This window comes from Streptomyces anulatus, from assembly GCF_000721175.1.
Classification (GTDB): domain Bacteria; phylum Actinomycetota; class Actinomycetes; order Streptomycetales; family Streptomycetaceae; genus Streptomyces; species Streptomyces anulatus_C.
Genome location: NZ_JOEZ01000029.1, coordinates 1 through 103,338, shown reverse-complemented (window position 1 = coordinate 103,338; position 103,338 = coordinate 1). Strand labels below are relative to the sequence as shown.

Here is a 103,338-nt window from a genome sequence, read left to right as displayed (position 1 = left end):
CGCCGACGCCACCAAGCAACAGCCCGCCGCAGCCACTACCGACAACGGTCAACTGACCAACTCACCGGATAGATCACGAAACCGCACTGGAGTACTAGTGGCTGCCGGTGAGTTCGCCGCTGAGCTTTTTGTGGATCTGGGCGCTCGGGTTGTTCAGGCCGATGATCTCGACGGTCTTGCCGCGCTGGGCGTACTTCGTCTCGATCGCATCCAGGGCGGCCACGGAAGAGGCGTCCCAGATGTGTGCCGCGCTGAGGTCGATGACGACCTTGTCGGGGTCGGTGGCGTAGTTGAACTGTCCGACGAGGTCGTTGGAGGCGAAGAACAGCTCGCCGGTCACGGAGTACACCACCGTACTGCCATCGGGGTCAGTGACCGCGGTGACGCTGGCGAGGTGGGCGACGCGCTTGGCGAAGATCACCATGGCGGTGACGGAGCCGACGACGACACCGATGGCCAGGTTGTCGGTGGCGACTACACAGGCCACGGTGATGACCATGACGACGATCTCGCCGACGGGCATCCGCTTGAGGGTTTTGGGTGCGATGGAGTGCCAGTCGAAGGTCGAGAAGGACACCATCACCATCACGGCGACCAGCGCGGCCATCGGGATGTCGGAGACAACCGGACCGAAGACGATGCACAGCACCATCAGGAACGAACCCGCCAGGAACGTGGAGAGGCGGGTGCGGGCCCCGGACACCTTCACGTTGATCATGGTCTGGCCGATCATGGCGCAGCCGCCCATGCCGCCGAAGAAGCCGGTGACGATGTTGGCGATGCCCTGGCCGATGGACTCCCGGGTCTTGGAGGAGTGGGTGTCTGTGATGTCGTCAACGAGCTTGGCCGTCATCAGCGATTCCATCAGGCCGACCAGCGCCATGGCGAGCGCGTAGGGGGCAATGGTGGTCAGGGTGTCCATCGTGAACGGCACGTCCGGCAGGCCGGGCACGGGCAGCGAGGAGGGCAGCTCGCCCTTGTCGCCCACGGTCGGCACCGCGATCCCGGCCGCGACCGTGATCACAGTGAGGATGACGATCGAGACGAGAGGGGCCGGGATCACCTTGGTGACCTTCGGGAAGAACACCATGAGCGCCAGACCGCCGACGATGAGCGGGTAGACGGGCCAGGGCACGTCGTGCATCTCGGGGACCTGCGCCATGAAGATGAGGATGGCGAGGGCGTTGACGAAGCCGACCATCACCGAGCGCGGCACGAACCGCATCAGCTTCGCGACGCCGAGCGCGCCGAGAATGATCTGGAAGACGCCGGCCAGGATGACAGCGGCGATCAAGTAGCCCAGGCCGTGTTCACGGTTGAGCGGGGCGATGACCAGGGCGATGGCACCGGTCGCAGCGGAGATCATCGCGCGGCGCCCGCCGACGATGGAAATGGTCACGGCCATCGTGAAGGACGCGAACAGGCCGATGGCGGGATCGACTCCCGCGATGATCGAGAAGGAGATCGCCTCGGGGATCAGCGCGAGGGCGACGACGAGGCCGGCCAGGACCTCAGTACGCCAGACCTTTGGGTCGTTCAGCCACTCGGGCTTGAGGCCGCGCAGCCGCGCGGCCGGGGACAGTGCGGACGTAGACAAGAGCAGGTACCTGTCGTGCTCGGCCACACCCGTCGTCGTTGCGGGGCGTGCAGGAGGGCGCCGGAGGGCCGGGGCGGCCATCCGCGGAGCCCGCGTACGGCGGGCTGAAGTTCAGAAGGGCGGCAGGCGCGGGCGGGAGTGCCGCGGGCGCTGCTCGGGGGTGAAGGATCACGGTGGGCAGACGGCGGCGCCGGGCATCATGGGCATGCGCACGCTCTCTCCTGCAGGCATCGGTCTTCGCCGGGGCATCGTCGGCCCCGGCACGGCTGACTGACGGTCACGGGAGCGATCCCGCACCATGAGAGCGGGGACGGCACGGAGCCGACTCCACGATCACATACTCTACCCTAACGTTAGGGTAGAGATCGACGTCGGCCGTCTGTGGCCTCGGTGACAGAAGAGGAAGGGCGCCCGCGTGGGCAGCGAGCACATGCAGATCGGTGAGGTCGCCGTGTGGACCGAGCTGTCCCTGCGCGCCATCCGGCACTATGAGGAGACCGGCCTGGTCATCCCCTCCGCCCGCTCCCAGGGCGGGTTCCGGCTCTACGCCGAGGCCGATGTCGGCCGCCTCATGGTCATCCGCCGGATGAAGCCGCTCGGCTTCACCCTGGATGAAATGCGCGACCTTCTGGCGGCCACAGACCGTCTCGACTCCGATGAGCATCCCGAAGCCGCCGCCGGGCGGGAAGCGTTGCCGGAGCGGGTGCGCGGCTGCGAGCAGGCCGCCGTCCGCAAGGTCGAGGAGCTGCGCGTCCAGCTGGAGCGCGCCGAGGACTTCGCCGCCCTCCGCAACCGGCTGACGGTTGCCGGCTCCGAGAACGCCTTTCCCGCTGACCCGGCCACGCACTCCTGACGCGGCCGCGCGTCACCGGCCTTTCTGTGCCGTGTGGGGCACGTAACCGTGGAGGAAGGCCCTCTACCTGCCAGTCGTTGCCACGGCCGTCCGTCCGGACCAACGGGGCCGGGCCATGAGCTATCACGCCACGATCATGATGGTGGGCAGCATCGCCGTCGCACCGCTCGGCGGCTGGCTGGCCGACGCGTACGGATGGCGTGCCGTGCTCTGGGTGAAGGCGCCCCTGCTCCTCGCCGCCGCCGTCCTCGGACTGGTCGCGGTCCCCTCACGCGCGGGTGGCGCACCCAGCCCCGAGCACGCGGGGCGGGCGCTGGCCGGCGACGTGCTGCTGGTCGGAACGGCGGTCACCGCCGCCCTGCTGGCCATCGAGCAGATCGCGCGCCGCCCCCTGTGGGCAGCAGCCCTTGCCCTCCTCGCGCTCGCCATGGGCGCTGGATGGACCCGCAGCCGTACGTCCCGTCCGGTCCTCGCGCTGGTGCGACGGGGGCAACTGGGCTGGCCCACGCTGGCGCTCATGTTCAACTCCTCGGTCGTCGGCCTGATCACCTTCTCGCTGCCGTTCTTCATCAGCGATGTGATGCACCGCGGCCCTCAGCTCCTGAGCACCGCCTTGGTGTTCTTCATCGCCGCCAGCGCTGTGATCACGCCACTGGCCGGGCTGTTGGCCGACCGCTTCCGCCCTCTGCCGGTGGCGACCTTGGGTGGCGCCACGACGGTAGCGGGCCTGCTCCCGATGCTCACCTTGGCAGCGAATGCGAGCCTGTTCGACCTAGCCTGGCGGATGGCGATACTGGGCGCCGGGATGGCGCTGTTCAACTCGCCGATCATGACCGCCATCCTGGATGCCACCCCCGAGCACCACACCGGGACCACAGGCGGCATCACCAACCTCGCCCGCACTCTGGGGACTGCCCTCGGCCCGGCACTGGCCTGGCCGCGCTGACCCTGGCCGCCTTCGCTGCGCTCCTCGCAGCCAGCAGCACCAGTCGGCATGGATTCTGACCGGAGCGCCAGCGCGGGCCCGCGGGCGGCCCGGTCGGTCGTGGGAGAGCCGGGAAGCATCCGCCGCCCTGCTCGCTCGATGAGTCGAAGGTTCAGGAGGGCCGCGGCCGCCTGCGCGATGCGTTGGCCGACAAGAACACTCGCGCCCGGGCTGGGTGTGCCGACTCATTGCTCCCCATCCGGCCACCGGGGTCTATCCGGTGAGGTTGGCCAGGTAGGAGGTGCAGGGCCCGGTTCCAGTCACTTCCGCGTGAAGACTGCGGGGATGAGAGTCCAGCCCGTGGACCTCGCATCGTGCTGAGTCCTCAGTGACTCCCAGAGACAGCGTTTAGACTCAAGTGGCCCGAACAGCCGTGTAGTTCGTTACGAGAGAGCGGCGCCGAAAAGGCGACACCGAGGCGGCCGCGTCAACGCGCCAGGGGTCGGAGACAGACGGCCCTCGGTGCCTTCGCCGACACTCTCTGAAAGGGGCTACATGGAACTGGCGGGATGGGTGACTGTAGGGACTGCCGCGGTCGTTGGGGGCTTCACTGTTGTGGGGCACCTCTTCGACCAGGTTCCCGCGCTCTCCCAGAAGATGATCGCTGCGATTCGGTCTGTTCGCGCGGTGCGCGACGAAGTGAAGGCCACTCGGGAGTGATCAAGAGCCCCGTCGGGGTGGGCCCTGGCTCCCCGACGGGGCTTGCCCCGGGCTGACAGTGCCTTCCGATCACGCATCTGATGCTATTCCCCGGAACTTCAGCGGACCGGCCACCGGCAAGAACGCGCGCGTCACGACAGGAACCGCGAGCCCCGCCGCCAAGCCGGTCCAGGACCCTGCTCAGTGCGGAGATGACTCACTGGATCAGGCCGGTGTGCGGATGATCCGGGGACTCCGGGCAGACGTAGAGTTGCAGATGGCTACTCCTGGAGACCTGGGCCCTCATGATCGCCCTGTACGGCACCGTGCTCACCTCCGGCGCCGCAAGCCTCGCCCCTGGCCTCTGGGTCGCCGATCGACTCCACCTCGATCGCGACGGGTGCACGGTCGCCGCGACCGGCACCGAGGACATCCTCGCCGCGCTGTTCCGGCTGAGGGAACCGGACCAGTCGGCCGATGTCCCAGAGCCGGAACGAGAAGACCCGTACCGGCTCCGGTCGGTGAATGATCACGGCATGACACCTGGCGAGGGCACGCCCAGCACCTCGCGGCCGAGGGCGGGACGGGAGCTCACCGCCGCATCGCGACCGACTCGTCCCGGCCCTCTTGTGGCGCAGGCAGAGCCAAGGCCATCACCGCAACACCCGCGCACACAGCCGCCGTCGCCACGAATACGGCCCTGTACGACAGGTCCGGTCCACCGCCGGCGGTCGCGAGGGTGACGAGGGCGGCGAGCCCGACGACACCGCCGAGTTGGCGAGTGGTGTTCATCAGCCCGGAGGCTGCCCCTGCATCCTGCTCGCGGATGCCCGAGGTGACGGTGGTGGTGATCGGGGTGATGAGCAGCCCCATACCGGCGGACATGACGATCGCGGGCCCGAGCAGGCCGTCCAGGTATCCACTGCCCGTGCTGATACTGCTCTGCCAGAGGAAGCCGACGGCGCTGAGGACGGCGCTGAGGACGATGAGACCGCGGGCGCCGGTGCGCTCCATGACGGTGGGAGCGAGCCGGGCGGCCGCGATACCGACAAGCGTATGGGGCAGGAAACCGACGCCCGTGGCCAAGGCCCCGTAGTGGAGGACGTCCTGCATGTACAGCGACAGGAAGTACCACATGGGGATGAAGCAGCAGCCGGCCAGCAGCATGGTTACGTTGCCCGCCCAGATCGGTCGCAGCCGCACCAGGCCCGGCGGCACCAGGGGGGCTGTCGCGTACCGGGCCTCCGTCACCGCGAACGCGATCAGCGCCACGGCACTGACCGCCAGGCCCGTCAAAGTGGCCGGCCCCGTCCAGCCCTGTGTTCCGGCCTGGTTGACCCCGTAGACGAGCGCGGTGACGCCCAGTGTGGCCAGCACCGCCCCGGGGACGTCGAGCCTGCCGGACGCCGCGCGGGAGCGATCGGCCGGCAGCAGGCGCAGGGTAGCAAGGATGGCTACAGCGCCGATCGGCACGTTGATCAGCAGGATCCACCGCCATGACAGTGTGTCGGTCAGGACGCCGCCGATCAGGTTGCCCGCCGCGCCTCCGGCGGAACTGACGGCAGTCCAGATCGCCAACGCCTTGGTGCGGCCAGGCCCTTCGGGGAAGGTGGTGGTCAGGATGGTCAACGTGGCCGGGGCCAGCACCGCGGCGCCCAGGCCCTGCACCGCGCGCATGGCGATCAGCAGACCAGGGCCGGCGGCGAGTCCGCCCACCAGGCTGGAGACGGAAAACAACACCAGCCCCCACACGAACGCCCGCCGACGGCCGAACAGGTCCGCGAGCCGGCCGCCGAGAAGCAGGAAGCCCGCGAAGACCAGCGCGTAGCTGCCCACGACCCACTGCAGTCCCGCAGCGTCGAAGCCGAGCGCGGTCTGGATCGACGGCAGCGCGACGTTCACCACCGACACGTCGAGCACCACCATGAACTGTGCCGCGCAGGCCAGCCATAACAGCGCTGCCTGACGGGGCGCCAGTGCGCCTGTCTCTTCCTCGTAGTCGATTGATCCGTCGGCGGCACAGGCTTCGCGTTGTCCCATCTTTCTTCCCTATCGTCGCGGCGAGCTTTTACAGTACAGAGGTACTATGAAAGTGGGTCAGACAGGAAGGGGGCACGATGCCGAAGCGTGTTGACCATGCCCAGCGCCGGGCGTACATCGCTGATGCCCTGGTCCGGGTGGCCGCGCGGGACGGACTGCATGCGGTGACCATGCGTGCGGTCGCGGCAGAAGCGGGCATGTCCTTGAACCTGGTGCAGTACTACTTCGACACCAAGGCCCAGTTGATGCACGCCGCTCTGCAGCACCTTGAGCAGCAGAGCCACGAGCGGTGGTCGGTGCGGCTTGAGAGCCTGGATGATCCGGGTTCGGCTCGCGCCTGTCTGGAAGCGTTGGTCGACGAAGCCCTGCCGGTCGACGCCGACAGCCACACCTTCCGGCTCGTGTGGACGTCTTACGCGGTACTGGCCATGACCGACCCCGAACTGGCGGAGCAGCCCTTCATCGAAGGGCCGAACCGTCTTGAGCGACAGCTCACCAGCATCCTGGCCACGGCTCAGGCGGCGGGGGAAATCGCGGCATATCTGGATGTCTCCGCCGAGGCCGCGCGTCTGCTGAGTCTCAGTCACGGTGTCGGGATCAGCGTGCTGGTCGGGCAGCGGTCGGCGGCACAAGCCCGGTACGTGATGCGCTACCACCTCTCCCGCTTGTTCAACGACCCCACTCCGCCCGAGGCCCCTGGCCAGCGCTCGACGGCAGGTTCCTGACCGGTGCCGGCTCGGAGACGGGACGCCCTGCCGTGCGCCGTTCGGTGGCGCTCTGGAGTGGACTGCCCCGCTTGACGGACAGGAGAAGCTCAGTGACCACCCATACCAGGAATTTGCGGGACTTTCCCTTCGTGCCCGCCTCCGAGCTGCACGTGGAACCGGCCTTCGCGCAATTACGGCAGAAGGAGCCCATCAGCCGCGTCCGCCTCCCGTACGGGGGTGAGGCATGGCTGGTCACGCGTTATCAGGACATCAAGACCGTGCTGGGTGATCCACGGTTCAGTCGTGCCGCCACGCAGCACGCCGAGGCACCGCGGATCCAGCGTGACCCGGCGGGTGAAGGCGTGCTGATGTCGCTGGATCCCCCGGACCACACGCGCTTGCGCAAAACGGTCGCGGGTGTCTTCACCAAGCGCAGGGTGGAAGAGCTGCGGCCCGCCACGCAGAGGATCGCCGGGGAGTTGCTGGAGGCGATGGACGCCTCGGGTGCGCTGGCCGATCTGGTCGCGTCGTACGCGCTGCCACTGCCCGTCACGGTGATCTGCGACCTGCTGGGTGTACCCGGGGGCGACCGTGATCAGCTGCTGGGCTGGTCCGATGCTCTGCTGTCCACCACGGCCTGCGCGTCCGCTGAATCGGCGTCGGTCGTGCAGGCCATGGCCGACTACTTCGCCGCCCTGGTGAGCCGACGGCGCCGCGAGCCGACCGATGACCTGCTCGGGGCTCTGGTGCAGATGTGGGACCGGGAGGAGGGGCGGCTTCGGGACGAGGAGCTGGTCCTTCTGGCCCGTGATCTGCTCATCGCCGGCCATGAGACCACGGCGAGCCAGATCGCCAACTGCACCTACCTGCTGCTCCAACGCCCGCATGACATGGACCGCTTGCGCGCGGATCCGTCGGTGATGGCGTCGGCGGTGGAGGAGCTGCTGCGGTTCATCCCGCTGGGCTCGGGCAGTTTCCGGGCCAGGGTCGCCACCGAGCCGGTGGAACTGTGCGGGGTGAGGATTCAGCCCGGCGAGACCGTGTTCGCCCCCACTGTGGCGGCCAACTGGGATCCGGACGTTTTCGCCGATCCCGGCCGCCTCGATGTCGGCAGGTCGCCCAACCCGCACGTCGCCTTTGGGCACGGTGTGCACCACTGCCTGGGTGCGCAGTTGGCCAGGCTGGAGCTCCAGGTGGCGCTGGGTGTTCTGCTGTGCCGTCTGCCGCACCTCCGACTGGCCGTCGACGAAGCGGAGATCGTGTGGAAGACGGGCACGCAGGTCGGTGGGCCGAAGACCCTGATGGTGAAGTGGTGACCGGGGCGTCTGCGGCTGCCGGCCGTTGGCGGCTGGCGGCGGACGCGGCATTGTGCATCGGATCGGGCGCGTGTGCTGGTTCCTCCGCCCATTTCCGGATGAAGCAGAACGGCCATGCCGAGCCGTGCGAGGACGTCATCGTCGCCGATGACACGGCACGGGACGCCGCAGAATGCTGCCCGGTGGAGGCCATCACGGTGTCCGACACCAGCACTGGCGAGTTGATCGCGCCCGCGTGAGCCGGGGGGAAACGGTCGCCCCTTCGGCATCATACCCCCACCTGCCCCACCGGTCATGGAGGAACCGTCCCTCGGCTGCGGCCGCTTCACGTGGAGCACCGAGGGGTTCAGGGGTGACCTTGGGCGGGCCGTGAGGCTGCCTTGCTTGGGCGTGGAGCGACGGGCGGTTCAGTGAATCCGGTGCGGCACTCAGTCGGCCTGCCCGGTCGCGAACCGGATGCCGTCGGCGTGCCGCGCCTGTCCGCTGGCATGGGCAGGCGGTCTGTGCAGCCCGTCGACGCCACCGATCCTCCGGCCGCAAAGGGAACTTCATGACCTTCGTCATAGAGCTCGACATGAACGTCACGCTCGACCAACTTGAGGACGCGGCGCGACAGCGCACGCCCGTGGAGCTGTCCGCACCCGTCCGCTCCCGAGTCCGCGCCTCGCGCGACGTGCTGGAGAAGTTCGTGCAGGACGAACGTGTCATCTACGGGGTCAACACCAGCATGGGGGGCTTCGTCGACCACCTCGTCCCGGTGTCCCAGGCCCGGCAGCTCCAGGAGAACCTGATCAACGCAGTCGCCACCAACGTGGGGACATATCTGGACGACACGACTGGCCGGACCATCATGCTGTCCCGCATCGTGTCGCTGGCGCGCGGGAACTCCGCGATCACCCCAGCGAATCTGGACAAGCTGGTGACCGTGCTCAACTCCGGGATCGTGCCATGCGTCCCGGAGAAGGGCTCCCTGGGCACCAGCGGTGACCTCGGCCCGCTGGCCGCGATCGCCCTGGTGTGCGCGGGGCAGTGGAAGGCCCGCTACAACGGACAGATCATGCCCGGTCGGCAGGCCCTGTCCGAGGCCGGCATCGAGCCGATGGAGCTGAGCTACAAGGACGGCCTGGCCCTGATCAACGGCACGTCGGGCATGGTCGGCCTGGGCACCGTGGTTTTCCAGGCCGCCCGTCGGCTCGTGGACCGCTACCTGCAGGTCTCTGCGTTGTCGGTCGAGGGCCTGGCAGGCATGACGAAACCTTTCGACCCTCGTGTGCACGGGGTCAAGCCGCACCGCGGGCAGCGTCAGGTGGCGTCGCGTCTGTGGGAGGGGCTGGCCGACTCGCACCTGGCGGTCAACGAACTCGACACCGAGCAGACCCTGGCCGCAGAGATGGGTACGGTCGCCAAGGCCGGTTCGCTGGCGATCGAAGATGCCTACTCCATCAGGTGCACGCCGCAGATCCTGGGGCCCGTGCTCGACGTGCTGGAGCGGATCGGGGCGACCGTGCAGGACGAGCTGAACTCCTCCAACGACAACCCGATCGTCCTGCCGGAGGAGGCGGAGGTGTTTCACAACGGACACTTCCACGGCCAGTACGTGGCCATGGCCATGGACCATCTCAACATGGCCCTGGCCACCGTGACCAATCTCGCCAACCGGCGAGTGGACCGCTTCCTGGACAAGAGCAACAGCAACGGGCTGCCCGCCTTCCTGTGCCGGGAAGACCCGGGACTGCGCCTGGGCCTGATGGGCGGCCAGTTCATGACCGCGTCCATCACCGCGGAGACCCGCACCCTGACCATCCCGATGTCGGTGCAGTCCCTCACGAGCACAGCGGACTTCCAGGACATCGTGTCCTTCGGATTCGTCGCCGCCCGCCGCGCCCGGGAGGTGCTCACCAACGCCGCCTACGTGGTGGCCTTCGAGCTGCTGTGTGCCTGCCAGGCCGTCGACATCCGCGGCGCGGACAAACTGTCCTCCTTCACCCGCCCGCTGTACGAGCGCACCCGCAAGATCGTGCCGTTCCTCGACCGGGACGAGACCATCACCGACTACGTCGAGAAGCTGGCGGCCGACCTGATCGCGGGCGAGTCCGTCGACACTGCCGTGGCGGCCTGCTGAAGCCGTAGCCGGAAGGGAGACACGACATGACCACCACATTGGCCGAACAGGCGGTTGCGGACTTCGTCCAGGAATGGAGTACGGCCGAAGAGCGGGAAGACCACCGGGCGCTGGACGATCTGCTCGCGAAGGACTTCGTCGGCGTCGGGCCCCGGGGCTTCGTGCGCAGCCGCGAGGAGTGGCTGGCCCGCTACAGCACGGGTACCGTGCGCAACGTGTTGTTCGCGGTGAGCGACCTGCGCATCCGCTGCTACGGGGAGACGGCCGTCGTGGTGGCGGCCCAGACCCAGCGGAGCGTGAACGGTGATGCCGACGCCAGCGGTGCGTTCCGCTTCACCCTTGTCGTCGTCCGCCAGGACGGGCGGTTGCAGCTCGCCGGCCTGCACCTGAGCCCGAACGCCGCCCCGGCAGGCGCCTGAGCCCCTGCCGGAACGTCATCGGCTCCGGCCACCCCACGCTGGTCACACGGCGTGGGCGGCCGGAGCATCCGCTTCTACTGTCTGCTGTGCGCGCAGGGCGAACCGCTGGACCTTGCCCGTAGACGTCTTGGGCAGGTCCGCAGCGAACTCGACCAGGTGTGGGAACTGATGACTGGCCAGACGGTCCTTGCACCACTGCCGCAGATGCCGGGCCAATGTGTCGTTGCCCTGGCAGCCGTCGCGCAGCACGATGAACGCCTTGATCCGGGTGAGGCGGTCGGTGTCCACGCCGACGACCGCTGCCTGGGCTACATCCGGGTGCCGCTGAAGGGCGGTCTCGATCGCGGCAGGAGCAACCCATAGCCCGGAGACCTTCATCATGTCGTCGGCACGTCCCTCGTACCAGTAGAAGCCGTCCTCGTCGCGGCGATATCGGTCGCCGGTGCGGTACCAGCTTCCCTGCAGCACCGAGCGGGTCTGGTCGGCGCGATGCCAGTACTGGGCCAGCGTGCTGCCGCCCCGCACGAGCATCTCTCCGCTGCCTGCGCCTTCCATATCGCCGCCGTCGGGGTCGACGAGCTTGATCTGGTAGCCGGGCACGGCCTGCCCGGAGGAGCCGGGGCGCAGGGACCGTTCGGTGTTGCTGCAGTAGATGTGCAGCATTTCGGTGGACCCCACGCCGTCCAGGATCGTCAGCCCGTACACCTCGTGCCATCGTTCCCAGACGTGAGCGGGCAGGTTCTCGGCGGCCGAGATGCACAGCCGGATGGACGACATGTCCCGAGAGCCGGCGCCAGGCGAGCGGGGCATGGCGTTGTACAGGGCCGGGACGGAGAACAGCAGCGTGGGACGCGCGCGTTCGATGGTTTCCAGCACGAGGTGCGGTGCCGGAAACCCGGGCAGCAGGACCGAGGTCCCGCCGAACCACAGCGGAAACAACAGGCTGTTGCCCAGGCCGTAGGCGTGGAAGAGCTTGGTGGTGGACAGGTGCACGTCGTCCTGCGTGAGGCCCAGGACTTCGCCCGCGTAGTGCCGACAGGCGGGTGCGATGTCCCGCTGCAGGTGGACCACTCCTTTGGGCCGTCCGGTGGACCCGGAGCTGTACAGCCACAACGCGGGATCCTCGGTGTGCGTGGGCGCGGCGCCCAGGTCGCCCTCGTGTGAGCGGATCAGGTCGCGCATGTGGAGCGTGGCTTCGTCCGGCCCGGCTGGCTCGGTGCTTATCACCATCACGCCGGCCTCCAGCAGAGCGGGCGCGAGCTCCTCGTACCGGTCCGCTTCGATCACAGCAGCCCGGGCGTAACTGTCCTGAGCGTAGAAACGGATCTGTTCTGGGCTGGTTTGATAGTTGATCGGAACCGGGATGGCGCCGATGCGGCTGGCGCCGAGGAAGGCGGTGAAGAACGCCGGGGTGTCGTCCAGGACGAGCAGGACGCGCTGTTCACGCTGGATGCCAAGCGCGCGCAGGGCTCGGCCCATCGCGCACATGCTCCGGTACAGCTCGCCGTAGCTGACGTGTCCGTGGGGGCCGTAGAGGGCGGCTTTGTCGCTCAGGCCGGTGTCGAGGTGGTGGTCGATGAGGGTGGAGAGGTTGAAGCGGTCGATGGTCATGTCGGCTCCTGTTCAAGGGGGTGTGGAGCTGATCGGCCCCCGGGTGTGGCCCTGCCCCGGTCGCGGCGTTGGCCGGGAGCCGGGGCAGGGCGGCGTGGTGGTGTCAGGGGTTGATCGGGGGGATGTTCTGGTTGAGGCGGAACAGGTTGGTCGGGTCGTACTTGGTCTTGACGGTCTGCAGCCGTTCGAACTTGGCGGCCCCGTAGGAGTCCCGCGTGCGGTCCGCCTCGCCCGGGTTCATGAAGTTGACGTAGCCGCCGGAAAGGTGGCCGGCCAGGGCCTGGTAGCCCTCGCGAGCCCAGGCGGTGTGGCGGGCGTCCTCGGTGGGGTCCGTCCAGGCGGCGGCCAGGTTGGTCACGAACGGCGACTGGCGGTTGGGGTAGGCGGTGGCGTCGTCGGAGACGCGCGCCACGGCTCCGCCCAGGTAGAGCAGTTCGAGCTGGGTGAACGGGGAGGCGATGTCGGCGGCGTGTTCCAGAACCGTGTCGATGGCTGCGTCGCTCAGTTCGTTCAGGTAGCCGCTCTTGGTGTAGATGCGGTCGGGGACGACGGCGCCGGGGAAGGAGTATGCCTGCAGGGCCCGGTAGGGCAAGGTCACCTTGGTCAGGCCGTGGGGCTTGCCGACGTGGAGGATGGACTCGAGCTGCCGCTCACCCTCGTGCGGATCCCCGATCCAGCAGCTCATGGCGCAGATCACCGGCTTGCCGTGCATGTCTGCAGGCAGTTCGGGCAGCGGTGGTGCCAGGCGCAGATACAGGGCCCAGGTCAGTTCGTCGGGGGCGGTGGCCATGTGGTCGCGCCAGGCCTGGATGACCTGGGGTCCTTCGTCCAGTGAGTAGTAGGTGCTGGCGAAGCGGACGGGCCCGACCCGGTGGAGGTCGAACTCGAATGCTGTCACTACGCCGAAGTTGCCGCCGCCGCCCCGGACGGCCCAGAACAGGTCGGGGTTCTCGGTGTCGCTCGCGGTGAGGACTGCGCCGTCCGCGGTGACGATCTCCACGGAGGTGAGGTTGTCGATGGACAGGCCGTACTTGCGGCTCAGCCAGCCGAACCCGCCGCCGAGGACGAGTCCCCCCAATCCGGTGTGGGAGACCACGCCGGCGGGGGTGGCGAGCATGTGGGCCTGGGTGGCGGTGTCGAACGCCCCCAGCAGGCAGCCGCCCTGGGCTCGCGCGTGCCGCAGACGGCGGCTGACCTTGACGCTGTTCATCAAGGAGAGATCGATGACGATCCCGCCGTCGCATACCGAGTGCCCGGCCATGCTGTGTCCTCCGCCGCGGACCGCGACCAGCAGGCCGCTCTTGCGGGCGAAGCTCACCGCGGCGACCACATCCGAGGTGCTGGTGCAGCGGGCGATCAGCGCGGGGCGCCGGTCGATCGTGCCGTTCCAGATGCGGCGCGCCTCGTCGTAGTCGGCGTCGCTCGGCCAGATCAACTCCCCCCTGAACGCCGCGCTGAACGCGGCCAGGGTGGCAGGGTCGAGCTGTGGGAACTGCATGCTTGTCCCTTTCTGCGGCGCCACGGCGGGCGCTTGACGGGGTGGCAGCTGGGGCGTCAGAAGTCCGGCGTCAGCGGGTCGCATCCGTAGAGGGCGAGCTGTGTCAGGGCGGCCCGTACGGCTTCGATGTCGGCGTCCGGCTCGCCCGCGCGGGTCGGCAGCAGGGCGAGGGCTGTCGCCGCGCCGCGGGCGACCGCGGGCGTGCGCCGTGCCAGGGCGGTCAGGCTCTGTCCGGGGCCTGCTTCGATCAAGAGGTGAGGGCCACTGCTCAGCAGATGCTCGAGGGTGGGGCCGAACAGGACCGGCTCGGCGGGCTGACCGGTCCAGAACTGCCAGTCGGTGGCGAGCTCGTCGGCAAGTTCCTGCCCGGTGTAGGCGGAGTAGAGGGTGGTGTGCGGCGGGTGGAGGTGCGGACGGGTGAGGGAGCCCGCGTGGGCCGTGACGACGTCGCGCATCACCGGGTGGTGGAAGGGCTGCAGGGCGCGGGCGCGGGAACAGGTGATACCGGCACCGCGGAGGGCGGCTTCCACGTCGGCCAGGGCCTCTTCCGGGGCGGAGAGCAGTACCTGGCGCGGTGCGTTGACGGCGCCGATGACCACGCCTGGCACCAGGTGGGCTTCGACCTCCATGGGGCTGGCGGCCACGGCCAGCATGCCGCCGCGCGGGGCGTGCTGGTAGACGCCGATGTATTCGGACAGGTAGCGCAGGCCGCAGTCGAAGGAGAACACGCCAGCCAGGGTGGCGGCGGCCAGTTCCCCCACGCTGTGGCCCAGCAGGACATCGGGGCGCAGACCCGACTCGATGAGCATGGTGCCCATCGCGCAGTTGACCGCGTACAGGAGGGGCTGGGCGTAGGAGATGTCGTCGAAGGCCGTGGGCGGCGTGGCCGCGAGCCATCCTTCGCGCAGGGTGCGTCCGGCCGGTCCGAAGGCGTCGAAGGCGTGGTCCATCGTGGAGGTGAAGGACTTGGAGACGCCGTAGAGGCCGGCGGCCATGCGGGAGTGCTGTGCCCCTTGGCCGGGGAAGGTGAGAACGACTCTGGGGCGCGGCGGACAGGGGTATGGGGTGGGGGCATCCATCAGCTGGCTCCTGCGGTGCAAAAGGGGCGGGAGGAGGGCGGACGGGTGCCTCAGTTCCTGCTGGCGGGGACGTTGACGTACTCGAGGACGGCGCGCGGTGTCTTCAGGTCCCGGATGACGTCCTCCGGGATGTCGATGTTGTAGCGGTGCTTGAGCTGGGCGGAGGTCTCCAGCAGGACCAGGGAGTCGTAGCCGAGGAGCTCGAACTCGCGGTCGAGGATGTCGTCGCCCTGGGCGAGGGCCTGCTCGTCGCCGGAGCGCTCGCTGAGGATCTGCAGGAGCTGGTCGATGTTGAGCATGTGGAACGGTCCCTTCTCAACGGGTGGGAACACGGGGAGTGGTGGTTTCAGGGGGTGTGCTCGACGATGACGGCCGAGTTGAAGCCGCCGGCGCCGCGCGCGAGGACCAGGGCCCTCGACAGGGGGCACGTGCGTGGGTTGTCGCGGACGAGGTCGATCTGGTAGTCGTCGACGACGTCGGTGACGTTGACGGCCGGTGGGATGACGTTGTCGCGCAGCGCGAGCAGGGCGCACACCACGTCAAGTGGTCCTCCGCCGGCCATCAGTCGGCCGACCATGGTCTTGGGCGCGCAGACGGGGACGCCGTACGGGCCGAAGACGGAGCGCAGGGCATCGGCTTCCTGGGCGTCGAGGTCGGCGACGCCTGCCGCGTCGGCGACGACGAGGTCGATGGCGTCGGGCTGCAGCCCCGCATCCGCCAGGGCCAGGTCAACGGCGCGCCGCAGACCGGAAGGCCGTTGCGTCTCGGGGGCGGGGTCGAAAGTCGCCGCGTAGCCGGTGATCTTTCCGTAGGGACGTCGGTCGGTGCGTCCTCGCGCCGATTCGGCGTCCTCCATGACGAAGAGGGCACCGCCTTCTCCCGGCACATAGCCGCAGGCCTGCTGGTCGAACGGCAGGTAGGCGGTGGCGGGGTCGGTGGCCGTGCTGACGGCGCCGGAGGCGAGGTGTGACACCCAGCCCCATGGGTCGAAGGAGGACTCGACACCGCCGGTGACCATCAGGCGGCTGCGGCCGCGGGTGATCGTGCGGCGGGCGTGCCCGATGGCATCGAGGCCGCCTGCCTGTTCGGCGACGACCACGCCGCCCGGGCCGCGCATCTTGTGCCGGATGGAGATCTGGCCGGTGTTGACGGCGTAGAACCATGCAAAGCACTGGTAGACGCTGACGCGGTCGGGGCCTTGCGTCCACAGGCGCTGCATCTCGCGGTGGGAGAACTCGAAGCCGCCGGTCGCGTTCGAGGTGACGACACCGCACTCGTAGGTGCCGAGTTCGGCGATGTCGACCTGGGCATCCTCCAGTGCACGGTCGGCAGCGACCAGAGCGAGCCGGGTGACGCGGTCGGTCTGCGGCAGCAGCCGCCCGGGCAGGTGCTCCTTGGCCTCGAAGCCGGTGATCTGCCCGGCGAGGCGTGCGGTGTACGGCGAGGGGTCGAACTCCTGCAGCGGGGCGATGCCCTGGGTGCCGGCCAGGGTGGCGTTCCAGTACTCCTTGACGCTCAGGCCGGTGGGCGCGGTCACACCCATCCCGGTGATCACGACGTCGGTGCTCATGCGCGGCCTCCTCGCCACTTCTCCAAGACCATGGCGCTCTGGAACCCGCCGAACCCGCTGCCCACGGTGAGGACGACGTCAAGGTCCACGTCACGTGCCTCAAGGGGGACGTAGTCCAGGTCGCAGTCCGGGTCGGGCTCATGGAGGTTCGCGGTGGGGGGCACCACTCCGTTGCGGATGGCCAGCGCGCAGGTGGCGACCTCGATCGCCCCGATCGCGCCGAGAGAGTGCCCGATCATCGACTTGATGGAGCTGACCGGGACGTTGTAGGCGTGCTCGCCCAGGGCCTTCTTGAACGCCTCGGTTTCATGAAGATCGTTCTGCTTGGTGCCCGAGCCGTGGGCATTGACGTACCCGACGGCCGTGGGGTCGGTGCGGGCCTCGTCCAGGGCGGTCGTGATGGCGCGGGCCATCTCGTTGCCGTCCCGGGACAGGCCCGTCATGTGGTAAGCGTTCGAATGCGCGGCGTATCCGGTGATGGTGCCGTAGATGTCGGCTCCGCGTCGCCAGGCATGTTCGCTGTCCTCCAGGACCAGCATGGCCGCGCCCTCGGCGATGGCGAATCCGTCCCGGGTGCGGTCGAAGGGGCGCGGGGCGTGTTCGGGATCGTCGTTACGGCGGGTGGTGGCCTTGATCGCGTCGAAGCAGGCCACGGCGATCGGGGTGATGGGAGCATCGGTGGCGCCGGCGACCATCACGTCGGCGCTGCCCTCCTGGATGAGCTGGCAGGCATGGCCCAGGGCGTCGATGCCTGAAGTGCAGCCGGCCGAGATGACCGACACCGGTCCTTCGGCACCGGCCGCCCAGGCGGTCTCGCGGGCGAGGGAAGCAGGTACGAAGTAGTCGAAGAGGTGGGGGGACTGGTAGTTCTGGTCGACCAGCCACTGGCGTCCCTCGTCGGACAGCACGACGTACTCGTTCTCGATGCTCGTGGCGGATCCCACCGCGTTGCCCACGCTCACACCGATACGGCCGGGGTCGATACCCGTGCCGGAGGTGATCCCGGCTTCCGCCACCGCCCGTCTGGCGCAGGCCACGGCCAGCAGGCTGGCCCGGTCCAGACGCCGGACCTCGCGGCGGGTGAACCCGCAGGCCAGCGGATCCAGATCGACTTCTCCCGCCACCTGGGATCGGAAGGGTGTGGGGTCGAATGCCGTGATCCTGCGGATCGCGCTGCGTCCCGCTGTGATCATCTTCCAGAAGCCCTCGGTATCCGTCGAACCGGGTGCGAGGACGCTCAGGCCAGTTATGACTACGTGTCGGCTCACACCTTGAGACCTTGCGGGGTGCTGCTCCAGCGGCAGTTAACAGCCACTCATTCTCTGCTCCAGAGTGCCTTGCTTGGGCGGCAGAGAGTGCCTTGCCCGGGCGTGGACCGGCCCTGCACCGCCGGCATGGAGCCTCGTCGTCGGGCCGGTCCGTTCCGGCCACCCCGACGAAGGGAGAAAGTCTCGCCATGCCCGCACACACCGAATCCACAAGCGTCGCCCTGGTTACGGGCGGCACGAGCGGCATTGGTCTGTCGATCGCACAGGCCCTGCTGCAGGACGGGCTGAAGGTCGTCATCACCGGCCGCGACCCCGGGAAGCTGGATACGGTCGTCAGGTCGCTGACGATGGAGGACGACCACTTCGACGTGGCCGGCTACACCTGCGACGTACGGGACCGCGACGCGGTCCACGACATGGTGGAACGGTGCGCCAAGGAGCACGGCGAGCCAAAAGTCCTGGTCAACAACGCCGGCCGCAGCGGTGGCGGCGTGACCGCCGCGATCCCCGACGAGTTGTGGCTGGACGTCATCAACACCAACCTCAACAGCGTCTTCTGGGTGACCCGCGAGGTCATCCGGAGCAGCGATGCGATCAAGCAGCCGACCGGGCGGATCATCAACATCGCTTCCACCGGCGGCAAGCAGGGCGTCCCGTACGGGGCCCCGTATTCGGCGGCCAAGGCCGGTGTCATCGGCTTCACCAAGGCACTCGCCAAGGAGTTCGCCGCCCACGGCGGCCCCACCGTGAACGCGGTATGCCCCGGCTACGTGGAAACGCCCATGGCCCAGGACATCCGCGCCAGTTACGCCAAGCTCAACAACGTCACCGAGGAGCAGGTCCTTGCCGACTTCGAGGCGAAGATCCCCCTCGGCCGCTACTCCACCCCCGAAGAGGTGGCCGGCATGGTGCGCTACCTGGTCAGTCCGGTAGCCGCGTCGGTGACCGCCCAGGCACTCAACGTCTGTGGCGGGCTGGGCAGTTACTGACGCTTCGACGGGAAGAGGGACACGCGCATGACCATCGATGCATCCCCCGAGTCCTCCGCCTTCGGCTTCGAGGGCCAGACCTACTACGAACACCGGCGGCTGCGCCTGTACGACGCAGTGGTCGTCCACGCGTCAAACCGGCTGCTGTGGCGCTGCCCGAAGTCACGGCTGCTCGACCACTACAACGACTGGATCACCTCCCGCCACCTGGAGATCGGCCCCGGTTCGGGCTACTACTTGGACCACTGCCGCTTCCCCGCAGGCAAACCTGAACTATCCCTGCTCGACCTCAACCCCGACCCGCTCAAGTTCGCCGCTCACCGCCTGCGCCGCTACACCCCGCGCTGCGTGCAGGCGGACATCCTGGAACCCCTGCCCGATCTCGTCGGCAGCGGCTTCACATCCATCGCCTACAACTACGTGATGCACTGCCTGCCCGAGCCACCGGGCGGCAAGAAGATCGTCTTCAAGCACCTGCGCGAGGCGCTCGCGCCCGGCGGCGTCCTCTTCGGCAGCACTGTCCTGTCCCAGGGTGTGGAACACACCGCCCTCTCCCGCCGCTTCAACATCCTCTACCAGCGCCAGGGTTCTTTCCACAACCAGCACGACAGCGTGCACGGACTGCACCAGGCCCTGGACGAACACTTCGCCAGCCACTGGATCGAGGTACGCGGCAGCGTTGCACTCTTCGCGGCCCGCGCATCGGAGACCACTACGCCCCGCCGCTCCGGAGTATCCATGGACCCCGATGAGTGAGGAGAAGCGCATGACGGCCGGGGCCACCTACCGTGATGCGGCCATCCCCCTGACGGCGCTGTGGACCTCGCCCTTCGCGCGGTGGGGAGGTGCCTTGGCCCACATCTCCAGCCTCGACCTGGCCGTGGCCGCCACCAGCCGGGCACTGTCGGAGCGCGGCATCGACCGCAACGCCATCGAGGGCCTGGTACTGGGCTGGACCGTGCCGCAGCCCGCCATCTTCTACGGAGCCACCACACTCGCGGCCCGACTGGGCATGCCCCAGGTCTTTGGACCGATGCTCAACCAAGCTTGCGCCACCTCTGTCGCGGCCCTGCACCAGGCCGCCGCAGCGGTGGGCACAGGAATCGGACCGCAACTGATCGTCACCACCGACCGCACCAGCAACGGCCCGGACCTGTCCTGGCCCTCACCTTCCGGTTCCGAGCAGAGACCAGTACGCGAGAACTGGGTACGCGACAGCTTCTCCCGGGATCCCGTTACCGGACAGAGCATGCTCGCCACGGCCGAAGCCGTCGCGGCCGAGTGCGGCTTCACCCGCGACGACCTGGATGTCCTCGCCGTCCTGCGCTCCGAGCAATACACCGCCGCGCTCAGCGACGACCGCGCCTTCCAGCGTGACTTCATGGTCGGCATCGAGATCGAACGGGACGAACTCGGCACCGTAGGACTCCTGGCCGACGAAGGCGTGCGGCCGGTCACGGCCGACAGCGCCGGTCGACTTCCGACGGTCCTCCCCGGCGGCGTCCACACCGCCGCCACGCAAACTCATCCTGCGGACGGCACAGCGGGGGCCCTGGTGACAACGACACCGCGCGCCCGTGAGGTCGCCGACCGCGGTCCGATCGTGCGCCTGGTCGCATCCGGCTTCGCGCGAGTGGAGCCGGCCCGCATGCCCAAGGCTCTCGTTCCGGCCGCACAGGCGGCGCTGCACGCCGCCGGGCTGAAGATCGACGCGATGGATGGCATCAGCACCCACAACCCCTTCGCGGTGAACGACCTGTACTTCGCCCGGGAAACCGGGGTGGCACTGGAGGCCATGAACGCGTCCGGCTGCAGCCTTCTCTTCGGACACCCCCAAGGCCCGACCGGGCTGCGGACGGTCACGGAACTCGCACACGTGCTGAGGGCACGAGGCGGCGGGCTGGGGCTGTTCACCGGGTGCGCCGCAGGCGACACCGCGGCAGCACTGATCATCGAAGTGACCGACTGACCCGGCCTCCTGGTGCCCAGTGCTGGGCATGCGAGGGGACACACCCCGAGCGGGCTGTGGTGAAGGAGGCTTTCGGCCTTCACCACAGCCCGTTCGGGGTGTGCATCGGCGGCCCCCTTCGAGGTACGGTCCCCGGCCGTCCCCGAGCGGCGGTCACCTCCCGTGGCCAGCCAGCACCATGGCGATGCCGACCTGGGCAATGCCGCTTTCCTGGACCTGCCGTACGGCCGCGGCCTCGCGCGCCATGGACGTTTCCACGGCACGCAGCGAGGGCCGCATCAGCCGCAGATGTGCGGCCGTGGACGAACCCGGCTGCGTCCACCGGTGGATCAGCCGGATGGCGGCGGGGATGAGATCCTCCGGCTCGACGATGCCGTCGAGGAGACCGAGGTCCAGTGCCTGGGAGGCGCTGAGCCCGGCGCTGTTCATGATCAGGTGCAGGGCCCTGGGTGCGCCGGCGAGGCGGGGTAAGAACAGGCTCGCGGCATTGGACACGGTGAGCCCGACACCGGTCTCCGGCCATGAGATCGCGGCCTGGGCGGTGGCGATGCGGGCGTCGAAGCTCAGCGCCATCTCGCCGGCGCCGCCGACGGCGATGCCGTTGAGGGCGGCAACGACCGGGACTTCGGTGATGAGAGCGGCACGGGTGATGTCGTTGAACAGCTTCATCTCCGCCAGCAGATCGAGCTCTGAGGCGGCGGCTTCGCGCAGGTCCATTCCGGCAGAGAAGGCTTTCCCCCGGCCGGTGATCACCACTCCGCGAGCCTGGCTGCCGTCGCCGTAGTGGCGCAGCAGCTCGGCCAGGTCCCGGCGCATGTCGCGAGTCAGGGCGTTGAGTTTCGCCGGACGGCTCATAGCGATCACAGCAACGCCGCTGTCGACCGTGATGGTCAGGTCGGCGGAGCTCAGCAACGGCGGTACGTCGCTCATACCCACGCGTCCACCGCAGCGTCGAACGCACCGGTGCGCTGGTCTTCCCCGGGACGAAGCAGCTGGCGCTTCTGGATACGGGCGGAGGGAGTCATAGGGAAGGAGCCGACGAATTCGACGTAGGCAGGAACCTTGAATTTCGCGAGGTGGCGGCGGGTGTGCGCGAGGATACTGCGAGCCGTTGCCGTGGTGGGGCGGTAGCCGGGACGCAGCTGCAGGAAGGCTTTGGGCAGCTCACCGAAGAGCTCGTCGGGGATCCCGACGACGGCAGCGGCCAGGACTGCCGGATGAGCTTCGAGGACGCTCTCGACCTCGGCCGCTGCGATGTTCTCCCCACCGCGCCGGATCATGTCCTTCAGCCGTCCGGCGTGAACCACGCTCCCGGCCGCCTCGGCACGTCCGAGGTCGCCGGTGTGGTACCAGCCGCCGCGGAACGCCCGCTCGGTACTATCCGGGTTGTTCCAGTAACCCTTCATGATGGGCCTTCCCCGCACCAGAATCTCGCCGGTCTGCCCAGGCTGGACATGGCACTGCTGTTCGTCGGCGACAATGACCTCCTTGCCGGCCGGCGGATACCCCATCGCCCCGCTGCCCACGGTGGCCTCCTCACCAGGCGGCATGATCAAGTCCAACCCGCTCTCGGTGGAGCCGTACACCTCGCGCCAGGTTGCGCCCCAGCGGTCCTCGAACGCACAGTGCAGGTCGCGCGGGATGCCCGAGCACAAGACCAGCCGCATCGCGTGATCGCGGTCTCCCGAGTGGGACGGCTGCTTGTACAGCAGCATGGGCATGCTGCCCAGCACGTAGGTCAGCGTGGCCCGGTGCTGGCGGACGGAGTGCCAGAAGCCGGAGGCGGAGAACCGCGGTAGTACCACCAGCGGAACGCCGCCCATCAGGCACATCACGGCTTTCCACTGGGGATCCATGTAGGAGAACGCCTGGGCCGTCAGCACGACGTCGTCCGGGCGCAGGCCGGAGTGGACAGCAATCATCCACGCCGTGCGCAGCCAGTAGTCGTGGCTGAGCATGCAGGCTTTCGGAAAGCCTGTGGTGCCGGAGGTGTACTGGAAGTTGACGGTGTCGTCCGCGTGAGCCGACAGGCCGGGACCGTCCACCGGCCGGTCGCCGATGCCGGCCTCCAGTTCGCGTAGCGTCTGGACCGCACAGGGGTGCCCGATGCCGCCGCTCACGTCACGGGCCAAGCGCACGCAGCCTGGAGAGGCCAGAACCAGCACGGCCTGAGAGTCTTTCAAAACGTGAGCGAGGTCCGTGGAGCCGAAGCGGGTGTTGACCGGCACCGTGATGGCACCGGCCTTGATGGCCGCGAACCAGCTCAACGGCCAGTCCGCCACATTGTCCATCATGATCGCTACGCGGTCACCCGGTTTGACACCTTGGGCGATCAGCGCCTGCGCCAACCGGTCGGTGCGGGTGTCGGTCTCGGAGAAGCTGAGCGTTTTGTCGCCGCATCGGAGGAATTCCTTGTCGCCGTGCAGCAACGCGGCATCTTCGATGAGTTCGCCGATGGTTTTCCAGCCCGGTCCTGCTTCGGGGCACCGAGCGTCGATCACAGACTGTGTTGCGGCCTGAGGGGCCGGTTCCATGTTGCTGGCCTCCGTCGCATCAGGCGGTGGCCCTTGCCACCGGTCTCCACTGGACAGGGCACCACCGGCAACTTGAGGGTCAAGCAAGGCAGCATCACGGGCTGCTCTCGTCCACCGCCTTGCCCTGGCCGAGCTTGTCTCTTTACCCGGCTTGGAGAAGCAGCCCTCACCGTGACTACGGCAAGAGTTGACCAGACCCGAGCGGAGGAGAGTGCCTTGACCCAGGCCCCGCACAAGCCGGAGGAGACCGCGGTGTCCGCGGCGTTGTTCGCAGAGATTCAGCAGTTCTACGGGCGCCACATGCGGGCCATGGACGAAGGCCGGGTGGCCGATTGGACCGACGACTTCACGCATGACGCGATCTTCGCCACCAACGCCCGCCCCGAGCCCCAGCGCGGGCGGGCCGAGATCGCCCAAAACGCGGAGGCCGCAGCGCGCCGGCTGCAGGAGAAGGGCATCCTGCGCCGCCACTGCGTCACCACCATGGAGCTCCAGCAAGCAACGGGGTTGACGCTCCTGGCCAAGACCTATGCCCTGATCACCAAGACGGTGGTGGGCGGCCGGTCGGAGCTGGAGTTCGTGTGCACCTGCGAGGACGTGCTGGCCCGGCACGAGGACCGATGGTTCATCCGGCACCGTCAGGTGTTCCGGGACGATCTCCCTAAGGGCTGAGACGACAAGGTCCCAGAACCCTCGGCCGGCACGATGCGGCGACCAGGCGCTCAGCCGCCACTGCGCCTCACACCTTCCAGGGGCCGGCCGTCGGCCACGGGACCTGCAGAAGAACCGGATCGGTGGTCGTGTGCAGGAACGGAACCCGCTCAGCAGTGTCCAGTCGAGGGTCTGCGGACAGAATCGCCTGCTGCAGCATTTGCAGCTCGGGGTCCAGTCCAAGCTCGGTCACGAGGGACTGCCGCAGCTGGTTGAACACCTTCAGCGCCTGCGGACGTCTGCCACAACGGTAGAGTGCGAGCATCAGCTGACGGTGAAATCCTTCGTGCTGCGGACGCTGCGAAGCCAGCCCGCTCAGTTCGCTCAGCACCTCATGATGGCGTCCCAGTTCGAGTTCCGCTTCGATTCTGGTTTCCTGGACCCCGATACGGCTCTCTTCCAGCCTGACAATCTCGGCCTCAAGGTGTATCCCACGCCGAACATTTGCGAGGGGCGGCGCTGCAAAAATATGGAGCGCGGCGCGAAACTGCTCGACAGTAGCCGAACTGTCGCCTGCTTGAAAGGCTTGCTGGCCGACCAGGCGATGCCGTTCGTAGCGTTGCAGGTCCACTTTCTCCGATGGGACGCGGAATTCATAGCCGTTCGGCGTGGTGACCAGGATTTGCTTCGGGGATTCACCTGGGCGGATCTTCATCAACAGTTGCCGCAACTGGAACACGTACGTCTGCAACGCACTGAGCGCGCTCCGAGGAGGCTGCTCGGCCCACAGCTCTTCGATCAGTACATCCGTGCTGACCATTCTGTTTGCGTTGACCAGTAACAAGGCAAGGACCTGCCTGGCCTTGGGGGCGCTCGGTGTCCGGCGCTCATCGCCGACCTTCAGCGCCACATGCCCGAGAACTTCGACGTCCACAGCTCTTTCCCTCCGTTACTCTTTGGATTTACCGCACAGCAGGCAGCGAGATGGTTTCGCATGTAAGTCCTTGGTCAGTTGACACGTGTGTGTCTCACGCGGCCGTGCACGACGCATGAAACCTGCTCGCATTACCGACCGCTGAGGCGCCATCGCCGCAGCGCGACACAAAGGTGCGACCTCTGCATATGCCCGAACGTATCCGTACGGTAATTTCGGGGTCAAGGGCTCAGGAAGCGAAACCGGCCACGCCGCGACCCTGCATTCCACTTCCCCTTCGACGCCCCCAGGAGCCTCTCCGTGCCTGCACTCGAGAGTGTGACACCCGCCGCGCCACCTATCCCTTCCCTCTCGTAAGGGTAGAGTCCAGCGCCGGTGTGAGCCCTCCCCGCGCCGGGCGCGCGACGGCGTGTGTCGCGGACGTGCGCCGCGCCCCGGCGGCGCCTACCGCGGAAACCTCGTGCGCGTCCTGCGGCCGCCGTCGATCAGGTAAAGGCCTGCTTTGACTCCGCTCCCGACAAGCAACGTCGGGCCAGGTCAGAGCCGTGCCACTCATGCAGCATCCGCACCTGCCGCCGAGGGGAGGCGTGATGGCAGGTCAGTTCAGGAACATGACGCAGCTTGTCCGATTACAGATGCAACAGCCAGTCGCGCGCGTCCAAATGGCGTGGGTCGTGGGCTGCGACCGCGAATCGCACACCTTCTGCCACGTCGAGCCGGCAGGACCGGATTCATCAATCGTGAGCCGGAACTTGCGCAGAGGGCCCTCCGGAAGCAGTCTGCTCACTTGCCGCCCGAGCTCGGACATCCGCATTCATCCGGTCACGCAGCGTGGCGGCAAAGTCCTCGGCCATCGCCAGTCGCGCGCGCAGGGTCTCGCACCGCGCGTCGGCCACCTTGCGGTACGCGTCAAGTCGCTCACGAAGTCGCTCACGCTCCAGAGGCGCGGGCGGATCATCCTGGGCACCGAGCCGGTCAGTGATCTCCAGCAGATCACGCATCTCCTCGAGGGAGAAATCCAGCGGCTTCATGCGCCGAATCACCATGAGTCGACTGACGTCGGCCTCTGTGTAGAGACGGAAGCCGCCCTTGCTGCGGGCGGAGGGGACGATGAGGCCGACTTCTTCGTAGTGCCGGATCGTGCGCAACGACAATCCTGTCCGCTCCGCGACCTCGCCGATCTGCATGTGCCGCTCTTGCGCCATACCGCCCCGGATCCTCTCTACCGCCCCGCCAACCTGCACACGCGCGAACCGCACCAGGGTAGCTGCAGACGAGAGTGACACGGAGGTTCAGAGTCCACAGCTCACCCCGCCGGTCACGGTGAGCTGGGAAACGATCTTGAAGCGCCTGGGAACGCTGCCCCAGCTAGCGGTATTAAAGCCCAGACCAGGGTAATTGTGTCGGTTGGCCACCGGGTCAACCGACCGAATGGAGCCGGTCAAAGCGACACTTTGTCGCTTTGACCGGATTTGTTGTCGTGGTGTACGCGATCTGGCCCTCTGCGGGTCAGGCCTCGCGGGCGCCCTCGTACATTCCGTCGATGACCTGGGCGTACTCACGCTCCACGACGGGCCGCTTGACCTTGAGACTCGGGGTGAGTTCGCCGTGCTCGATATCGAGATCGCGCGGGAGTACGGCGAACTTCTTGACCGTCTGCCACCGCTGCAGATCGCCGTTGACCCGCTGGACGAAGCCGTCGATCAGCTCGTGGACCTGCGGTGAGGAGACGATCTCGGCATACGGGAGGTCGCCGAGTTCCTGGGTCGCCGCCCACGACGTGATCGCTTCTTCGTCCAGGGCGATCAGGGCGGAGCAGAAGTTGCGGCCGTCGCCGATGACCAGAATGTTGCTGACGAACGGACAGATCGCCTTGAAGCGCCCCTCGATCTCGGTGGGCGCCACGTACTTGCCGCCCGAGGTCTTGAACACGTCCTTCTTGCGGTCGGTGATCCGGACGTAACCGTCCTTGTCCACCTCCCCGATGTCGCCGGTGCGGAACCAGCCGTCGCTCTCCAGCACCTCCGCGGTCTTCTCCGGAAGATTGTGGTAGCCGCGCATGACGCCGGGGCCTCGCAGCAGGACCTCGCCGTCCTCTGCTATACGGACCTCGGTGCCGGGCAGCGGCTTGCCGACCGTGCCGACCCGGTAGTCGTCGGCGGGGTTGACGGTGCAGGCGGCGCTGGTCTCGGTGAGGCCGTAGCCCTCAAGGACGGGCACACCCGCGCCGGCGAAGAAGTAGCCGATGTCGGGGGCGAGGGCGGCGCTGCCCGAGACGCTGCCGCGCAGGTTGCCCCCGAAGGCCGCGCGGATCTTGCCGTACACGAGCTTGTCGGCGACGGCGTGCCGCACGGCGAGCGGCAGGGGCACCCTGCGCCGTCCGGTCGCCGCCCTGCTGTCCTGTTCCGTCCGGGCGTAGTCGCGGGCGACCTTCGCCGCCCAGAGGAAGATCTTGTACTTGGCTCCTCCCTCGGCTCGTGCCCGGCCCGCGATCCCGTTGTAGACCTTCTCGAAGATCCGCGGCGCCGACGCCATCATGGTGGGCCGGACGGCGGGCAGGTTGGTGATGATCCGGTCGATCCGCCCGTCCACCGCCATCACATGGCCGGTCCTGACCTGGCCGGAGACCAGGGCCTTGCCGAACACGTGGGACAGCGGCAGCCACAGGAACTGCACGTCGTCGGAGCGCAGCAGCCCGCTGGCCTCCTGGGCGACCCCCTGGTACGACCAGCAGTCGTGCACCAGGCGCACGCCCTTGGGGCGGCCCGTCGTGCCCGAGGTGTAGATCAGGGTGGCGAGCTGTTCCCGCTCGATGGCCCGGACCGTCTCCTCGACCGCGTCCGGGTGCTCGTCCAGGTACGCCGTGCCCCGCTTCTCCAGCTCGGCGAGGGAGAGCACCTCCAGCCCCTCCACCCGAGGGAGGTCCGCCCCGGGATCGAAGAGGATCGCGTGGCCGAGCCCGGGCAGGCGGTCGATGTCGGAGGCGATCTTGTCCAGCTGGACCGCGTTCTCGACGAAGATCGCCCGGCTGCCGGAGTCGGAGAGGATGTAGACCGTCTCGTCGGCATGGGTGCTGGGGTAGACGGCGGTGGTGGCGGCGCCCGCGCACATCGCGCCCAGGTCGGCCAGGATCCACTCCACCCGGGTGGAGGAGGAGATCGCCACCCGCTCCTCGGGCCGCACCCCCAGGGCCAGCAGGCCGGCCGCGATCGCATGGACGCGTTCGGCGGTCTGCGCCCAGGTCAGCGAGTGCCACTGCTCGGCGCCGGCAGCGCCGTCGGCTTCCGGCACGGGATAGCGGTAGGCCTCCTGGCCGGGTGTGGCTTCGACCCGTGAGAGGAAGAGATGCGCCACGGAAACCGGGCGGTTGTCGACAAGGGACTGCGCGGAACTCACATTGACCTCCGGGCCCGGGGGCGCCCATATTCGAGTGATTTACTGACAGGTAACTAGCTGGCAGGCGGTGGTCACACTATGGGGAAGTCCGCCTCCGCGTAAGGGGCCGGCAGCCGACCGGACCGGCCGGGGTGGCCGCGATCCCGGTCAGAGGCTGAGCACGAGCTTGCCGCGGACCTGCCCGGTCCTGCTGATCAGCTGCGCTTCGGCCGCCTTCTCCAGGGGCAGGACGTCCTGGACCTCGACGCGGACCGCTCCCGAGTCGATGAGCTGCCCGACGCGGCGCAGCGCCTCGCCGTCCGGAGCGACGATGACGCGTCGCCCCGTGACACCCGCGACGCGGTACGCCTCGTCGATCGGTTCCGGCAGGGTGATGAGCACGCCGCCCGGACCCAGCAGTCGCCACGACTCCTGCTGCGTCCGGCCGCCGACGGTGTCGATGACGACGTCGACCGGTTCGATGGCGTGCGGGTGGTCCGCCGTGCGGTCCAGGGGCTCGTCGACGCCGATCCGGCGCAGGAAACCGAGGTTGCGCGGCGAGGCGGTGGCCGCGACACGCGCCCCGCGAGCCTTGGCGAGCTGAACGGCGAAGTGGCCGACCCCACCCGCGCCACCGTGGACCAGGACGCGCTGACCGGCGGTCAGCTGTGCGGCGTCGAGAGACTGCCAGGCGGTCAGGGCCGCCAGCGGGACGGCCGCCGCTTGCGCGAACGACAGCTCGACGGGCTTGGGGGCCACGGCCGCGACCGGCAGGACGGCGAACTCCTGATAGGCGCCGGCGTACGGCAGGGGCAGCATGCCGTACACCTCGTCACCGACAGCCGGTCCGTCGGCCGTCGTCGTCGCGACGACCGTCCCCGCCACATCCCAGCCCATGCCCAGGGGGAAGGGGCGGTCCGTGCCGACTGCTCCCTCACGGAACTTCCAGTCGACGGGGTTCACCCCGGCGGCCCGCACCTTGATCAGGAGCTGCCCGTCCGCGGGGGCCGGTACCGGCTGCTCGGTCAGTTCCAGGACGCTTTCGTCGCCGTGACGGGAGAAGGTTACTGCTCGCATGACCGGTGCTCCAGGGGGGCGGGAACGAGCCGACACCGCTGGCGGCGACGACCGTGCGCGGTGCGCACTGAGCTCAACCGTGGACCGGGAGGACCCTGCCGACCAGTACCCCGTCAGTACCCCCCACCGTGGTGAGGTGGGGGGTACTGACGGGGTACACAGCAGATTGCCCCGGTGAGGGCATACTGGCGCCCGAGGTGGGGGGCGACAGCGTCCCGCTGTGCCGAGAGGATCCGGGGGAGCCGTGAAGCAGGCACGTGAGCTGGGCAGGTTTCTTCGTTCACGGCGGTCGCACGTGACGCCTGAGGCCGCGGGCGTTCCGGCGCTGGGCCGGCGGCGGGTGCCGGGACTCCGCCGCGAGGAGGTGGCGGGACTCGCCGGAGTGAGCACCGTCTACTACACGCGCCTGGAGCAGGGGCGGGCGACCAATCCCTCGGACGCCGTGCTGGAGGCCCTGGCCCGTGTGCTGCGGCTGGACGCCACCGAGCGGGCCCATCTGCACGATCTGGCGCACCCTCCGCAGCGCCCGCGGGCCGAGTCGTCGCCCCCCGGGGCCCGACGGGTTCGTCCGGATGTCCGTCGGATGCTGGACGCGATGCGTGCCGTGCCCGCCTACGTCGTCGACCCCGGCATGGACGTTCTCGCCGCCAACGAGCTCGCTCTGGCCCTGGTGCCCGGCCTGGCCGATGCGCCGGCAGGCGGATCGAACCTCGCCCGTCACATCTTCCTGGACACCGCGGCGCGCAGCCTGTACCCGCAGTGGGATGAGGTCGCCCGTCAGACCATCGGCTACCTGCGCTTCTCCGCCGCGCGTCACGCGCACCATTCCCGTCTGGGGCACCTCGTCGCCGAGCTCAGTGCGCGCAGCCCCGAGTTCCGGATCCTGTGGGCGGCCCAGGACGTCCGGGAGAAGACGTACGGCACCAAGAGCTTCGACCACCCCCTGGCCGGGAGGTTCGACCTCGCCTACGAAACCCTCTCCCTCCCCGGCGACGAGGGCCAGTCGCTGGTCGTCTTCACGGCTGTCCACGGCACCGCGCAGAGCGCGTTGAAGCGGCTGAGCGGTTCGCCGACGGCATGCCCCCAGCGGTAAGGAGCTTTGCGGACAGGGGGCATACCGCGTCGGACCTGGACCTGGATTTCGAACTCTGGACATGTCCCCCGGCGAGCACTGAAGCGTCGTACACACCATGTTCCGGCGGAATCCCGGGAAGTGGTCTTGTCCGCGCCGGGAACGGCTACGTGCAGCGGCCCGCTTCTTCCGCGCGTCCTCGTGGGTGACCGCTTCGACCGGACCGTGCGGCGGGTCGAGGGTTCCGCTCAGGAGCCGACGGCCGTCTGTTCCGCCAGCGGGGCGATGCCTGCGGCCAGTGTCCGGCCCCAGGCACGGTAGCCCTGCGGCGAGAGGTTGAAGCGGTCCGCCGCCAGCCATTCCGCGGGGATCCGGGGCGGCCATCCGGCCGGCAGGTGGAAGGTTGCGGCCTCACGGGCCGCCACAGCTCTCAACTGCCGGTCGAGGAGCCAGAGATAACCCTTGACCAGCCGGTCGGTCCTGGGCTCCGCCGACTCGACGCGGTCGAGGGTGGGCAGTCCGGCGAACACGACGGGCACCTCGTGGCCCAGGCGCAGGCGGATGTCGCGTACGAGGCGCCCGGCATCGCGCCGGAAAGCGACGGGGCCGCGCAGTCGCCGCGCGTCGGCGATGCCCACCGCCACCAGTACGAGGTCGGGCGTCCAGCACGTCAGCGGGTCGGTCAGCTGCGGCACCAGACCGCGGCGGACCGACTCCACCGTGGCTCCGGACCGCGCGGTCACCCGCCAGGACACGCCCTGACCGGTCAGGGCCGTCAGCGCGGGAGCGAGTTGCCCGGCGAGCGCCTCCCGGTGGCTGAGGGCGCCGACTCCCGCGGCCGCGGAATCACCGAGGACGGCCAGGCGCAGGGGAGGCCCGTGCCCTTCGGTGACCCCGTGGATGTCACCGTCGGCCTCGGACAGGCGCAGCGGTCCCTCTCGCGGTGGCAGCTCGAGCATTCCCCACACACTCCTCTGGCTCATAACGCCGTTATACATCCGGTTCATAACAGCGTTACGATGGGCTGGTGTCAACCCCCAAGAGAGATCCGTCCGAGGTGCGCCGCCGGCTCCTGAGCGAGGCGGCCCGGGTTCTGTCCGAGGGAGGTCCCGCCGCCCTGAGCGCCCGCCGCCTGGCCAAGGAGGCCGAAACCTCGACCATGGCGGTCTACACGCATTTCGGCTCGATGCCCGAGTTGGTGCGCGCCCTGACGCGTGAAGGCTTCGCCCGCTTCCTGGTGCGGGTGGAGGCCGTGCCCCGGAGCGAGGACCCGGTGGCGGAGCTCGCCGAACTCTGCGGCGTGTACCAGGCGTTCGCCCGCGTCGAACTCGACGTCTACGCCGTCCTGTTCGGCGGGGCCACCCTGGTCGGCTTCACGCTCACGGACGAGGACCGCGCGATGGGCGTGGACGTCCTGCGTCACCCACGGGACGCCATCCGGCGCTGTATCGCCGCCGGGCGCTTCCGTCAGGACGCGGACCCCGACCTCCTCGTGCGTCAGCTCTTCTGCCAGATGCACGGACTGGCCCAGCTCGCCCACGCCGGATACCTCATCGGCGTCCACGGGCCGGACCAGGTCCTGTCGGCCATGACCCGGGACTTCGCGATCGCGGCCGGAGACTCGCCCGACGCGGCGGTCCGGTCGGTCACGGCCGGGCTCGATCGAAGGATCTCCTGAAGCGGAGCCATCCCTCACTTATCGGATTTTCAGTAGATGCGGCTTTGATCACGTTAGTGTTCGGGCGTGAGTTCCTATGTGGTGGTCGGATACGGTCCTGCCGGTGCGGAGACAGCTCGACTGCTGGCCGCGAAGGGGCATTCGGTACGCGTGGTGACGCGCTCGGGGCGCGGCGCCCAGCCAGGTGTCGAGCAGGTCGCGCTGGACGCGGCGGACGCCGGTCGGCTGACCGAGGTGGCGAAGGGCGCCGAGGCGATCTTCCATTGTGCCGCTCCCCCCTATCACCGCTGGGTGAAGGAATGGCCGCCCCTGGTTTCGTCGGCGTGTGCGGCCGCCGAGGCGTCCGGAGCGGTGTTGGTGCTGCTGGGCAACCTCTACGGCTACGGCCCGGTGCGGGGTCCGATGGACGAGTCGCTGCCGCTCGCGGCGACCGGCCCCAAGGGCCGGGCGCGCGCCGCGGGCTGGGAGGAGGCATGTGAACGGCACCGCCAGGGCCGGATCAGAGCGGTCGAGGTGCGGGCATCGGACTTCTTCGGGCCGGGCGTGACGAGCGGCGGACACCTGGCCGGGCGGGTCGTGCCGCGTCTGCTGCGCGGCAAACCGGTCTCCACGCTCGGGGACCCGGACGCCCCCCACAGCTGGAGCTATGTGCCCGATGTGGCGAGGGCTCTCGTGGAGGTGGCGGGTGAGGAGCGGGCCTGGGGGCGGGCCTGGCACGTCCCGACGGCGCCCGCGCTGTCGGTGCGTGAGATGGTCGCGCTCCTCGCCACCGCGTCGGGAACGGGACCGGTCGCCGTGCGCGGGCTGCCGCCCGTGATGCTGGACGCGCTGGCGCTGTTCTCCCCGCTGATGCGTGAACTCAAGGAAATCCGCTACCAGTTCGACCGGCCGTTCGTCGTCGACTCCAGCGCTTACGAGGCCGGGTTCGAGGTGCGGGCCACCCCGGTGGCCGCGCAGGTCGAAGAGGTGGCGGCGTGGTGGGCCGGGCGGCTGGCCGGCAAGGGATGAGACCGCGACAGCGAAAGGGCTGCACAGTGGGTTCGGCGGGGGCAGAGCGTGACGACATCGCGATCGTGGGGATGGCGTGCCGGTTTCCAGGGGCACAGAACGTCAATCAGTACTGGCGGCTCCTCATGGAACCGCGGGCGCAGTTCGGCACGGTTCCGGACGCGCGATGGCGCAGGGCCGGCCTTCTCAGCGACGACGTCCGTGACGCGTCCTCGGTCTACACGGACACGATGGCGCTGCTGCGGGACGTGGGCCACTTCGACGCGGAGCACTACGGTGTTCCGCCGCGCCGGGCCAGGTCGCTGGATCCTCAGCACCGGCTGCTGATCGACCTGGCGCGCGAGGCGATCCAGGACGCGGGGTGGGAGGCCGAGGGCTTCGACCGTGAGGAGACCTCGGTGGTCACCGCGCTCACCATGTCCGGATACCGCGAGCTCAGCACGATGCGGATCCGGATGCGCCAGCTGGCCGGCGGCGAGTTCGGGGCTCGGGCGGCCGGCCCGGGGTGGCCGGAGACGGTCAGGGCGGTGGACGAGCTGCACGGCTCGTCCGTGGTCGGGCTCCTGCTCAACATGGGTTCGAACACCATCAGTTCGGTCTTCGGCCTGCACGGCGAGAGCTATGCGCTGGACTCGGCGTGCTCCGGTGGCCTCATGGCCGTGGCCAACGCCGTGTACGCGCTGCGCGCGGGCCGCAGCCGCATCGCGCTGGCCGGTGGCGCGCAGCTCATTCTCACGCCCGATCTGCTGGTGGGCCTGAGCCGTATCGGCGCGGTCTCGCGCAGCGGCAGGTGCCTGCCGTTCGGCGCGGAGGCCGATGGGTTCGTTCTGGGCGAGGGAGCCGGCGTCCTGGTCCTGCGTCCGCTGTCCGACGCGCAGGCCGCCGGGGACCGGGTGTACGCGGTGATCCGTGGCGTGGGAACGGCCAACGACGGGGCCGTCCGAGGAGGCATGCATCCGCAGGCGGCCGGTCAACTGCGCGCGCTGCGACGGGCCTACCGCGACGCGGACCTGGCCCCGGACTCCGTCGGATACCTGGAGGCGCACGGGACCGGGACGGGGGTCGGTGATCCCGTCGAGACGGGTGCCCTGCGGGAACTGCGCGGTACGGAGAGCGCCCCGGCCTTCCTCGGGGCGGTGAAAGCGGTGCTGGGGCACTCGCTCGCCGCCGCGGGGATGGCCGGACTCATCAAGACCGCCCTGGCGGTCCACCGGGGAGTCATACCGCCGCAGCCGCAGTTCGAGCTGGCGGAACCTTCCGGGCTCCGGGCCGCCGGCCTGACCGTTCCGACGGCGGCGACCGCGTGGCCCGGCACGGGGCGGCCGCGCCGGGCGGGGGTGAGCGCCTTCGGCTTCGGTGGGACGGGCGTCCACCTGGTGGTGGAGGAGAGCCCCGCACCGGTGGTGGAGAGCCCGGCACCGCAGGCCGCCCCGGCACCCAGGAGGGAGAGCCACCTGCTGGTGCTCAGCGCCCGCGACCGGGCCGGGCTGGCCCGCTACGCCCGGGAAGTGGCGCACACCATCGTCACTGACGGGCTGCCGCCGGCCCGGGTGGCGGACACCCTGGCCCGGCGGGCCCCCCTCGCGGAACGCCTGGCCCTGGTGGTGGAGGACACCGCGACCGCCGCGGACCGGCTGGTCTCGGCAGCCGCGGCCCTGGAGGCCGGCCGCACCGGGGAGCTCGGCCCCGGGCGGGCGGCCGGTACGGTGCCTCCCGGCGAGCCGCTTCCCCGGGTCGTCGTCCCAGCCCCGGGCTCGCTGCCGGAACAGGAGCGCGCGAGCGTGCTGGCCGACCTTGCGGTGCGGGCGGTCACCGGCCGGGGGCTCCGTCCGATGACGGAGCCGGAACGCCCGTGCACGTTGCCGCCGAGTCCCCTCGCGCCCCGTCATCACTGGGTGGTGGACCTGTCGGCCCGCGATATCGGGGACGCGCCGGAGCAGGCCGGCCCGCCCGGGGCGGCAGCCGTGTACGCACCGGCAGCCGCCTCCGCGGACGTGCCGGCTGACGGCCGGGCCGGGGTGTCCGTCGTGTTCGAGGAGGTTTCGCGCACGAGTGTCGTTCCCCTCCTCGACCTGAGGGGACCGATGGTGCTGACGAACGATCTCGGTTTCGACTCCCTGATGCTCCAGGAGCTGGAGGCCGGCATCGCCAAGAGGGTCCCCGGCTTCTCCACCGACGAGATGTACGCGTCCGGCCTGACGATCGAGCGACTGACCACGCTGGTCGGTGCGTACCGCACACCGCCCCCCGGCCCCGGGGAGCCACCGTCCTGGCGGCCGGAGGCGGAGTGGGGAGCCGTGGTGCCGGAGCCGCTCCCGCCGGAGGAGGCGGGGGGCTGGAGTCCCGCGACCGCATGCGTCGACGACTTCCCGGAAGTGGCCCGCTTCGAGGAGCAGGCGGAAGCGATCCTCAGCAGCGGCGCGGACTTCCCGTACTTCCGGGTCCACGAGGGAAACATCCTGGACAGGACAGTGGTCGGGGGCCGGGAGTTCCTGTCCTTCGGGAGCTACAACTACCTGGGCCTGTCGGGTCACCCGGCGGTCAGTGAGGCCGCGCATCGGGCGGTGGACCGGTACGGGACCTCGGTCTCCGCCAGCCGGGTGCTGTCCGGGGAACGGGACCTGACGGTACGACTGGAGCGGGCGCTGGCCGGATTCCTCGGTGTGGAGGACTGCCTCGCCCTGGTGAGCGGCTACGCCACCAACGTGACGGCGCTGGGCCACCTCGTCGGCGCGGGGGACCTGGTGATCCACGACGCGCTCGCCCACAACAGCATCCTCCAGGGCTGCGCGCTGTCGGGGGCGGCACGGCGTCCGTTCGCGCACAACGACATGGGCGAGCTGGAGCACCTGCTCCAGGTCAACCGGTCCCGGTTCAAACGGGTGCTCATCGTGGTCGAGGGTGCCTACAGCATGGACGGCGACCTGGTCGACCTGCCTGCCGTCATGCAGCTCAAGAAGCGTTTCGGCGCCCTGCTGATGGTCGACGAGGCGCACAGCATCGGCACGGTGGGGGAACACGGCCGTGGTGTGGGCGAGTTCTTCGGTGTCGAGCGTTCCGGCGTCGACCTGTGGATGGGCACCCTCTCCAAGGCCTTCGCCAGCTGCGGCGGATACCTGGGGGGTTCGGCCCGGATGGTGCGCTGGCTGCGGCACACGCTGCCCGGATTCGTCTACAGCGTCGGGCTGAGTCCGGCCAACGCGGCGGCGGCGCTGGCGGCGACCGAGCTGATCGTCGCGGAGCCCGGGCGGGTGCGTGCCCTGAGGCGAAACGCCGAGCTGTTCCGTGACCTGGCCGTGTCGGCCGGTCTGGCGACGGGGACCAGCGGGCACACGCCGATCGTGCCGTGTGTCCTGGGTGATTCGGCCAGGACGCTGCGGGTCGCCGACCGGCTGTTCGCGAGGGGCGTCATCGCCGATGCGATCTTCCACCCCGCGGTGGAGGAGGGGCAGGCGAGACTGCGGTTCTTCGTCACCGGTGAGCACCGTGCGGACGACATCCGGCGAGCCGTGAGGATCCTGGCCGAGGAGGTGGCGTCCACCCGGGGCTGAGGCGCCGGGGACGCGCTGAACGGGGCCGCGAGGCAGTGGTCGCGGCAGGGCGGTGCAAGCCGCTTCCGGCCCGCCGCGCCTCAGAACAGGGTGCGTTCGACGCGCAGGAGTGCGGCGGACTCCCCGGGGAACCCACCGTCGGCAACGGCCGGGCCCTGCTCTTCCCCGGCACTGCTCATCCGCTCGGAGAGGAGGTAGGCGATGACTTCAGCTTCCTGTTCCTGGATGTCGTCGTACGTGGTGCGCTGGAGCATGTCCCGTACGAGACCGGGGTCGACGTTGGGGAAGAGCGAGCGGGCGCTTGCCTCGTCCAGCCAGCCCGCCCCCCTGTGGCAGCAGATGATGTGCCCCAGCTCATGCAAGATGATGTGCTCCTGATGGGCGCTGTTGGTATTGGCGTCGTAGAAGATGAGGTCCTCGTCGCACGCGGCCACCCACATGCCGCACGGATGGGAGGTGGGCATCTGCAGGGGGACCAGCGTGATGGGGCGGTTGCGGATTCCGCCGAGGTAGCGGCAGAGGTCGGCGACGCCCGCCCCCGACGGCAGGTTGAGCTCGGCTATGCGCCGTGCGCCGTCCTTGCGGAGTCTCCTGAGCTGGCTGCGCCGGTTCCTTCCGGCGGCACGCCCCTTCCCCGCGGCCCTCACTCGGTCTCCGAGAGGTCGGTGACCGGCGGCAGGCCCTGCATCCTGCGGTACTGGTCCATGACGGCCATGACGGCCTGGAGGCTCTCCTTCTCCATCCCGGCGGCTCGCATGGCCACGGAGCGGACTCCTGCCTGCCGCAGTGCTTCGATGGCGGCGACCTCGTTGAGCACGGACTCGGCGACCGTGTCGTCGAAGAAGTACGCGACGGAGACGCCGAAGAACCGGGCCAGGGCGGCAAGAAGGTCGGGTGAGGGGTTGGAGCGCGCGCCCGTCCGCAGCTGTGACAAGTACACGCCGCCGACCTTGAGTTCGGGGCTGGCCCGCTTCAGTTCCTCGGCGACCTCGGCGTTCGTCCAGTTCTTGCTCTGGGGACGGACCGTCTTGAAGAGGTCGTCCAGACGCACTGCCAGAACGGGACGGTCATCTGTTTTGGACACTGCGAATCTCCTTTCTTCCCCCCTCTGTGTAGCTCACAGTTACTCACCAGTTTTGCAGATTAGCTCTCAGTTGACAATCCGACGAGATTCCGCCAATGTGGGCCTCGCGAGTAGCTGTCAGCTAACTTTGCTGCTGGGAAGCGGAGTTGACAGCCAACCAGGTCGGCCAGGGGGGCCGTCGTGGGACGAGCCGAGCGGGAGAGCACTCGTCGGCAGCGCAACAGGGGGCAGGTACAGTGGGAGTGGTAATTGACCGACCGGACCTGCATGCGACGGAAGGCCGGGCGGTCGGCGAACAGGCCGTCCAGCTGGAGCGGGCACTGCTCCAGGCCAGGTCCCTGATCGAATCGACGGTCCTGATGCACCGCCGGCGCCTGGTGAGCGATTCGGTGGTCGCACGGAACAGCGTCGCCCAGATGGACGAGTTCATGCAGCAGTTGATCACCCGGGGGCACCACGCCGTGGCGGTCACGCTCACCGGTCCCGGCGCGTTCACCGAGTCGGTCCTGCGGGTCCTGAGCGAGAACCCCGGGCGGGCGACCGTACGGGTGCTGTGCACGGCCGAGGTCGCGGCTGCCGCGGCCGGCCGGCTGGGCGAACTCCCGGAAGCGCAGACGGAGGTGCGGGTGTCCGACAGCGAACTCCGCGCGATCCTCGTCGTCGACAGCGTGGCGGCGCTGGTACCGGCGAACCGCCCGGGAACCGGCGAGCAATTTGCCGTCGTGAACGATATGGCCACGGTCCGTGCCCTGGAACTGCTCTTCGCGGGAGCCTGGGGCGTGGCGCGAAAGCTCGGGGACCACATGCGGCTCAACCCGCGCCTGCGCGTGGAACTCGTCCGCAAGATCCTGGAGCGGCTGCGTGCGGGGCACACGGACGAGGCGGCCGCACACGAGATCAACGTGTCGCTGCGCACCTACCGGCGGTACGTCGCGGAGATACTGCGCGACCTCGACGCCATCTCCCGGTTCCAGGCCGGGGCCCGCGCGGTGCAGCTCGGCCTGCTGCCCGCTTGATCGGGCCGTGCCCCTTACCGGACCGTGTACCGGGGCGCCGCACCGCACCGGGTGCGGCGCCCCCGGCGTGATGCGAACAGGAGAGGACGAGCGGACGTGCCGGACCGACGCGAGGACAAACTGGAACTGGCGCTGCTCGAGGTGCAGGCGCTCATCGAGTCGTCCGTCGCCATCCACCGCGACCACACCGTCCAGGAGCAGCTGATCGCCTCGGTGGACAGCGAGTACGGCACGGTGCTGGACACCGCGCAGAACCTGATCAACGGGGCCACCCGCAGCATCGACATCGTTCATGCGCGGCGTCCGAGCGCCTCGGACCAGGCGGCGCGGCACTCGGATCGGGTGGAACGGGACCTGCTCCACACCGCGGCCGACGGGGTCGGTATCCGCCTGCTGACCACCCCGGCCCTGCTCGACGACGAATTCGCGCGCGAACAGTTCGGCAGGGAACGGCCGGTGGAGGTCCGCGTCGCGCGGATGCCCCCGCTGCAGGCGATCATCATCGACGGCGGCACCGCCTTCGTGGTCACCGAGTCCGCGGTCGGCCGAAGGGCCTCCGTGATCCGGGTGCCGGAGGTGCTGCGCACCCTCCAGGCGTTCTTCCAGAGCGTATGGGGCGACGCGGCGCCCGCCGGCGAGAACACCGTCTTCGACGGCCGGGACCGGGCGGCTCTCGTCCAGCGCGTACTCGCCGCTCTGGAAAGCGGGGTCACCGACGAGATCGCGGCGCGCGAGAACGCCGTCTCCGTGCGGACCTACCGGCGTCACGTGGCCGAGGTCATGTCCCTCCTCGGGGCGAGCTCCCGCTTCCAGGCCGGAGTGCGGGCCGCCGAACTCGGTCTGCTCCCGCCCCCGCGCTCCTCCGCGAGCCGACCCCCGACGGGGCGTCCGAACCGCTGAACCGCTCGGTGTCCCGGGGCGTAGCTCCGCGGGGCGGGAGAACACCGGGACCGAGTCAACCACGTGCCGCTCGGCACCGGTCGGGAGCCAGGCTTTGAACACCGTCAGGACCCTCTGCTTCGTCGTCGCGGCGCTCTCCTCCTACGCGGCCCTCACCTACCGGCTGTGCCAGCTGCGGCGCAGCCGGCGGGACAGCTCCTACCGTGCGCTCCTCGCCACGCTGCTGTTCCAGTGCCTCACCTTCACGATGGGCACCGCCGCCATGGTGAGCGACAGCTTCCTGGGCGTGGGGAACCTGGCCGTGCTGGCGATGCACGTGTCGGCCGTCGCGTTCTGTGTCAGTGCCCAGATCATCCTGCTGCGCTGGGCCGAGGGGCCGAAGGAGGCCGCGCGCAAGGCCCGTTACTGGCGGGCCGCCGGAATCACACTGAGCGTGCTGCTGACCGCACTGTTCCTCCTCGCCGACGGGACGGACCGGCCGGCGTCGGACTTCGGCACCGGCAGCGGGCAGCCGCTGGTCCTCCTCTACCTCATGGTCTTCATCGTGTCCCAGGCGGTTCCGTGCGTCACCATCTTCCGTCAGTGCGGGACCTACGCCCGTATGACGTCCAAGGCCTCGCTGCGCCAGGCCCTGCGGCTGCTGTCGGTGGCCGCGGCGATCCTCTTCCTGTACTGCCTGGCCAGGACGGCCAACGTGCTCACCGCGGCGTGGGGGATCGACATCGGGGGGTGGCAGGGCGCGGCCTCCGTGTTCAGTGCGGTGGGCATCGTCGTTCTCTCGCTGGGCCTGACCATCCCCTCCTGGGAGGGGAGGCTGGACAAGTCGTGTCAATGGGTGTCCAGTTACCACTCCTACCGGACCCTGTATCCGCTCTGGCGGGACCTGTACGAGTCCTCCCCGGACATCGCCCTGGAACCGCCGAGGCCGGCCTCGGTCTTCGATCTCCGCTACCGTCTGCACCGCCGGGCCGTCGAAATACGGGACGGCTGGCGGGAACTGCGGCCCTACATCGACCGCACCGCCCACGGTGCCGAGGGCGCGGCAGGTGCGGGGACGGGTGAAGAGGAGCGGCAGGCCTTCGTCGAAGCGGCACAGATCCGACAGGCCCTGCACGCCAAGCGCACCGGCGCCGCCCCCCACGACAGCAAGGACGTGGGGGATTTCGACGACCGGGACACGGTCAACTTCACCGCCGAGGTGGCCTGGCTCACCAAGGTCGCGTCGGTCTACCGGGAGCTCGGCAGGTCGGGCTGAGCGTTCCGGGCCGCCGCCCGCACCTGGGCCCGTGCCTCCGGGCGCTGGAGTCGAGGTGGAGCTCAGTCGGCACGGCGGTGTTCTCCGCGTCGATGGGTACATGGCGGTCCGCGGCATCGGATCTGCTCGGACCGCGGCCGGACCGGCGTGTTTCCCGCTTCTCAGGTGTCGATCAGGCGCGCGAACCGCACCGTGTCGAAGATGTCCTCCATGCGTACGGCCCGGCCGTCGCGCAGCGTCCAGGAGTGGACGAAGTCGAGGGTCTCGGTGTGGCCGCTCAACGAGGTGACCCGCCGTACGCCGAACACCACCACCCGGTCGCCCGAGCGGAGGAATTCCCGTGGCTCCAGCCGCATTCCGCTCAGCACGGCAGGGACCTCGGACAGGAACTCCCGCACGCCGGCGTGTCCGACCCTGGTCCCGCCGAGGCCGTACCGCGCCATCCCGGCGGGGTGCACCCACTCGACCGCGGGGTCGAGCGTGGCCAGCAGCGCCTCCACATCGCGCGTGTGGAAGGCGTGGTAGGCGGCGTGGATCACTTCCAGATGGTCCGTCTCGTGTGGCACAGGTCTGTGAACCTCTCCCGGTCCGTCAGTGCTCGAGGTGTTCGGGCTGGAGCGCTTCGAAGGTGCGGCGGATGCCGTCGCGCCAGCTCGTCGTGCAGGGGCCGGTCAGCCTCCGCCGTAGCGTCGGGTCGAACCGATAGGTCTCCCTGGTCACTTCGCTCTCCACGAGCTTCGCCGGAACTCCGGTGAGACGCTCCATGTACCGAATGCAGTCGGTCATGCCGACAGATTCGTCACCGCCCCAGTTGACCAGCGTGGCCGGGACCGAAGCGGCCTCCCACAGCCGGGGGACCTGGGCCACGAGGTCGTCGGCGTACAGCGGGGAGAACCAGTTCTGCCGCCCGTCCAGAGGTACGGGAATGGGCTCACCGGCCAGCATCCGCTTGAAGTACAGCAGGGGAACCCCGCCGTAACCGTTCGGCCCGTACGCGATGTTGAGCCGTGCGATGGTGGTGGGGAGGCCGAGGACCCGGGCGAACGCCCGTACCGCGCCCTCGGTCGCGATCTTGCCGACCGGATAGGCGGGGAGCCAGTCCGCCACCCCGTCGACGGGGTCGGTCTCGGTGTACGCGTGATCGAGGGACTGCCGGGAGTAGACGGCGCCGGTGGAGACGTACAGGAAGCCTTCGGCGGTCCGGCAGTGCGTCATCAGCCGCCCCGCGGCGACCGAGTTGACCTCGATGGCGGCGTTGAAGTCGCCGTCCTCACCGCGCCGGACGGCGGAGTGCACCACATGGGTGAAGTCCCTGGGGAGGCCTATGAGACCGTCCTGGGAGAGGTCGTCCATGTCCCAGCGCCAGGTGTTGATGCCCTGGACGTTCAGCTGCCGCTCGATGTCCGGCGCGCCGAACCTGCCCAGGCACCAGACTTCGTTCTCGCAGGCCAGTGCTTCGGCCAGCGGCCGGGCGACCTGACCCGTACCGCCGGTGATCAGAATTTTCCTGGCGCTCACCGCTGTGCCTCCACATCGCCCATGGACAGATCGAGTTCCCGGCGCAGAATCGCCTGGAAGGCGGCCACATGCCGGGGGCCCATGAGCGTGTAGTGCTCACCCGGCACGTCGACGTACCGGTTGGCCCCGGTGGTGTGCTCGTCCCAGCGGCGCAGTTCGTCGCGCAGCCAGTCCTCCTTGGAACCGCGCAGCGGAACGGCGTAGAAGACGCTCATGGACCGGACCCTGCCGCTCGGCTCATAGCCGCGGCCGAGGTCGGTGAGGCCGTCCGCGAGCTGTGCCCAGGCGCAGAACCTCTGCGGATCGAGGTCGAGTTCCACGATCCTGTCCGGTGGGGCGATCTCGATGAGGCGGGCCGACCGTTCCTCCCACGGCAGTGCGCGCAACTGCTCGGGCAGGTCGAGGGACTGCTGCTTGTCGATGAGGCCGAGGAAGAAGGCGAGATTCACCGCGGTCTCGACGAAGTCGAGTTCGTTCATGCGGTACTTGATGTGCGGCGGGAGGTTGAAGCTGCCGACGAAGTCCACCCGCTCGCCGGCCGCCTCCAGGACCTTGGCCATCTCGAAGGCCACCGCGCCGCCGAAGGAGTACCCGGCGACCGCGTACGGGCCGTGCGGCTGACGCTCGCGGATGGCGGCCACGTACGTGTCCACCATCTCCTCGAAGCTGGTGAAGGGCTTCTCGCCCTCGTTGAAGCCGCGGGCGCGCAGTGCGTAGAAGGGGCGGTCGCCCACGAAGTACTGGGCGAGGTTGACGAAGACCAGTACTTCGCCGACACCCGGGTGTACGCAGAACAGCGGGGTCTTGTCGCCGCTGAGCTGCATCGGCACGACCGGGTCGTACGCCCACGTGTCCGGCTGCGCGTCCCCGGCCAGCTTCGAGGCGAGCATGCGCACGGTGGGCGCCGTCAGGACGTGGATGATCTGGAGACCGTGGGCGTCCAGTCGCCGGGCGACCTTGTTGCGCAGCCGCAGGATGTCCAGTGACGTCCCGCCCAGGTCGAAGAAGTTCGCGTGGGCACTGATCGAGCCGGGATCGGTGTCGAACAGCTCGGCGTAGATCTCGGCCAGTACCCGCTCGGTCTCGCCCTCGGGGGCCGTGTAGCCGCCGAGCCTGCGCAGGTTGACCTCGGCCACCTCCCGCACGGCCCCGTCATAGGCACCGGCCTCCAGCCGCTCGCGCATCAGCGCACGCCGGATCTTGCCGAGGCTGGTCTTGGGGAAGGCGTCCTTCGGCAGCGGAAGGATCAGGGCCGGTCGGAATCCCCAGTGCATCACCGTGGTGCTGCGCACCGCGGCCAGCACCCGGAAGAGGTGCGTCTCGTCGCCCGGGGCGGCGGCTTCCGGCGCCGGGTGGAAGGCGATCACCAGGTGCTCCGTGTCGCTCCCGGCGGGCCGGGTGGGGAAGGCGGCGACATAGGATCCCGCCACCCCTTCCAGCTGTTCGAGCACGGCTTCGAGGTCATGGCTGAAGTAGTTGACCCCGTTGACGATGACGCTGTCCTTGCTGCGTCCCACCAGGGTCAGCCGGCCCTCGTCGATGCGTCCCAGGTCACCGCTGCGGAACCAGCCGTCGGCGGTGCGGGATTCGGCGGTGGCCTGCTCGTCGTTGTGGTAGCCGGGGCTGATCATGGGGCCGGAGAGCTGGAGCTCGCCGACGCCGCCCTCCGGCAGTGCCCGGCCACGCTCGTCGGCGACGCGGATGCTCAGCCGCTCGACGGGGGTCCCGAGGTTGGCGAACTCCGCGTGGGCGTCCGTCCGCGGGAAGCCGCGGGAGTAGATGCTCCCCGCGCAGGTCTCGGTCATCCCGAAGGCCGGCCACAGAGCGTCGGGGGCGAGGCCGTGCGGGGCGAAGCGGTCGAGGAAGGCACGGCCGGTGGCGACGACCACGGCCTCACCGCCGCTGATGATGTGGCGCACCCGGCTCAGGTCGAAGGTCTCGGCGCCGATGTCGGACGAATTCAGCAGACCCAGCAGGAAGTTGGGGGTGAAGGTCATCGTGACGCCGTGCCGGGACAGGAGCCTCAGGAACTCCAGGGGCTCGCCGACTATCACCGCCGCTTCGACGTGCAGCTGCCGGCAGCCCACGTACATCGGCAGCAGATGGCATTCGAGCAGGGCCGCCACATGGTCGAAGGAGATCCAGTTGAGGGTGGTGTCCGCCGGGGTGAGCCGGTGGGCGCCGTTCTTGCCCGCCATGGACGCCAGCAGATTGGCGTGGGTGAGCTCGACCGCCTTGGAGTTGCCGGTGGAACCCGACGTCAGGACCAGCACGGCCGTGTCCTCGGGGGCCGCCTCGTGCAGCTCGGTGGCCGGCTCATGTCCGTACAGCGAATCCAGTGTGGAGACGGAGACCCCGTCGACCCGGGGCAGTTCGGCGGCGAGCGAAGCACCGGTGACGATCAGGGGCTTGTCCAGCAGCCGGTCGACATGGCGGAGCTGAGCGGTCCAGCGCTCCGGATCGCCGAGTACCGGCGCGACCGGGCAGGGCACGAAACCGCCCAGTACGCAGGCCCAGAAGGCGGGGAGGAATTCCCCCGGGTGCTCCAGGCACAGCACGACCTTGTCCCGCGCCACGAGTCCGCGTGACCGCAGTCCGGCGAGAATTTCGCGGGACTGTCTCAGCAACTCCGGATATCTCTGGGAAACGTACGGGGCGGATGCGCCGCCCCGGCAGTAGTCAAGTCCCGAATCCGGATGGTTCTGCGCTGCCCGGGTCAGTAGGCCGGCGATGGTGCGCGGCGGCGAATCGGTCACTTTCCCTCCGGTCCCCTTCATTCTCGTGTCCACGTCCGGCCGGTCGTGCGAGTCACGGGAGAACAGTAGGGTCCGGCCGCCGCGGGTGGCGCGGGATGGCATTTAGTGGACACAGGGTGACATCTAGTGGACAGGGCGTTCGCCGGGCGGACCTCGGGGCCGTTCGTGGCAGCTTCCTGAAAGGGCTCTTGTGAAGGGCCGGATCCAGGAACTTCCATGGGGCGCCAAGAAGCGACTGCCAGCCCGTCGGGGCAGGCCGGCCAGAAGGCGGATCCATGAGTCAGTTGCCCATCGGGCTGGTATTTCCGGGCCAGGGAACTCAACGGCAGGGGATGGGTGAGCAGTGGCGGGAAACCCCGTCGTGGGAACTCACCGAGCAGATTTCCGAGGCCACCGGGGAGGACCTCCCCGAGCTGCTGCTGCACACCTCCACCGAGCAGCTGCGGCGTACCGATCTGGCACAGCTCACCGTCTTCTCGGTTGCCGTGGTCGCCCATGCCGAGGCGGTACGGCGCGGAGCGCTCGGCACCACGGTCGTCGCCTGCGCCGGGCACAGCCTGGGTGAGTACGCGGCCCTCACCGCGGCGGGCGCGCTGACCGTGGGCGCGGCCGCCGCACTGGTGGCCGCGCGCGGCCGTGCCATGAGGGACGCCGCCGAGCAGCGAGCGGGCACCATGGGGGTCCTCGTCGCCGCGCCGCTGCCCGAAGTCGACGATCTGGTGGCCGCGGTGCGGGCGTCGGGCCCGGAGGTGTGGGTCGCCAATGTGAACGCCCCGGGCCAGACCGTGGTGTCGGGCTCTCCCGAAGGGGTCGCGCTGGTCGAGGAGCACGCTTCCTCGATCGGCGGGAAGATGATCCGGCTCCAGGTGGGCGGCGCCTTCCACAGCCCCTACATGGCCCCGGCGGTCGCGCCCCTGCGCAGGGCGCTGAAGGACACCGCGTTCACCCCCGCGCACCTGCCCGTCGTGGCCAATGTCGATGCCGAGCCGTACACCGGCGACTGGGCCGAGCTGGGTGTCCGGCAGCTGACCTCGCCGGTGCTGTGGGAGCAGAGCGTACGGACCCTGACCGGGGTGCTCGGCTGCCGGAAACTGGTCGAACTCGGTCCGGGACGTACGCTGGCCGGCCTGATCAGGCGGATCGACCCCGAGGTCGAGGTCGTGTCACTGAACGGGCCGGAGGAGCTGGAGCCCGTCCGAGGCATGGCCGTCGGTACCTGAGGGCCGGGGTGGCGGGGCTGCCGGGGACGAGGTCCGCGGCAGCCCCGCCACCCTGCGACGGCGTTCACGCCGCACGCTTCAGCGGGAAGCGAGCGAGACCGGCCTGCGGATCTCACCGGTGAGCAGGATCGGGGCGGCGCTCACCACGGCGGCCAGCGCACCGCGTCGCTTGTCCGCCAGGTCGAGGACGTGGAACTTCTCGAAGCGGCTGCGCTGCACCGAGGTGCCGGATCCGCCCGGCATGAGCGGCAGCCCCGAGAGGTCGACCTCGCGCATCGTGTCCCTCGACGTCCGGCCGGCCTTCACCAGGGCCTCCTTGCGCACCCACTGCCGCATGAAGACGCCCTGTGGGTCGGCGGACTTCCCGCACAGACGCAACTCGCCACGTGACAGGACCTGTTCGAGTACCGCGGGGTCCACCTTCCGACGGCCCAGCAACTCGACGTCGACCCCTACGGCCGAGGGGCCGGCCGCGGCGGCGACGACACCCCGGGTGTGCGAGAGGCTGACCTGCACATCGGGGTGACTCGTCACATACGGTCGGCCGTGACCGTGCTGTGCGCACTCCTCGCAGTACTGGGCCAGTTCGATGTCCGCGGGCGCGACGCCCAGCAGCCGGCCCGCACACAGGCGGACGAGCAGATGCGCTGCGACGAAGTCCAGCCGCGAGGCCTCGTGCCGGAACCGCGCGGCCCGCCCGCGCTCGACCGGAGTCAGCAGGCTTTCGTGCGCCGCCGGGTGGTCGAGCACCTCGGCGGTGGTCGACACCGTGGCGTACGCGGTGGTGGTCGGACGTGCGTGAGGCCGTGCTGCCTCAGCGTCGCCGCCCCCTGTGAACAGGCGGCGGGCCGAAGCGTGGTGGAGTGGCTTTCCGGCGAGCGAACGATTCGCCGAGACGAGGATCGCGTTGACCAGGCCGGCGGAGCTGTCGAGCGGCAGCTCCTGGTCGACGGTGGTGAGAGGTCCGGGATCCTCGGAGCTGCCCCGTACGCCCGATCGGGCGTCGGGCCGGGCGTCGGGTCGGGGCATGGGGCGCCTTCCGTGTCTGTGGTTACTGGCCGGGCGTTCCGTTGTACGGGCACGAGGTGGCGGTGCCGCCGGGGTCCGGGTGCTCCTGCGCGGCTGCCCGGACGGCGGAGACCGCGGGCGCGGCCCGTCGTTCGACCCTCATGCGCAGGCTGCCCTTCGGACGCAGCGTGACCATGGGTTCCTTGACCGGCGAGGCTCCCGGCACGCTGCTCAGGCGGACCCGCTGCGCGAGCGTGACGAGCGAGACGTGGCCGTTGAGCAGTGCGTGGTGGTTCCCGATGCAGACCCGGTGCCCGGCGCCGAACGGCAGGTAGGAGTGCCGGGGGAGCTGTGCCTCGCGCTCGGGCGAGAACCGGTCGGGGTCGAAGCGCTCCGGGTCGGTGAAGTAGTCGGCCCTGCGGTGCAGGACGTACGGGCTGAACGCCACGGCGGCGCCGGCCGGGATGAGATGGCCGAGGATCTCGACGTCGACGGTGGCCTGCCGGGTGAACATGTAGACCGGCGGGTAGAGGCGCATCGCCTCCTTGAAGACCTGTAGGGCGTAGGGAAGACGCGGCAGGTCGGCCAGCGTCGGCGTCCGGCCGCCGAGGACCTCGTCCACCTCGGTGAGGAGCTTCCGGTAGATCTCCGGGTGCTCGGCGAGCAGGTGGAAGCTCCAGCTCAGCGCCGTGGCGGTGGTCTCGTGACCAGGCATGAACATGTTGAGTGCCTCGTCCCGGATCTGCTTGTCGCTGATCGGGGTGCCGTCCTCGTAGGTGGACTCCATGAGGAGGTTGAGCCAGTCGTCCGGCTTCTCGGCCGCCGCCCGCCGTTCCGCGAGCAAGGCGTAGAAGGTCCGCTCCAGACGCTCGATCGCACGCCGGTAGCGGAGGTTCGCAGGGGTGGGCCACTCGATGGTGAGCGGGATCAGAGCGCTGGCCTGGGAGTCGAACCCGTGGATGGCGTCGGTGAGCGCGTTGCCCAGCTCGTCGGCCTCGCCCAGGACGTCGCGGCTGAACAGGTTCTGGCCCACGGTCCCGAGCATCACCGAGACCATCTCGCGCCGTACGTCGACCACACCGCCGTCGGTCCAGCGGTCCGAGACTATCTGTGAGACCCGCGCGGCCACGTCCGCGGAGGTCTTCACGGCCGCGGCGTGAAAGCGCGGTTGGATCATCCGGCGGTTCGGTTTGTGCTGCTCGTTCGTCGCGGTCAGCAGGCCGTCGCCGAGCAGCGGCCGGGCGAAGGAGCGGAACCGGTCGGTCTTCTCGAACAGGCTGCCGTTCCTGATGAGGATCTCGTGGACCAGCTCGACCGAGTTCGCGAGGTAGAGGTCCTGGCCGGCGATCGTGTAGATGCCGAGGTCCCCGCACTCCTCGAACGTGCGGGAGAACAGGGCGAGTCGGTCTTGCTTGAACTCCCAGGTGTTCCCGATGAAGGCACGACCGGAGAGCCGTGGCACCGGTGCGAGGGGTGAGGTGGCGGACTGGGTCATGGCACGCCCTTCCGTGGACCGTCGTGATGCGTCGTGGCTCCGAAGTGCGTGGTATCGAAACACCGGGGAGCCCGGGGCGGCAACGACCGCACAGTTTGCTGCCAGGCTCGGCAACTTGCTGACAGGACAGGCGGTCCGGTTGCAGGGGGACGCTGTCAGCTAAATGCCAGAACGTCGGGAAATCCGGTCGAACCTGGTCGGGCTGGCAGGTAGTTGTCGGATTGCTTGTCGAGCCGAAACCTGCTGAATAGCTTGTTGGCAACGCGGAGGACCTCGTCAACGCCTTCTCGTATCCAGCTTGTTGAGCCTCAGGGAAGAGGGACCCACTGTGACTGCAGTGACTGCGGAACGTCAGGAAACCATCAAGGAAATCGTCTGCGACATCCTTGAGATCGAACCGGATGACGTCACCCAGGTAAGCCTTTTCAAGGAGGACCACGACGCCGACTCGTTGCGTGCGATCGAAATCCTGGCATCCCTGGAGAAGGCCTTCAACATCGTCATCAACCAGTCCGAGCTCGGCCGGATGGTCAACCTCGCGGGTGTCTACGAGGTCGTCTCGGAATCGGCCGGCTGGAAGTAGCGGAGAAGTGGCGCTGCGCCCGTGGATGAGTGACCTGGTGGTGGCCGCCGTGCGGCCCGCCATATGTGGGGGTGAATATGCCTGACGTATCGTCGAACAGAGTTGTCATAACCGGGCTCGGTGCGGTTTCCAGCATCGGCCTGGGGGCCTCCGAGTTCCTGGCCGGACTTCGTTCCGGCCGCAGCGCCGCCAAACCGATCACAGCGTTCGACACCAAGGGGTTCGAACACGCGAACGGCTGCGAGATCGTCGACTTCGATCCCGGCGAGTGGATCCGCAACTTCGACATCGAGGAGCTGGGCCGGGCGAGCCAGTTCTCGGTGGCGGCGTCCCGGATGGCCCTCGCCGACGCCGATCTGGACGAGGCCGACCTGGCCGCCAGGAGGTGCCTGATCTCCATCGGCACCACCGACGGCGAGTCCAGGGACCTCGACCAGCTGGTCGAGACCGAGGTCAGGGAGGGACCCGAGCGGATGGACCGGAAGGTCGCCGCCCGGGTGCCGGCCGGACGGCTGTCCGCCACGGTGGCACGGGAGTTCAAGCTCACCCAGGTCGAAGCGGTGACGCTGCCCACCGCGTGTGCGGCGGGCAACTACGCGATCGGCTATGGCTACGACGCCATCCGCACCGGAGAGGTCGAGTTCGCCCTGTGCGGCGGTGCCGACGCCATGTGCCGGAAGACGTTCACGGGCTTCTACCGGCTGGGCACCATCGCGCCGGAGGTCTGCCGGCCCTTCGACATCAACCGCCAGGGCATCCTCACCGGTGAGGGCGCCGGAGTCCTCCTGATGGAGAGCCTCGAATCGGCGCTGGCCCGCAACGCGCACATCTACGCGGAGGTGCTCGGCTACGGGCTCAACTGCGACGCGTACCACCCCGTGGCTCCGAACCAGGACAGCGTGGCGCAGTGCATGCAGCTGGCGCTCGACGGCGCCGGCGTGAAGCCCGAGGACGTGGACTTCATCTCCGCGCACGGCACCGGCACCAAGGCCAACGACGTCACCGAAGCACGGGCGATCCGCCAGGTGTTCGGCGACGACACCCCCCGGACCATCTCGATCAAGTCGATGCTCGGTCACAGCATGGGGGCCGCGAGCGCGCTGTCCTCCATCGCGTGCGCCCTGGCGATCACCGAGGGGTTCATCCCGCCGACGATCAACCACGTCGAGACCGACCCCGAGTGCAACGTCGACTGCGTCCCCAACGAGGCCATCGAGGCCGACCTGCGCGTGGTGCAGAACAACGGGCTCGCGTTCGGCGGCAACAACTCGGTCGTGATCTTCGGCAAGTACGAGGCGGTGCGGTCATGACGGCCCCGCTGCTGGAGCAACCCGGGACACAGCCCCAGGCGGTCGTCGGACTCGGCGCCGTCAACAGCGTCGGTGGCTCGGTCGACGAGGTCTTCGACTCCCTGTGCGCGGGCCGCACGGGCCGCGCGGAACTGCGCGGCTTCGACCGGAGCCGGTTCCGGGCCCAGCACGCGTACGAGATCGACGACCGGCCGGACGGCGGCGGCGACGTGACGGGCCGGGCCACCCGCTGGCTCATCAGGGCCGTCGAGGAGGCGGCCCGGGACGCGGGCCTCGGGGACGACCTCAGCGAGGTGCCGATCCTGATCGGCACCGGACTGCGGGAACTGCGCTCCGCCGAGCTGGGCTGGCGGGACGGCGCCGCGTTCGACGTGTCGGAGCTGCACTTCGGGACGGCACTGCGGGAACGGTTCGGCGCCGTTCGCACCTACACCTTCTCCAACGCGTGCTCGGCCTCGCTCTACGCCCTGGCGATGGGCAGCGATCTCCTGGCCGCCCAGGGCGCCGAGACCGTCATCGTCGCCGGAGTCGACACGCTCACCGAGAGCATGTACGGCCTGCTGGACCGGGTGCACATGCAGCCACCGGACCAGGTGAGGCCGTTTGACAAGGACCGCAAGGGCGTCCTGATGGGCGACGGAGCCGCCGCGATCGTGCTCCGGCGCGCCGACGGCCGGCTCGGCGAAACGGTCCGCGGGCTGCTGCGCTCGGTGTACGTCAACTGCGACGGGTTCCACGTGACCGCACCGGACGCCGAAGGAGTCGCACAGGCGCTCCTGGGCGCGCACCGGCTCGCCGGGGTGAAGTCCGAGGACATCGACCTGGTGATGCTGCACGGTACCGGGACGCTCCTCAACGACGAGGCCGAGGCCCTCGCGATCGGCCAGGTCTTCGGCCCGCACGCCGGCAACCCGCTGATGACAGCGGTGAAGTCGATGACCGGCCACACCTCGGGCGGTTCGGGCCTGCTCGGTCTGATCGTCGCCCTGAAGTCGCTGGAGTCGGGCCGGGTGCCGCCGACCGTCGGACTGCGCGAGCCGGTCGAGGAGGCCGCCGGCTTCCGCTTCGTACGAGGCGCTCATGCCGAGGCCGGGCTGCGGCTCGCCCAGGTGGACGCGTTCGGCTTCGGCGGCGTCAACGCCGTCGCCGTCGTGGAGAGGGCGGGACAGTGAGTTCGTCGGAGATTCTGGTGACCGGTGTCGGCATCGCGCTGCCCGGCGTGGACGGGCCCGCGGACCTGCTGCGGGCCGGGTCGACCGCGGGAGAGCCCGAGGTGGACCCGGCGGCACTGCTCGGCAAGCGCGGCCTGCGGTACAAGGACCGGGCCTCCCAGCTCGCACTCTGCGCCGCGGCCGACGGACTGCGTGCGGCCGGGCTGCTGACGGACGCCCTCACGGTGCCCGGCAGCACGGTCGGCGTGGTGGTCAGCTCCAACCTGGGCAACCTGGACACCGTCTGCGAGGTCGCCGACGGGATCAAGGAGCTCGGCGTCGACGGCATCAGCCCGATGGGCCTGCCGAACGCCTCCAGCAACGTCGTGGCTTCGACGGTGGCGATCCGCTACGGGCTGCGCGGCCCGAACCTGATGGTCTGCAACGGTGCCACTTCCGGCCTGGACGCGGTCTACTGGGCCGCCTCCTCGCTGGCCGCGGGACGTGCCGAACGGTTCCTGGTGATCGGTGTCGAGACCGACAACCGCTACGTCCGGGGACTGCTGGGTCTGCCGACCGGGCAGCTCCTCGACGGTGCGGTCGCCCTGGTGGTGGAGCGGGCCGACGCGGCCGCCGCACGCGGGGCCGCCGGCAGCGCCGTGCTCGGCCGGTACGCCAGGGAGGGCGGGATCGACCAGTGCCTGGACCGGCTGGTCCCCGAGGACGGCGCGGTGCCCGGAACCTGGTTCGTCCCGGAGGGGCACCGCTCAGGCGACCGGCTCCCCGCGGACGTGCCGCGCACCGACCTCAGCGAGGTGTTCGGCCGCGCCTCGGGAGCGCTGGGCGTGCTCCAGGTCGCGGCGGCCGTCAGCTGGTTCGCCGCGGGCGGGCCGGACGCCGGGCAGCGGGCCCTGGTGATGTCGGGCACCGGGCAGGACGACGCGGTGGCCGGACTCCTCCTCGCCCCGGCCGGACCCGCGGCATGAGCGGGTCGGACCTGCCGGTGACGGTGTCCCTGCGCCGGCCCGGCCGTGGTGCCGCGCCGCTGCGGGTGCTGCTACTGCACGGTCTGGCCAGCGGAGGCAACGTCTGGGACACCTATCTGGGCCTTTCGCAGGACCAGCCCCACGAGCTGTGGACCGCGGAACTGCCCTGGCGGGCGGAGCAGGTGCCCGGCTGGAGCGAACACTCTCCGGCCCACTGGGTGGCACAGGCGATGGCGCAGGTGCCCGGCGGTCCCGACGTGGTGGTGGCGCACTCCTTCGGATCCTGCGCGCTCCTCGCGATGCTGGACGGACAGGGGCTGGCGCCGGACGTCCGTGACGAGGACGGGACGGACGCGTTCGCCCGCCACCGGCTGCGGGGCGTCGTCCTGGTGTCGCCGTTCTACCGGGCCGCTCCCGAGGAGTTCACCTGGGAGTCCATCTCCTACTACCTCAACGGATTCGATCGCATTCTGGCGGAAGGCCTGCGGGTCCGGTCCGGCGGCCGGGTCACCGGCGAACTGCGCCAGGACATGGCACTGAAGGTGCGCGAGCGGGTGGGCCCGTACGGCTGGACCGCCTTCTTCGACACCTATCTGCGAACCCCGTACCTGCGGACCGAGCGCTTCCTGGGCCCGTGCCTGGTGATCGGTGGGGACGCGGACTTCTCGTCCTTCCCCTCCGACAGCGAGGCGCTGGGAGCGGCGCTCCCGGAGGCCACCGTCAAGATCCTGGGCGACTGCGGCCATCTGGCCATGATCGAGCAGGCAGCCGAGTTCGCCGAACTGACCAACGACTTCCTGGAATCCGCCGCCTCCCGGCCACGGCCGGCGCGCGCACGAAACCCCATCAGCCCACTAGGGAGCGGTACAGATGACTGAAGTGACCACCGAGGCCGTGAAGGCCCTTCTGGAGACCGAGACCAGCCTGCGGCTGCGGCCGCGCTACGAGGGCTCCAACATCAACACCTGGATCGGCTTCAAGCACGTCAACTACATGGTCGAGGAGGCGATCCTGGAGCACTTCCGGGGCTCGGGCCTCGGCTCCAGGTTCCTGTTCGAGGAGCACGGCCTCGGCGTCGACGTCGTCGACCTCGACACCCGGATCCTGCACGCCTTCCACCAGGACGACGAGGCCCGGGCGCTCGTGGTCCCGCGGACCGAGGACGAGCAGACCCTGCTGGGCTTCGACGTCACGCTGTACGTCGAGCGCGACGGCAAGGAGCTGAAGGCGGTCACCTCCAAGGTGAAGGTCTCGCTGCGGATCGACGGCTACCTCGAAGGGGTCGAGGTGCCGGCCCCGCTGGCCCGTTTCGCCGTCGCGACCCTCGGCGGCTTCGCCGAGGCCGGCCCCCACCACGGGACCGAGGTGACCGAGGCGGCCAACACGGCGCTGTCCGCCGGCCGCGGCACGGTGGGCGAGGACCCGGTCCTGGCGCAGCTCATCGGAGGTGACAACGCCTTCGGCTGGAAGTGGCGCATCCCCTACCCGTACTGCCACTTCAACGAGCGTCTGGCGCTGTCGGGCTACCTCCGGCAGGTCGAGGAGGTCGTGGATCTCTTCCTCGCCGACCGGGGAATCTCGATCAAGACGCTGCTCGACGACCGCAAGTGGATCCCGGTCGTGCCTCGCTCGCACATCCAGTTCATCGACGAGGCGCTCATGGAGGAGGACCTGTACACCGTCTTCACGGTGGAGGAGGTCTTCAAGGACTTCACCTACACGGCCAGGACGGACTTCTACGTGGTCCGCGACGGGCGTCTGGTGCAGACCGCGACGGGCCGGATCACCCACGGCTACGCGGTGTTCCAGAACCGCAGCGACTGGAGCCTGGTGAGCTTCGACGACCACGTGATCCGCGCCTTCAAGGGTGAGTCCGCCGCCGGCTGACCGAGGGCCGCCGTGAGTCGCCCCACCTGAAACCGCATCCCGGAGAGGGACCCGATGGACGATGTGCTGATCACCGGTATGGGTGTGATCTCCCACCTGGGCAATGGAGTTGACGCATTCTGGCAGGGGCTGTCCGCGGCGAGGAGCTCGCCGTCCAAGGCCGCCGACCCGTTCGCGCGGATGGACCTGCCGCTGATGTACGAGGTCCCCGAGGCGGACGTGCCCGCAGGGCCCGAGCGCTACGGCGACCTGGTCCTGGGGCGCGGATCCCGGCTGGCCGTCGAGGCGGCCCGACAGGCGGTGGCCGACGCGTCACTGGCCTACGTCGCACCGGACCGGGTCGCCGTGGTCATCGGCACCGGGATGGGCGACTCGGGTCTGCACGAGGAGTGGCGGTCCGGGGACGGGCCCCCGGGCGACCACTGGTCACCGACCTTCTCGATCGCCTCGGCGGTCGGGGCCTGGTTCGGTGCCGAGGGGACGAACTCCAGTGTCAGCAACGCCTGCGCGGCCAGCGGGTTCGGGCTCTCCATGGCCGCCGACCTGATCCGTACCGGCGAGGCCGACGTGGTCATCGCCGGCGGGGCCGAGGCCTACTCCAGGGTGGCGCTCGGCTGCTTCAACCGGCTCGGGGCGATCGACCCCGAGCGGTGCAGGCCCTTCGACCTGCACCGCAAGGGGACCCTCTTCGGCGAGGGCGCCGGGATGATGATCCTGGAGTCCGCGTCCCACGCGCGGGCCCGCAGGGCTCCGCAGGTCTACGCCAAGCTGTCCGGCATCGGATGGAGCTGCGACGCCTTCCACACGACGGCGCCGGAGCCGACCGGGGGCCAGATCTCCCGCGCGATGCGAGAGGCCCTGGCGGAGGCCGGGGCCGGCAGCGACCGGGTCGGCTGCGTCATTCCGCACGGCACCGGCACGCAGCTGAACGACACCGTCGAGAGCCAGGTGCTGGGCGAGGTGCTGGACGGGCGCCGGGACCAGGCTCCCGTCTACAGCCTCAAGGCCCTGCTCGGACACACCGGCGGCGCCGCCGCAGCGCTGGCGGCGGTGGCGGCGGCACAGATCCTGCACCGCGGAACCGTCCCGCCGAACATCGCGCCGGACGAGCAGGACCCCGCCTGCAAGATCCACCTGCCCACCGAAGCGGCCCCGCTGGACGGCGAGTTCGTGCTCGTCAACGCCTACGCCTTCGGCGGCAACAACGTGTCACTCGTACTTGAGGAGGCGACGGTATGAGCACGTCGAGTCCCGCCCCGTCCACGGGCGACGACCTGGTGATCTCGGGCATCGGAGTCGTCACCCCCTGGGCGGACACCCCGGTCGCCGCGGCGGCCGCGACCGGCCGCCCGGCCGAACCGGGCGACTGGTTCGACCACCGGGAGAGGCTCGGCCGGCGCGGCTACAAGTACCTCCCCACCGCGACCCAGTACTTCCTGGCAGCGGCCAAGCACGCACTCGCGGACGCCGGGGAGACGCGCCCCGGGTCCGATCCGGAGGACGAGCAGCGGCGCGGTGCGGTGGTCGGGACCAACAGCGCGGCCGTGGCCCTGCACGAGTCGATGGACCACACCGTGATGGCCGAGGGCGCGAACGCGCTCAGCCCGGCCACCGCACCGTACTTCTCGATCAACCTGTTCGGCAGCCGGCTGGCCACCGAGCACTCGTTCCGCGCCTTCAACCTCACGCTGACCTCACCGCGGGTGGCGGGCCTGGAGGCGCTGGAGACCGGGGCCAGGTCCATCGCGGCGGGGCGGGCGTCGTGGCTGCTGGCCGGCGCCACCGAGGAGGCGCTGCCCGCCGGGCACCCGGGGGCCGCCGCCTCCGAGCGGGGTGCGGTCGCCCTGGTGATGGAGCCCGTCGCGAAGGTACGGGAACGGGGCACGGCCGGCTACGGCCGCTGCCGGGTCCGCAGCCTCTTCCTGCCGCCCGAGGTCGCCGCCACGCCCGAGGGACCCGACCGGGTACGGGAACGGATCGCCGCCGTGCTCGCCGGTCAGGGCATCGGCCCGGGCCAGGAGCACCGGGTGATCGCCGTACTCGACGACTCGCCGGTCTCGGCCGCGGTGGCGGTCGCCGTCGGACCACGGGCGGACCTGGTCACCGCCGGGGCGGGGGCGCTGGAGCCGCTGTTGCAGGTCGCCGGGGCGCTGGCCGGGCTCTCCGGTCCGGTCGTGGTCGTCACGGCGGCCCGCGAGGGCAATCTGGCCGTCGCCCTGCTCACGCCGCTGGACGACGTGGTCTGACCCGCCTGCCACCACCGGGTCCGTCGACCGACGGCCTGCCCCCATCACGTGAAGGAAGAGAAGAGACTCATGACGAAGCTACTTGAGGGCACAGCGTCGCTTGAGGGCACCTGGAACCTGGTCCTCGGAGCCTCCAGCGGAATCGGGCTGGCCACCGCCAGGGCCCTGGCCCTGGAAGGAGGCAACGTCCTGGGCGTGCACTTCGACACGGCGGAGGGCCGGGAGAAGGCCGAGGCGTCCGCCGAGGAGCTGCGCTCGGCCGGAGTAGCGGTGCACTTCTTCAACCTGAATGCCGCAAGTGCCACCACGCGATCCGAACTGGTGCCGCAGATAGCCGAGTTGACCGGCGGGCGTCCCCTGAAGGTCCTGCTGCACTCGCTGGCCTTCGGCAGCCTGTTGCCGTATCTGGCGGACGAGCCCGGCCAGGCGCTGACGAGTCGTCAGATCGACATGACCCTCAATGTGATGGCGCACTCGCTGGTGTACTGGTCGCAGGACCTGCACCGGGCCGGCCTGCTCGGCGAGGGCTCCAAGATCTACGCGATGACGAGTGCCGGGGACCAGAAGGTGACCGCCAACTACGGTGCCGTGTCCGCCGCCAAGTGCGCCCTGGAGTCCCACGTCCGCCAGCTGGCCCTCGAACTGGCGCCCAGCAGGGTGGCGGTCAACTCGCTGCGGGCCGGGGTGACCATGACGCCCTCGCTGGAGCGGATCCCCGGGCACGAGAAGCTGGTCGAGCTCGCCGCCGGCAACAACCCGCACCAGCGGCTCACCCGGCCCGAGGACGTCGCCGAAGCGGTCGTCCTGCTGTCGCGGGGCAACTCCTCCTGGATCACCGGAAACATCATCGGCGTCGACGGCGGAGAGGCGCTGACCACCTGATGCCGCTCCCCGACCCCACGCACACACCGCGGGACGAACCGGCCCGCGGACGGCGCTTGGTGCCCCTGTCCGGCGTGCTGCCCGCTGTCGTGCTGGCGGCCAGGCACGCGTACGAGCTCTACCACCCGCCGCGGTCGAAGCCCGGCCGCAGCCCGCGGAACAAGAACCTCCCGATGCGCGAGTTCACCCTCGTCACCAGCCGGGACCGGATAACGCTGCGCGGCTGGGTGGTGCCCGGGGAAGGGGCGCACACCGTGGTGCTCTGCCACGGGATGGGCCGGACCAGGTCCAGCACCCTCGGGCACATCGAGATGCTGCACCGGGCCGGCTGGAACGTCCTCGCGTTCGACATGCGCAATCACGGTGAGAGTGGCCGGGACAAGCGGTACGGGAGCATGGCCGAGCGCTACACCGGAGACCTCGCGGACGTCCTGCGATGGGTGCGCGCGGACCCCGGACTCGGCGGCGGCGAGATCGCGGTGTACGGGTTCTCGTTCTCCACCTGGGTGTCCCTCAGCGTGCTGAAGCGGATCGACGACCGGCTGGCCGCGGTGATCTGCGACAGCGGCCCGGCGTTCGACATCAAGGCGGCGCTGCGGGAGTTCGCGGCCCTGCGCAGGTCGGCGCTGCCCCGGTCGGTGCGCGGGGGAGCGGGCTTCGCGGTCTACCGCGCCTGCTTCGGCTCACTCTGCGAGCACATGCTGGCCGTGCGTGAGTGGCCGCCGGACCTCAGCCGGTTCAGGACCCGGCTGATGTTCATCGCCGGCGGACAGGACTTCGTCGTACCCGAGTCCCAGATCGCGCCGGCCGCACACCACTACCCGGAATCCGAGCGCTGGACGGCGCCCAACGCCCTGCACATGAACGGGTTGCGGTTCGACCGGGAGGAGTACCGGGAACGCGTGCTCGCCTTCCTGACCCGCTGCTTCGACGGCACGGGGCCGGCGGACCCGGAAGGGCCACAGGACAAGAAGGTCGACATCCATGGATGAGTATCTGCTGATCGAGTCCCAGGGGCCGTGGGGAGGCCCGGGGGCCGGCCGGTTCGTGGCCGACGCGACGAGGCTCCGCAGAGCCGGCCATCAGGTCTCGGTGTTCCTGATCGAGAACGGCACGTCGGCGGCCTTCACCGGTGCGGACCAAGCCCTGCGCGAACTGCTGGAACTCGGCGGGCAGGTGTGGGTGGACACCTTCTCCATGACCCACAGGTCGTTCGGACCGGACCGGCTGCTGCCGGGAGCGAGGCTGGTGGACATGGACGAGGTGGCCGGGAAGCTGCTCGAACCCGGTGTACGAGGAGTGTGGCACTGACATGGCCCAGCAACTTTCCCGCGGAGACGTGCTCCTGGCGGTCATGGGACCTCCGCACATCAGCGACATGGTCACCAGCGCCGTCCGGCTCGCCCAGGCGCTGCTGGAACGGGGCGCCACGGTCCACATCTGGACCTGCGGCCACGCCACGGGGCTGACCAGCGCGGCCCTGGGCGAGGCGAAGCCGCGCAACGTGGTGAACTGGAGTTACGAATACCCCTCCAGCGCGGCTCTGGCCACGGAGCTGCTGGACACCTTCCCCGACCGGCTGACCTGGTACTCCTGCCGTTTCTGCACGGAGGAGCGCGGCTCCGCGCCGCACATCGCGAGGATCAGGCAGCGCCCGCCCTTCAAGTTCACCGAACACCTCGACGCGGTGGACACCGCACTGTTCCTGGGGGTGTGCTGATGAGCGAGGACGGCCGAAGGCGGCTCCTGATCATCGAGCGGGCCTACCGCGGCGCACTGGAGACCCAGTTCGCGGACGTGCTCTACCTCGCCCGCGAGCTGAACCGGCAGCAGGGCGGCACCGACATCCTGCTGCGCGGGCTGGCCGTCACCTACGCGGCGGCCGGCTCCCGGCCCGCACCGGTCATGGTGGCCGGCAGCCGGAAGATCGACACCCTGCCCGACCCGCGGGAGTCGGTGCGCACCCTGATCGAGGAGGGTGCGGTGATCTGGGCCGAAGAAGACGACCTCGCCATGTTCGAGACGGGCCCGGACTGGCTGCTGCCTGCAGTGCGAAGGGGTGGCCCGGCGGACCCGTTGCCGGACTGGTCCGCGTACCGAGGCGTCTATTTCCTGTGACCGGTTCCCCCGAGGCCGGTTCATCCGAATCCGTTTCTCCTGAAGCCGGTTCGCCCGAAGTCAGTGTTCTCGAAGTCAGTTAAGGAGCACGTCCCATGGAAGTTTCCCCTGCCGTGCGCGGCCCACTCATATCCGCCTGGTCGGTTGTCTCCCCCTTCGGCATGGACGTTTCCGCATTCGGGAACGGGCTGCGTTCGGGCACCGCGGCCGCCACCGCGCTTGACCCCGAGGAATGGAAGGTGCCGTTCGAGAGCGCCTGCCTGGTGGAGGGGTTCAGCAACCGCGAGGTACTGGGCCGCAAGGGCACCCGGTCCATGGACCGGGTGACCGGTCTGGCCGTGGCCGCCGTCGGGCGGCTGCTCCAGGACGCCGACGGCGAACGCATCTCCGGCGTGGGCCAGGACGCGGCTCTGGTGCTGGGCACCAGCACCGGCAGCGCGCAGAGCATCATGGACTTCACCCGGGACTCGCTGGTGCAGGAGAAGCCCTTCTTCGTGGACCCGATGCGCTTTCCCAACACGGTGATGAACTGTGCCGCCGGCCAGTCGGCGATCTGGCACCAGCTCAAGGGCCCCAACACGACCATCGCGGGCGGCCGTGCCTCCGGACTCCTGGCTCTCAACTACGCACTGCGGCTGAAGAAGTCCGGCCATGCCCGTACCGTCCTGTTCGGCGCGGTCGAGGAGTTCTCATCGGCCAGGGCCTGGCTGGAGTGGCACACCCGGGGCCAGGACGAGAGCGATGCCGTTCTCGGCGAGGGTGCCGCAGTTCTGCTGCTGGAGTCGGGCGAGGTCGCCGAGGAGCACGGCCGGGACGGTCTGGCCGAGGTGCTCGGCCTGGAGTGCGGAGTCCACCACGAAGCCGGCACCGAAGCCACCGTGCTCGCCGACTGCGTCCGGCGCGTCCTGGAGCGGACCGGCGTCCGGCCCGACGAAGTGCGCTTCCTCTCCCACTCGCAGGCCGCCGGCGCACGGGGGGCCGCCGAGCAGGACGCCCTGGCCGAAGTGCTCGGAACCCATCAGCCCGAACTGGTGCGCTGCGCCGACCTGATCGGTGACACCCACGCGGCTGCCGCGGCCTTCCAGATCGCCGCGGTGCTGGTGGCGGCCGAAGGGCGCGAGGACGCCAAGGGGCAGATCGCGCTGATCACCTCCGTGGACCGCGACGGTGTCGTCGGCTGCGCCGTCCTCCGGCTGTGCTGAGCGGGCACCCCCCGTTAGGCCGAGGACCCGAGAACCAAGACCCAAACATTCACGATTCACGTAGAGAAGAGAGTGAACATGTCGAACAACACGGCAGTCGTCCTGGACAAGGAAGACCTGCGGAGCACCGTCGCCGACGTCCTCGACGTGAACGAGTCCGAGCTGACCGACGAGGCCGCCTTCGTCGGAGACCTCGGCGTCGACTCGCTGATGGCCCTCGAAGTGATGGTGGTCCTCGAGAAGAAGTACAGCGTCAAGCTCGGTGAGTCCGAGCTGAAGGAGGTCACCTGCCTCCAGAAGGCGTACGACCTGCTCGCCGCCAAGCTTCAGGTGTCCTGAATGCCGCCCCGTCAGGCCACACCGGTCCAGGGCACGGCCGAGATCGTGGAGCGCGGCCCGGACCGGGGCACCACCCGGGTGACCGTCGACGCGGGGGAGCAGGTCTTCCCCGGCCACTACCCGGGGTTCCCGATCTTCCCCGGAGTCTGCGTCGTGGAGCACATACACCTCAGCGCCCTGGCCACCGCGCCGGAACCGGGTCTCCGGATGGAGGCGATCGAGTCGACGCGCTTCCTGAGCCCGGTGTTTCCCGGTGACCGGCTGGCGATCGACCTCACCTGGGAGCGCAAGGGCGGGAAGTGGCGCTGCAAGGCCGTGGCCGCGACCGCGCGCGGAGATTCGGCGAAGGTACGGATCCGTTTCTCGGAAGGGCACGACCAGTGATCGACATCAGCGGGATCAAACGGGTGCTGCCCCATCGCTACCCGATGCTGCTCGTGGACCGGGTGGACGAGCTGGTGCCGGGCGAGAGCCTGACCGCCCGCAAGGCGGTCACCGCCAACGAGCCCTGGTACCGGGACCTCCCGGCCGATGCCACCGACGAGCAGCACAGCTACCCGTCGGTCCTGCTCATCGAGTCCTGGTGCCAGGCCGCAGGCGTGCTGGCCGCCTGGAAGAACCCCAACCCCGACGTGCTCGCCGGGCAGGTGATGCTCTTCGGAAGCATCTCGGACGTGGTGTTCCATCGCCCGGTCCTGCCCGGCGACGTGCTGGAGCACCGTGTCCGGCTCTTCCGGGAGCTCAGCGACACCGTGATCTTCGAGGGCGAAGCACTGGTGGACGGCGAAACCGTGCTGGAGGTCGGCCGCGTGGTGATGGCCATGCGCCCGGCCTCCGAACTCCTCGAGGCGGCGAACCACCCCGAGGACCCCGCCGGCACCGCATGAGGGCCGGGAACCGAGTGAGAGCTGCAACCGAGTGATGGAGAGTCGAATGAGCGCGAACACCGGCAAGGTGGCACTGGTCACCGGCGGTTCCCGGGGAATCGGCCGGGCCACGGTCCTGCGCCTCGCGCGGGACGGGCACGACGTGGCGTTCTGCTACCGGTCGCGGCCGGACGCGGCGCAGGAGCTGGAGAAGGAGGTCTCCGAGCTCGGCGTGCGGGTGTACAGCCGGCAGGCCGACGTCTCCGTGGCCGATTCCGTACGGGAACTCGTCGCCGCCACGGAGGACCGGCTCGGCCCGGTCGACATCGCGGTGACCTCGGCCGGCATCGTCCGTGACCAGCCGCTGCTGCTGATGAAGGACGAGGACTGGAACGACGTACTCGACACCAACCTGGACGGCACCTACCACCTGTGCCGCTCGGTGGTCTTCGAGATGATGAAGCGCAAGTCCGGCTGCATCGTGAACATCTCGTCGGTGGCGGGTGTCTACGGCAATCCGACGCAGACCAACTACTCCGCCTCCAAGGCCGGAATCATCGGGTTCACCAAGGCCCTGGCCAAGGAGGTCGGCCAGTACGGGATCCGCGCCAACGCGGTGGCACCCGGCTTCATCGAGACCGACATGACCGCGGCGCTCTCCGACAAGGTCAGGGAGCAGGCGGTGAAGAACATTCCGCTCCGCCGTCTGGGCAGGGCCGAGGAAGTGGCCGACATGGTGTCGTTCCTGGTCTCTGCCGAGTACGTGACGGGCGCGGTGTTCCAGGTCGACGGAGGCATCGTTGTCTGAGGCCGGGAGCGGGGACAAGGGAGCACGGGCCGCGAGGACGCGCACTCCCGCGCCCCCGCGGTTCTACTTCTCGCTGCGCAGCCCGTACTCCTGGCTCGCCTACCGCGACCTCAGGGACCGGCACGCCGCGTTCGCGGACCGTCTCGAGTGGCGCCCGTTCTTCGAACCGGACGAGCGGAGCGCGAAGGCCCTGGCGGAGGCGGGCGGCAGCTTCTCGTACGTCGCCATGTCGCGCGAGAAGCACCTGTACATCCTTCAGGACATCAGGCGGCTGACCAGGGAGCGAGGGCTGGAGATCACCTGGCCGGTCGACCGCGACCCGTGCTGGGAGGTGCCGCACCTGGCCTATCTGGCGGCTCTCGACGAGGGACGGGGGGCGGGGTTCATCGACCTCGCCCACCGGGCCCGTTGGGAAGAGGGGCGCGACATCTGCGACCGGGCGGTCATGGGCGAGCTGGCCCGGGAGCTGGGACTTGAGCCCGGCCGGCTGGCCCTGGCCGCGGACGACCCGCGGCTGCGCGCCCGGGGCGTGGAAGCGCTCCTCGCGATGGACCGGGACGGGGTCTTCGGCGTTCCGTTCTTCGTGAACCGCCGCGACAAGTACTGGGGCATCGACCGGCTGGAGGCGTTCGTCGCGGCGGTGAACGGCGCGACGGGCCAGACGGCGGCGCCAACTGAGCCACCGCAGGAGTTGGTTGTGCCCGACGGGGTGCGAGGAGGTGACGGAGGACATGCGGGTGGCTGCGGCTGAACCGGGCGCGAGGCCGTGAATCTGTACTATCGGGGACGGCGGCACCCGTCGTCCGGATCTTGGGGGAAATCTGATGGGGCGCAAGAACCCGGGCGATGACGTGGCGGCATCACGGCCTCGCCGGCCGTCTTTGCTGAACAGGGCACTCGCCGTGCTCGCGCTACCGGTGGCACCGCTGTACGCCACCTTCCTCTCCTACCTCGTCTACCACCCGCCACGCCGGCCCCACCACCGCAGTCCGCAGGAATTCGGCCTGCCCAGCACGGAGTTGACGATCCCGCTGGACGGCGGGAAAGAAGGCAAGGGGCGGAGCCTGCACATCTGGCTCTGCCCCGGCAGCAAGGACCGGGTGGTGGTGATCGGGCACGGGATCGGGCTGAGCAAGTCGGCGAGCCTGGCCCAGGCCCGGTTCCTGCACGAGGCCGGGTACACCGTGGCGATGTTCGACCACCGCAACCACGGCTTGAGCAGTACCGACCGGGCCTTCTGGGGGCTGAGCGGCCGGCACACCGATGATGTGGAACGCGTGGTGAACCACCTGCGCGAGAAGGGCGGTTACGGTGCCGCGCGGTTCGCGGTCTTCGGCTTCTCCTTCTCGACCTTCCCGTCCTTCTACCTGCTGCGGCGACCGGACTGCGGGATCGAAGCCATCGTCTGCGACAGCGGCCCCGCACTCGAACTGCCCCCGCTGTTCAGGAACTTCATCATGGCGAAGGGAGTCCCGGTCCCGGCCCCGCTGCGGACGGCCCCCTCCCTGGGGCTGTTGAGCCGGGTGTTCGGCTCCGTCGGCACCGCGATGCTCCAGGCCCAGTGGCCGCCGCCGGCGGACGGCGCGTACACGAGGACGCCGGTGCTCATGATGGTGGGCGACAGCGACCGGATCATCCCGGTGGACAGCGTGCGCGCGCTAGCCGCCCGCTATCCGAAGGCCGAGGTACGCGTGCTGCCGGACACGGACCACCTCCAGGGGATGAAGTCGTGCCCCGAGGAGTACCAGGAGACCGTACTGGACTTCCTCAAGCGGGCGTTCGGATGAGCACCGTGCTGCCGGACCCGCGCGCCTGGGGCACCCGCCCCGAGGAGCTGACGGCCGCCTACCCCTGCGACGGGCTGCTCTCCGGTCGGGTCGAGGAGTGGTTCCGGGCGGTGACCGTACGGGCCGACCGTGCGACGGTCTTCCGATGGCTGTGCCAGCTGAAGGTCGCCCCCTACAGCTACGACCTGCTCGACAACTTCGGCCGCCGAAGCCCCCGGACGCTGACTCCGGGAGCGGACGCGCTGGAGATCGGGCAGCGGGTCATGACCATTTTCGAGCTCACCGGATTCGAGCGGGACCGTCATCTCACCATGGTGCTGGACACTCCCTGGGCGCGCCGGGCGTTCGGCGGTTTCGCGCTGAGCTACACCGTGGAGGACGAGGGCCGGGACGCCACCAGGCTGGTGGTCAAGCTGTTGGTGCGAACGGGCAGCGGGCCGATCAAGGCGCTCCGTGGCCGCGGGATGGCCTGGGGCGACCTCATGATGATGCGGTGTCAGTTGAAGACGCTGCGTGAGCTGGCGGAGACGGTCGGCCGATAGCGGGGGTCCGCTTCCTCGGCCGCCCGTCGCCCGAACGCTTTTGGCAGTTAACTGCCAAGCATTTTGACTTCGTTGACTCTCCGACGACGACGCCCGGACGATCGGTCGCATGCGGTGACGGCTCCGGTCCGGAGCGCCGCCCCGGGTGACCAGCGATCTCGCGGGACGGGACCGCAACCCGGATTCGGAGAGGTCTCTACTCACATGGTTCAGCAACTCGACGGGCTCGCGTCGGATGAGAACCCGCCGCACACTGCCGGGGGTTCGGGAGCTCGCCGGTGGCTGGCGCTGGTCGTCCTGATGCTCGCCCAGTTCACCGTCTGGCTCGACAACACCATCCTGAACGTCGCGCTCAACACCCTCGCGTCCCCGACCGAGGGACTCGCGGCCACGACCAACGAACTCCAGTGGAGCATCAGCTCCTACACCTTGATCTTCGCCGTCATGCTGTTCACCGGCGGTGCTTTGGGCGACCGCTACGGGCATCGCCGGCTGCTGGTGATCGGCATGGCGCTGTTCGGCGCCGCATCGCTCTGGGCCGGTATGTCGACCGGCGTCACCGAGCTGATCATCGCGCGCGGTGCGATGGGGGTGGGCAGTGCGCTGATCATGCCCGCCACGTTGTCACTGATCTCCGTGGTCTTCAGCGAGCGCGAGCGTCCGATGGCCATCGCGATCTGGTCCGGTGCCAGTGGGCTCGCCATCGCGGCCGGCCCCCTGGTCGGCGGCGCGCTGCTGGAGCGGTTCTGGTGGGGTTCCGTCTTCGTGGTGAACCTGCCCATCGTCGGAGCCGCGCTGCTCGGCGTGATGTTCCTCCTGCCTGCGGCCAGGAGCGCGAACCGCGTCAAACTCGACCCGCTCGGCGTGCTCATGTCGACCATGGGTCTGCTGGCTCTGGTCTACGGGCTGATCGAAGGCGGCCACCGCAACGAATGGACCAGCCCGGCCGTGCTGGGCTCCCTGGCCGGCGGTCTGCTCGTGCTGGTGGTGTTCGTACGGGTCGAACTCCGGGTGGAGAACCCGAGTTTCGACGTGCGGCTCTTTCACAGCAGCAAGTTCACGGGTGCCAGCGTCGCGGTGATGCTCACCTTCTTCAGCCTCAGCGGCTCCATGTTCTACACGTCCTTCTACTTGCAGGGTGTGCTGGAGCAGACGCCGTTCGAGGCAGGGCTGAACCTGATCCCGGTGGCCGTCGGGGTGCTGTTGGGCGCACCCGTCTCGGCGGCCCTGGTCCGCAAGCTGGGGGTCGGCCCCGTGGTGGCCACGGCGATGCTGATCGCCGCAGCCACCTTCCTCGCCTACACGCGGCTCGACCTGACGACCGGGATGCCGTGGTTCTGGCTGCTCATGGCGGTGCAGGGGCTGGCGATGGGCTCGGCCGTCGCCCCCACCACGGAGGCCATCATGTCGGTACTGCCGGCCGACCGCACCGGGGCCGGATCGGCGGTCAACAACTCCATGCGCCAGATCGGTGGGGTGCTCGGCGTCGCGATCCTGGGATCCCTGCTCAGCAGCGCCTACGCGGCCGATGTGGCGCCCGAGCTGGCCGATCTCCCCGCACCTGCGCAGGCGGTGGCGGAGCAGTCCGCCGAGGCCACGCGCCAGGTCGCCGCGGAGGCCTCGCTGCCTCAACTGGTGGACGCGGCGAACGAGAGCTTCCTGCACGCCATGCACCTGACCTCGATCGTCGGTGCAGGCGTCGCGGTCGTCGGTGCCGTCGTCATCTGGCTCTCCTTCCGCCGGAAGCTCGGCTGATCCGCTCCGGGCCGGTCACCGGCCCGGAGCTGGGAACTTCGGTCCGGTCACCGGCTGTTGGCAGGAAGCGGCCACACACCGGGACTCCGGGCACGCCTCCGTGCTACTGCTGGGTAATCAGAAAGCTACCTGTCGGTAGGGCGTTGCGCGGGCAGCGCTCCGAGGCGTCGGAGGAATCATGGGGCACTACAAGTCCAACCTGCGCGATCTGGAGTTCAACCTCTTCGAGGTGTTCGGCGCGGAGGAGCGGTACGGAGCCGGACGCTTCGCCGACATGGATCAGGACACCGCGCGGAACGTACTGTCCGAGGTGGAGCGGATGGCGGTCGGCGAACTGGCCGACTCGCTGATCGACGCGGACCGTACTCCGCCGGTCTTCGACCCGGACACCGGCTCCGTCACCCTTCCCGAGGGCTTCAAGAAGTCCTTCAAGACCTTCCTCGACGCCGAGTGGTGGCGGCTGGGCCTGGCGGAGGAGCTGGGTGGGACGCCCTGTCCGCCGTCGCTGTTCTGGTCGATGGGGGAGCTGGTCCTCGGCGCCAATCCGGCGCTGTGGATGTACACCGGTTTCCCGTCCTTCGCCTCGGTGATCCACCGGATGGGCACCGAGGAGCAGCGCAAGATCGCCCGGCGGATGGTGGACGGGCGCTGGGGTGCCACCATGGTCCTCACCGAGCCGGACGCCGGATCCGACGTCGGCGCCGCCCGTACGACGGCGCGCCGGCAGAGCGACGGATCGTGGCACCTGGAGGGGGTCAAGCGCTTCATCACCGGCGGTGAGCACGATCTCGCGGAGAACATCATGCACTTCGTCCTGGCCCGCCCCGAGGGCGCGGGCACGGGGACCAAGGGGCTCTCGCTCTTCCTGGTGCCGAAGTTCGACTTCGACTGGGACACCGGCGAGCTCGGTGAGCGCAACGGCGTGTACGCCACCAACGTCGAGCACAAGATGGGCCTGAAGGCCTCCACCACCTGTGAGCTGACCTTCGGCGCCAACCGTCCGGCCAAGGGCTGGCAGCTCGGTGAGCGGCATGACGGCATCCGCCAGATGTTCAAGATCATCGAGTTCGCCCGGATGCTGGTCGGGACGAAGGCCATCGCCACGCTGTCGACCGGATATCTCAACGCCCTCGACTACGCCAAGTCCAGGGTGCAGGGCCCGGATCTGGCCGCGTTCGCCGACAAGGACTCGCCCCGCGTCCCGATCACGCACCATCCGGACGTCCGGCGCTCGCTGCTGGGCCAGAAGGCGTACTCCGAGGGTATGCGCGCCCTGGTGCTCTACACCGCCACCGTTCAGGACCGGATCGCCGAGGCAGAGCACCTGGGTGAGCCCACCGAGGGCCTGCTGCGCCTGAACGATCTGCTGCTGCCGATCGTCAAGGGCTACGGCTCGGAGAAGTCGTACGACCAGTTGACGCAGTGCCTCCAGACCCTGGGTGGCTCGGGATACCTCCAGGACTACCCCATCGAGCAGTACATCCGGGATGCCAAGATCGACAGCCTCTATGAGGGAACCACCGCCATCCAGGGCATGGACTTCTTCTTCCGCAAGATCGTGAAGAACTCCGGTCAGGCCTTCTCCGTGCTCACCGAGGAAATACGGGAGTTCCTCCGGGGGGCGCCCGGCGGTGCGGAGCTCGACGCCGCACGCGAGCTGCTGGCCGCCGCGCTGGAAAGCCTCGAAGGGATGCTCGGCGTGATGCTGGGGCAGCTCGCCGAGGCCGAGGCGGACCCTCGGAGCATGCACAAGGTGGGGCAGAACACCACCACGCTGCTCTTCGTCGCCGGGGACGTCGTCGTGGCGTATCTCCTCCAGCGGCAGGCGGAAGTGGCGCTGCGGAAGCTGCCCGCCGCCTCGGCCAAGGACCGGCCCTTCTATCAGGGCAAGGTCGCCGCGGCCACGTTCTTCGCCCGCAACGTCCTGCCACTGGTCCCGCCCCGGCGGACGATCATGGAGGAAGCCGGCCTCTCCCTGATGGAACTCCCGGAGGCGGCGTTCTGAGAGACCGCCCGGCGCCTCCGGGCGCCGCGTAGAACTCGGCGCGCTCAGCACACGGAGCCGCCCGCCGGCGTGGACGCCCGGCGCGCGCCGTCGACCCGTGCGGGATGGCTCGGCGGAACGCGCGCCGGCCCGCGGACGTCCGCTGTCACATGCCGCCACCCCCTCCCGTCACGATCCGGTCTCGGACACGGGAGGGGGTCTTGTTTTCGGCCATGGAATCGATTCCAATCATCCGTGTAATCGATTCCACGGGCGCCGTGCACCGGTCTGTCACCGGTCGGCCCCCAGGTTTCGAGGTGTACGGAAACCACAAGGAGGTGGTCCGGGCATGGCGGGCATCAAGGATGTCGCGGCCGAGGCGGGCGTGTCCGTCGCGACGGTCTCACGCGTGCTGAACAGCCATCCGTCCGTCAGCGAGGAGGCGCGTACCCGCGTCCTCGCCGCCGTCGAGGCGCTCGGCTACCGGCCCAACGCGGTGGCCCGCTCGCTGCGCACGGCCCAGACCCGCACCCTCGGTCTGGTCATCAGTGACGTGCTCAACCCGTACTTCACCGAGCTGGCCCGCTTCGTCGAGGAGGAGGCCCGCGCGCTCGGCTACAGCGTCATCATCGGCAACGCCGACGAGCGGCCCGAGCTCCAGGACCACCACATCCGCACGCTCGTCGACCGCAGGATCGACGGGCTCCTCGTGTCGCCCGCCGACGGCGGCTCCACGGTGCTGCGGGAGGTCGCCGTGAGCGGTACGCCGATGGTCTTCGTCGACCGTTGGATCCCCGGCATCGACGTCCCCGTGGTGCGGGCCGACGGTACGGGCGCGGTCAAGGACCTCGTCGCGCATCTGTACCGGCTCGGTCACCGCCGGCTCGCCATCATCGCCGGGCCCGCGGCCACCACCACCGGCAACGAGCGCGTCGAGGCCTTCCGGGACGCGATGCGGGAACTCGGCCTCGCCCTGCCCGACGCCTACATCGGGCAGGGCGACTTCCAGGCCGCCAGCGGCCGCCGGGCCACCGAGGCGTTCCTCGCCCTGCCCGAGCCGCCCGAGGTCGTGTTCGCCGCCGACAACCTGATGGCGCTCGGCGCGCTCGACGCCATCAGAGCCCGAGGGCTGCGGGTCCCCGACGACATCGCCCTCGCCGCCTTCGACGACATCCCGTGGTTCGTCCACACCGACCCGCCGATCACCGCCATCGCCCAGCCGACCGCGGACCTGGCACGGGCCGCCGTACGCGCGCTGGCCGACAGAATCGAAGGACGGACCCCGCAGTCCGTCACCCTGCCCGCCCGCCTCGTCGCACGCCGCTCGTGCGGCGGGGCCGCATCGAACCAGAGGAGCGACCGGTGACCGCACCGGAAAAGCAACGGGTGACCGCACCGGACGAGTTGCTGCGCATCGAAGGTCTGCGCAAGACCTTCCCCGGCGTGGTGGCGCTCGACAACGTCGACTTCGACCTCCGCAGAGGCGAGGTCCATGTCCTGCTCGGCGAGAACGGCGCGGGCAAGAGCACCCTCATCAAGATGCTCTCCGGCGCCTACCGCCCCGACCGCGGCCGCATCCTGGCCGAGGGCCGCGAGGTCCGCATCGAGGGCGCGCAGGATGCCGAACGGCTCGGGATCGCCACCATCTACCAGGAGTTCAACCTCGTACCCGACCTCACGGTCGCCGAGAACATCTTCCTGGGCCGCCAGCCCCGCCGCTTCGGGCTCGTCGACCACCGTCGGATGCGCGAGGACGCGGAGCAGCTGCTGCGCCGGGTCGGCGTCGACGTCCGCCCCGACGCCAAGGTCCGTGAACTGGGCATCGCCCGGCTCCAGATGGTGGAGATCGCCAAGGCGCTCAGCCTGGAGGCCCGCGTCCTGATCATGGACGAGCCCACCGCCGTGCTCACCTCCGGGGAGGTCGACAAGCTCTTCGCGATCGTCCGCCGACTCCGCGAGGACGGCGTCGGGATCGTCTTCATCACCCACCACCTGGAGGAGATCGCCGCACTCGGCGACCGCGTCACCGTCCTGCGCGACGGCCGCAGCATCGACCAGGTTCCGGCCTCGACCCCCGAGGACGAACTCGTCCAGCTCATGGTCGGCCGCAGCATCGAGCAGCAGTACCCGCGCGAACGCCCGGACACGGGCGCAGCGTTGCTGTCCGTGCGCGGACTCACCCGCGACGGCGTCTTCCACGACATCAGCTTCGACGTGCACGCCGGTGAGGTCGTCGGCCTCGCCGGACTCGTCGGCGCCGGACGTACGGAGGTGGCACGCGCGGTCTTCGGCGCCGACCCGTACGACGCCGGCACCGTCGACGTACGGGGCGAGCGCCTCGCCCGGCACGACGTGCCCGCCGCGATGGGCGCCGGGATCGGACTCGTGCCGGAGGACCGCAAGGGCCAGGGCCTGGTCCTGGACGCCTCCGTGCAGGAGAACCTGGGCCTGGTCACCCTGCGTTCCGCGACCCGCTCCGGGCTCGTGGACCTCAGGGGACAGCGCACGGCCGCCGCCCGCATGGCGCAGCAGCTCGGCGTCCGCATGTCCGGCCTCGGCCAGCATGTCCGCACCCTCTCCGGCGGCAACCAGCAGAAGGTCGTCATCGGCAAGTGGCTGCTGGCCGACACCCGGGTGCTCATCCTCGACGAACCCACCCGGGGCATCGACGTCGGAGCCAAGGTCGAGATCTACCAGCTCATCAACGAGCTGACCGCCTCCGGGCACGCCGTCCTGATGATCTCCAGCGATCTGCCGGAGGTCCTCGGCATGAGCGACCGGGTGCTCGTCATGGCCCAGGGCCGGATCGCCGGGGAACTCCCCGCCGACGAGGCCACCCAGGACGCGGTGATGGCCCTCGCGGTCGGCGCCCCGGCCACGGCCCAGGGCCCGGCCCCCACCGACGTACCCACGCCCACCGGACACCCCGCACCGAAGAAGGAAGAGGAGGGCCCCCGTGGCCACTGACACAGCCAGGAGTGACGCGGGAACGGGCGGCGGAGTCTCCGTGATACGCCGCGTCCTGCTCGACAACGGCGCGCTCAGCGCCCTGGTCGTCCTGGTGGTGGCGATGTCGCTGCTCTCCGGCGACTTCCTGACCACCCAGAACCTGCTGAACGTCGGCGTCCAGGCGGCCGTCACCGCCATCCTCGCGTTCGGCGTCACCTTCGTCATCGTCTCGGCGGGCATCGACCTGTCCGTCGGTTCGGTGGCCGCCCTGTCCGCGACGGTCCTCGCCTGGTCGGCGACATCGGCGGGAGTCCCGGTCGTCCTGGCCGTCGTGCTCGCGATCGTCACCGGAATCGCCTGCGGCTTCGTGAACGGCGCCCTCGTCTCGTACGGCAAACTCCCGCCGTTCATCGCGACGTTGGCGATGCTCTCGATCGCCCGCGGCCTTTCCCTCGTCATCTCGCAGGGCAGCCCGATCGCCTTCCCCGACTCCGTCTCGCGGCTCGGCGACACGCTCGGTGGCTGGCTCCCCGTGCCGGTCATCGTGATGATCGCGATGGGCCTGGTCACCGCACTGATCCTCGGCCGCACCTTCATCGGCCGCTCGATGTACGCGATCGGCGGCAACGAGGAGGCGGCCCGGCTCTCCGGCCTCCGCGTCAAGCGCCAGAAGATCGTCATCTACGCCCTGTCCGGCCTCTTCGCCGCCGTCGCGGGCATCGTCCTGGCCTCGCGCCTCGTCTCCGCGCAGCCGCAGGCCGCCCAGGGGTACGAACTCGACGCCATCGCCGCCGTCGTCATCGGCGGGGCGAGCCTGGCCGGCGGCGTAGGCAAGGCGTCCGGCACCCTGATCGGCGCGCTCATCCTCGCCGTCCTCCGTAACGGCCTCAACCTCCTCTCCGTTTCGGCGTTCTGGCAGCAGGTCGTCATCGGCGTCGTCATCGCCCTCGCGGTCCTCCTCGACACGCTGCGCCGCAAGGCCGGTTCGGGCGCGGCCTCCTCGGCGGGCACCGCGCCTGGCGCACCCGGGTCCGGCCGCAGGAACGCGCTGAAGCTGGGCGGTGCGGCCCTCTGCGTGGCCGTCGTCGTCGGCGGGGTCTCCTTCTTCAACTCCGGTTCGTCCGGCGGGACGACGAAGGTCGGCATGTCGCTCTCCACGCTCAACAACCCCTTCTTCGTGCAGATGAAGGAAGGCGCGCAGGCGGAGGCGGAGAAGGCGGGCATCGACCTCACCGTCACCGACGCCCAGAACGACGCCTCCCAGCAGGCCAACCAGCTCCAGAACTTCACCAGTTCGGGCTTCTCCTCGATCATCGTCAACCCGGTGGACTCGGACGCCGTCGGCCCCGGCGTCCGCAGCGCCAACAAGGCCGGCATCCCCGTGATCGCCGCAGACCGGGGCGTCAACAAGGCGGACACCGCGACGCTCGTCGCCTCCGACAACGTGGCGGGCGGCAAGCTCGCCGCCGACGCGCTGGCCGACAAGCTCGGCGGCAAGGGCAGCATCGTCATCCTCCAGGGCACGGCGGGCACCTCCGCCAGCCGTGAGCGGGGGGCCGGCTTCGCCGAGGGACTGAAGGCGTACCCGGGCATCAAGGTGGTCGCCAAGCAGCCCGCGGACTTCGACCGCACCAAGGGTTTGGACGTCATGACGAACCTCATCCAGTCGCACCCCGGCGTCACCGGCGTCTTCGCCGAGAACGACGAGATGGCGCTCGGCGCGGTCAAGGCACTCGGCAGCAGGGCCGGGAAGTCCGTCCCGGTCGTCGGCTTCGACGGGACCCCGGACGGCCTGAAGGCGGTCGAGGCCGGCACGCTCTACGCTTCGGTGGCCCAACAGCCCGCCGAACTGGGGAAGATCGCGGTGCGGAACGCCGTGAAGGCCGCGAAGGACGAGAAGGTCGAGAGCACGGTGAAGGTGCCGGTCAAGGTGGTCACCCGGGAGAACGTCGCCGACTTCTCCTGACTCCGGCCCGCGAACCGGTTTCCTTGAACCCGGCTTCTGAACCGGCCTGTTGATCCCGGACCGACGAAAGCAGGAAGCACGCCCATGCACGACAACGCCCCCGAGGACCGGTACGACCTGCTGGTCGTCGGGTCGGCCAACGCCGACCTGGTGATCGGCGTCGAGCGCCGCCCCGCGCCCGGCGAGACGGTCCTCGGCTCCGACCTGGCCGTCCACCCCGGCGGCAAGGGCGCCAACCAGTCGCTGGCCGCCGCCCGCCTCGGCGCCAGGACGGCCCTGCTCGCCCGGGTCGGCGACGACGACCACGGACGCCTCCTGCTGGAGACCCAGCGCGCGGCCGGCGTGGACACGGACGGCGTCCTGGTGGGCGGGGCCCCCACGGGCGTCGCGCTGATCACCGTCGACCCCTCGGGCGACAACAGCATCGTGGTCTCGCCGGGCGCGAACGGACGCCTCACCCCCGAGGACGTCCGAGCGGCGGCCCCGCTGCTGGCGTCCGCCCGGGTGATCTCCGTACAGCTGGAGATCCCGCCGGCCACGGTGGCCGAGACGGTACGCGGCCGGGGACCGGACACCCGCCTCGTCCTCAACCCGTCCCCGCCCGCCCCGCTCCCCGAGGAGGTGCTCGCCGCCTGCGATCCGCTGGTGGTCAACGAGCACGAGGCGCGGTACATCCTGGGGGAGGGCGCGGGGGACACCCCGCACGACTGGGTTCCGGCGCTGCTCGCGCTGGGCCCGCGCTCGGTCGTGATCACCCTGGGAGCCGCGGGGGCTCTGGTGGCCGACAGCCGTACGGGCTCCCTGGACCACCTGCTCAGCCCGAAGGTGGAGGCCCTCGACACGACCGGCGCGGGGGACGCGTTCACGGCGGCCCTGGCCTGGCGGCTGGGCCGTGGCGACGACCTGCGGGAGGCGGCGGCCTTCGCGGTCAGGGTGGGCGCGGCGGCGGTCACGGCACGGGGGGCGCAGGAGTCGTTCCCGACGCTGGAGGAGGTCGACGCGCTGTGAAGAAGTCGGGCATTCTCAACCGCCACCTGGCGGGCGCGATCGCCGAACTCGGCCACGGCGACACCGTCCTGATCTGCGACGCCGGCATGCCGATCCCGCCCGGCCCCCGCGTCGTCGACCTGGCCTTCCGCGCCGGGACCCCGTCGTTCGCCGAGGTGCTGGACGGCCTGCTCGACGAGCTGGTCGTCGAGGGCGCGACGGCCGCGGAGGAGGTCCGCGAGGCCAACCCGGAGGCCGCGGCCCTGCTGGACGGTCACTTCCCCTGGCTGGAACAGGTCCCGCACGACGACCTGAAGGCGCTCACGGCGTCCGCCCGCCTGGTCGTCCGGACGGGGGAGGCCCGGCCGTACGCGAACGTACTGCTGAGGTGCGGGGTCTTCTTCTGAGCGAGCGCCCTCCTTCCGGACCGGCCTGACGACGGTACGAGGACGGGCCGCGCCCCACGCGGGGAGCGGCCCGTCCTCTGCCGTTCCGTCCCCCGCTCAGCCGGCCACGGCGTAGTCGCCGAGCGAGGGCCCGAGCAGATCGAAGGAGCGCTCCGCCTCCTCGGCCAGGACCGCGGCGATCTCCGCGTCGGTCCGCCCGGCGAGCGTCAACTCCTGGATGCGGCCGTAAGAGCACGCGGTGCACGTCCGCGACATGTTCACCCCGGGTCGCGACAGGCGGAGCCTGGCCATGCGTGGTGCGCAGCGGAAGACGCGCTGTTACCAAGGGGGTTGTGGGGGCCGCCGGGGCTGAGGGGAGCCGCTGCTCACACGCCGGCCTCCACCAGGAAGGTGCTGGGTTCCCCGGTCCACGACACATACAGGTCGTCCCGTGCCCGCGTGCACGCCACGAAGAGCAGGCAGCGTTCCGCCAGCAGATCGGCGGCGTGCTGAAGGCGGTCGACCTCGACCGGTGTCACCGCCTTGGGGAACGGGAGGGCGCCGACGCTCGCGCCGATGACCGCGACACACCGGAACTCCAGCCCCTTGAAGGCATGCATGGTGCCGACCTGGACGGCATCCGCCTCCGTGACGGTGTCGCCCCGCAGACGAGCCGCGGGAACGCCGGCCTGCCTGAGCCGCTCCACCGCCTTGTCGGCGTTCTTGTTGAACCGTGCGCTGACCCCGATCTCGCCTGCGGCGATTCCGCTGTCGAGCCAGCCGCGCACCCGCTCCACGAGTCCGTCCAGTTCCGCTGCCTCCGATGCGGCCCCGAGCATTTCGGGCCGTGTGCCGTGCAGGGACGAGCGGTAGCCCAGCAGGGTCTCGTTGCGCGCGTCGTCCGCGAGCTGTTCGAAGGGCCGCCCGACCAGCAGCGCGGTCGACCAGCTGAGGATCTCGTGCGTGGAGCGGTAGTTCTTGCGCATCTTCGTCGAACGTCCGGCGACCCTCACCCCGACGGCCTTCAGCGAGACCTTCGAGTCGTAGATCCGTTGGTGCGGATCGCCCGCGATGAACAGGTCGTCGGGCCGGGGCGGGGCGGCCGCCCGCAGCAACCGCCACTGCACGGGGTGCAGGTCCTGCGCCTCGTCCACGACGACGTGCCGATACCGCGGGCCTCCGGACTCCAGCAGATCCGCCGCCTCCGCACAGGTGCCGAGGTAGGTGCGCAGTCCGTCGGCTTTCAGCCGGCCGGTGAACTCCTGGATCGTGCGCCACACCACCGCGCGCGAGGCGGTGGGCAGGGCGCTGCCACGACCACGCCGCTCACAGTTCTCGTACTCCTCCAGGGTGCGCAGATCCTGCGCCAGCACGACGTGCTTGTACTCCTGGGCCAGGAACCGTCCGGTCCCCGGGAAACCGGTCGCCCGCGCGGCCTGCCCCCACCGCGTCTCTTCCTCGCCGCCTCGCAGGGGGCGTCGCGACGTGGAGACGACGCGCCCCGCGAACGCGTCGACGGTCATGATGTCGACGCGGTCGCGCAGGGCCTCGTCCTCCACCAGGGCGGCCAGACCGTTGCGCAACGCGGCCACGAGTGCGTTCGTGTACGTGGTCAGCAGGATGCGGTCGCCGTCGCGCAGGTGCCCCAGCAGGTGCCGCACGCGATGCAGGGCGACCACGGTCTTCCCCGTGCCCGGGCCACCGGTGACCTGGGCGGGGCCGGAGTACGAAGCCCGGTAGGCGATCCGGTGCTGGGAGGGGTGGAGGAACACCCGCCAGGCCGCGAACGGCTTGTCCAGGATGTCCCGCAACTCCTCGGAGGCGGTCACCAGCGCGATGCGGTTACGGGTGCGGTGGATGGCCGTGGCGAAGTCGTCCGTGTCCACCGGAGCGTCGCCCGCGGACACCTGGGCGAGGCTGACGGAGACGACGTCCCGCCACACCTCCTCCACGCTGAACCCCGCCGCCAGATACTCCAGAACCTCGCGCTGGTCCTGTGGGAAGTAGGGAGCGAAGATCTCCAGCTGTTCCGCATCGGTCAGTGCACGGGCCTGACGCAGCGTGGTCTCGTCGATGCCCAGCGCCGCGAGGTCTCCGTCGGACACCTTCGCGAACAGCCGCTGATCGGCGGCCGGCGCGATCCGCTCATAGGCGGGCGTGAGCTCGTCCAGCATGGCGATGTCCCGGATCTCCACCGCCCGGGTGACGGTGTTGATGCTCGCCTTCTGCTTGATCGCCCAGTCGATCGCCTTGTCGTGCGGCATCACCCGCAGCAGCACGTACGTGTCACCGCTGGCGGGCGCGAGCACGACCCCCCGCGTCCCCTGATCGATGCGGATGGTGCGGATGTGCGGATCGCGGGCGCGCTTCAGCGACTCCAGCTTCAGCCCCGGGTCCTTGAACAGCTGGTCGAGAGTGAGTCGTTCGAACTTCTCCCAGGCGTCGAACACCCCTTGTTTTACCGTTCCTTGGAGCTTGGCGAGCTGCGAACAGAAGCCGATGTCGAACGCGAGGTGGGGCATGGGTGGACTCTTCCGTGGTGCGGGTGGAACGGAGCGAGGGGGTGGGGCGAGGGCGTGGACGACGGCGGACCGGGCACTCAGCCCGCCGGCCCGTCGAGGTCGAGACGTATCAGGGCCAGCGCCTCGGCGACCTCCTCCGTCATCTCGTCGTCGGAGCCGAACACGAGACACAGATCGTCGTACAGGGGTGTCAGGACCCGCTCCGCCTCGTCCGCCAGCCCCTGGGCGAGCAGCAGCATCCCGATGTCGCGCCGCAGCTCGACCGCCTCGTCGCTCACGTCGCCGTCGACGGCCCGGACGACCTCCAGGACGCCGCGCAGCGAGGCCAGCGCGTCGGTCACCTGTCCGAGCTCGCCCCGACACCGGGCAGCCTGCGCACGGCAGCCGCGCGCCCGCTCCCCGGCCGCCCCGCCGGTCCGTCCGTAGGCGTCCGCGAGGGCCTCGAACTCGGGCAGTGCGGCCCGGAAGTCCCCGCCGAGCAGCTGGATCGCGGCCCGCTGCCGCCGCAGGTCCAGCACCTTCCTGCTCTCCTCCCCGAGAGCGCGGGCGGCGGGCCCGATCAGCTCGCCGAGTACTTCGGCGGCCTGGGCGTACCGCTCCTCCTCCAGCAGGGCGTCGGAGTGCTGGTAGGCCTCCTCGATCTCCGCGCGCAGCGCTTCCGGTACGGGAACGGGCCCGGCGGCCGCGACGTCCGGGCCCACGGCGGTCGGCGCAGGGCGGCTGCCCTCACCGGCGCGGGCACGCGGTGCGTACGGGTTGCGGTAGATCCCGGTCGGGTCGGGCGCACCGTCCCAGTGCGCCTCACCGGGCGAGGGCTTCTGGCCCGGGGGCGGCAGGAAGGGCCGCAGCCGCTCGTACACCTCCTGCACATCGGCGGGCCGGGCCTCCGGCGCCTTGAGCAGCAGATGCAGCACGAGGTCCTCAAGGGCGGCGGGCACGTCGGGTCGCAGCGCCCGCAGCGGGGTGGGTGCCGCGTTGACGTGCTGCGACATCACCACGTACTCACTGCCACCCGTGAACAGCAGGCTCCCGCAGAGGAGTTCGTGGAGGATGCAGCCGAGCGCGTACAGGTCGGTCTGCGTACTGGTGCGACCGCCCCGCACCTGCTCCGGCGCCATGTACTGGTAGGTCCCGATCGGGGTGCCGGTGGCGGTCAGCTTGGTGACGTCGCTCCGCAGGATCGCCGCGATCCCGAAGTCCAGGACCTTCACGGTCCCGTCCCGGGCGACCAGGATGTTGCCCGGCTTCAGGTCGCGGTGGATGACCGGCACCTCGTGCGCGTACGACAGCACGGTGGCGACCTGCGCGGCGACGGCGGCCGCCCAGCTGACCGGCAGCGGACGTTCCGGGTGGATGTACGAGGACAGCGCCACCCCGTCGACCAGCTCCATGACCAGGAACAGCCGCTCGTAGGAGTCGTCCAGCACCGCGTCGTACACCTGGGGCACCCCGGGATGCCGGATCCTCGCGGTGATGCGGGCCTCGCGACGGAAGCGCTTCGCGAACTCCTGCGCCAACTGCGTCGACCCGTGTACGGCCTGCTGCCGGATCAGCTTCACGGCGACGGGCCGGTCGAGCACGGCGTCGTAACCGCGCCACACATCCCCCATGCCGCCGCTGTCGAGCCCCTCCAGCAGTTCGTACCGACCGGCGATCGCCTGTTGTGACACCGTTCCCCCGGGATCGTGCGGATGCGGTCGACGTCCACGGGGCCGACCACGACGTGGTTGGGGACGAGTCTGGCCGGTGCGGGCGTTCCAGGTCCACCGGCGGCCCGGGGTTACGGATGAGCCGTCTTGTTCCGGTCAGCGGAGTGGCTCGTTAATGCTGCTCACAGGCGATGCGGGCGCCTTGCCGGATCGCCCCGCACGGGCTGCTGCGCCCGGGGTGATGCGGCAGTCATGAGAGGAGGGCGATGATCAGACGTCCCGGGATCAGGTACAGGGTGACAGCCGCGCTACCCAGGAGGACTGGCAGGGCGACGAGAATGCGGAGGGGGAGCCAGAGGGGGGCCCAGGAACTCACCGCCTTGCCTTTGCCGTCTGGTTTCGGCAGATACCACACGGACCGGATCGGCACAGGCTTCGCGGTTCTGCTGTCCGCGTGCCGCGTGTACTCACGCTGTCGGCCAGACGCGTCGGTGACCACGTAGACGTGTTCGTGAGCCCCGTGCGGACCGGCCGTCGATCGGGCGAACGCCGCCTGCGTCAGATGGCCGCGGCGCACCAGTGCCCACAGGTCGACTGTGGCACCGACGAAGAGAAGTCCCGAGAGAATGGCAACTCCGCTGGTGATCCCAGCGATGATGACGGCGACGAAGGCCCCTGGTCCGTCGCCTGCGGCGGCCAGGGCGGCCGCGTAGCCGCAGAGCAGAACGAGCAGCCCGATCGCCCACGGAACGGGCAGGTCGTCAGCGGGGCGCAGAGGCGGGCTGTCGACGACTTCGGCCTCTTCGGCCGATGCGAGATGTCCGCTGAGCGAACGGGGCGAGCCCTCGCGGAGCCGTATGGCGTCGGCCGCGCACACGGCGATGAGGCGCTTCGCACCGTCGCTGGGGGCCCACCTGACCTCGGTGGTCGCTTGCCCGTGCCGCGAGTCGAAGAAGCAGGGCGGAAGCCGCTGGGGCAACGGTGCGCCGGAGACGCGGGCCTCCAGGTCCTCCAGGGCGTTCATGCCCTGCTGCAGCAGCTGGGGCACGACTGTCACCTGCTTGCGGCCGCGCAAGGCCCGGGAGGCGGCGTCGTATGCGTCGAGGGCGCGCTCCCAGTCGTCCATCGCCTTCGGCGGTGTTCCGGGATCACCTGGGTCGAAGCTGTGCTCAGCCAACAACTCGCCGAAGGCCGTCACTTCGGCTTCCAGTTCCCGCTTACGCTCTCTTCGCCCTGACCCACGCATTCCCGGCCCCCCGCCATACGATGTCCCTTGGAGCTTAACCTCGCTGTTTCGGTTGGGATGAGGCGGAGTTGCAGATCACCAACTGTTGGGTGGCTGACGCGGTTTCGGTACTTGGGCAGGGCGGAGTCCCGGCGCGGTGGTCGGGTGCTCCGGGGTCCTTCGAGGGCACGGGTCCAGGCCAGCAGGTCGATTGCCGCGAGGCTGAGTTCGAGCCAGACAGTGTTGTGAGCTGCCCCAAGTTTCGTAGAGTCCGATCTTGATTGGTTCAGACGCACCTACCGACAGCCATAAGCGAGGCTCTGTCAAGGTTCAGCGAGACGGAACAAAAAGCCTCGTCGCTGGGAACGCCTGGACGCGAGAACCCGCCCCGGGACTTTACCCCGAGCGGGTTCATAAGGAGTGCTGGCTCACGCCCAGAGGGCAGCTACTTGTCTGTCGCCCTGCGGATGATCCGTACGACAGCTCCTGCGGCCATGAGCGCCAGCCCCACCAGGAGGACGGGGAGGCCGGGGCCTGGGAGGACGTACATCAGGGCTCCCGCCACGGTGGCGACAGCGCCGATGGACATCAGTACGACGCCCATGGAGGAATTGTTCACGTGGGTCTCCCGACTGGTGCTGGGGCGATTCTGCCGACGGCTGCCCGGACATATGGGCCGGGCAGCCTGGGCCGGTCAGTACCCCCAGCAGATCTTCGATCAGTAGACGTAGGTTCTGCGGTGCGTCGTCGTCCACCACGAGGTTTCACTGAACCTGGAGTTGGTGGAAGTCTCGCGGTAGGTGATCTTGTTCTGGTACTGGGGCTGTGTAGACCGACACCCATTCAGCCAGAACCTTCTCACTGCGCCAGGACAACAGGGTGCAGCGGACACCGCGCTGGGTGCGCCAGCGCCAACGCTCCTTCCAGCCGACGATCGCCAGCGGGGTCCGGTCGGCGATCGCGTCCCACCACCAGGAGTACTTCTTGTTGCACCACTTGCTGTAGGACCAGCCGCCCGACCACGTGATCTTGATGTCGCTGCGCCAGCCCGTCCACGCGTACCACGGGATCTTGCACGGCAAGCACCCGGTGACGTCCTCGGCGTTGACCGGGTCGCCACAGACGTCGTAGTTGCTGCAGCTTCCGCCGGAGACCGGGTGGGTCTGCAGGAACCGTCCGGAGGCCGGGTCGTACAGCCGGACGCCCATCATGACGAGGTTGCCGAGGGTTTCGGAGGACCGTTGCTCCGCGCCGAAGAAGCCGTAGCGGGCTTTGCCGGTGGTGGATTTGCCGAACTCGTCGCTGGTGAGTGCCGTGGGGGCCTTGGAGAGGTCCAGAGGCAGGGCCAGAGCGATGTCACCGTGCAGATCGACGAATTGCAGGACGACGTCGCCGGTCTTTTCCGGTGACGGCTCCGAGGCTGCGTCCGGCGGATTCCACGTTGCGTGTGATATCCCACCAGAGTACGGGTACGTACCCGTACCCGTACCGCGCGAAGATGTCCCGCACCGTCGGTGCCGGAGCTCGGATGGCTCCAGCGCTCTGCCTTCGCCGTCGTCTGCGCCGAAGCTGGATCGCGTACTCGAAGTCGCGGGGGGTCGGTGCAGGGCGTTCAGCTCCGGGAGCCCATAGCGCAGGGCCTGTCGGCGCGTACGGTCCCACGCCCGCTGCTGCAGGCGACGTTAAGGCCGCAGCGCGTTGCTGAGGTCCGTCTCGACCGCTCTGCGGCGCCTTGTACGGTCGAGTCACCGTTGGAAACATGAATTCGAGCTGTCAAAGAGGTGCATTTTGGGCAGAATTTTGGACACGCACGAAATGGTGGTTAGTCCCAGCTACCGTCTATTCGGGTTGATGGACACGAGTATCGAGCCTTACGGGCTGGACCCGGATGACACGCATTGGCTCCTCTCTGCCCCTGGGTTGGTCTATCTGCAAGTTCCATCGGCAGTCATTGAGGCGTCCGTATGTCTGGAGAGTTGGTCTGTCAAACCTCCGGAAAGGCATGCAAATTGGTTCGGCCGGGAGGAAGTGGAAGTGGAACTTCCCACCGGAGAGCTCGGGGTTCACACCATTGATGGCGGGGTTCGGGAAGTTTCTTTGATTCTTCCCTCGGCTGGGCTATACGGGATGCGATGGCAGTGGATGTTCAATGGGGATCGAGGGCCTTTTCTGTCACCGATTGGAGGAGCGCGTGAATTGCCAGTTCCGCCAGGCCAGGAGAGGGAGTTGAAAGGTAAAGATCAGTACTGTCTTGTGCAAATATGGCGCACGCTTGCCAGCAGCCCACCAGCTGCTGAACGGCGACGAACGAGACGTCTTCCGCTCCTGCATCACGACCGCGCTCAGCGCCTGCGACCTCATTGAGGAACGGCAGATCCGCGCCAATGTGCGGGCGTTCTCCGGACAGACGGCCCAACTGAGTGCCAACCGCGGATAGAACTGGAACAGAGGTCCAAGCGCCGGCGGCCCGCGTCGGCACGGACACCTGACCTCACGCCGTACGGCCCAGCCCTGGGGGGGTGTCCAGTAAAGGCCCTGTCTCACATTCGGTGGTGACGCTGGGCGTGCATCCCTGATCATGATCTTGTGATGGATGTCAACTTCCTTGTGGGAACGGTGTTTCCCGGGCTGTCGGCGCTGGTAGTCGAGGATGTGGTGGACGGCGGTGACGCGGTGGTGGTCAAGCCAGCCGGCGAACCTTCTCCCTCAGGGCGCCGATCATCAGGCCGGCGGAGATCCCCTCGTCCTGCCGGCCCGTGCGCACCGTGATGGGGCAGAGCCGGCGGCGCGGCCGTCGCTATGGCCTAGGGTTCCTGCGACGGTAGCGGGAGATACAGGAGTTCTCTGTGGCCGAGTTAGTGGCGCGCGAAGAAGTTGGGGTGTCCGTGGGGTTCCACGCGTTCGCCCTTCAGGAAGAGGACGACATGGAGGTCCCCGCTCCCTTCCCCGAGGAGCGGGCAGAGGTTCCAGGAGTAGATTTCCTGACCGCTTACGGCAAGCGTCTCGACTTCGAGAGCGCTGGGCACACCCACGAGGCAACTCTGACAGCCGAGGTGTGGAGCAGCGAACCGCCTGTGACCGGCGACGTCCACTGGGAAGCTCAGGGCGAAGCAGAGATCTTTTCGACCACTGGGAACCTGTCGGTTGAGACGATGTCCGGGGTCGGCGAAGGCCGGGTGGAGCTCGGGCGGCCCGACACGCTGTGGAAGGTCCGCGCCTCTTGTTCGGGCCGGGCCGAGGTTGCCCGGCTTGCGGTGGTGGACGTGCCCGTCGGGGTGGAGCGGTACCTGGTGCAGTTCTGGCCAGCCAGCACCTGAGAACCTGTGGGAAGAGCACCGGGCCCTGCCCACAGGGCGCGTCAGGAGATCGAGACGACGGTAGGCGTCGACGTCATCCCCGCTGCTGAACCCGTCCAGAATGCGGTTCCGGTGGACCTCCAGGAACTGGGCGGAACCACCAACGGAGTACGGGGTCGGTGAGGAACACCTGATGGCGCGGACCCTCGTCCTGGTCGAACAAGGACAGCTGGGCTCCGGGGTGCGGCCGCTCCCGGCGCACGATGATGCGGGTGCCGCCGGCCGGGTAGCCGGTCAGGTCGGCCATGCCGGTCAGCTCGGCGCTCGGCGCCGTCACGCAGTGTCCCGTCCTGGTCCAGGGCGGGATGCCAGAGGGGTCAGGCATGGCTCGGACAGCGCGACGGACCGGCTCGCTGATGGCGTATCGGACCGAGAAGAAGGGAGGCGACCGGGCCGAACACCTCGCCCTGGTCCCGCACCACAGCCCTCTGCAGGTCGCCGTGCGTGAACGCCGGAATCCTCGGCCGGAACGCGGCCTCGGCGACCTGGCGACCGCGGGACCAGGTCAGGCCGAACTACTTCTGTCAGGAGTCCTTGGGCGCTACGTGTTGCGATAAGGTGCCTTTTCCTCGCTGAGCTTCTTCAGCGATGCCGCTCCAGCGTGAGGCTGGGCTTGCGGTCGGCGGTTCCATCCTCCGGCTATGGCGACTCCCGAGCTGTTGGAGACTCTGGCGGCAGCACACGCGTGCAGTCAGGGCCGGTCAGAGTGGCCGTACGTCCAGCGCGGCCCAGACGGTCTTTCCGGGGCCGTCGGCGCGGGGGTACCAGCCCCAGCGGTCGGTGAGGGCGGCGACCAGGAGCAGCCCCCGGCCGCCCTCCTGGTCGTCGGCCGGGGGTTCGGTGAGCGCGGGGACGCGTTCGCCGCGTGAGTCGGTGACCTCGACGCGTACGGTCGTGTCCTCGGCGGACAGCCGGAGGCGGAAGTCCCTTCCCGGTACGAGGCCGTGGCTGACGGCGTTGGCGCTGAGCTCCGCCACGACCAGCGTCAACGCGTCGTGGGCGTCACTCCCGTACGGGATGCCCCAGGTGTCGAGCCGTTCGCCGGCCAGGTGCCGGGCGAGGCGGGCGCCGCGTGGCGTGGAGCTGAACCGCATCGTGAAGTGGTGCCAGGTGAAGCGGGGTTGGGCGGGTCGCGCGATACGTACGGGGAGGGGTGACGGGTTGCTGGTCATGCCTCCACGGTGATGGTCCGTGGCGTAGCGTGACCAGAGGTGACGCGCCGTCGTGAGGCGGTTGTACGCGGCGGCGCGCGGCGTGTACGTACGTGGGAGCCGGGCCGTCGTAGGAGACCAGCCACACGAACTGGTTGCGCTCCCGGTCGACCCAGGCCCCACCGATCGTGAACCCCAACTCCAGCCGCAGCGGCACGATGTCGGTCCTCCACCTCGCCACCCACTCGTCCAGCAGGCCGTCGCGGACCGTGTAGGTGCGGAGTTGGGTGGTCTTGGCCACCGTGAGGCGCTCCTGGGCCGATCGGTCGGGGTCGCCCATCCCCAACGCGGCAAGGCCTTCCAGGCCGGCGTTCGCGTAAGCCGGGAGGGGACACAGGGCGGCCCCCAAGCGTACGGGGCCCTCCTGGTGCTCGGGGTGCTTTTCGACTGGTGCTGGGTCGCGGGCGTTGGGCTCGGGCGTCAACCGCGCCGCTTGTTCGGGGCCCGTCGCCGTCGCCCACCGAACTGACGCGAACACACGGACGCCGCCGTCGGAGCGGTTCTGCCGGCGGCGGCGCGAGGTGGGGATGCGGGGTCGCGGTGGGGGTCAGTGGAAGTTCAGGGACGCGGAACCGGGCTCGGCGGAGATCGAGGACGGGCAGAGGAAGCTGCCTGAGCTCTTCGAGGCGGTGAACGCCTGGTTCGTGTAGGCGCGGGTGGAGCCGTCCCGGGTCCACCCGACGTTCGTGGCCTTGTAGGAGCAGGAGACGAAGCTCTGCTTCACCGTGATGTCGATGAGGTCGGACATCGCGGTGCCGGCCGTGTCGTCGAAGGTGAGCGTCGGGTTGCTGTTGAGAGTGGCGGTCGCGCCGCCGCTACAGCTCACGCCACTGTTGACGGTGGAGCGGTCGATGGTCAGGGTGGCGGGCGGGTTCGCGCTGGCGGTTGCGTCGGCCCAGGTACAGGTGCTGCCCGCGGCCGTGATGGAGCCGTCGACCTGCTGGGAGGCAGCAGGGCCCGCCGCGCCTGCCGCGGTGGAGACACCGGCGACGGCCGCGACGACCAGGGCGGTGACGCACGAGAGTTTCGGTGCGAGTCTCATGTCACTCCTTCTTGCCGCGTTCGTGTGGGGGTGTGGCCGAAGCCCGCCCGCGTACGCGGCGAGAGGCGGAACCGGGCTTGTCGTGGAAGGTCCCACAGAGAGAGTCAAATGTCATGGGCCTGTCAATATTTTGGCCGGATGGCTTGCGTCGGAGCGGCGACCGGCAGCACGCGGGGGCGCGGCCCGACGACCACTCGTTGGAGGTAACCGACTGCGAACGCCGTGCAGGTGGGGGAGCGTGTTCGTACGCTGCCCGAGTGGGACGAGCCGAGGCGGGCGCTGCCTTCCGGACGGGTCTCGTCGGCGCGGCGGCGCCTCGAAGCGCCGCCTTTCGCTGGTTGGTGAGGATTCCGCAGCCGGGGTTCGTGGACAAGGCGGACCGGGTGCTGGAGGCCGGTGGGCTGCTGGTGGCGTTGAAGGAGGAGCTGGCGCGGTCGCAGTATCCGGCGTTCTTCCGGGACATGGCGCGGCTGGAAGCTGAGGCCGTCACCCTCCACGTGTACGCCACGCTGGCCGTGCCAGGCCTGCTACAGACGGAGGAGTACTCACGTGCTGTGTTCGCGATGAGGCGCCCGCTCCTTGACGAGGAGACGATTGAGCAGCGTGTCTCGGCACGCATGGCACGCCAGGCAATTTTCGCTCGGAAGCCTATGCCCACTCTGAGCTTCGTCATCGAGGAATCGGTGCTGCAGCGGCCTGTCGGAGGACACTCCGTACTGCGGGGGCAACTGGAACAGATCATCCTTCACGGGCATCGCCGCAACGTAGAGGTGCAGTTGATGCCAACTGACCGGATGGAGCACTGCGGTCTCGCCGGGCCGTTCACCTTGATCGAGAAACACGACGGGCGGAGGATGGCTTACGTTGAGGTTCAGCGAGACAGCCGTCTGCACACCGATTGGGCGGTGGTACGGGATGTCGAGGAGCAGTACGGGATCATCCGAGCTCAGGCTCTGACACCGCGTGAATCGCTGGACGTCGTCAAGGGACTCCTGGGAGAAGGATGATGAGCCGGAAGAATGCGCCGAGCCTGCCCGAATCGGATTGGTTCAAGAGCAGCTACAGCAGCGGCGAGGGCGGCGAGTGCGTCGAGGTCGCCTGGCGCAAGAGCAGCCACAGTGGGGCTGAAGGCGGTCAATGCGTCGAGTTCGCTGCCGCTGCCACCCACGTGCACATCCGGGACTCGAAGCAGGTCAGCGGCCCCGTGCTGACCGTCGGGCCGGATGCGTGGGCCGGGTTCGTCGGGCTCGTCGCCGACTGAGGAACGTACGTGGGAGGGTCCCGCCGCAACGTCGAACCGGCGTTGCGGCGGGACCCTCCCACGTGTGCGGGGACTACTCGTCCACGTCCTCCTCGCGGCGGATCATCCGCCACGCGGCCCCGCGTGCGCTGCGGTCCAGGTTGGACCGGAAGCTCTTGTCGGGGCCGATGTCGGTCTCGTCGCCGAAGCCGACCGCCGCCGGACACCTTGGGGTCGCTGTGTGTGTCCGGCTCGTAGGCGCGGGGGACCGGCGGCGGCTTGAGTGCGCGGGACCAGGGAGCCATGGCTGCGCGGGTGGCTTGTTCTGTCGCGCATTGTTGAGATCGACTACTACGGGTCTCAAGATGGCTGGGACGACATGGAATGGGGGGCACACAGTGCTGCGGAGCGATGACGGACCAACCGTCGGTGCGTCATGAGGCAGCGCCTGCAGCTCGCGCTTCAGGTGATGCTGGTACTGGTCGCGAGTCTGCTCGGTATCGTCACGAATTACGCCACTGGCGTCGACGAAGCTCCGTGGCTGTTGAAGGCCATCCAGCAGGCATCCGTCCCCGCCATCGGTTTGCTGGTCGTCGCGATGGTGGTGGGCCAGGTTGTTGTGTACCGGCTGGAGAATCCGGCGCCGCCGCGGGTCGACTGGCCGCGTGACCGAGTTCCCTACCCCGGGCTGGATGCCTTCGCGGAGGACGAGGCGGCCGTGTACTTCGGCCGGGATGTCCTGGCCACCGAGTTGACGCGCAGGCTGCACACTTCGCCGGACAGGCCGACCGACCGGTTCCTGGTGCTTGTCGGCGCATCCGGAAGCGGAAAGTCCTCATTGGTCAGAGCCGGCGTGATGCCCCGGTTACGGGATCGCCGATGGACGCTGGTGCCCGCGTTCTCCCCGGGGACGAATCCGTTGGGTGCGATGGCCGCGGCCATCGCGTCCGCAGGTGGAGAGCAAGAATCCGCGAGCGCGGTCCTGCGCCGTCTGCGGCAGGGCCCTGCCGCACTGGGGGCCGAACTGACCCGCCTGCGCGGCGGCCGGTTCCGGCGCGTGCTGCTGGTGGTGGACCAGCTCGAAGAGGTCATCACCCTCGCCGGTGATCGGGAGCGTGCCCAGTTCCTCGACGCACTTCGCCTCTGCGTGGAGCAGGAGGCGAGTGTCCGCGTGCTGGCCACCCTCCGGGTGGACTTCCTCGGCCGGATCCTGGCCACGGGAAACGCTGAGCTCTGCCAGCACCCCGTTACCGTCGGCGCACTCGGAAGGACTCAGTTCGCGCAGGTCGTTGAACGCCCCGCCGCCCTGGTGGACCTCTCCTTCGCACCGGGGGTCGTCGACACGATCGTCGACGACGCCGGCACGGATGACGCCCTGCCGCTGCTCGCCTACCTCCTCCAGGAGCTCTACTTCGCCTCCGGCCCCGGCGGGATGGTCACCGAAGAGCTGTACCGCGACCTCGGCGGCGTGGCGGGCGCCCTCGCTCGGCAGGCGGACCACACGGTGGCCGAACTCGACCAGGCCGACGGGATCGCATTCGTCCTGCGGGTCCTCCTCATGTTCGTCACGGTCCAGGGGCAGGGAGTGGCCCGGAAGCGTGTCCCTCTGTCCGCGCTCACCGAGCGGGAACGGCGCGTCGTCGACGCCTTCGTCGATGCACGTCTGCTGGTGTCAGACGTGGCCGGCGGCGGAGTCACCGGCCAGGAGGAGCCATACGCGCAGGTGACGCACGAGGCGCTGTTCCGCCAGTGGGCTCCGCTGCGCCAGGAGGTCGAGTCCCGCGTGGAACAACTGCGTGAGCGCGCCGAGCTGGAGCGGTGGGCCGAGGACTGGGAACGTTCCGGCCGCAGCGACGACTACCTTCTCACCGGGGAGCGGCTCACCCTGGCCCAGCGCAGGCTCACCGCGCTGGAGGAATCCGGCATCGCCCCGGAGCCGGTCCGCGTGCTCGTGCAGTCCTCGCAGCTACGCGATCTGGCCTTCCTCCGCCGTGTGTCGGACAGCATCGGCCAGTACGCGATCGGCAGCGCGGAATCGCATCCTGAGCGGGCCGTACTCCTGTCCCTGGCAGCCCTCGGTGAATGCACGCCCACTCCTTCGGCCCGCCGCGGCCTCATGGCTGCGCTCGCGGCGAGCCATATGCGTACACGAGTGGACGCGCACACGGACACCGTCCGCCACATCGCCTGGTCCCCGGACGGCCGGCGACTGGCCACCGCGTCACGCGACGGCAGCGCCCGCGTGCTGGACGCCCGGTCCGGGCAGTCGCTGCTCGTCCTGCCGTCCGACGGAGCGATGGTCGAGTCGGTCGCATGGTCGCCGGATTCCGCATACGTCGCGACCGCTGGGCGAGAACGTGTCGTACGCATCTGGGACGCCGTCTCGGGCGAGCCGGTCCGGTTGCTGACAGGTCCTACGGACATCGTGAGACAGGTGGCCTGGTCGCCCGACGGACGGTATGTCGCGGCCAGTTCGAAGGACTGTGTGGTACGCGTATGGGAGGCCGGGACAGGGGCCCTCGTACAGGACCTGGAGGGGCACAGGAACGATGTCTGGGGCGTCACCTGGTCGCCGGACAGCACCCGACTCGCCTCCGCATCGCACGACCAGACGGCCCGCGTGTGGGACCTCGCCGCAGGCACCGCCGCCGTGGTCCTGGAAGGTCATACGGACTTCGTCGAAGGAGTCGCCTGGTCACCGGACGGCCTCTCGATCGCCACAGGGTCGGGCGACCACACGGCCCGCATCTGGGACGCCGGGACCGGTGCACAGCAGCTGCTGCTGCGCGGCCACACCGACTACGTGTGGAACCTGGCCTGGTCCCCGGACAGCCGCGCCCTGGCCTCCGCGTCCTCGGACCACACCGTGCGCATTGTCAGCGCCCATGACGCGAAAGTGCTGGTCGTGCTGCGGGGCCACAGCGACACGGTCTGGGGCGTGACCTGGTCGCCCTCCGGCGCTCAGCTCGCCACGAGCTCGACGGACGGTTCGGCGATCGTGTGGGACCTACGGCCCCGAGGAGCGGAGGTCGTCGCGGCCGACGGTCACCGCGGCCCGGTGAACCAGGCATCCTGGTCCGCAGACGAACTACGGATCGCCACCGCCTGCGACGACGCGACCGTATGCCGCTGGTCCTCCCGCGACGGCACCCCCGCAGGGGAACCGCTGAGGCTCGACGACCGGGTCTGGAGCGTGGCGTGGTCCCCGATTGCCCAGGACGGCAGGCTCGCGCTCAGTACGAACGACGGTCTCTTCCGCATCCTGGACGACACCGGCACGGTGTTGGTCGAGCAGCGGGGGGAGGTCGTCGAATCCTGCGCTTGGTCACCGGACGGCCGCCGTATCGCCTCCGGCGGACACGACGGCACCGTACGTGTACGGGAGGCGGAGACCGGAACCGAGCTCGCCGCCCTCACCGGCCACCAGGACTGGGTGGGGCGCGTCGCCTGGTCGCCCGGCGGGCAATTCCTCGCCAGCGCATCGGACGACCGTACCTGCCGCCTCTGGGACGTCGCGGAGAGCCGGCAGCTCACCGTCCTGCGAGGCCACGACAATTACGTCGACGACGTGGCCTGGTCCCCGGACGAACAGCGGATCGCCACCGCCTCTGGCGACTGGACGGTGGCGGTGTGGGAGACCAGCACGGGCCGCCGTCTCGATGTGCTCAAGGGCCACGAGGGACGGGTCCGTTGCGTGGCCTGGTCTCCCGACGGCTGCTTCATCGCCAGCGGCTCGGACGACAGGACAGTACGTGTCTGGCGCGCCGACACCTTCGAGGAGGTCGCTGTCGTCGGCGTCCACCAGGACAAGGTGTCGTCGGTCGCGTGGTCCCGCGACAGCACCCGGCTGCTCACCGCATCCTTCGACGGAACCGCCCGCATCTGGCACGCCGCCCCCGACTACGACCAGCTCGAAGCCCACGCCCGAGGGCGCGTCTTCCGGACTCTCGACGAGGACGAACGGCGACGGCACCTGCTGCCCGTGGCGGGGGCGTAGCCGGCCCGCCGACTCAGTAACAGTCCTCCACCGTCCGGTCGTCGGTGCTGAGGAGGTAGTCGTCCGGATCGAGGCCCATCGCCTTGCGGGCGGGCGAGGCCCAGTACATCGCGTTGCGCTCCGCGAACGTCTCCGGGCCGTCGTACGAGACCAGCCACACGAACTGGTTGCGTTCCCGGTCGACCCAGGCCCCACCGATCGTGAACCCCAACTCCCGCCGCAGCGGCACGATGTCGGTCTTCCACCTTGCCACCCACTCGTCCAGCAGGCCGTCGCGGACGGTATAGGTGCGGAGCTGGGTGGTCCTGGTCATGAGGGGAGCCCTTCTCGGGGGTCGACTCTGTGTGCCACGAGGAGCGTATGCCCTATGAGGCTTCACGGGAGGTGAGGGCAGCGGAAGCGTGACTCGGTGGAGCGCACCCTTTGGAGGGAACCTGATGCGAACGCTGCGCGGGCGAATGAGTGGGTCATTACGGTGCCCGAGTGGGGTGGCGGATGGCGCGGGACGAGACGAGTGCGGGCGTGGGTACGGGGGAGGGTGTGGAGCCCTCGTCGGGGACACAGCCGGAGGGCAGGTCGGAGAACGGGGTGGCGGTCGCCTTCGGACGGCAGTTGAAGGAGGATTCCGCAGCCGGGGTTCGTGGACAAGGCGGACCGGGTGCTGGAGGCCGGTGGGCTGCTGGTGGCGTTGAAGGAGGAGCTGGCGCGGTCGCAGTACCCGGCGTTCTTCCGGGACGCCGCGCGGTTGGAGGCGGGTGCGGTAGCGCTGTCGGTGTACGGCGTCTACGCGATCCCCGGTCTGCTGCAGACGGCCGAGTATGCGCGTGCTGTCTTCCAGATGCGGCGTCCCTTGCTGGATGATGACGCGATCGAGCGTGGGCTGTCCGGTCGGTTGGCGCGGCAGGAAATCTACGAAAGGCACCCGGCTCCATTGCTGAGTTTCATCGTCGATGAGGAGGTTCTTCGGCGCCCCATCGGCGGTCGGGCGGTTTTGTTTGGCCAGTTGGAACAGCTACTGCTCATCGGTCAGAGGCGTAATGTGGAGGTCCAGGTGATGCCGACCGACAGGGAGGACCACGGGGCGCTGGGCGGGCCGTTCACACTCATTGACACGGCGCAAGGGCAGCGCATTGCTTACGCCGAAGCGCAAGGTGACAGCAGGCTCTACACAGGCCAAGCGAAGGTCCGCCAGCTTGAAGCCCGCTATGGCATCATCCGATCGCAGGCGCTCACACCGCGTGAGTCTTCGGAGTTTGTTCAGAAGCTTATGGGAGAGAAATGACCGTTCGATGCGCTGAACCGACTGCGCCAGAGTTGGAGTGGTTCAAGAGCAGTTACAGCACCGGCGATGGCGGCGAGTGCGTCGAGGTTGCCTGGCGTAAGAGTAGCTACAGCGGGGCTGAAGGCGGCGAGTGCGTCGAGTTCGCCGCCGCAGCCACCCACGTGCACATCCGGGACTCGAAGCAGGTCAGCGGCCCCGTGCTGACCGTCGGACCGGATGCGTGGGCCGGGTTCGTCGGGCTCGTCGCCGACTGAGCAACGTACGCGTGAGGGTCCCGCCGCAACGTCGAACCGGCGTTGCGGCGGGACCCTCACGCGTGTGCGGGGACTACTCGTCCACGCCCTCGTCGCGGCGGATCATCCGCCACGCGGCCCGGCGTGCGCTGCGGTCCAGGTTGGACCGGAAGCTCTTGTCGGGGCCGAAGTACTGGCGCCCTATGCCGGCGGTCGCCTCGATGTGGTCGGCCATGTTGTCGGCGAAGGCGCGGTCGAAGACCTTGCCGAAGTTGGCTTCGTCGTTGACGACGGCCGCAGCCCGGACCTTAGGGTCGTCGGTCGTCTTGTTGAACGGCTTGCGGACGTCGTCTTCGGTGAAGTCCGTGCCGAACTTGGCGTTGAACGCGTCGATGAGCTCCGACAGGAGCGACTTCTCCGCCTCCGCCGCGCCGCCAGACCCGTCACCGAAGCCCGGGAGCTCGGTCGAGCCTTCGGGGCTGAGGGAGACGTCGTACTCGCCCGTCTTCTCGACCCGCAGGTGGCTGAGGTCGATCTCCCCTATGTCCACGCCACCGTCCGCCCGGCGGGGGAGCCGGTTGAGGAGGTAGCGGCCGTAGAGGTGGAGGCGTTCCAGTTCGGCGTCACGGTAGGGGACGATCTGGGCGAGGAAGCCGTACTTGCGGACGTAGTCGTTGAGGTCCGCGCGGAAGTCCTCCGCCGTCTCCACGTCGTCGTCCTCCTCGCTCTCGAGGAGCGGGGTGAAGCGGGCGACGGCGGGGGAGAGGAGCCGGTACAGCTCCGCGTGCAGCTTCTCCCACTTCGCCTGTGAGCCGGCCGCCTTCTCCTTCGCCGCGAAGTACGCCGCGGCGAACTCGTCCATCTCCGACTCCGAGATGATCGGCGCCGACATGACCCGGCTCTGCGCGGTGTAGAGCAGGTTGGGGTCGGACGGGAGGGTGTTGGCCTCCTCGAAGTACGGGCGGAACGCGTCGCGGATGTCCTCGGCGTCGTTCGTGAAGTCCAGCACAGCCAGGTCGGCCTGTGTCTTGCGGTCCGCGGTGCGGTTGAGACGGGAGAGGGTCTGGACGGCGGAGATACCGGTCAGCGTCTTGTTGACGTACATGGTCGTCAACAGCGGCTGGTCGAAGCCGGTCTGGTACTTCTCCGCGACCACCAGGATCTTGTACTCCTGCTGGCCCCGGCCGCCCGCGCCGACCGTCTTGTCGTCGGCCCGCGTGTAGGCGAACGCCTTCGGAAGCGCGCTCTCCGCGATGCCGCCGTTCTCCTTGGACTCGGTGGTCTCCTCCTCGTCGTCTCCGATCTTGAGCGAGCCGGAGAAGGCCACGAGGACGCCCAGGTCCGGGTACTTGGTGTCGTACTCCCGGTCCTTGATGTAGCTCTTGATCGCCCGCGCCATCTGCGCGGCGGACTGCCGGGTAGGCGTGACCACCATGGACTTCGCCCGCCCGCCGAGCCGGCCGCGGGAGTGCGCGAGGAAGTGCTCGACGATCACCTGGGCGTGCTGGGAGACGGTGTACTCGTGGGTGAGCGCGTACCGGGCGAGCAGGCTGTTGGCCTTCGAGGGGTCCACCTCACGCTCGTCCGGATTCTGGTTCACCAGCTTCCAGTACGTGTTGTACGTGACGTAGTTCCGCAGGGGATCGAGGATGAAGCCTTCCTCGATGGCCTGGCGCATGGAGTACGTGTGGAAGGGGCGGTAGGCCGCCTTACCGTCCACCGTGTCTTCCGTGCCGAAGAGTTCGAGCGTCTTCGCCTTCGGGGTGGCGGTGAACGCGAAGTAGGAGAGGTTCGCGGCCTTCGAGCGCTCCGCGGCCTTCTTCTTCAGCTTTTCGTCGAGCGTGACGGCCGTCGCGCCCTGGTCCTCCGAGTCGGAGTCCAGACCGAGGTCACGCAGGGCCGCGCGTACGGCGGTCGCGGCGTCACCGGACTGGGAGGAGTGCGCCTCGTCCACGATGATGGCGAAGCTGGTCCCCTTGATCTCGGTCGGGTTGCGCTGGATGTAGTCGAGCAGCGCCGGGAACGAGTGCAGGGTGACCGTGACGATCTTGCCGGTGTCCCGGGACAGTGCGCGGGCGAGCTGCTCGCTCTTCGAGCCGTGCTTCTCGTCCACCTTCACGACCAGGCCCTCGGTCTGCGAGAAGCTGCCGACCGTCTGCCGGAGCTGGGCGTCGAGGTTGCGGCGGTCCGTGATGACGATGACCTTGTCGAAGACCGGGGCACCTGGCTTGATCCGTCCGGCCGACAGGGTCTCGGCGTCGAGCGTGCGGGGATCGGTGTCGGCGTGGAGGTCGCTCAGGCGGTGGGCGAGCCAGCCGATGGTGTTCGACTTCCCGGAACCGGCCGAGGCCATGACGAGGTAGTTCTGACCCACGCCGAAGGTCGCGGCGTGGGCGGTGAGCTTCTTGACCACGTCCCACTGATGGAAGCGCGGGAAGATCGTCGACTTGGTGGTGCCGCCGCCGGGCGTCTTGGCCTTCTGCTGGTGCACGTAACGCTGTAGGAGGTCCAGCCAGTTGTCCCGCGCCCAGACCTGCTCCCACAGGTAGGAGGTGGCGTAGGTGCCGTACGCGGTCGGGGCCGGGTTTCCGGCGCCACCGGGCAGGCCGGCGCCGTTGGAGCCGGTGTTGAAGGGCAGGAAGCGGGTGTTCTTGCCCCGGAGCTGGGTGGCGACGAAGACCAGGTCGGGGTCGACCGCGAAGTTGGCGATGACCCGGCGGGTGAAGATCAGCTCGGTGGGATCGCGGTCAGTGCGGTACTGCTCCTTGGCCTGCTCGACACCCTGCCGGGTGAGCGGGTTCTTCAGCTCGGCGGTGGCGACGGGGATGCCGTTGAGGAACAGGGTCAGGTCGAGCTTGTTGCCCCAGTCGGCCTGCTTGGTGGCGTAGACGAGCTCGCGCACGACGGTGAGGCGGTTGGCCCGGTAGCCGTCGAGGACGGAGTCGTCAGCGACGAGATTCGGCTTGAAGTAGGCCACGCGGAGGCGGACGCCCCGGTCCTTGACGCCGTTGCGAAGGACGTTCAGTAAACCGTCATCGCTGATGGCCTTGTCCAGGCGCTGGGCGAAGCCGCGCTGGGCGGCGTTGGGGTCGTTGCCGTAGACGGCGAGGAGCTCGTCCCACTCGCGGGGCTGGCTCTCGCCGAGGAACGTGAACAGCTCGTTGGTGTCCAGGCCGAGGTCGGCCTGGTAGTCCTCGGGCCGCGCCTCCCGCCAGCCGCGCTCGGTCATGGCGGAGACGATGGCGTCGCCGAAGGCGGACTCGTCGTGGATGGGACTCACGCGCTCACTCCTTCCGTTACGTTGCGTCCACTGGCGGTGGAAACGTCGAACTGGCCGGTTACGGCGGCGGTGATGAGGGCCTGGCGGCGCTCGGCGAGTAGCCGAATTAGAGAGGAAGCAGCGCTGCGGAGTCGGTCGGTTACTCTAGTTTCGCGTTCGATCTCCTCCACTACCTCCGCCTGCTGGGAACTTGAAGCAGCTGGAATGGGCCAGTTCTTGATGTCTTCGCCGCGTAGTTTCACCATTGATTGTGACGATCCCCTCGCGACCGACTCAATCAGTGTGCGCACGCGCCCGCTGAGTGCTACCTGAGCGACATATTTCGCATCCATTCCTGGAGAGAGGACTACGCGATAGATCAAGTCGGGAAGCAGCAGTTTTTTGTGGTCACTGCCCACCACTGCTGCGTCGCCAACCAAGGCAGGGGTGTTGGCGCGTGACACGAGAAGGTCGCCGCGTTGCACCTCATGTGACCTGTTCGGTTCTACCTCACTGGGCAAGCGCTTATTTTCCGAGGGGTTGAAGTGCCCGCGCTTGATCGCGCTCAATTTCAAGACACCCCAATCGGATCCCTCTTCGCGCGGGAACGTGTCACATTGGGGGCTCGCGCCTTGCTCGACCTTCATGATGAATCGACGTAGCGGAATTTCGCCTACCGAAATGGCGAGGTGATCCATCAATCCGTCGCGCAGCGAATGATCACGTTCATCGATGAGGCTTCTTGCATTCTGCTGCAAGTTGATGAGTTGGTCGATGCGGGCGGTCTCCATATCGAGGAAATCGGCGATGCGGCGCTGCTCGTCGAGTGGAGGGAGTGGCACGGGCGTGCGGCCCAAAGGCTCAAGATTGAGGGCTCGGAAAGTTGCCCCTCCGGCGCTGGCGTCCCAGAACTGGCGGGCCATAGCTGTTTGTAGAGCCCAGTGTAGAAAACGTGAACTGGTCGTTTCGGAGGCAGCCACTCGTGCCGTACCCTGAGTGAGATTCGCCCCCGCAAGCTCTCGTGGCACGATCATCAATTTCCCATATGATGGGCCGATTGATACCACCAGATCGCCAGGCTTGACTGCGGAGCGATTGTACGAATCTGCGATCTGAGGGGTGGTCCGCAAGAGTGTCATGGGGTCAGGGACGCCTGCGCTGGCGCTCATATCCACCGGTCGGATATATGGGATGCCGCCAGGTGTGTCCGGGCCCGCTTGGACAATTCCATAGGTAATCGACCTGGCAGGGTCTACCAAGCGCTTCAAGGGCAGTACGGGCCAGCTCATTCGGTCACCTCGGCGAGCAGCATCCGAATCTCTGCCTCGAGCGCCTTCAGTTCCACGTCGATCTCCGCCAACGGCCGCGGCGGCTTGTACACATAGAAGTGCCGCGTGAACGAAATCTCGTACCCCACCTTCGTCTTCGTGTGGTCGATCCAGGCATCCGGCACATGCGGGTGCACCTCGCGCTTCAGGTACTCCTCGATGTCCTCGCCCAGTGGCACGTTCTCGTAGTCCCGCAGCTCACTGTCCGGCTCAGACTGGCCGCCCTTAAGTAGCTGCACCTCGCCCTCCGGGTCCCGGACCCCCACTGCGTCCCGCAGCGCCTTCGTGAACGTCGCGCCCGTCGGGCCCTGGACGCCGGCTTCCACGATCGCGTCCCTGACAGCCACCTGTGCCTCGGACTTGGTTGCCCAGGTTGAGCCCTTCAGCGGGTGCAGGGCCTCTGCAAGCAGCATGGTCTCGGTTTCCGCTAGGTCCCTGAAAAGCGTCTCCTCCTCGTCCGTGAGCTTCCGGCGGGCCTTCGCCTTCGCCGCCAGCTCCGGTTCGCGCGGCAGGAAGCGCTCCTCCGCCCACTTCTGTACCGGCTTCGATGCCAGGAGCGCCGCCAGCGTCTCCCCCGTCAGCTCGAACCGCAGCTTCAACGGCCGCTCGACCGTGATGCGCTGGTAGCCGAACGCCGTGTTGTCGAAGACCTTCACCTTGCCGTGCAGCGGGTGCTCCGCGTCCGCCGCAGCGGCCACCGCGTCCCCGTACAGCCGCGTGATGTCGCCGATGTGGTTCGGCTTGCCGCCCGTCCCGTCACCCAGCTCCTTGCGCTTGTCGCCCAGCGACTTTCGCATCTTCACCCACTGGTCGCGCGCGTCCAGCAGCACCACCTTGCCCTTGTGCTGGGCGTCCTTCCGGTTGGTCAGGATCCAGAAGTACGTGGAGATGCCGGTGTTGTAGAAGAGCTGGTCCGGCAGGGCGACGATCGCCTCCAGCCAGTCGTTCTCCAGGATCCAGCGGCGGATCTCCGACTCGCCCGAGCCGGCCGCGCCCGTGAAGAGCGGGGAGCCGTTGAAGACGATCGCGATGCGCGAGCCGCCCCCGCCCTTCACGTCGACCGGCTTCATCTTCGAGATCATGTGCTGGAGGAAGAGCAGCGAGCCGTCGTTGATGCGGGGGAGGCCCGCTCCGAAGCGGCCGGAGTCGCCGAGGTTCGTGTGCTCGAACTCGACGTCCTCCTTGACCTTCTTCCACTCCACGCCGAACGGCGGGTTGGCCAGGAGGTAGTCGAACTTCTCCCGCTTGTGGCCGTCGTCGGAGAAGGAGTTGCCGTAGGCGATGTTCTCCGGGTCCTGCCCCTTGATCATCAGGTCGGACCGGCAGATCGCCCAGGACTCCGGGTTGAGCTCCTGGCCGTACACCTCGACCGTGGCGTCCTCGTTGTACGCCCTGATGTGTTCCTCGGCCGCGCTGAGCATGCCGCCCGTGCCGCAGGCCGGGTCCAGGACCGTGCGGACGACGCCGGGCAGGCTGAGCGCGTCACCGTCCGGGGCGATCAGCAGGTTGACCATGAGCTGGATGACTTCGCGCGGGGTGAAGTGCTCACCCGCGGTCTCGTTGGACTGCTCGGAGAAGCGGCGGATCAGCTCCTCGAAGATGTAACCCATGTTGTGGTTGGACACGGCTTCGGGGCGCAGGTCCAGGTCCGTGAACCTGCCGATGACCTGGTAGAGCAGGTTCGCGTCATCAAGGGTCGAGATCTGCTGGGCGAACTTGTACTTCTCCAGGACCTCGCGGGCGTTGGGGGAGAAAGCACCCACGTACACCTGGAGGTTCGCTGCGGCGTTCTTCGGATCACCGGCGATCTTCTTCAGCGTCAGACTGCTGGTGTTGTAGAACGAGTGGCCCGCGGCCCGGGGCAAGAAGTAGTCCGGGTCGAGATCTTGCTCCTCGCACCGGGCGGCCTCCTCCGCGACCTTGTCGCGCGTAGGCTCCAAAACGCATTCCAGGCGGCGCAGCACCGTGAACGGAAGGATGACCTTTCCGTAGTCGGACTGCTTGTAGTCGCCGCGCAGGAGGTCGGCGACGGACCAGGCGTGGTTCGCCAGCTCCGTGTGCTTGCTGCTGTTCAAGGGGTTCCCCGGATTCCTTTCGGACCCCCGTCCCCACCGGGACGGGTGCGTACAAGTGTGGGTGGTACGTGACGTTCGTGGTGCCGATTCAGGCCGAAGTGCCGGATGCGTGTGCGGGTGTGCCGGCGGGCGACGGGCCGTCCGCCCCCGGTGGCGGAATCAGCCCGCCCCCCGTCAGCCCGCCCACCAGCAGCCCCGCCGTTCGCTCGGCCAGTTCCACGGCCTGCCGCGCCGCCGCTCGCAGCTCGTTCACGCGGCGGAACGCCTCGCCGTAGCGGCGCTGCTCCTCCAGCGGCAGGAGTGGTACGCGCAGCCGGCCCGGGCTGACGTGCACGGTCGTGCTGCCGGTCGACGCCGCGGCGATGTTCTCCTCCGCGCCGAGGAAACCGGCGAGGAACCAGGCGTCGAGCCGCGAAGGATCGGGCCGGAACAGGTGGACCTGCGGGCCGAGCAGTGCGCCCGCGTCCGCCTCGCCGGCCACGCGGGCCATGGCCCCGCCACCCCCGGCGACCGCCCGTACGACCACGTCGCCCGACGCGACCACCGGCGCCTGCTCCGTACGCAGGCCCGCCGGGTCGCCGGTCGGTCCCGTGCCCCGGGCGATGTCACCGCCCGTGAGTACGGGGAGCGCCGACACGGAGGGGCGGCCGGACTCCCGGGTCTCCGGCGCGGTACGGAGCAGGGCGAGCGCGCCGCCCCTCGCCAGGTCCGCCGCCGTGGCCGTACGCCACTCGCGGGGCGACGGGCCAGGGGCGGCGCGCCAGTCGGCCGAGCGTGCCGCCTCGCCCAGAGAATCCGTCCGGGCGATGAGGCGGCGCCGGGCCTCGTCCGCTTCCCGGGCCAACTCCGCCGGTTCGACGTCGGTCCGTGAGACCCGCACATGACGGGCGGGGGAGAGGTCGACGACATCGTCGAGCAGGTCGACCACCGGGACCGCGCGCGCCGTGCCCGGCTCGTCGGCGAACTCGTCCGGAGCCTCGGCGAACGCCTCCCACCGGGTCAGCGCGGTCTCCGACAGCACGGACCAGTCCAACATGGTGCGGCCGGTTCGGGGGGAGCCCGAGTTCGGGCCTCCGCCACGTCTGCCCGTACTCCTCACGCCGGAGGAACGGTCGTCGCCGGGGCGACCCGCCACCGAAGCCTCCGCCGTGTCGACGAACAGCACCGACCTGCGCTCGGGGCCCGCCGGTTCGGGGCGTTGCAGCACCCAGATCTGGAGCCCCACATGGAAGGGGGCCGCCGCGCCGGGGGGCAGGGCCACGACGGCTCGTACGGCTCCGCCGCGCACGAGGTCCATGCGTACACGGCGGCCCGACGCCCGGGACGCCGTGGCCGGAGGAAGGATCATGACCGCGTGGCCGCCCGGCTCCAGGTGCGCGAGCGCGTGCTGGACCCAGGCCAGCTCCGACTCGGCGCGCGGCGGCACACCGTAGGCCCAGCGCGGGTCGTAGGCCAGCTCGTCGTGACCCCAGTCCCGGTCCCCGTAGGGCGGGTTGCACAGGACCGCGTCGACGGTGAGCTGCCCGAAGGTGTCGGCGCGGAGACTGTCGCCGATGCGTACGGTGACCTTCGCGTCCGGGGCCGCCAGCATCAGGCCGACGGCGCTGCGCCCGGCCTGCACGGGGACGCTGTCCTGGCCGTACAGCTCGCCCGCGCCCCGCCGGGAAGCCGCCGCGAGCAGGGAGCCGCTGCCGCAGGCAGGGTCGAGCACGGAGGCGGGCCGGCCGGGGACCAGCCGTGCCACGAGGTCCGCGAGCGGGCCCGGGGTCACGTACGTGCCACTGGCGGCCGTGTCCTCCAGCTCCCGCTCCGCCAGTACGCCGAGGGCCGCCTCGCCGCCCTCGTCCCGTACGCACAGGGCGAGCGCCCGCAGCACCGCCGTGTCCTCCGGCGAGAAGGGCACCGCTTCCGGGCCGGGGACGGTGTCGGCGAGCTGGGCGGCCGAGCCGTCCGCGTGGGTGACGAGGCCGGCGTCCGGCAGGTCGGCCAGCGCGGTCAGCTCATCCGGAGTGCGGCGGGCCGCGGCGAGTACGAGCGGGAGCAGCTTCGCCACCGCGACGCTGCCCCGGGGGTGCACGCGCAAGGTGGTCCGCAACTCCTCCAGGGCGTTCGTGGCCGCCGCATGGCCGCGCGCGGCCAGCCACGCCCGCACCTCCACCAGGTCGTACAGCGGGCTGCTGTCGTTGCCTCCCGCAGGCGCCGGGAAGTCGTCGTGCCGACGGCGCCAGTTACTGACGGTGGCGCGCGTGACCCCCGCGATGCGGGAGATCTCGGCGGCCGTCACCTGCGCGGACGGCTGGGGCAGGGCGCGGGGCGTGGCGGGGGGCATGGCGGGAGTCCTGGGCCTCTCGGTCGCCGTCGGCCCGGTGGTGGCGAACGGCGTCGTGAAGGTCGGCGACTCCTCGTGGGCCGCGACCGCTGCTGGCTGAACAGCTCACAACCTACACCAGTCAGAAACACGGTCAAGGTGTTTGACAGTGCTTTCACGATGGCCGGCCAGGCGTGGTCGGTGAAGGCGTTCTGCGAGTGCTCCAGCGGCGCGCCCGCCTCTGTGCCGTGCCTGGGGGCGAGCGCGCGCAGGACGGTGCCGTCGGGGCGCCTCTGGATCAGGCTTTCCCATCCTTCGCCCCGCTCCTCCAGCGCGTCGAAGAAGCCCTCGTAGCCGTCGGCCTCGAGGTGTCCAGTGGTGGTGACGGAGCCGTCGGGGCGTTTCACGACGCGATCCACGGGGAGGGGCGCCCGGGCGTCCCGGCCCGGCCGGTGGACGTGTGCCCACCGGCGGGGCCGGAGCCGCCGTCAGGCGAACGGGATGGTGAGGACCGAGCCCCTGCCCACCTGGAGGGTGGAGGGGCCGTTGCCCAGGGCGTTCCAGACCTCGACGCGGACGGTGCCGCCGTCCAGGTCGCCCAGGGTGCCGGTGGCGGAGTGCAGGCCCTGACGGGCCGACGTGTAGTCCTCCCAGCCGGGGACCGGGTCGGTGGCGAAGTAGCGGAACGTCTCGACGCGCTCGAAGGTGCCGTCGCCGGTCAGGTCGTACGAGACCCGGGCCTGCTGGGCGTACCCGACGGAGGTGCCGGCGTCCACCTTGAAGGTGAAGGCCGTGCTCGCGCCGGACTTCAGGTCGCCGTGGACGTTCTCCACCTCGTAGACGAGCGGGTTCCTGGGGGTGCCGTCGTTGTTGGTTCCTCCCCCGGAGGGGATGGTGTCGGAGGAGCCCGTCCCGGTCGCCTCGGTCGCGAGCCGGCCGCCGGTGCGGGGGTGGAAGGTGTCACCCGTGACCGGCGGTTCGCCGGTGGTGGTGACGGTGACGGTGTCGCTGGCCGGGCCGACCTGGTCGGCGGTGTCGCGGGCCCTGACGCTGTAGGTGTATTCGGTGCCCGGGGTCAGCCGG

Annotated in this window: 90 protein-coding genes and 5 pseudogenes; 55 read left to right on the top strand and 40 right to left on the bottom strand. The window is 69.4% G+C overall.

Annotated features, from left to right (window positions below):
• Positions 1 to 94: 94 nt before the first annotated feature.
• On the bottom strand, positions 95 to 1,597 hold the full coding sequence (locus tag IG90_RS0129305) for a SulP family inorganic anion transporter (RefSeq protein ID WP_030590947.1): 1,503 nt from the start codon (positions 1,595 to 1,597) through the stop codon (positions 95 to 97).
• Between the two features lie 415 nt (positions 1,598 to 2,012).
• Here IG90_RS0129305 and IG90_RS0129300 point away from each other — a divergent pair, with 415 nt between their 5' ends.
• Positions 2,013 to 2,450 carry a MerR family transcriptional regulator gene (locus tag IG90_RS0129300; protein ID WP_051860304.1) on the top strand — a complete coding sequence of 146 codons (438 nt, stop codon included), beginning with the start codon at positions 2,013 to 2,015 and terminating at the stop codon, positions 2,448 to 2,450.
• A gap of 67 nt (positions 2,451 to 2,517) precedes the next feature.
• Positions 2,518 to 3,396, top strand: a complete 879-nt coding sequence (locus IG90_RS0129295) for an MFS transporter (protein ID WP_267958701.1) — start codon at positions 2,518 to 2,520, stop codon at positions 3,394 to 3,396.
• A gap of 959 nt (positions 3,397 to 4,355) precedes the next feature.
• Here the strand turns inward: IG90_RS0129295 and IG90_RS0129285 are convergent.
• Positions 4,356 to 4,607, bottom strand: a complete 252-nt coding sequence (locus IG90_RS0129285; RefSeq protein WP_030590941.1) for a hypothetical protein — start codon at positions 4,605 to 4,607, stop codon at positions 4,356 to 4,358.
• A 58-nt stretch (positions 4,608 to 4,665) separates the two neighbouring features.
• Positions 4,666 to 6,114: an MFS transporter gene (locus IG90_RS0129280; protein WP_078585452.1), complete on the bottom strand. Its 1,449-nt coding sequence runs from the start codon at positions 6,112 to 6,114 to the stop codon at positions 4,666 to 4,668.
• Between the two features lie 77 nt (positions 6,115 to 6,191).
• Between IG90_RS0129280 and IG90_RS0129275 the strand changes: the two genes are divergently transcribed.
• The 5 genes from IG90_RS0129275 to IG90_RS0129255 all read left to right on the top strand — a co-directional run bounded on the left by IG90_RS0129275 (position 6,192) and on the right by IG90_RS0129255 (position 10,678).
• Positions 6,192 to 6,839 (top strand): TetR/AcrR family transcriptional regulator, encoded by a 648-nt coding sequence (locus IG90_RS0129275; protein ID WP_051860302.1) that lies wholly within the window; start codon positions 6,192 to 6,194, stop codon positions 6,837 to 6,839.
• 92 nt (positions 6,840 to 6,931) lie between these two features.
• On the top strand, positions 6,932 to 8,137 hold the full coding sequence (locus tag IG90_RS0129270; RefSeq protein WP_030590933.1) for a cytochrome P450: 1,206 nt from the start codon (positions 6,932 to 6,934) through the stop codon (positions 8,135 to 8,137).
• Positions 8,138 to 8,235: 98 nt separating this feature from the next.
• A complete protein-coding gene (locus IG90_RS46190) occupies positions 8,236 to 8,376 on the top strand; it encodes a hypothetical protein (RefSeq protein WP_233436112.1) in 141 nt (46 codons plus the stop codon).
• A gap of 311 nt (positions 8,377 to 8,687) precedes the next feature.
• On the top strand, positions 8,688 to 10,259 hold the full coding sequence (locus IG90_RS0129260) for a phenylalanine aminomutase (D-beta-phenylalanine forming) (protein WP_030590926.1): 1,572 nt from the start codon (positions 8,688 to 8,690) through the stop codon (positions 10,257 to 10,259).
• 26 nt (positions 10,260 to 10,285) lie between these two features.
• Positions 10,286 to 10,678 (top strand): nuclear transport factor 2 family protein, encoded by a 393-nt coding sequence (locus IG90_RS0129255; protein WP_030590922.1) that lies wholly within the window; start codon positions 10,286 to 10,288, stop codon positions 10,676 to 10,678.
• A 42-nt stretch (positions 10,679 to 10,720) separates the two neighbouring features.
• Here the strand turns inward: IG90_RS0129255 and IG90_RS0129250 are convergent, their stop codons facing one another.
• The 6 genes from IG90_RS0129250 to IG90_RS0129225 all read right to left on the bottom strand — a co-directional run bounded on the left by IG90_RS0129250 (position 10,721) and on the right by IG90_RS0129225 (position 17,704).
• Positions 10,721 to 12,289, bottom strand: coding sequence for a benzoate-CoA ligase family protein (locus IG90_RS0129250; protein ID WP_033894738.1), 1,569 nt, complete (start codon positions 12,287 to 12,289; stop codon positions 10,721 to 10,723).
• A gap of 103 nt (positions 12,290 to 12,392) precedes the next feature.
• Complete coding sequence (locus tag IG90_RS0129245; protein WP_030590916.1) at positions 12,393 to 13,787, bottom strand: FAD-binding oxidoreductase; 1,395 nt, start codon at positions 13,785 to 13,787, stop codon at positions 12,393 to 12,395.
• A gap of 56 nt (positions 13,788 to 13,843) precedes the next feature.
• Positions 13,844 to 14,866 carry an acyltransferase domain-containing protein gene (locus tag IG90_RS0129240; RefSeq protein WP_078585451.1) on the bottom strand — a complete coding sequence of 341 codons (1,023 nt, stop codon included), beginning with the start codon at positions 14,864 to 14,866 and terminating at the stop codon, positions 13,844 to 13,846.
• 50 nt (positions 14,867 to 14,916) lie between these two features.
• Positions 14,917 to 15,165, bottom strand: coding sequence for an acyl carrier protein (locus tag IG90_RS0129235; protein ID WP_030590910.1), 249 nt, complete (start codon positions 15,163 to 15,165; stop codon positions 14,917 to 14,919).
• A 47-nt stretch (positions 15,166 to 15,212) separates the two neighbouring features.
• Positions 15,213 to 16,436 carry a ketosynthase chain-length factor gene (locus tag IG90_RS0129230; RefSeq protein WP_030590908.1) on the bottom strand — a complete coding sequence of 408 codons (1,224 nt, stop codon included), beginning with the start codon at positions 16,434 to 16,436 and terminating at the stop codon, positions 15,213 to 15,215.
• Entirely contained in the window at positions 16,433 to 17,704 is a 1,272-nt protein-coding gene (locus IG90_RS0129225; protein ID WP_030590906.1) for a beta-ketoacyl-[acyl-carrier-protein] synthase family protein, read from the bottom strand. The genes IG90_RS0129230 and IG90_RS0129225 overlap by 4 nt, the downstream gene beginning before the upstream one ends.
• Positions 17,705 to 17,892: 188 nt before the next feature.
• On the opposite strand from IG90_RS0129225, the gene IG90_RS0129220 reads away from it, so the two are divergent.
• Genes IG90_RS0129220 through IG90_RS0129210 form a run of 3 tightly spaced genes read left to right on the top strand, consistent with a single transcriptional unit; the run spans position 17,893 to position 20,662 of the window.
• Positions 17,893 to 18,693 (top strand): SDR family NAD(P)-dependent oxidoreductase, encoded by an 801-nt coding sequence (locus IG90_RS0129220; protein WP_030590902.1) that lies wholly within the window; start codon positions 17,893 to 17,895, stop codon positions 18,691 to 18,693.
• A 27-nt stretch (positions 18,694 to 18,720) separates the two neighbouring features.
• Complete coding sequence (locus IG90_RS0129215) at positions 18,721 to 19,449, top strand: class I SAM-dependent methyltransferase (protein ID WP_030590899.1); 729 nt, start codon at positions 18,721 to 18,723, stop codon at positions 19,447 to 19,449.
• Complete coding sequence (locus IG90_RS0129210; protein ID WP_233436111.1) at positions 19,442 to 20,662, top strand: thiolase family protein; 1,221 nt, start codon at positions 19,442 to 19,444, stop codon at positions 20,660 to 20,662. The genes IG90_RS0129215 and IG90_RS0129210 overlap by 8 nt, the downstream gene beginning before the upstream one ends.
• 153 nt (positions 20,663 to 20,815) lie before the next feature.
• On the opposite strand, the gene IG90_RS0129205 is transcribed toward IG90_RS0129210, so the two are convergent.
• Both IG90_RS0129205 and IG90_RS0129200 read right to left on the bottom strand, forming a co-directional pair.
• Positions 20,816 to 21,592, bottom strand: a complete 777-nt coding sequence (locus IG90_RS0129205; RefSeq protein WP_030590896.1) for an enoyl-CoA hydratase/isomerase family protein — start codon at positions 21,590 to 21,592, stop codon at positions 20,816 to 20,818.
• Positions 21,589 to 23,196, bottom strand: a complete 1,608-nt coding sequence (locus IG90_RS0129200) for a class I adenylate-forming enzyme family protein (protein ID WP_051860301.1) — start codon at positions 23,194 to 23,196, stop codon at positions 21,589 to 21,591. The genes IG90_RS0129205 and IG90_RS0129200 overlap by 4 nt, the downstream gene beginning before the upstream one ends.
• Positions 23,197 to 23,412: 216 nt before the next feature.
• Between IG90_RS0129200 and IG90_RS0129195 the strand changes: the two genes are divergently transcribed.
• The gene (locus tag IG90_RS0129195) at positions 23,413 to 23,868 is read left to right on the top strand and encodes a nuclear transport factor 2 family protein (protein ID WP_030590891.1); all 456 of its coding nucleotides are present in this window, start codon (positions 23,413 to 23,415) and stop codon (positions 23,866 to 23,868) included.
• 67 nt (positions 23,869 to 23,935) lie between these two features.
• Here the strand turns inward: IG90_RS0129195 and IG90_RS0129190 are convergent, their stop codons facing one another.
• From IG90_RS0129190 to IG90_RS0129175, 4 genes are all read right to left on the bottom strand, one after another.
• Positions 23,936 to 24,781 (bottom strand): AfsR/SARP family transcriptional regulator, encoded by an 846-nt coding sequence (locus tag IG90_RS0129190; protein WP_051860300.1) that lies wholly within the window; start codon positions 24,779 to 24,781, stop codon positions 23,936 to 23,938.
• 734 nt (positions 24,782 to 25,515) lie between these two features.
• Complete coding sequence (locus tag IG90_RS0129185) at positions 25,516 to 25,986, bottom strand: MerR family transcriptional regulator (RefSeq protein ID WP_051860299.1); 471 nt, start codon at positions 25,984 to 25,986, stop codon at positions 25,516 to 25,518.
• A gap of 304 nt (positions 25,987 to 26,290) precedes the next feature.
• The gene (locus IG90_RS0129180; RefSeq protein WP_030590884.1) at positions 26,291 to 28,177 is read right to left on the bottom strand and encodes an AMP-dependent synthetase/ligase; all 1,887 of its coding nucleotides are present in this window, start codon (positions 28,175 to 28,177) and stop codon (positions 26,291 to 26,293) included.
• 147 nt (positions 28,178 to 28,324) lie between these two features.
• Positions 28,325 to 29,233 carry an NADP-dependent oxidoreductase gene (locus tag IG90_RS0129175; RefSeq protein WP_030590880.1) on the bottom strand — a complete coding sequence of 303 codons (909 nt, stop codon included), beginning with the start codon at positions 29,231 to 29,233 and terminating at the stop codon, positions 28,325 to 28,327.
• A 220-nt stretch (positions 29,234 to 29,453) separates the two neighbouring features.
• Between IG90_RS0129175 and IG90_RS0129170 the strand changes: the two genes are divergently transcribed.
• The gene (locus IG90_RS0129170) at positions 29,454 to 30,326 is read left to right on the top strand and encodes a helix-turn-helix transcriptional regulator (RefSeq protein ID WP_324604312.1); all 873 of its coding nucleotides are present in this window, start codon (positions 29,454 to 29,456) and stop codon (positions 30,324 to 30,326) included.
• A 227-nt stretch (positions 30,327 to 30,553) separates the two neighbouring features.
• Here IG90_RS0129170 and IG90_RS0129165 read toward each other — a convergent pair whose 3' ends face one another.
• Positions 30,554 to 31,264: an SGNH/GDSL hydrolase family protein gene (locus IG90_RS0129165; protein ID WP_051860298.1), complete on the bottom strand. Its 711-nt coding sequence runs from the start codon at positions 31,262 to 31,264 to the stop codon at positions 30,554 to 30,556.
• Positions 31,265 to 31,332: 68 nt separating this feature from the next.
• Here IG90_RS0129165 and IG90_RS0129160 point away from each other — a divergent pair, with 68 nt between their 5' ends.
• From IG90_RS0129160 to IG90_RS0129150, 3 genes are all read left to right on the top strand, one after another.
• Positions 31,333 to 31,983 (top strand): TetR/AcrR family transcriptional regulator, encoded by a 651-nt coding sequence (locus IG90_RS0129160; RefSeq protein ID WP_030590872.1) that lies wholly within the window; start codon positions 31,333 to 31,335, stop codon positions 31,981 to 31,983.
• 66 nt (positions 31,984 to 32,049) lie between these two features.
• Complete coding sequence (locus IG90_RS0129155; protein ID WP_030590869.1) at positions 32,050 to 32,991, top strand: NAD-dependent epimerase/dehydratase family protein; 942 nt, start codon at positions 32,050 to 32,052, stop codon at positions 32,989 to 32,991.
• 71 nt (positions 32,992 to 33,062) lie between these two features.
• On the top strand, positions 33,063 to 36,542 hold the full coding sequence (locus IG90_RS0129150) for an aminotransferase class I/II-fold pyridoxal phosphate-dependent enzyme (protein WP_030590866.1): 3,480 nt from the start codon (positions 33,063 to 33,065) through the stop codon (positions 36,540 to 36,542).
• Between the two features lie 80 nt (positions 36,543 to 36,622).
• Here IG90_RS0129150 and IG90_RS0129145 read toward each other — a convergent pair whose 3' ends face one another.
• Both IG90_RS0129145 and IG90_RS0129140 read right to left on the bottom strand, forming a co-directional pair.
• Entirely contained in the window at positions 36,623 to 37,189 is a 567-nt protein-coding gene (locus IG90_RS0129145; RefSeq protein WP_030590863.1) for a toxin, read from the bottom strand.
• A complete protein-coding gene (locus IG90_RS0129140; RefSeq protein ID WP_030590859.1) occupies positions 37,186 to 37,626 on the bottom strand; it encodes a helix-turn-helix domain-containing protein in 441 nt (146 codons plus the stop codon). The genes IG90_RS0129145 and IG90_RS0129140 overlap by 4 nt, the downstream gene beginning before the upstream one ends.
• Positions 37,627 to 37,868: 242 nt before the next feature.
• Here IG90_RS0129140 and IG90_RS0129135 point away from each other — a divergent pair, with 242 nt between their 5' ends.
• The 3 genes from IG90_RS0129135 to IG90_RS0129125 all read left to right on the top strand — a co-directional run bounded on the left by IG90_RS0129135 (position 37,869) and on the right by IG90_RS0129125 (position 40,797).
• On the top strand, positions 37,869 to 38,642 hold the full coding sequence (locus tag IG90_RS0129135; protein WP_233436109.1) for a DNA-binding response regulator: 774 nt from the start codon (positions 37,869 to 37,871) through the stop codon (positions 38,640 to 38,642).
• A gap of 96 nt (positions 38,643 to 38,738) precedes the next feature.
• Positions 38,739 to 39,542, top strand: coding sequence for a LuxR family transcriptional regulator (locus IG90_RS0129130; RefSeq protein WP_030590853.1), 804 nt, complete (start codon positions 38,739 to 38,741; stop codon positions 39,540 to 39,542).
• A gap of 94 nt (positions 39,543 to 39,636) precedes the next feature.
• Entirely contained in the window at positions 39,637 to 40,797 is a 1,161-nt protein-coding gene (locus tag IG90_RS0129125) for an MAB_1171c family putative transporter (RefSeq protein WP_030590850.1), read from the top strand.
• A gap of 161 nt (positions 40,798 to 40,958) precedes the next feature.
• Here the strand turns inward: IG90_RS0129125 and IG90_RS0129120 are convergent, their stop codons facing one another.
• From IG90_RS0129120 to IG90_RS0129110, 3 genes are read right to left on the bottom strand one after another with little or no spacing between them, the layout of a single operon-like run.
• Positions 40,959 to 41,363 carry a nuclear transport factor 2 family protein gene (locus IG90_RS0129120; protein WP_030590847.1) on the bottom strand — a complete coding sequence of 135 codons (405 nt, stop codon included), beginning with the start codon at positions 41,361 to 41,363 and terminating at the stop codon, positions 40,959 to 40,961.
• A 25-nt stretch (positions 41,364 to 41,388) separates the two neighbouring features.
• Positions 41,389 to 42,315, bottom strand: a complete 927-nt coding sequence (locus IG90_RS0129115; protein WP_033894734.1) for an NAD-dependent epimerase/dehydratase family protein — start codon at positions 42,313 to 42,315, stop codon at positions 41,389 to 41,391.
• Entirely contained in the window at positions 42,312 to 45,092 is a 2,781-nt protein-coding gene (locus IG90_RS0129110) for a non-ribosomal peptide synthetase (protein ID WP_030590841.1), read from the bottom strand. Before IG90_RS0129110 ends, IG90_RS0129115 begins: the two co-directional genes overlap by 4 nt.
• Positions 45,093 to 45,346: 254 nt before the next feature.
• Between IG90_RS0129110 and IG90_RS0129105 the strand changes: the two genes are divergently transcribed.
• Positions 45,347 to 46,291, top strand: a complete 945-nt coding sequence (locus tag IG90_RS0129105; protein ID WP_030590838.1) for an ACP S-malonyltransferase — start codon at positions 45,347 to 45,349, stop codon at positions 46,289 to 46,291.
• 78 nt (positions 46,292 to 46,369) lie between these two features.
• Here IG90_RS0129105 and IG90_RS40865 read toward each other — a convergent pair whose 3' ends face one another.
• Together IG90_RS40865 and IG90_RS0129095 are read right to left on the bottom strand one after the other, a co-directional pair.
• Positions 46,370 to 47,320 carry a 4'-phosphopantetheinyl transferase family protein gene (locus IG90_RS40865; protein ID WP_051860297.1) on the bottom strand — a complete coding sequence of 317 codons (951 nt, stop codon included), beginning with the start codon at positions 47,318 to 47,320 and terminating at the stop codon, positions 46,370 to 46,372.
• 22 nt (positions 47,321 to 47,342) lie between these two features.
• Positions 47,343 to 48,794, bottom strand: coding sequence for a cytochrome P450 (locus tag IG90_RS0129095; RefSeq protein WP_051860296.1), 1,452 nt, complete (start codon positions 48,792 to 48,794; stop codon positions 47,343 to 47,345).
• A gap of 328 nt (positions 48,795 to 49,122) precedes the next feature.
• Between IG90_RS0129095 and IG90_RS0129090 the strand changes: the two genes are divergently transcribed.
• The 28 genes from IG90_RS0129090 (at position 49,123) to rbsD (ending at position 75,549) form a co-directional block, all read left to right on the top strand.
• Positions 49,123 to 49,377, top strand: coding sequence for an acyl carrier protein (locus tag IG90_RS0129090; protein WP_030590832.1), 255 nt, complete (start codon positions 49,123 to 49,125; stop codon positions 49,375 to 49,377).
• Positions 49,378 to 49,454: 77 nt separating this feature from the next.
• Entirely contained in the window at positions 49,455 to 50,687 is a 1,233-nt protein-coding gene (locus IG90_RS0129085; RefSeq protein ID WP_030590830.1) for a beta-ketoacyl-[acyl-carrier-protein] synthase family protein, read from the top strand.
• Positions 50,684 to 51,859, top strand: coding sequence for a beta-ketoacyl synthase N-terminal-like domain-containing protein (locus tag IG90_RS0129080; protein WP_051860295.1), 1,176 nt, complete (start codon positions 50,684 to 50,686; stop codon positions 51,857 to 51,859). The genes IG90_RS0129085 and IG90_RS0129080 overlap by 4 nt, the downstream gene beginning before the upstream one ends.
• Positions 51,856 to 52,824: a beta-ketoacyl synthase N-terminal-like domain-containing protein gene (locus tag IG90_RS0129075; RefSeq protein ID WP_030590826.1), complete on the top strand. Its 969-nt coding sequence runs from the start codon at positions 51,856 to 51,858 to the stop codon at positions 52,822 to 52,824. The genes IG90_RS0129080 and IG90_RS0129075 overlap by 4 nt, the downstream gene beginning before the upstream one ends.
• Positions 52,821 to 53,702, top strand: a complete 882-nt coding sequence (locus IG90_RS0129070; RefSeq protein WP_030590825.1) for an alpha/beta fold hydrolase — start codon at positions 52,821 to 52,823, stop codon at positions 53,700 to 53,702. Before IG90_RS0129075 ends, IG90_RS0129070 begins: the two co-directional genes overlap by 4 nt.
• Positions 53,695 to 54,711: a thioesterase family protein gene (locus tag IG90_RS0129065; protein ID WP_030590821.1), complete on the top strand. Its 1,017-nt coding sequence runs from the start codon at positions 53,695 to 53,697 to the stop codon at positions 54,709 to 54,711. Before IG90_RS0129070 ends, IG90_RS0129065 begins: the two co-directional genes overlap by 8 nt.
• A gap of 54 nt (positions 54,712 to 54,765) precedes the next feature.
• Positions 54,766 to 55,950, top strand: coding sequence for a beta-ketoacyl-[acyl-carrier-protein] synthase family protein (locus tag IG90_RS0129060; RefSeq protein ID WP_030590819.1), 1,185 nt, complete (start codon positions 54,766 to 54,768; stop codon positions 55,948 to 55,950).
• Positions 55,947 to 56,957, top strand: coding sequence for a beta-ketoacyl synthase N-terminal-like domain-containing protein (locus IG90_RS0129055; protein ID WP_078585448.1), 1,011 nt, complete (start codon positions 55,947 to 55,949; stop codon positions 56,955 to 56,957). Before IG90_RS0129060 ends, IG90_RS0129055 begins: the two co-directional genes overlap by 4 nt.
• 69 nt (positions 56,958 to 57,026) lie before the next feature.
• Entirely contained in the window at positions 57,027 to 57,839 is an 813-nt protein-coding gene (locus tag IG90_RS0129050) for an SDR family oxidoreductase (RefSeq protein ID WP_030590816.1), read from the top strand.
• Positions 57,840 to 57,898: 59 nt separating this feature from the next.
• On the top strand, positions 57,899 to 58,831 hold the full coding sequence (locus IG90_RS0129045; RefSeq protein ID WP_233436114.1) for an alpha/beta hydrolase: 933 nt from the start codon (positions 57,899 to 57,901) through the stop codon (positions 58,829 to 58,831).
• Positions 58,824 to 59,150, top strand: coding sequence for a DsrE family protein (locus IG90_RS0129040; protein WP_030590812.1), 327 nt, complete (start codon positions 58,824 to 58,826; stop codon positions 59,148 to 59,150). The genes IG90_RS0129045 and IG90_RS0129040 overlap by 8 nt, the downstream gene beginning before the upstream one ends.
• 1 nt (position 59,151) lies before the next feature.
• Positions 59,152 to 59,559 (top strand): hypothetical protein, encoded by a 408-nt coding sequence (locus IG90_RS0129035; RefSeq protein ID WP_030590810.1) that lies wholly within the window; start codon positions 59,152 to 59,154, stop codon positions 59,557 to 59,559.
• Positions 59,559 to 59,957 carry a hypothetical protein gene (locus IG90_RS0129030; protein WP_030590809.1) on the top strand — a complete coding sequence of 133 codons (399 nt, stop codon included), beginning with the start codon at positions 59,559 to 59,561 and terminating at the stop codon, positions 59,955 to 59,957. Before IG90_RS0129035 ends, IG90_RS0129030 begins: the two co-directional genes overlap by 1 nt.
• Positions 59,958 to 60,052: 95 nt before the next feature.
• Complete coding sequence (locus IG90_RS0129025) at positions 60,053 to 61,159, top strand: beta-ketoacyl synthase N-terminal-like domain-containing protein (protein ID WP_030590807.1); 1,107 nt, start codon at positions 60,053 to 60,055, stop codon at positions 61,157 to 61,159.
• A 78-nt stretch (positions 61,160 to 61,237) separates the two neighbouring features.
• Positions 61,238 to 61,498, top strand: a complete 261-nt coding sequence (locus IG90_RS0129020) for an acyl carrier protein (RefSeq protein WP_030590804.1) — start codon at positions 61,238 to 61,240, stop codon at positions 61,496 to 61,498.
• Positions 61,499 to 61,882, top strand: coding sequence for a 3-hydroxyacyl-ACP dehydratase FabZ family protein (locus IG90_RS0129015; RefSeq protein WP_030590802.1), 384 nt, complete (start codon positions 61,499 to 61,501; stop codon positions 61,880 to 61,882). It begins immediately after the preceding gene.
• 44 nt (positions 61,883 to 61,926) lie between these two features.
• Positions 61,927 to 62,385, top strand: a complete 459-nt coding sequence (locus IG90_RS0129010; protein ID WP_411572651.1) for a 3-hydroxyacyl-ACP dehydratase FabZ family protein — start codon at positions 61,927 to 61,929, stop codon at positions 62,383 to 62,385.
• 46 nt (positions 62,386 to 62,431) lie between these two features.
• Positions 62,432 to 63,172 carry a 3-oxoacyl-[acyl-carrier-protein] reductase gene (fabG, locus tag IG90_RS0129005; protein ID WP_030590796.1) on the top strand — a complete coding sequence of 247 codons (741 nt, stop codon included), beginning with the start codon at positions 62,432 to 62,434 and terminating at the stop codon, positions 63,170 to 63,172.
• The gene (locus IG90_RS0129000; protein WP_030590793.1) at positions 63,165 to 63,923 is read left to right on the top strand and encodes a 2-hydroxychromene-2-carboxylate isomerase; all 759 of its coding nucleotides are present in this window, start codon (positions 63,165 to 63,167) and stop codon (positions 63,921 to 63,923) included. Before fabG ends, IG90_RS0129000 begins: the two co-directional genes overlap by 8 nt.
• A 151-nt stretch (positions 63,924 to 64,074) precedes the next feature.
• Entirely contained in the window at positions 64,075 to 64,959 is an 885-nt protein-coding gene (locus IG90_RS0128995; protein WP_033894741.1) for an alpha/beta hydrolase, read from the top strand.
• Positions 64,956 to 65,501, top strand: coding sequence for a hypothetical protein (locus IG90_RS0128990; protein ID WP_030590787.1), 546 nt, complete (start codon positions 64,956 to 64,958; stop codon positions 65,499 to 65,501). Before IG90_RS0128995 ends, IG90_RS0128990 begins: the two co-directional genes overlap by 4 nt.
• Before the next feature lie 204 nt (positions 65,502 to 65,705).
• A complete protein-coding gene (locus IG90_RS0128985; RefSeq protein WP_030590784.1) occupies positions 65,706 to 67,256 on the top strand; it encodes an MFS transporter in 1,551 nt (516 codons plus the stop codon).
• A 178-nt stretch (positions 67,257 to 67,434) separates the two neighbouring features.
• A complete protein-coding gene (locus tag IG90_RS0128980; RefSeq protein ID WP_030590780.1) occupies positions 67,435 to 69,261 on the top strand; it encodes an acyl-CoA dehydrogenase in 1,827 nt (608 codons plus the stop codon).
• Positions 69,262 to 69,589: 328 nt separating this feature from the next.
• Positions 69,590 to 70,606 (top strand): LacI family DNA-binding transcriptional regulator, encoded by a 1,017-nt coding sequence (locus IG90_RS0128975; protein ID WP_030590777.1) that lies wholly within the window; start codon positions 69,590 to 69,592, stop codon positions 70,604 to 70,606.
• Positions 70,603 to 72,207, top strand: coding sequence for a sugar ABC transporter ATP-binding protein (locus IG90_RS0128970; protein WP_030590774.1), 1,605 nt, complete (start codon positions 70,603 to 70,605; stop codon positions 72,205 to 72,207). Before IG90_RS0128975 ends, IG90_RS0128970 begins: the two co-directional genes overlap by 4 nt.
• Positions 72,197 to 74,155 (top strand): ABC transporter permease/substrate-binding protein, encoded by a 1,959-nt coding sequence (locus IG90_RS0128965; RefSeq protein ID WP_030590772.1) that lies wholly within the window; start codon positions 72,197 to 72,199, stop codon positions 74,153 to 74,155. The genes IG90_RS0128970 and IG90_RS0128965 overlap by 11 nt, the downstream gene beginning before the upstream one ends.
• 84 nt (positions 74,156 to 74,239) lie before the next feature.
• On the top strand, positions 74,240 to 75,163 hold the full coding sequence (locus IG90_RS0128960; protein ID WP_030590769.1) for a ribokinase: 924 nt from the start codon (positions 74,240 to 74,242) through the stop codon (positions 75,161 to 75,163).
• The gene (rbsD, locus tag IG90_RS0128955; protein ID WP_030590766.1) at positions 75,160 to 75,549 is read left to right on the top strand and encodes a D-ribose pyranase; all 390 of its coding nucleotides are present in this window, start codon (positions 75,160 to 75,162) and stop codon (positions 75,547 to 75,549) included. Before IG90_RS0128960 ends, rbsD begins: the two co-directional genes overlap by 4 nt.
• 96 nt (positions 75,550 to 75,645) lie before the next feature.
• On the opposite strand, the gene IG90_RS44440 is transcribed toward rbsD, so the two are convergent.
• The 6 genes and pseudogenes from IG90_RS44440 to IG90_RS0128925 all read right to left on the bottom strand — a co-directional run.
• Positions 75,646 to 75,840, bottom strand: a complete 195-nt coding sequence (locus IG90_RS44440; RefSeq protein WP_124265207.1) for a hypothetical protein — start codon at positions 75,838 to 75,840, stop codon at positions 75,646 to 75,648.
• Between the two features lie 74 nt (positions 75,841 to 75,914).
• Positions 75,915 to 78,050: a UvrD-helicase domain-containing protein gene (locus IG90_RS0128945; protein ID WP_030590763.1), complete on the bottom strand. Its 2,136-nt coding sequence runs from the start codon at positions 78,048 to 78,050 to the stop codon at positions 75,915 to 75,917.
• Positions 78,051 to 78,127: 77 nt separating this feature from the next.
• The gene (locus tag IG90_RS0128940; protein WP_030590760.1) at positions 78,128 to 79,720 is read right to left on the bottom strand and encodes a serine/threonine-protein kinase; all 1,593 of its coding nucleotides are present in this window, start codon (positions 79,718 to 79,720) and stop codon (positions 78,128 to 78,130) included.
• A gap of 229 nt (positions 79,721 to 79,949) precedes the next feature.
• Entirely contained in the window at positions 79,950 to 80,897 is a 948-nt protein-coding gene (locus IG90_RS40860) for a hypothetical protein (RefSeq protein ID WP_157846364.1), read from the bottom strand.
• 472 nt (positions 80,898 to 81,369) lie between these two features.
• Positions 81,370 to 81,543 (bottom strand): hypothetical protein, encoded by a 174-nt coding sequence (locus IG90_RS44955; protein ID WP_164493929.1) that lies wholly within the window; start codon positions 81,541 to 81,543, stop codon positions 81,370 to 81,372.
• A 145-nt stretch (positions 81,544 to 81,688) separates the two neighbouring features.
• A pseudogene (locus IG90_RS0128925) lies at positions 81,689 to 82,159 on the bottom strand (RHS repeat-associated core domain-containing protein); the annotation flags it as partial.
• 6 nt (positions 82,160 to 82,165) lie between these two features.
• On the opposite strand from IG90_RS0128925, the gene IG90_RS46185 reads away from it, so the two are divergent.
• The 3 genes from IG90_RS46185 to IG90_RS44430 all read left to right on the top strand — a co-directional run bounded on the left by IG90_RS46185 (position 82,166) and on the right by IG90_RS44430 (position 84,241).
• Entirely contained in the window at positions 82,166 to 82,333 is a 168-nt protein-coding gene (locus IG90_RS46185) for a hypothetical protein (protein ID WP_233436108.1), read from the top strand.
• Positions 82,334 to 83,196: 863 nt separating this feature from the next.
• Positions 83,197 to 83,361, top strand: coding sequence for a hypothetical protein (locus IG90_RS44435; RefSeq protein WP_157846363.1), 165 nt, complete (start codon positions 83,197 to 83,199; stop codon positions 83,359 to 83,361).
• Positions 83,362 to 83,770: 409 nt separating this feature from the next.
• Positions 83,771 to 84,241, top strand: a complete 471-nt coding sequence (locus IG90_RS44430; protein ID WP_030590751.1) for a hypothetical protein — start codon at positions 83,771 to 83,773, stop codon at positions 84,239 to 84,241.
• A 154-nt stretch (positions 84,242 to 84,395) separates the two neighbouring features.
• On the opposite strand, the pseudogene IG90_RS46750 reads toward IG90_RS44430, so the two are convergent.
• The 4 genes and pseudogenes from IG90_RS46750 to IG90_RS0128895 form a co-directional block, all read right to left on the bottom strand.
• Positions 84,396 to 84,591: pseudogene (locus IG90_RS46750) on the bottom strand (IS1380 family transposase); the annotation flags it as partial.
• An 81-nt stretch (positions 84,592 to 84,672) separates the two neighbouring features.
• Positions 84,673 to 84,780, bottom strand: a pseudogene (locus tag IG90_RS46935) (aminoglycoside phosphotransferase family protein); the annotation flags it as partial.
• Positions 84,781 to 84,981: 201 nt separating this feature from the next.
• On the bottom strand, positions 84,982 to 85,452 hold the full coding sequence (locus tag IG90_RS0128900; protein WP_030590745.1) for an ATP-binding protein: 471 nt from the start codon (positions 85,450 to 85,452) through the stop codon (positions 84,982 to 84,984).
• A 586-nt stretch (positions 85,453 to 86,038) separates the two neighbouring features.
• On the bottom strand, positions 86,039 to 86,533 hold the full coding sequence (locus IG90_RS0128895; RefSeq protein ID WP_033894732.1) for a hypothetical protein: 495 nt from the start codon (positions 86,531 to 86,533) through the stop codon (positions 86,039 to 86,041).
• A 113-nt stretch (positions 86,534 to 86,646) separates the two neighbouring features.
• Here IG90_RS0128895 and IG90_RS0128890 point away from each other — a divergent pair, with 113 nt between their 5' ends.
• From IG90_RS0128890 to IG90_RS0128880, 3 genes are all read left to right on the top strand, one after another.
• On the top strand, positions 86,647 to 87,540 hold the full coding sequence (locus tag IG90_RS0128890; protein WP_078841976.1) for a DUF5753 domain-containing protein: 894 nt from the start codon (positions 86,647 to 86,649) through the stop codon (positions 87,538 to 87,540).
• Positions 87,540 to 87,794, top strand: a complete 255-nt coding sequence (locus tag IG90_RS0128885) for a DUF397 domain-containing protein (protein WP_209443580.1) — start codon at positions 87,540 to 87,542, stop codon at positions 87,792 to 87,794. Before IG90_RS0128890 ends, IG90_RS0128885 begins: the two co-directional genes overlap by 1 nt.
• Before the next feature lie 415 nt (positions 87,795 to 88,209).
• The gene (locus IG90_RS0128880; protein WP_030590733.1) at positions 88,210 to 91,770 is read left to right on the top strand and encodes an nSTAND1 domain-containing NTPase; all 3,561 of its coding nucleotides are present in this window, start codon (positions 88,210 to 88,212) and stop codon (positions 91,768 to 91,770) included.
• A gap of 13 nt (positions 91,771 to 91,783) precedes the next feature.
• Here the strand turns inward: IG90_RS0128880 and IG90_RS0128875 are convergent, their stop codons facing one another.
• Complete coding sequence (locus IG90_RS0128875) at positions 91,784 to 92,083, bottom strand: NIPSNAP family protein (protein WP_030590730.1); 300 nt, start codon at positions 92,081 to 92,083, stop codon at positions 91,784 to 91,786.
• Positions 92,084 to 92,265: 182 nt separating this feature from the next.
• Here IG90_RS0128875 and IG90_RS39845 point away from each other — a divergent pair.
• Together IG90_RS39845 and IG90_RS0128865 are read left to right on the top strand one after the other, a co-directional pair.
• A pseudogene (locus IG90_RS39845) lies at positions 92,266 to 93,052 on the top strand (DUF5753 domain-containing protein).
• Positions 93,049 to 93,306, top strand: a complete 258-nt coding sequence (locus IG90_RS0128865) for a DUF397 domain-containing protein (protein WP_030590727.1) — start codon at positions 93,049 to 93,051, stop codon at positions 93,304 to 93,306. Before IG90_RS39845 ends, IG90_RS0128865 begins: the two are co-directional and overlap by 4 nt.
• A gap of 73 nt (positions 93,307 to 93,379) precedes the next feature.
• Here IG90_RS0128865 and IG90_RS0128860 read toward each other — a convergent pair whose 3' ends face one another.
• From IG90_RS0128860 to IG90_RS0128830, 6 genes and pseudogenes are all read right to left on the bottom strand, one after another.
• Entirely contained in the window at positions 93,380 to 96,565 is a 3,186-nt protein-coding gene (locus IG90_RS0128860) for a type I restriction endonuclease subunit R (RefSeq protein WP_030590724.1), read from the bottom strand.
• On the bottom strand, positions 96,562 to 97,833 hold the full coding sequence (locus IG90_RS42565; RefSeq protein ID WP_078585445.1) for a restriction endonuclease subunit S: 1,272 nt from the start codon (positions 97,831 to 97,833) through the stop codon (positions 96,562 to 96,564). Before IG90_RS42565 ends, IG90_RS0128860 begins: the two co-directional genes overlap by 4 nt.
• Positions 97,830 to 99,947, bottom strand: a complete 2,118-nt coding sequence (locus IG90_RS0128850) for a type I restriction-modification system subunit M (RefSeq protein WP_030590718.1) — start codon at positions 99,945 to 99,947, stop codon at positions 97,830 to 97,832. Before IG90_RS0128850 ends, IG90_RS42565 begins: the two co-directional genes overlap by 4 nt.
• Before the next feature lie 88 nt (positions 99,948 to 100,035).
• Positions 100,036 to 102,276: an N-6 DNA methylase gene (locus tag IG90_RS0128845; protein WP_233436107.1), complete on the bottom strand. Its 2,241-nt coding sequence runs from the start codon at positions 102,274 to 102,276 to the stop codon at positions 100,036 to 100,038.
• A 179-nt stretch (positions 102,277 to 102,455) separates the two neighbouring features.
• Positions 102,456 to 102,662: pseudogene (locus IG90_RS46175) on the bottom strand (beta-1,3-glucanase family protein); the annotation flags it as partial.
• Between the two features lie 81 nt (positions 102,663 to 102,743).
• Positions 102,744 to 103,338: fibronectin type III domain-containing protein (locus tag IG90_RS0128830; RefSeq protein WP_030590715.1), on the bottom strand; the 595-nt coding region annotated here is incomplete at its 5' end.

What these genes read in the sequence shown, in the direction of transcription:
- IG90_RS0129280 (WP_078585452.1), bottom strand. Translation starts at nt 6,114, where the DNA reads ATGGGACAACGCGAAGCCTGTGCCGCCGACGGATCAATCGACTACGAG.
- IG90_RS0129275 (WP_051860302.1), top strand. Translation starts at nt 6,192, where the DNA reads ATGCCGAAGCGTGTTGACCATGCCCAGCGCCGGGCGTACATCGCTGAT.
- IG90_RS46190 (WP_233436112.1), top strand. Translation starts at nt 8,236, where the DNA reads ATGAAGCAGAACGGCCATGCCGAGCCGTGCGAGGACGTCATCGTCGCC.
- IG90_RS0129260 (WP_030590926.1), top strand. Translation starts at nt 8,688, where the DNA reads ATGACCTTCGTCATAGAGCTCGACATGAACGTCACGCTCGACCAACTT.
- IG90_RS0129255 (WP_030590922.1), top strand. Translation starts at nt 10,286, where the DNA reads ATGACCACCACATTGGCCGAACAGGCGGTTGCGGACTTCGTCCAGGAA.
- IG90_RS0129250 (WP_033894738.1), bottom strand. Translation starts at nt 12,289, where the DNA reads ATGACCATCGACCGCTTCAACCTCTCCACCCTCATCGACCACCACCTC.
- IG90_RS0129245 (WP_030590916.1), bottom strand. Translation starts at nt 13,787, where the DNA reads ATGCAGTTCCCACAGCTCGACCCTGCCACCCTGGCCGCGTTCAGCGCG.
- IG90_RS0129240 (WP_078585451.1), bottom strand. Translation starts at nt 14,866, where the DNA reads ATGGATGCCCCCACCCCATACCCCTGTCCGCCGCGCCCCAGAGTCGTT.
- IG90_RS0129235 (WP_030590910.1), bottom strand. Translation starts at nt 15,165, where the DNA reads ATGCTCAACATCGACCAGCTCCTGCAGATCCTCAGCGAGCGCTCCGGC.
- IG90_RS0129230 (WP_030590908.1), bottom strand. Translation starts at nt 16,436, where the DNA reads ATGAGCACCGACGTCGTGATCACCGGGATGGGTGTGACCGCGCCCACC.
- IG90_RS0129220 (WP_030590902.1), top strand. Translation starts at nt 17,893, where the DNA reads ATGCCCGCACACACCGAATCCACAAGCGTCGCCCTGGTTACGGGCGGC.
- IG90_RS0129215 (WP_030590899.1), top strand. Translation starts at nt 18,721, where the DNA reads ATGACCATCGATGCATCCCCCGAGTCCTCCGCCTTCGGCTTCGAGGGC.
- IG90_RS0129210 (WP_233436111.1), top strand. Translation starts at nt 19,442, where the DNA reads ATGAGTGAGGAGAAGCGCATGACGGCCGGGGCCACCTACCGTGATGCG.
- IG90_RS0129205 (WP_030590896.1), bottom strand. Translation starts at nt 21,592, where the DNA reads ATGAGCGACGTACCGCCGTTGCTGAGCTCCGCCGACCTGACCATCACG.
- IG90_RS0129200 (WP_051860301.1), bottom strand. Translation starts at nt 23,196, where the DNA reads ATGGAACCGGCCCCTCAGGCCGCAACACAGTCTGTGATCGACGCTCGG.
- IG90_RS0129185 (WP_051860299.1), bottom strand. Translation starts at nt 25,986, where the DNA reads ATGGCGCAAGAGCGGCACATGCAGATCGGCGAGGTCGCGGAGCGGACA.
- IG90_RS0129175 (WP_030590880.1), bottom strand. Translation starts at nt 29,233, where the DNA reads ATGCGAGCAGTAACCTTCTCCCGTCACGGCGACGAAAGCGTCCTGGAA.
- IG90_RS0129165 (WP_051860298.1), bottom strand. Translation starts at nt 31,264, where the DNA reads ATGCTCGAGCTGCCACCGCGAGAGGGACCGCTGCGCCTGTCCGAGGCC.
- IG90_RS0129150 (WP_030590866.1), top strand. Translation starts at nt 33,063, where the DNA reads ATGGCGTGCCGGTTTCCAGGGGCACAGAACGTCAATCAGTACTGGCGG.
- IG90_RS0129110 (WP_030590841.1), bottom strand. Translation starts at nt 45,092, where the DNA reads ATGAAGGGGACCGGAGGGAAAGTGACCGATTCGCCGCCGCGCACCATC.
- IG90_RS0129105 (WP_030590838.1), top strand. Translation starts at nt 45,347, where the DNA reads ATGAGTCAGTTGCCCATCGGGCTGGTATTTCCGGGCCAGGGAACTCAA.
- IG90_RS40865 (WP_051860297.1), bottom strand. Translation starts at nt 47,320, where the DNA reads ATGCCCCGACCCGACGCCCGGCCCGACGCCCGATCGGGCGTACGGGGC.
- IG90_RS0129095 (WP_051860296.1), bottom strand. Translation starts at nt 48,794, where the DNA reads ATGACCCAGTCCGCCACCTCACCCCTCGCACCGGTGCCACGGCTCTCC.
- IG90_RS0129085 (WP_030590830.1), top strand. Translation starts at nt 49,455, where the DNA reads ATGCCTGACGTATCGTCGAACAGAGTTGTCATAACCGGGCTCGGTGCG.
- IG90_RS0129080 (WP_051860295.1), top strand. Translation starts at nt 50,684, where the DNA reads ATGACGGCCCCGCTGCTGGAGCAACCCGGGACACAGCCCCAGGCGGTC.
- IG90_RS0129070 (WP_030590825.1), top strand. Translation starts at nt 52,821, where the DNA reads ATGAGCGGGTCGGACCTGCCGGTGACGGTGTCCCTGCGCCGGCCCGGC.
- IG90_RS0129065 (WP_030590821.1), top strand. Translation starts at nt 53,695, where the DNA reads ATGACTGAAGTGACCACCGAGGCCGTGAAGGCCCTTCTGGAGACCGAG.
- IG90_RS0129060 (WP_030590819.1), top strand. Translation starts at nt 54,766, where the DNA reads ATGGACGATGTGCTGATCACCGGTATGGGTGTGATCTCCCACCTGGGC.
- IG90_RS0129055 (WP_078585448.1), top strand. Translation starts at nt 55,947, where the DNA reads ATGAGCACGTCGAGTCCCGCCCCGTCCACGGGCGACGACCTGGTGATC.
- IG90_RS0129050 (WP_030590816.1), top strand. Translation starts at nt 57,027, where the DNA reads ATGACGAAGCTACTTGAGGGCACAGCGTCGCTTGAGGGCACCTGGAAC.
- IG90_RS0129040 (WP_030590812.1), top strand. Translation starts at nt 58,824, where the DNA reads ATGGATGAGTATCTGCTGATCGAGTCCCAGGGGCCGTGGGGAGGCCCG.
- IG90_RS0129035 (WP_030590810.1), top strand. Translation starts at nt 59,152, where the DNA reads ATGGCCCAGCAACTTTCCCGCGGAGACGTGCTCCTGGCGGTCATGGGA.
- IG90_RS0129030 (WP_030590809.1), top strand. Translation starts at nt 59,559, where the DNA reads ATGAGCGAGGACGGCCGAAGGCGGCTCCTGATCATCGAGCGGGCCTAC.
- IG90_RS0129025 (WP_030590807.1), top strand. Translation starts at nt 60,053, where the DNA reads ATGGAAGTTTCCCCTGCCGTGCGCGGCCCACTCATATCCGCCTGGTCG.
- IG90_RS0129020 (WP_030590804.1), top strand. Translation starts at nt 61,238, where the DNA reads ATGTCGAACAACACGGCAGTCGTCCTGGACAAGGAAGACCTGCGGAGC.
- IG90_RS0129015 (WP_030590802.1), top strand. Translation starts at nt 61,499, where the DNA reads ATGCCGCCCCGTCAGGCCACACCGGTCCAGGGCACGGCCGAGATCGTG.
- IG90_RS0129010 (WP_411572651.1), top strand. Translation starts at nt 61,927, where the DNA reads ATGCTGCTCGTGGACCGGGTGGACGAGCTGGTGCCGGGCGAGAGCCTG.
- fabG (WP_030590796.1), top strand. Translation starts at nt 62,432, where the DNA reads ATGAGCGCGAACACCGGCAAGGTGGCACTGGTCACCGGCGGTTCCCGG.
- IG90_RS0128990 (WP_030590787.1), top strand. Translation starts at nt 64,956, where the DNA reads ATGAGCACCGTGCTGCCGGACCCGCGCGCCTGGGGCACCCGCCCCGAG.
- IG90_RS0128985 (WP_030590784.1), top strand. Translation starts at nt 65,706, where the DNA reads ATGGTTCAGCAACTCGACGGGCTCGCGTCGGATGAGAACCCGCCGCAC.
- IG90_RS0128980 (WP_030590780.1), top strand. Translation starts at nt 67,435, where the DNA reads ATGGGGCACTACAAGTCCAACCTGCGCGATCTGGAGTTCAACCTCTTC.
- IG90_RS0128975 (WP_030590777.1), top strand. Translation starts at nt 69,590, where the DNA reads ATGGCGGGCATCAAGGATGTCGCGGCCGAGGCGGGCGTGTCCGTCGCG.
- IG90_RS0128960 (WP_030590769.1), top strand. Translation starts at nt 74,240, where the DNA reads ATGCACGACAACGCCCCCGAGGACCGGTACGACCTGCTGGTCGTCGGG.
- IG90_RS44440 (WP_124265207.1), bottom strand. Translation starts at nt 75,840, where the DNA reads ATGGCCAGGCTCCGCCTGTCGCGACCCGGGGTGAACATGTCGCGGACG.
- IG90_RS0128945 (WP_030590763.1), bottom strand. Translation starts at nt 78,050, where the DNA reads ATGCCCCACCTCGCGTTCGACATCGGCTTCTGTTCGCAGCTCGCCAAG.
- IG90_RS0128900 (WP_030590745.1), bottom strand. Translation starts at nt 85,452, where the DNA reads ATGACCAGCAACCCGTCACCCCTCCCCGTACGTATCGCGCGACCCGCC.
- IG90_RS0128895 (WP_033894732.1), bottom strand. Translation starts at nt 86,533, where the DNA reads ATGAGACTCGCACCGAAACTCTCGTGCGTCACCGCCCTGGTCGTCGCG.
- IG90_RS0128890 (WP_078841976.1), top strand. Translation starts at nt 86,647, where the DNA reads ATGGGCCTGTCAATATTTTGGCCGGATGGCTTGCGTCGGAGCGGCGAC.
- IG90_RS0128885 (WP_209443580.1), top strand. Translation starts at nt 87,540, where the DNA reads ATGAGCCGGAAGAATGCGCCGAGCCTGCCCGAATCGGATTGGTTCAAG.
- IG90_RS0128880 (WP_030590733.1), top strand. Translation starts at nt 88,210, where the DNA reads ATGAGGCAGCGCCTGCAGCTCGCGCTTCAGGTGATGCTGGTACTGGTC.
- IG90_RS0128875 (WP_030590730.1), bottom strand. Translation starts at nt 92,083, where the DNA reads ATGACCAGGACCACCCAGCTCCGCACCTATACCGTCCGCGACGGCCTG.
- IG90_RS0128865 (WP_030590727.1), top strand. Translation starts at nt 93,049, where the DNA reads ATGACCGTTCGATGCGCTGAACCGACTGCGCCAGAGTTGGAGTGGTTC.
- IG90_RS42565 (WP_078585445.1), bottom strand. Translation starts at nt 97,833, where the DNA reads ATGAGCTGGCCCGTACTGCCCTTGAAGCGCTTGGTAGACCCTGCCAGG.
- IG90_RS0128845 (WP_233436107.1), bottom strand. Translation starts at nt 102,276, where the DNA reads ATGCCCCCCGCCACGCCCCGCGCCCTGCCCCAGCCGTCCGCGCAGGTG.